The following is a 115,343-nucleotide window of genomic DNA, read 5'->3' on the forward strand; positions in this document are numbered from 1 at the left end:
ATGTGGTGGGGGGTGTGGTGGTGGGGGCCGGGGGTGTTGTGGTGGGCGCTGTGGTCGTCGTCGAGTGTGTGGGGGTCGGGGTCGGCGACGTGGAGTGGGTGGTCGAGGGGTGCGGCGACGGGGTGGACGAGTGCGTGGTGGGGGCGCTGGTCGGGGGCTTCGTCAGGGTGTCCGTGGCGCCCGTCTCGCCCCTCGGGCGGTTGAACCACTCTTCTTTCTGCGCGTCGTAGAGGACGAAGACGTCGACGTCCTCCGACGCGTCCTCCACGGTCACGACCTTGGACGAGTCGTACGAAGGCCATGCCTGGCCCGTCGTCTGCGCGGACTGCGCGGGTGCCGTCGGCGGCTGGAGCGGGTTGCCGCAGGCGCAGCGCACGCGCGGCTCGCCGTGGTCGCCGACCAGGACGGCGGTGCCGGCCTGCAGCACCGACTGGAAGGCGGTGGCCTTGCCGTTCTTGAAGCCGTGGTTGGTGACGCTGATGTCCGTGCGCAGCTGTACCGGCGTCAGGGAGCGTAGGTAGGCGGGGATCTCGGACGGCTCGATGCCTTGGACGCCGGCGAAGGCCTGGGCCTTCGCCGAGTCTCCCGTCAGGAAGTCGATCTGCTGTTCGACATCGCAGCTCGCTGATTTGAACGTGCCGCCGTACAGGCCGGGCGACGAGCCCGGCGCGGTGCTGCCGTCCGCGTCGCTGGAGAGCCCGCTGGGCAGCGGGCTCGGGGAGGCGGGCTCGGAGGAGTCCTTCGCCGTGGACTGGGTGAACGGGTCGGGGCCCGTGGCGCCCGCCGGCTGGAGGAGCACCTCGGTGCCCGGACTGGCGGAACCGCCGCTCGTGACGTCGGACTTCTTGTCGTCCGGCCGGGTGAGGAAGACGACCAGGGCCACGGCCGCGACCAGGACGAGCGCGATGAGGGCGACCCGGGGCGCGGACCGCCACCAGGGCCGGTGGTCGTCCGGGCCGCCGGGGTGCGCCCCGCTCCCGTCGTCGCCCCCGCCGCCGCCTCCTCCGCCTCCGCCGCCCCGGTCCTCGCCGCTGCCGTCCCCGGGGCCGCCCGGCGTGCCGCCCTGGCCCGACGGGGTGGGGGACTGCTGGGGCATGGCCTGCGTCGGGTCCGACGGGCGCGGGGTGGCGAGGGGGCCCGACGGCGGTCCGGTCGGGTGGCTGTCGGGGGGCGGGGCAGATGTCACGAGTCCCTCTTCCAGCGCGCGGATCGTCCGCCGCAATGAGAAATTTGCCCGGTAATCATCGCTTTCGGGTCCATTGTGTGTTCGGGTGCACTGTCGCCCGCAAGTTCTGCAGAGCCTCCGTTCTCCGGCAGGAGCCAGCGTGAGTCAGCCGCGAAGCCCCGTTCCCCCCGCCCTGCGGGCCTGGGGGGAGGCCCTTGCCACCGTTGTGGCGGGGACCGCCGTCATGCTCGTCGTGGCCGCACTCGGCCTCTGGGCCGCGGGCGCGGGCGGCCTGCCCGGGGGTGCGTTCCCCCGGGTGGTCGTGGCCGTGGTCGTCATGGCGGTCGGCGGCTCGGTCGCCCTCTCCGGCGACGCCGGGTTCATCGCCCAGACGGGCGCCGCCATCGACGTCATCCCGCTGTCGGTGACGCTGGCCGGCTCCCTCGTGACCGCGGCCGTCTTCCTGCGGCCGCTGCGCGAAAGAGCGGTGACCGACGTGCGGGAACTGCTCGGCCGCGTCGCCCGGACGGCCGTGCTCTGGCTGCTGCTGCTCGTGCTGCTCGCCGTCGCCGCCCGTCACACCTTCACCATCCCGGTCGGCAGCGGCATCGAGCAGGACCTCGGCGAGGCGCTCGGCGCGACGCCCCGGATCGGGTTCCGCACGGACGTTCCGCCCACCCTCGGATTCGGCCTCCTGTGGGTGCTGGCCGTGCTCGCGCTCGCCTTCCTCGTCTCCCGGAAGGCGCCACTGCCCTCCCGGCTGCTGCACTTCCAGAACTCCGTCCGGCCGCCCGCCTTCGCGATGCTGCTGGTACTGCTCGGCTATGTCGTGATCGGCCTGATCGCCGGGCTGGTCGTCCTGGTCACGCAGGGCCATCCGGCTGAGACCCTCGCCGTCCTGCTCCTCGGACTGCCGAACCTGGTCTGGATCGCGCTGGGCGTCGGCATGGGCGGAACGTGGGAGGGCCACGTGGACCAGGCCATCGGGCTGCCCATGCCGCACGTGCTCGACGAGGTGCTGCGCAACCGGGGCGCGGACCGGACCCTCGACGTGAGCTCGATCGCGCAGTACGACGGCCGGGCCTGGCTCCTGGTGGCCGTGGCCGCCGTGGCGCTGCTCACCGCCGCCTTCGTCGCGGCGGTGCGTTCCCCGGTCCGGACGCCGGCGTGGCGGCACGCCCTGGAGATGGCCGCGGCCGCGGCCGTCTCGCTGCTCATCGTCGGACTGACCACGCGGATCTCCGCGCGCTACGGCCTGTCGCTGATCGGCATCGGAGACCTCGGCGGCGGTCTGGGCGGCGAGGTCTCCCTGGAACCGCGCCTCTTCCTGCTGGTCGCGGTGGCGGCGCTGTGGGGGCTGGTCACCGGGTACCTCGGCAGCCTGCTCGCCCGGCGCGTACGCCACCGGCCGGGCGACGTACGGGACGCGGACTCGCGGCCCCAGGACGGCGGAAGGTGAGCGTCAGCCCGTACGGCCGGCCGTGAGCGTCAGCTCGGGCGGGCCGGGAACACCGGCGCGGCCCAGTTCGGCGGGGGCGGGGGAGCCGCGGTCCGCTGCCGCGACCCGTCCGTACCCGCGCCCGTGCCCGTACCCGCACCGCTGCCCGGGCCGGGGCTCACCCGGGTGGCGGCATGCTCGGCCGGCGGACTCCCCGCCATACCCGGCCGGCCGCTCCGGCCGGCGGTCCGCAGCGCCGTGACGAACCCCCGGCACGTCTCGTAACGGTTGTCGGGAGCCTTCGCCAGGGCCTTGCCCAACACCGCGTCGACGGCCTGCGGCAGGCCGCGGCGCACCGCGGACAGGGCCGGCGGCGAATCGTACTGGTGAGCCCAGAGCAGGGCCATGTCGTCGTCGCGCCGGAACGGCGGCGCCCCGGTCAGCATCTCGAAGACGACACAGGCCAGGCTGTAGACATCGCACCGGCCGTCCACCGGCCGCCCCGAGATCTGCTCGGGCGCCACGTAGTCCAGCGTTCCCACGAACTGCCCGACGCTGGTGAAGCCCGTCAGCGACAGTGACTTCTTCGTCAGGCCGAAGTCGGTCAGGTAGGCGTGCTCCGGACGATCGCTGTCGGTCCCCTCGGCCAACAGGATGTTGCCGGGCTTGACGTCCCGGTGCACGAGGTCGTGCGCGTGCGCGGCGTCCAGCGCCGAGGCGACCTGGAGGGCCACCCGGCAGGTCGCCTCGAGGGTCAGCGTCCCCTCACGGTCGAGCAGGGCCCGCAGGTCACTGCCCTCGACGTAGCGCATGGCGATGTAGAGAACGCCGTCCTTCTCACCGGCCTCGAAGATCGGCACGATGTGCGGGTGGTCGATGGCCGCCGCCACCCGCGACTCATGGGCGAACCGCTTGCGGAAGTTGTCGTTGCGGGCGAGTTCGGGGGCCAGCACCTTCACGGCCACGGTCCGGCCGAGCCGCAGGTCCCGCGCCCGGTAGACGACGGCCATGCCGCCGCGGCCGATCTCGTCCTCCAGTTGGTACTCCGCGATCCGGTGGCCGCGCAGTCCGGAGTCGGGCGACGGCTCCCGGCTGCTCACCGGGGCTCACCGAACCGCGTCGGCGGGTGCTCCGCCGGAGGGACGACGCGGGTCTTCCCGGCGACGGGCGTCTCGTCGACGGACCGGGGCGCGTCGCCGGCCTCGGGCCCATCGACGACGCGGGTCTCACCGGCGCCGGCGACCGCCCCACCGACCGCCTCACCGGGCGGAACGGGCGGATCCTCGGGCGGAACCTCCGGGGCCGCCCCGTCGCCACCTCCCGCCGACGGCCGCTGCGCGGCGGCGAACGTCCGCAGCGACACCCCGTCGCAGTAGCACCACCGCTCGTGCCGCGCGTCGTAGAGCCAGACCGCCTCGCCGTCCACGACGACGCCGACCCGCATGCCCCGCGTGCGCTCCCGGAACTCCTCGCCGTCCAGTTGCCCGGCGGCCAGTTCCTCCACCAGCCGCCGGTAGCGGCCCACCTCGGCCTCGACGGTGGCCAGCAGCGGCCGGGGATCGGCGGTCCGGGCGGACGGCTGCCCGGCGGCGGGCGGTCCGTGCGGGACGGACAGCAGCAGCCGGCCGTCCACCCACGCCGACCACCCGTTGGAGCACAGCGCCAGCGCCCAGTCCCCGCGGCGGTCGACGACCTGGACCGGCAGCAGCGGGTCGAGCGGGCCGCTCGGCTGCGTCGCGTCCGGTGCCGACCACGTCATCAGGCCTTCCGGCGGGACGACATGGGTGGGGAGGAAGTCGGGAGCGACGGTCACGGGCAGCTCCTCCGAGCCGAAGTGCGGATGAGTCGGGCGAGGTGGGCACGGGTGAGGTGGGCGCGGGCCAGGTGGGCGCGGGCGCTACTTCCGCATGATCGCGGGTTCGTGGCGCCGCAGCAGCCTGGCGACCAGGAACCCCAGTACGGCCGAGAGCACGACCAGCATGCCCATGTTCAGCAGCCAGACCCCGGCCGAGTGCTGGAACAGCGGATCCGAGGTGAGTTCCTGCGGCACGATCCGGTGCAGGCCGACGGTTCCCGCCATGGCGCCCAGTGCCCATCGGGAGGGCACCAGCCACGACAGCTGCTCCAGTCCGGGTACGCCGTTCAGCTTGAGCAGCGCACCGCAGAACACGACCTGCACGATCGCGAGGAGGACCAGCAGCGGCATGGTGACCTCCTCCTTCCGCACGAGCGCGGACACGAACAGGCCCAGCATCATGGCGGTGAAGGCCAGCAGTGCCACGGCGAGGGTGATCTCGATGAGCGGTGGCAGGAACACCCCTTTGCCGTCGGGGGCGTTCAGGTCCACGCCGAACAGCCCGACCATGGTGAGCACCACGGCCTGCACCACGGTGATCACCCCGAGCACCACCACCTTGGACATCAGATACGCGGACCGGGAGAGCCCGACCGCCCGTTCCCGCTGGTAGATCACCCGTTCCTTGACGAGCTCGCGCACGGCGTTGGCGGCGCCGGTCAGCACGGCGCCGACGCAGAGGATCAGCAGCCCGTTCAGCGCCGTCTCCTGGGTGAGCTTGCTGCCGGCCAGGGCGTGCGCCATCGCCCCCATCACGAACGGGAGGGCCACCATGATGATCAGGAACGTCCGGTCGGCCGTCAGCGCCGCCGTGTACCGCCGGACGAGGGTGCGCAGTTGCGCGCCCCAGCTCTGCGGCTTCGGCGGGGCGACGGGGACCCGCGCGGGGCCGGGGATGTGCTGGGGCTGCCGGGACTCCGTCGAGATGTACCGCCGGTGCAGCGGCGACGCGCGGTACTGGCCCGACCAGTCGCGATCCCCGTCGTTCTCGAACGCCTCGAAGGCCTCCGGCCACTGTGCGAACCCGAAGTACTCCAGCGCGTCGTCCGGCGGACCGTAGTAGGCGATCTTCCCGCCCGGCGCGAGCACCAGCAGCCGGTCGCAGACGTCCAGGCTCAGCACGCTGTGGGTGACCACGATGACGGTGCGGCCGTCGTCCGCCAGGCCGCGCAGCATGTGCATCACCGAACGGTCCATGCCCGGGTCGAGACCGGAGGTCGGCTCGTCGAGGAAGAGCAGGGACGGTTTGGTCAGCAGTTCCAGGGCCACGCTCACCCGCTTGCGCTGCCCGCCGGAGAGGCTGTGGATGGGCTGGCCGGCCCGCTCGACGAGTCCCAGCTCGCGGATGACCTCGTCGACGCGGGCCCGGCGCTCCGCCTTGGCGGTGTCCTCGGGGAAGCGCAGTTCCGCCGCGTAGCCGAGGGCCCGCCGCACGGTCAGCTGCGAGTGCAGGATGTCGTCCTGCGGTACGAGGCCGATCCGCTGGCGCAGTTCGGCGTAGTCCCGGTACAGGTCACGGCCGTCGTAGAGGACGGTGCCCTCGTCCGCGGGGCGCTGCCCGGTCAGCGCGTTGAGCAGCGTCGACTTGCCCGCGCCGCTCGGGCCGACCACGGCGAGCAGGCATTTCTCGCCGACCGGGAAGGAGACGCCGTCCAGCAGCGTCCGGCGGCCCTTGTCGATCCGTACCGCCAGGTCCTGCACGTCCAGCGAGACCTCGCCGGTGTCGACGAACTCCTGCAGTTCGTCACCGACGAGGCAGAAGGCGGAGTGGCCGATGCCGACGATGTCTCCGGGGATCATCGGGGCGCGGCTCACCGGCTGGCCGTTGAGGTAGGTGCCGTTGTGGCTGCCCAGGTCGACGATCTCGTAGCCGTCGGGCCCCGCCCGCAGCTCGGCGTGCCGGCGCGACACCACCAGCTCGTCGACGATCAGGTCGTTGTCGGGTTCGCGGCCGATCCGCACCGTACGGGCCGCGGAGGGCAGCGGCCGCACGGAACTCGGCCGGCGGAAGGTGCTGGTGGCGGCGGGATGCGAGACGGCCGACGGCCGCCGGACCTCCGTCGGGGGCGCCGCCCTCGACCTGCTGAGGACCGCGCGCGGCCCGTCGTCCGCGTCGCCGAACCGGATCACGCTGCCGGGGCCGACGGAGGAGTGCCGCACCCGCCGGCCGTCGGCGTACGTGCCGTTGGTGCTTCTGTCGTCGTCGAGCGTCCAGTGGTCGGCGTCGGGCCGCAGGACCGCGTGGTGCCAGGAGACGCGGTCGTCGCTGAGCACGACATCGCTCAGTGGATCGCGTCCGATGCGGTAGGACCTGCTCGGTTCCATCACCAGGATGTCGCCGTCCGCTTCGACGACGAGCTCCGGCGGGATGGGAGTGACCGGTCGGTCTTCCATGGCCCAATTTTATGGCGGTGGGCCGGGCCCCGCGCGTCGGGCGCCCGTCCCGGCCCCGGCCAAGGATTTCCGGCCGGTGACCGCGCTGATCACCGACGGGTCAGTGGTCTGCCGCCGGCTGAGGCGTGGTGCCGGGAAGCGAATACCGCTGCGTATCCTCGGATGCCGGAGCGATGCGGATCATGGAGGTGTTCAGGTGGAGTTCCGGCTGCTCGGATCCGTTGCTGTGGTGACGGAGAACGGGGACGTGGCGCTGGGGCCCGCCAAGCGCTCCAGCCTGCTGGCGATGATGCTGCTGCGGCCCAACACCCCGGTCAACGTCGGTCGGCTCATCGACGCCCTCTGGGAGGACGAGCCGCCCGCCCACGCCAAGACCGTCCTGCAAGGGCATGTCTCCCGGCTGCGCGCGGTGCTGGCCGAGCACGGCGCGGCCGCCTACGGGATCGAGCTCACCACCCACGGGACGGCGTACACGCTGCAGCTGCCGGAGTCCCTGGTGGACGCGCATCGCTTCGAAGAACTCGTCGCGCTCGCGGGGGTGCAGCGCCGGCCCGCCGACACCGTGCGCATGCTGCGCGAGGCGCTCTCCTTCTGGCAGGGGCCCGCACTCACCGGAACTGTGCAGAGCAGGCCGCTGGAGGCGGCTGCCGGCGGCCTGGAGGAGCGGCGGCTGGCCTCGGTGGAGGCGCTCGCCCACGCGTACGGGCAGCTCGGCGAGCACGGCCGGGCCGCCGCCGTGCTCCGCACCGAAGCCGTCGCGCACCCGCTGCGGGAGACCCTGGCGGCCGCGCTGATGCTGGCGCTGGGCCGCTCGGGGCGCCAGTCGGACGCGATCGGCTGGTACCACCGCACCCGGCGGCTGCTCGCCGAAGAGCTCGGGGTCGACCCCGGCGAGGCGCTCGGCGAGGCGTACGCGACGCTCCTGCGCTCCGCGGAACCCACCCCGGCACAGCGGCCCGCCCCGCAGGCCCCGGTCGCGATCCCCGAGCAACTGCCCCGGCAGCCACGCGGATTCACCGGGCGGGACGATGAACTGGCCGCGCTCGCCCGGGCCGCCGTCGCCGGCGACGCGCCCGTCTGCCTCGTCACCGGGCCCGCGGGCGTCGGGACGACCGCCTTCGCCGTGCACTGGGCGTACGACCGTCGCGCCGACTTCCCGGACGGCCGGCTCTTCGCCGACCTGCGCGGCTTCAGTGACACCCCGGCGCCGGAAGCCGGCTCCGTCCTGCGGGAGTTCCTGCTGGCGCTCGGCACCCCGGCGCAGCGCATGCCGGAGACCGCCGACGCGATGGGAGCCCTCTTCCGCTCCCTCACCGCGGACAGCCGGCTCCTCGTGGTCCTCGACAACGCACGCTCGTCCGAGCAGGTCAGGCCGCTGCTTCCCGGTGGGGACCGCTGCACGACGCTGGTCACCAGCCGTGACCGGCTCGGCGGCCTCATCGCCTCCGACGCGGCCCGTCCCGTCCCCCTCGGGCTCCTTCCGCCCGCCGACTCGGTGGCGCTGCTCCGCAGCGTGCTGGGCGCGGAGCGGGTCGCCGCGGAACCCGAGGCCGCCGCGCGGCTGGCCGGACTCTGCGACGGGCTGCCGCTCGCCCTGCGGGTGACGGGCGCCCGCCTGGCCGAGCGGCCGCAGTGGACGCTCGACGCGATGGTCGGCGAACTCGCCGACGAGCAGGGCTGTCTGGCCCTCCTGAACATCGAGGACACCGGCGTCTCGGCCGCCCTGCGCCTGACGATGCAGCAGCTGCCCGAGCCCGCCGCCCGGCTGTTCCGCGCGATCGGCCTGCACACGGGTTCCGACCTGGACCGTTTCGCGGCGGCCGCACTCGCCGGGACGTCCCCCGCGCAGGCCTCCGCCGACCTGGACCGCCTCGCCGCGGCCCATCTCCTCACCGAGTCCGTCCCCGGGCGCTGGGCGCCGCACGATCTGGTGCGCCTCTACGCCCGCCATCTCGCCCCGCAGGCGGACCCGCAGGGGCTGCGCCGCCTCCTCGACCACTACCTCTACACGGGGCTCGCGGCGGACGCCGCCGCCGAACCCGGCTCCCAGCCCTGCTACGCGCTGCCCCGCGACTTCCTGCGGCCCCCGGCCACCAGGGAGTTCGAGGACCGCGCGGCGGCGCTGGCCTGGTACGAGGCGGAGCGGCCGGCCCTGGAGGGCGCGGTCGCGGCGGCCGCCGCCCTGGGCCTGCACGACCGGGCCTGGCGGCTCGCGCTCGCGCAGTGGCCGCTGATGCTGTGGCGGATCAGGGACGGCTGGGTGCCGCTCCTCCAGGCCGGGCTCGCCTCCGCGGAACACGAGGGCGACCTCGACGCGCAGGCGCGGGTGCGGGCGCTGCTCGGGTGGGTGCTGCACGAGGAGGGGCGTGACGCCGAGGCCCTCGTCCATCTGGCGCAGGCGCCCGACCTGGCCGCACGGGCGGGCGACGGGATCAGCGAGGCGATCGCCTACGCGAACCTCGGGGTGGTCGTGGACTCCACCGGCGACCACGCGCGGGCGGAGGCGCTGATGACCCACGCGGTCTCGCTCGCCGCGCGCACCGGCCATCCCCCCACCCAGGTGCTGACCCTCCAGCACCTCGCCCGGCACTGCCTCGCGACGGAGGCGTACGGGGCGGCGCTCGCGCACGCGCTGTCGGCGGCGGAACTGGTCTCCCCCGACGCGGTGGTCGTGCGGGCCCAGCTGCAGATCGTCCGCGCCGAGGCGCTGACCGCGCTCGGGCGGCCCGAGGAGGCCGCTGACCAGCTGAAAGGCGCGGCGGCGACCGCCGAAGCGGTCGGCTTCACGGAGGGCTCGGAACGGGCCGAGGAGCTGCTCGCGCGGCTGTCAGCGGATCGTTAGCGGTACGTAAGCGCGACGGCAGCGCTCCCCCGGAAGGTTGTATCCAGCACCGAATGTGTGCGCCGAACATTCACTACGGGGAGATCCACCGTGCGTATCCACCGCAAGAACACCATCGCCGCCGCTGTCGTCGTCGCCACCCTCTCGCTCGGACTGACCGCCTGCGGCGGCGGCGACACCGACGCGGCGAAGTCCACCGGCGGCCCGAGCGCGTCGCAGACCCCCTCGGGCGCGGCGTCGACGCCGGCGGCGGGCACCAAGGTGGCGGAGCCGGCGGCATCCAAGGGCAAGACGTCCACCTCGGGCGGCGGCAGCGGCTCGACGGACACCACGAAGGTCCCCGCCTGCGGCTACAAGGATGTGAAGATCACGATGACGAAGGCGGACGAGACGCCCACCGAGCACATCGTCCTGACCGCCAAGAACACGTCCGGCCGCAGCTGCCGCCTCATCCAGTACCCGTTGATCGCCTTCGGCGACATCCAGACCGCCAAGGACATCCCGGCCGTCGCCAAGAGCAAGCCGGCGGCCCCCATCGTCCTGAAGTCCGGCGAACCGGCGTACGCGAACGTCCGCGTCGGCCTGGGCGGCGCGCACGAGAACAACAAGGTCGTCACCAGCTTCAACGTCAACCTCTTCGCCACCGACGGCGCCGCCGAGGGCAGCGTCGTCGTCACCGCCCCCTCGGGCGGCCTCTCGGTCGACGAGTCCGCCGCGAAGACCGGCTACTGGACCTACGAACTCCGCAACGGCGCCGACGAGTTCTGAGTCCGCCGACGCTCAGACGTGGCGGGACGGAACGAGCTTCTGCAGGTCGAGGCTGATCTCGAAGGGCACCGGCCGCCGCAGCGACGCGCGGAAGATGCCGGCCGGCGCGTAGGACCGGGTCGGCTCGTCGAGCTCGTAGACATGCACGACGGGCGCCCCGTCCTCGTCCTCGATGCACCAGTAGTGCGGGATGCCGGCCTCGGCGTACTTGCGGAGTTTGACCGTACGGTCCCGGTGGGCGGACTCGGGGGAGACGACCTCGATGACGAGCTGGACGTCATCGGGCGCGTACCAGGTGCGGTCGGGGTTATACGGCACATTGGTCACGACAAGGTCCGGTTCGGGCCGGTTCCGTGCGTCGAGCCTTATGGTCATCTCCCGGTCGACCTCGCTGCCGTCGGGCGCCTGTGCTGTGAGCGCTACGGTCAGGGCAGTAACGAGGCGGCCGTGCCAGGACCGCTGCGGGGACATCATGAAAACGAGGGCTCCATCGATCAGCTCGGTGTGGCGCGGCGCGTCCGGGAGGTGGTCGAGGTCCTCTGCGAACCATCCCTCGGGGCGGGGCGGGAGCATCCAGTCGGGCAGAGCGGTCATGGGTCAACCGTAGCTACCCGCGCGGAACCGGGCCACGAGGTCGCCGAGTGCGCAGCCTGGAAGGGTGTGCGTTCGCAAATGCGTGCGATCTGTTCGAGCGCACAGCGCGGGTGCTCTCGCGGGCGCCCCGGCGGCCGTATGTGACCGGATTCGACGTCTGATTTCCGCCGGATGTGGCGGTGGTGGTGGCGGAGGATCAAGCCATGTCATCTCGCTTTGAATCCAAGGTAATTGTCGTCACCGGGGGAAATTCCGGAATGGGGAAGGCGGTCGCGGAACGCGTCGCGTTGGAGGGGGCCGCTGTGGTGATCGCCGCGCGGCGGAAGGACGTGGGGGAGGAAGTCGCCGCCGGGATACGGGCCGCGGGTGGGCGGGCGGTGTTCGTGGGGGCTGATGTCACCGTGGAGGACGACGCCGCCCGGGTGGTGGAGGTCGCGGTCGCGGAATTCGGGCGGCTGGACGGCGCTTTCAACAATGTGGGCGGCGTGAACGCGTTCGGTTCCGTGCAGACCGTGGCGGCGGACAGTTGGCGGGCCGATATCGAGCACAATTTGTCGAGCGTGTTCTACGGGCTGAAATACCAGATTCCGGCAATTGTCGCGGCGGGCGGCGGCGCGATCGTCAACAACGCGTCCAACCTCGGCGTCGTGGGAATGGCCGGCGTCTCGCCGTACGTGGCGGCGAAGCACGGGGTCGTCGGGCTGACGCGGGCGGTGGCGCTGGAGACCGCCGAGCAGGGGGTGCGGGTCAACGCGCTGGTCACCGGGGGAGTGGACACTCCGCTGTTCCGGGCCACGATGGGCGCCACACCGGAGGGGGCGGCGGCGATCGCCGCGATGCACCCGGTGGGGCGGATCGCGCTGCCCGAGGAGATCGCCGCGTTCACCGCGTTCCTGCTGAGTGACGAGGCGGCGTTCATCACCGGTGCCGCACTGGCGGTGGACGGCGGGTTCACGGCCCGCTGAGCCCCGGGGGCGTCACGGCCGCAGGGTCAGTTCGAACCAGAGGGTGCGACCCGCCGGGCCGCCCGTGATGCCCCAGGCCGCGGCGAGGACCTGGACGAGGCCGAGGCCGCGTCCACCCTCGCCGCTGCCGTTCAGCACCCGCGGGACCTCGCGGCTGCCCTGGTCGTGGACGGCGACGCGCAGGGTGTCGGCGGCGAAGCCCAGCTCCACGGTGAAGCCGCCGAGCAGATCCCCCGACCGGGTGTGCATGATCGCGTTGCTCGCCAGCTCACTCACCAGGAGCACGGCGTCGTCGACGACGTGGCGGTAGGCCGGGTCCGCGAGGAGCCGGGTGACGTAGCGGCGGGCCGTGGAGACCTGGGCCGGAGTCCCGGGGAAGGTCCGGAAGGCCGTACCCGGCAGGACGGGAGCCGGGCCGGGGGCAGTGGGGACGACGGCGGGAGCCGGGACCGGGACTGCCGGGGCCGTCAAGGAGGGGCCGGCGCCCGGCAGCGCGTCCTGCCCGAATGCGCCTGGTTGCCGCTTCATGAGAGGTCCGCCGGTCGGCCGTCGCGCCAGCCGACCGGATCCGGGATCCGCTCGCCGAGCGCGCTCGGTTCCTGAGGGAATTCGGCAGGGAATTCGGCCAGATCCCAGGATCCGGGACGATGGGCGGCCTGCACCGCTCCGTTGTTCCCGGGCTGGACAGGCGCGCCCCCCGACCCGGAGAGCGCTGGGAGAGCTGTCATTAACTCAACGTAACGCAGCGTGTACCGGACGCGAGCGAAATCGCCGACAGGCTTGACGCAGATCATTGGTTGTTATAAAAGGCAACCCGTCTGCGGGCGGGGGCGCGACGGGCGGCGGAAACGCCGTCGGATCAGCGGTGGCCGAGGCCGCGGTCGATGGCCGTGATCAGTTCACCGTCGGCCGTGTCGCCGTCCAGGGACCAGATCATGGCGCCGCCCAGTCCATGGGCGCGGATCCAGGACGTCTTCGCCTTGAGGACCTGGGGATCGTCGTAGGTCCAGAAGTTGGTGCCGTCGTAGAGCCACGCGAAGCCATTGCGGTTGTCGCGGTACACCTGGTAGGTGCCGGACGCGGCAAGGGCCTTGAGGGCGTGGTAGTCCTCGTTGCCCGGCTGCCAGGTGGCGGGAGCGGGACCGGTGGACGGTTGGTAGAGGCCGTGCGTGCCGCCGTCGGGCACGCCCGTCCAGCCCTGGCCGTAGAAGGGCACACCGAGGACGAGCTGCCGGGCGGGCGCGCCGCGCTTCAGCCAGTCCCCGACGGCCTGCGCGTCGCTGAACTCGTGGGGAACGGGGGAGTTCCGCGGAGTGGTGAGCGCCGACTGCTGGTTGGTGGTGGCCTCGTAGGGGCCGTGGAAGTCGTACCCCTGGACGGTGCCGAAGTCCAGGTAGTTGAAGATCCTGCGGGCCTCGAAGCCGGCGTCGATCTTCGCCGGGGCGGCCGGGAGGAACGCCGACAGGTCGTAGTGCCGGTGCGTCCGGTGGCCGTACGCGTCGAGCTGGCGGCGGAACTCGGCGGCGAGCGCCGTGAAGTTCTTCTTGTCCTCGGGGCGGTAGACGGTGCCGGCGTCGCCCGCGGAGCCCGGCCACTCCCAGTCGATGTCGATGCCGTCGAACACGCCCGCGGCGGACCCGGGGCCGCCCTTGCCGTCGAGCAGCGGCAGGTTGCCCTTGATGAAGAGGTCGATGCAGGACGTGACGAGGGCGCTTCGCGAGGCGGGCGTGAGCGCCGCGTCGGAGAAGTGGTCGGACCAGCCCCAGCCGCCGATCGAGATCATCGTCTTGAGCCGCGGGTTGGCCTTCTTGAGCTCGCGCAGCTGGTTGAAGTTGCCCGCCAGCGGCTGCTCCGCGGTGTCGGCGGTGCCGTCCACGGAGCTCGCGGCGTCGAGCGGCCGCTGGTAGTCGGCCCAGGCGTCGCCCTCTCCGGGAACGTTCGCCTCGAAGCACTTGCCGTCGGTTCCGATGTTGGCGAAGGCGTAGTTGAGATGCGTCAGTTTGGCGGCGGTGCCGCTGGTCTGCAGGTTCTTGACCTGGTAGTTGCGCCCGTAGACGCCCCACTGGGTGAAGTAGCCGACCCGCTTGTACTCGGGTCCTTGGTGGTGCTCGGGCTGGTGCGCGCTGGCCGAGGTGGTGAGCGCGGGCAGCCCCACCACGAGGGAGAGGGAGCAGGCGGCGACGGCCAGCCTGCCGATGATTCTTCGACGCATGGGGCTCTTTCCTGTGCGTGAGCCGGGAATGTAAGCCGTGCTGTGCGGGAGCGCGTGCCGGGAAAAAAAGAGATGTGCAGAACAGGAAAGTATTGGCCTAGACCAATGCGGTCAAGGGGGTGCGGCGAGGTTCTGGGGAGTCCGTAGGATCCCCGGGTGGACATACCCCCGCCCCAACCCCCGCCCCCGCCTACGCCCCAGCCCCCGTCGGACGACCAGCCGTCGGCCGCCTCGGGCCTCCCGTCGGACCCGCGGCCCCACGCCGGGCCGCAGCCCCAGGCCGGACAGCAAGGCCCGTTCGGGCAGGCTCCGTTCGGCCAGGCCCCGTACGGTCAGCCGCCGTTCCCGCCGCAGGACGCGTACGGGCAGGGGCCGCAGGGTCCGTATCCGCCGCCGTACCAGCAGTACTGGTACCCGCCGCCGCCCGCGCCGTCGATGAACGGCATGGCCATCGCCTCCTTCGTGCTGGCGGTGAGCTGTGTCCCCGTGCTCGGCGTGGTGTTCGGAATCGTCGCGCTCGCCCAGATCCGCAAGCGCGGGCAGCAGGGCAAGGCGCTGGCCATCGCCGGGGTCTCGGTCTCCGGCGTCGCGACGCTCTTCCTCGCGGTGATGATCACCCTGGGGGTGACCGGCGCGCTGGACAACGGCACGCGCACCGACGACCTGCGCACGGGCCAGTGCTTCAACCTGCACGGCGATCCGCTCAGCGAATCCAGCGGGGAGTCCAAGGGCGTCGACGTGGTGCCGTGCGCCGAGGAGCACGACGCGGAGACGTTCGGCGTCACCTCCCTCTCGCACGCGTCCTCGGAGTACCCCGGCGACAGTGCGGCCGAGACGATGGCCGACAGCCAGTGCCGCGTGCTCGCGGAGGACTACCTCAAGGACTCCGACCGGTCGATCGATCTGCTCGACATCTACTACTCGCTGCCGCGCGAGAGCGGCTGGTCCAGGGGCGACCGCAGGGTGACCTGCTTCTTCGGTGACGGCGGCCGGAAGATGACCGGCTCGGTCAAGTCGTCCCCGGGCGACCCCGGAGCCAGCGCGTAAGGCTCTGGGTATGGCTTGCGGTCGCCACCCAGGGTTGTCAAGCTGTCGCAGATAGTCAACCTGAGGGAGGGGCACCGTGCCTTTCGGTGAGCAGCCCGCATATCTTCGTGTGGCCGACGACCTGCGCCAGAAGATCCTCGACGGGACGCTCGCGCCGCACACCCGGCTGCCCTCCCAGGCGCGTATCCGTACCGAGTACGGGGTGTCCGACACGGTGGCGCTGGAGGCACGCAAGGTGCTGATGGCCGAGGGGTTCGTCGAGGGGCGTTCCGGCTCGGGGACGTACGTGCGCGAGCGCGCCGAACCGCGCCGCATCATCCGCTCCGGCTACCGGCCCGCCGGCCCGCCCAGCCCCTTCCGCCAGGAGCAGGGCGACGAGGGCGTGAAGGGCACCTGGGAGTCGACCAGCAGCCAGGACCTGGCGACACAGCCGGTGGCCGAGCGGCTGCGGATCGAGCCGGGCGACCGCGTCATGTGCACGCGCTACCTCTACCGGACCGACGGCGAGCCGATGATGCTCGCGACCTCGTGGGAGCCGCTGGCGGTCACCGGGCGTACGCCGGTGATGCTGCCGGAGGAGGGGCCGCTCGGCGGCCAGGGCGTCGTCGAGCGGATGGCCGGCATCGAGTTCGTGGTCGACAACCTGGTCGAGGAGGTCGGCGCGCGGCCGGGTCTCGCGGACGAGACGGCGGCGCTCGGCGGGGTTCCGGGCCACATCGTGATGGAGGTCAGGCGGACCTACTACGCGTCGGGGCGCCCGGTGGAGACCGCGGACATCATCGTGCCGGCCGAGCGGTACCGCGTTGCATACCACCTGCCGGTGAAGTGACCGGTGAAGTGATCGATAGCCGGACATCGGGGTCCGGGCCTGTCATGCGGACGTAACGCGAGGCCGACGGCCTTAACGGGCGGGCAATCGAGCCCCCTCACCGCTTGTCATGTCCGGAACCTACTTTGCGGCGATGACGGACACCGCGACACCCACGGACACCGCGACACCCGAGGCGCCGGCAGTGCCCGGCACCCCCGAGCCGCCGGGGGCACCCGGCGCGCCCCAGAGGAACTACGCCAAGCTCGCGGCCGACGAGAGCCGTGAGGACTACTCGCTGCGTTACGCGCCGCACTCCTTCCGCCGATGGTCGCCGACGATGGTGGCGTCCACGGCCCTCGGCGGGATCGCCTATCTCGCGGACTTCGCGATCGGCGCGTCGATCGTCTTCACCTACGGCTTCACCAGCGGGCTCGCCTCGATCCTGTGCGCCGCGGTGATCATCTTCCTCACCGGCATCCCCATCGCCCGCGCCTGCGCCACCTACGGCCTGGACATGGACCTCGTCACGCGCGGTGCGGGCTTCGGCTACTTCGGCTCCACCCTCACCTCGCTGATCTACGCGAGCTTCACGTTCATCTTCTTCGCGCTCGAAGGCTCGATCATGGCGCAGGCGCTGCACTCGGCCCTGCACATCCCGGTGGCGGTCGGCTATCTGATCACCACGCTCATCGTCATCCCGTTCGTCTTCCGGGGGATGGGCGCGCTCGCCAGGCTCCAGGCGTGGACGCAGCCGGTCTGGCTGATCGGCCTGGTGCTGCCGTTCCTCGTGCTGGCCTTCACATCACCCGACTCCTGGGGCGCGTTCGGATCCTTCGGCGGCACCGAGGGGGCGGGCTCCGGCTTCCACTGGCTCGGTTTCGGACTCGGTACGGGCGTGGCGCTCTCGCTCATCGCGCAGATCGGCGAACAGGCCGACTACCTGCGGTTCATGCCCGCCAAGACCGAGCAGAACAAGCGCCGTTGGAACCTCGCGGTGCTCGCCGCCGGACCCGGCTGGGTGATCATCGGCGCGGCCAAGCAGCTCGGCGGCGCGTTCCTCGCCTTCTGCGCGCTCGCGGCCGTCGGCACGACGCACGCGCTGGAGCCGATCGCGCCGCAGATCGAGGCGCTCAAGCCCTGGCTGGGGTCGGTGGCGCTGCCCGCGGCCGCGGTCTTCGTCGTGGTCTCGCAGATCAAGATCAACACGACCAACGCCTACAGCGGGTCGCTGTCCTGGTCGAACTTCTTCTCCCGGATCACCCACAAGCACCCGGGCCGCGTCTGGTACATCTTCCTGAACCTCGGCATCGCGCTGACGCTGATGGAGATGAACATGTTCTCCATGCTCGGCAAGTTGCTGGGCTTCTACTCCAACGTCGGCATCGCGTGGATCGCGGCGGTCACCGCCGACCTCGTCATCAACAAGCCGCTCGGGCTGAGCCCGAAGTACATCGAGTTCAAGCGCGCCTATCTGCACGCGGTGAACCCGGCCGGCTTCGGCGCGATGGCCATCGCCTCCACGGTCTCGATCCTCGCCTTCTTCGGCCTCTTCGGCGAGTACGCGGAGGCGTTCAGCACCTTCATCGCCCTCGGGCTCGCCATGACCCTCAGCCCCCTGCTGGCCTGGGCGACCAAGGGCCGCTACTACCTGGCCCGGCCGAATCCGGTCAATGGTCCGGGGGTTGAAGTAGCGGATGTGACGGCCACCCACACCTGCACGGTGTGCGGGACCGCGTACGAACTGCCGGACGTGGCCGACTGTCCCGTCCAGTCGGGGCCGATCTGCTCGCTGTGCTGCAGTCTCGACGCCGGGTGCGGAGATGTCTGCAAGGATGCCGACGGCGGTGGCGGACCGGTCCTGATGCCGCTGCCCACCGTTCGAACCAGCTGATCGAGTCGCACAGTTGGCCGAATCGGTACCTCTTCGTGTCAACCCGCACCCGAGCGGTGAAGCTCGGGCGTAGTGTCGGGCATATGCGGATTGCCGTTTCCTCGGACATGGATGAACCGGTGGCGCGGCTGGTCGTCGACGAGCTGCGCCACCGTGGCCACACCGTGCTTGCCTTCGGCGCGCTGCGGGCCGGAGATCGCAAGGACTGGGCCTGGAGCGCCGAAGCGGCGGCGCGCGAAGTCGCGGCCGGCCGTACCGAGCAGGCCGTGGTCTGCTGCTGGACGGGCACGGGTGCGGCCATCGCCGCCAACAAGGTGCCGGGCGTGCGCGCGGCCCTGTGCGGTGACGCCTACACGGCGCGTGGTGCGCGCAGGTGGAACGACGCGAACGTGCTGGCGCTCAGCCTGCGGCTGACCAGCGCGGCGCTGCTCTCGGAGATGCTGGACGCGTGGTTCGACGCGGCCGCGAGCGGTGACGCGGAGGTCCTGGCCAACATCGAGCACGTCGATTCCATCGGGGTCCACGCCGGGGCTCCGGTCGAGGAGAGAGTCCGATGACGGATCTTCCCTGGGTCGTCGTACGCCAGGACGACAACGGCAACCGGTACCGCGTCGGCCGCTACGAGACGCGTGAAGAGGCCGAACGCGTCTCCGAGACGCTGGACGCGCGCGGCCACAAGCAGCTCTACCTCGTCGAGCGGATCGACCGCCAGGCGTCGTAGGGTTCCGCGCATGACATTGCGCGTGGTCGTGGGCGGAGCCGTACTGGACCAGGGGCGGCTGCTCGCCGCCCGCCGCAGCGCGCCGCCCGCGCTGGCCGGGCGCTGGGAGCTGCCGGGCGGCAAGGTCGAACCGGGCGAGACCCATGAGCAGGCGCTGGTGCGCGAGCTGCGCGAGGAACTGGGTGTCGAGGTCGAGCCGATCGCCCGGATCCCGGGGGAGTGGCCGCTGAGCCCGGGGCTGGTCCTGCACGCATGGACGGCGCGGCTGGTGTCCGGAACGCCCGTGCCGCTGGAGGATCACGACGAGCTGCGGTGGCTGTCGCCGGACCGCGTCCATGACGTCGACTGGCTCGACCAGGACCGCCCCGCCGTGGCCTGGACCGCCGCCCACCTCCTCGCCTCCGGCTGAGGCCCGGCGCGGCGGCCTCGAACGCCTGCCGTCCCCCGTTTGCGCGGGCCTTCGTCCCGTCACCCCCAGCGGCGCGGTACAGAGGGCGAGATATCGGGTATGTGGGGGTTGATCCCTCTTCATAGCCGGACAATCCGGCCCCAGACGGTCAGGGACGATGTGGACGGCTTGAGCAGCAGCGACGAGGCGGCGGGGGCGCGGAGGCGCAGCGGGCTGCAGCCGGGGGCGGTGTCCGGGGTCGCGGTGCCGGGCACGTTGCTGGACACGCTGCGGGTGGCCGTCGTCATGCTGGACACGTCCGGCCGGGTGCTGCTGTGGAGCCCGCTGGCAGAGGAAATGCTCGGGTGGGCCGGCGAGCACATCGTCGGCCGCCGCGTCGGCGGCTTCTTCGACACCGGCGGACCCGGCGGACCCGGCGAGAGCACAGCCGGTACCGCCCGCCGCCGGATGGGTGTGGTGCCCGAGCCGGGCGCGGCCGAGCGGATCCTGGCGGACCTGCTGCGCAACGGCCGCTGGGACGGCATCCTGTCGCTGCGGCACCGGGACGGCCACAGCGTGCAGGTCGAGGCGCGGGCCTCGATGCTGGTGGACGGGGACGGCCGGCCGTTCGTCCTCGCCTCGATCGCCGAGACGAGCCGGCTGCGCACGCTGGAACACGACCTCGCCGCGCTGGACGCGCTTTACGACTCGTCACCGCTGGGCGTCGCGGTCTTCGACACGGAGCTGCGCTACGTCCGGGTCAACGAGGCGCTGGCCCGGATGAACGGGCTGTCCGCCGCCGATCACATCGGCCGGACGGTCGCCGAGATCGTCGACGATCCGGAGACGGCCACCGAGCTCACGACGTTGCAGCGGGCGGTGCTGGCCACCGGCCGTCCCGTCATCGACGTGATCATGATGGCGCCGCGCGGCCTCGGCCACCGCTCCATCTCGTATCACCGCCTGGTGGACCGGGCGGGCAGCGTGCTGGGCATCAGCGCGACGGTGATGGACGTGACCGAGCGCAAGGAGGCCGCCGACAAGGTCGAGCGGGCACGCAGCCGGCTGGCGCTGCTGAACGACGTCGGTGCGCGGATCGGCGGGCTGCTGGACGTGCGCCGGGGCGCGGAGGAGCTGGCGCGGGCGCTGGTGCCGAGGTTCAGCGACTACTCGGGGGTGATCCTGCACGCGGCGGTCGCCGATGGCGGGGAGCTGCCGACGGTGCAGTACAGCGAGAACACTCCGATGCGGCAGTTGGGCGTGGGCGCGATCCGGCAGGGTCCCGAGGTGGACCGGATGATCAAGCTGGGGTCGGTCATCTCGTTCAACCGCAAGTCCATCTTCGGCGTGGTGCTGGCCACCGGGCGGCCGCAGTTGGTGGAGAACGACCAGCAGTTGCTCGCGACGACGTTCCCCGGCGACCCCAAGGTGCGGGCCACGATGGAGCTGGGCATCCACTCGCTGCTGGTGCTGCCGCTGCGGGCGCGCGGTGTCGTGCTGGGGCTGCTGGTGGTCAGCCGGGCGGACGGCCGGGAGCCGTTCGACCGCGACGACCTGGCGCTGGCGATGGAACTCGCCGACCGCGCGGGCTCCGGGCTCGACAACGCGCGGTTGTACGTCCGGGAGCGCGAGGGCGCCCTGATGCTGCAGCGCAGCCTGCTGCCGCAGACCGTTCCGCAGCCGCAGGGCGTCGAGGTCGCCTTCCGTTACGTGCCGGGCAGCAGCGGCACCGAGGTGGGCGGTGACTGGTTCGACGTGATCCCGCTCGCCGGCGGCCGCGTCGCGTTCGTCATCGGCGACGTGATGGGCCACGGACTCGGCGCCGCGGCGACCATGGGCCGGCTGCGTACCGCCGTCCGGACCCTCGCCGGACTCGACATGCCGCCGCACGAACTGCTGCGCCGCGTCAACGACCTCGGCGACGACCTGGCGCAGGACCAGGACGAGGGGTGGATGGCCACCGTCGTCTACGCCGTCTACGATCCCGCGACCCGGCGCTGCACCCTGGCGAAGGCCGGGCACCTGCCGCCGGTGCTGGTCTATCCGGGAGAGGAGTGCGGCTTCGCGGGGTGCGGGGCGACCCTGCTGGAGATGCCGTCGGGGGCGCCACTCGGTGTCGACGGCGTGGAGTTCGAGTCCGTGGAGCTGGACGTACCGGACGGATCGGTGCTCCTGCTCTACACCGACGGGCTGGTCGAGGCCCGCGGCGAGGACATCACCGACGGCCTGGACCGGCTCTCCGCGGTGCTGTCCCGGCCCCTTTCCTCGTTGGAGGACGCCTGTGACGACCTGCTCGCGACGATGGTGCCGGGCCGGGAGCCGGACGACGTGGCCCTGCTGATGGCACGGCTCGGCGGCCTCCCCGAGGGCAGCACCGCCTCGTGGACCTTCCCGGCCGAGCCCAGTGCCGTGCGGCGGGCCCGCCACAACGTCCGGGAGACCCTCGCCGACTGGCACCTCGAATCGCTGACCGATGTGACGGTGCTGCTCGTCAGCGAACTGGTCACCAACTCCCTGCGCTACGCGCACGGTCCGATCGGCGTCCGGATGGTGCGCGGCGGCTCGCTCCTCGTCGAGGTCTCCGACCCGCTGCCCGATCCGCCGCTGGAACGCGTCGCCACCACCGAGGACGAGGGCGGCCGCGGTCTGCAACTGGTGGCGCGTGCCTCACGGCGCTGGGGAACCCGCCACGGGCGGCTCGGGAAGACGGTGTGGTTCGAGCTCGCGATGCCTCCCGGCGGGTCCGGCACCTGAGGGAGTGGTTCAGCCACTCTCCACCGGGTAGCGAGTAGAGGCGAACGGGAACGAGTGGGAGCCGAGATGATGCTGTGATCGTCAAGACCGTGTGCGGGACGGTCGTGATGCTGAATACTCGGCTCCAAACCGGTCCAGGTGTGCTGAGCTGGAGGGGTCGGGCGAGTGAACGACGTGCCAGCGGGGGCCGATGTGTCTGATGAGCGGGGCGGGACCACTTCTCCCCGGGCCACGGTCTGGCAGTCCAGCCCACCCGGTTCGATCTACGACTACATCCGCGTCGCCTCCTTCTCGATCGGCCCCGACGGGCGGATCGACCAGTGGAGCGAACGGGCCGCCGAGTTCTTCGGGGTGCCGGCCGCGCAGGCGCTCGGCAAGGACCCCATCACCGCGTTCGCGCCGCCCGACACCTGGGACCGCGGCCACGAGCGGGTGGCCGAGATACTGGACGGCCGCGAGTGGATAGGCCTCGCGCCCTACCGTGACGCCGACGGCGCCGAGGGCATCGCCGAGATATACGTGATGCCCGCCGACCGCGGGGCGCTCTGCATCGCCGTCGACGTCTCGTCGCTGCGGCAGATAGAGACCGACCTGGCGGCCTCGCAGGCCGTCTTCGGGCAGTCCCCGATGGGCTTCGTCCTCTTCGACACGCATCTGCGGCTGCTGCGCGTCAACGAACGGTTCGCGACCGTCTTCGGCCGCACCGCGGAGGAGCACCGCGGCCGCGGCCCGCACGACTTCCTGGCCCGGGTCGAGGCCGACCGGCTCACCGCCGCGCTGCGCCAGGTGCTGGAGAGCGGCGATCCGGTCCTGGACATGCCGCTGGTCGGCACCGTGCCGGGGGAGAGCGGGCGGCGCCGCTGGTCGATCTCGCTGTACCGGCTGCACAGCGGCAGCGGGCGGCCGATAGGGGTTGCCGGGCTCGCCATGGACGTCACCGGGCGGCAGCGGGCGGAGCGCGAGGCCGCGCACGCCCGCCGCAATCTCGCCCTGCTCAACGAGGCCGGGGTGCGGATCGGCAACTCGCTGGACCTGGAGACCACCGCCCGCGAGCTGCTCGACGTCGCCGTGCCGCACTTCTGCGACCTGGCCTCCGTCGACCTGTACCAGGCGCTGCTCGTCGGCGAGGAGGACCTCGGGGGCACGTCGGACGGCAGCGGCGAGGTGCGCCGGGTGGCGTTCGCCAGCGCCGTCTCGAACGCGCCGTCCGCGATCCTGGGCGGGGACGGCGGGGACGGCGCGGTGCCCGTCGGAGCCGTCCACCGGCACCCGTTCAGCTCGCCGTGCGCGAGCGCGCTGCGCACCGCCCAGACGCAGATGGTGGGGGTGGACCCCGAGCCGGACCTGGGCGGGGCGCTCGTCCAGTCCACGCTGATCGTCCCGATGGTCGCCCGCGACATCGTCCTGGGCCTGGTGCAGTTCTCCCGGGCCAAGGGCAGCGAGCCGTTCTCCGAGCGGGACCGGATGCTCGCCGAGGAGCTGGCCGCGCGCGCCGCGGTCTGTATCGACAACGCGCGGCTGTACCGGCGCGAGCACGAGCGGGCGCTGATACTGCAGCGCAGCCTGCTGCCCCCGGGCAATCCGGAGGCAGCCGGGCTGGACATCGCCTGCCGCTACCTGCCGGGCAACATGGAGACCGAGGTCGGCGGCGACTGGTTCGACGTCATCGAGCTGCCGGGGCACCGCACCGCGCTCGTCGTCGGCGATGTCATGGGCCGGGGCCTGCGCGCTGCCGTGGCGATGGGTGAACTCCGCACCGCGGTAAGGACGCTGGCCCTGCTCGACCTGGAGCCGGCCGAGGTGCTCACCGCGCTCGACGAGGTGGCCCGCGGGCTCGGCGCCCCGCCCGAGACCCGCAGCCGGCGGGGCAAGGACCGCGGCGGCACGGACCTCACCGAGGTCTACCTCGCCACCTGCGTCTACGCCGTGTACGACGCGGTCACCCGGCGGTGCACCATCGCCAACGCCGGGCACCTGCCGCCGGTCGTCGTCGAGCCGGGCGGGCCCGCGCTCATGCTGGAGGTCCCCACCGGGTTGCCGCTCGGCGTGGGCGGCGAGCCCTTCGAGGAGGTCGACGTCGAGCTTCCGGACGGCGCGCTCCTCTGCCTCTACACCGACGGCCTCGTCGAGTCCCGCAACCATCCGCTGGACGAGGGCCTCGAAGCCCTCCGTGCCGCGTTCGACGACCCGCAGCGTCCCCTGGAGGACGTCTGCGACCACATCCTCGCGACGCTGGACACCGCCCACGGCGAGGACGACATCGCCCTGCTGATGGCCCGCGTGCACGGCCTGCCGGCCGACTCCGTCGGGGACTGGACGCTGGAGCCGCACCCCGCCTCGGTCGCCCGCGCCCGCGAGCACGCCCGCGAACGGCTGGTGTCCTGGGGCCTCGACGAGCTCGTCGACACCACGGAACTGCTCGTCAGCGAGCTGGTCACCAATGCCCTGCGGCACGGTGACGGCGACATCAGGCTCCGGTTGCTGCGCGACCGCACGCTCGTCTGCGAGGTCTGGGACGGCGCGCTCGTCCAGCCCAGGCGGCGGCGCGCCCGCGACACCGACGAGGGCGGCCGCGGCCTCCAACTCGTCAGCCTGCTCAGCGAGAGCTGGGGCAGTCGCCGTACCCACCGGGGGAAGACCGTCTGGTTCGAACTCGCCCTCCCGGGCGCGGGCCCCGGCAGGGAACCGACCGTGGACGAGTTGCTGAGCATATACTGACGGGCGGCTCACCGGGCCTTGAGCGCGGCGAGCCGGGCGTCGACCTCCGCGGAGTCCGAGAGGGTGTCCAGGCTCTCGAACTGGGCGTCCAGCGAGGACGCGGCCAGCTCCTCCTTGCCCTTGGCCCTGGCCTCCTCGCGCCGGACCTTGTCCTCGAAGCGGCCCAGCTCGCTGGTCGGGTCCAGGACGTTGATGTTCCTGGCCGCGTCCATCATCTGGTTCTGCGCCTGCGCGGACTTGGCGCGGGCCACCAGTGAGTCCCGCCGGCCCTGCAGCTCGCCCAGTTTGGCGCGCATCTGGTCGAGCCCGGACTTCAGCTTGTCGACGATCTCGGTCTGGCTCGCGATGACCGGCTCCGCGGTCTTCGCCTCGTTCTCCGACGTGACCTGGCGGCCGAGCGCGACCTTCGCGAGGCTGTCGAAACGGTCGGCGTCCGCGGTGCTCCCGGCGGCCCGCAGCTCGTCGGCCTTCCTGCTGGCGGCGAGGGCCTTGCCGCCCCACTCCGCGGCGGCCGCCACGTCCTCGTCGTGGTCCTGCTCCATCAGCCGGAGGTTGCCGATGGTGGCGGCGACCGCCTCCTCGGCCTCGGAGATGTTGTTGCTGTAGTCGCGGATGAGCTGGTCGAGCATCTTCTGCGGGTCCTCGGCCTGGTCGAGGAGCGCGTTGATGTTGGCCTTCGCGAGCTGGGTCACACGGCCGAGGATCGTCTGCTTCGTCATGGCTGGAGTTCCTTCGCAGGTAGGTAGGAAGCATGGAGCTGGTCAGAAGCGGCCGCCGCCGCCCATCCGCCCCCGGGTGCCGCCCCCGCCGAAGCTCCCGGGGCCGCCCCCGCCGCCGAACCCGCCTCCGCCGCCGAAGCCACCCCCGCCGCCGCCGTTCAGGATCCCGCCGAGGAGGATCCCGCCCAGCACGGCGCCGCTCATCCCCCCGCCGCCGCGCCCGCCTCCGCCGAATCCACCGCCGAAGCCGCCCCCGCTCACGTCCTGCTGGGCGAACTGCTGCGCCTGCCGTGCCAGTTGGTCGGCCTGCTGCGCCTCCGCGAGCGCGCCCCCCGCGTCGGTGGCGGCCAGCGACTCCGCCTGCTCCAGCCGCCGTTCGGCCTCCGCGAGCCGGGTACGGGCCTGGCTGCCGATCGCGCCGCGGTGCGTGGTGATGACGTCCCGGGCCGCGGCCACCTCGCTGCGGGCCGCCAGCAGGGCCTGGCCGAGCAGGCCGCGGGCCCGCTGCTCGTTCACCGCGCCCTCGCGGGCGCCGGCCAGCGCCGCGTCGAGAGCGGCGTCCGCCTCCTCGATCCGGCGCAGCCCCGAGATCGGTTCGTGGTGGCCGGCCGCCAGTTCCTGCCGCACATCGGCGAGCACGGACTCGGCGCGGGCCGCGCGGCCGCGCAGATCCGCCGACGCGGCACCGTCGGCGGGATCGCCGAGCAGCCCCTTGGCATCGGCCAGGTCGGTGTCGGTCTCGGTGAGCGCGTCCTTGAGCTCGGCGTCGGCGTGTTCCAGCTCCTCCGCACGGCGTACGACGGACTCGGCGAGCGTCCCTGCCTGGTCGAGGGCGCCCTCCGCGGCCCGCACGAACACCGCCGCCCGGGACGGGTCGCCCGCGTCGATCGCCTGCCGGGCCCCGTCGATCGCGGTCCCGGCGAACACCAGCCGGTCGCGTGCCTCGGCCGGATGGCCGGTGACCGGTTCGACGGCCGAGGGCGCGTACGTCCCGTTGAGCGCGCCGATCGCGTTCTCGGCGGCCGTCACATGCGTGTCGAGCGCCGCGGCGGTCGCCTCGGCCCGCGCGAGCGCCTGCGGGGCGTTGGACTCCAGCGCGCGCAGCCGGTCGAACGCCTCCGACTCGGCGTCCAGCCGGCGGTTCGCCTGGGTGCAGCGGCTCAGGATCTCGTCGAGCATCTGCCGCCGGGTCGCCTCGTCCTCCGGGAAGGCGTCATCGAGCTTCTGCCGCAGCCGGAACGCGGCGGTCAGTTCACCGCGCGCGTACGAGACCGCCTCGGTGAACGGCTCCGCGGCCTCGTCACCGAACTGCGCGGCCGCGAAACCGAGCTCCTCCTGGCTGGTGCGCACGGCGTCGTCCGTCTCCACCAGCAGCTGCTTGGCCTGGGCGTCGAGCTCGGGGAGCGGTGTGAGGCGCGGCTTCTCGGCCTCCCGGCCCCAGCCGCCGGCACCCTGCGGCGGCGCGCCCCGGCTGCCCCGTTTGCGCCGCGAGTACACGAACGCGGCGAGCACGCCGGCGCCGCCGACCGCCACGACCGGGACCCACAGGCTGCTCGACCCGTTCACGCCCGAGCCGCCGCCCGGGTCCTCGGGCCCCGGCGTGATCGCGGGCGCCACGACCGGCTGCCCGTCCCGCACGGCCCCGAACCCGTTCGCGGCGCCGATGGCGGCGCCCGCCCAGTCGTTCTGCTTCAGCGCGGGCTCGATCGCCGAGCGGTTCACCTCGTCCAGCTGGCTCTGGGTGAACCCGGAACTCTGGTCGGCGGAGACGGCGTACTGCCGGTCGTGCGTCGCGACGGCCAGCAGCACGTCGTTCTGCCCGAGGCCGTTGCGCTGGGCGGTCGCGTTGGCCCACTCCTGGGCGTCCCGCCCGGAGAAGCCGTTCACATAGGCGACGAAGAGCTGGATCCGATGGCCGGCGTAGAGCTTCTCCAGCGCGGTGGCCACCTGTGCCTTGCGGTCGCCGAGCGCGCCGACCTTGTCGGTGATCTGGCCGGTGCGCGACAGCGTGACGGGGTCGTCGGCGTGCGCGGTGCCGGTGGTGCCGGCGAGCGGCAGCAGCAGGGCGCCGAGGAGCGCCACGATTCCGCCGAGTCGCCGCATCAGCCGCATCCGATCCGCCACGCGCCTGCGGCATGGCTCTGTTCGGGAGCGTATGCGCGGTTTGTACGGCTCGCGACCGCACCGGGCGAGCTGCGCCGTCGGGTGGGTCGGGGGCCGGGCCCTCCGGGGCGGGGCTTCGGAATCGACTATTTACGGTCCCCCAGCCTCCGGCCGGGGGTGCCCCCAGCGGCCCACAAATAGCTCGGCAGCATTTCGAAACCCCACCCCTGCGGCCCCGTCCCCCTCACGTCACGGCACCTGGTGCCGGCCGGTGGGCGGGGCTACGGCCTCCGCAGGATCTTGTTGCCCAACCAGACCAACGGGTCGTACTTCCGGTCGACAGCCCGCTCCTTGAGCGGGATGAGCGCGTTGTCGGTGATCTTGATGTGCTCCGGGCAGACCTCGGTGCAGCACTTGGTGATGTTGCAGTAGCCGAGCCCGTGGTCGTCCTGGGCCGACACCTTGCGGTCCAGCCCCTCCTCGGCGGCCGCGTCGAGCGGATGCATGTCCAGTTCGGCGATCCGCATCAGGAAGCGCGGCCCGGAGAAGGCGATCTTGTTCTCCTCGTGGTCGCGGACCACGTGGCAGGTGTCCTGGCACAGGAAGCACTCGATGCACTTGCGGAACTCCTGCGAGCGTTCCACGTCCTGCTGCTGCATCCGGTACTCGCCCGGCTTGAGACCGGCCGGCGGCACGAACGCCGGCACCTCCCGGGCCTTGGCGTAGTTGAAGGACACGTCCGTCACCAGGTCCCGGATGACGGGGAACGCGCGCATCGGGGTGACGGTGACCGTCTCCTCGGGCGTGAAGACCGACATCCGCGTCATGCACAGCAGGCCCGGCCGGCCGTTGATCTCCGCGCTGCACGAGCCGCACTTGCCGGCCTTGCAGTTCCAGCGGACCGCGAGGTCGGACGCCTGGGTGGCCTGCAGCCGGTGGATGATGTCGAGGACGACCTCGCCCTCGTTCACTTCCACCTGGTAGTCGTTCAGGTCCCCGCCGTCGGGGTCGCCCCGCCACACCTTGAAGTGTGCTGTGTACGTCACGGGGCCAACTCCTCGTCCGTCAGATACTTCAGCAGTTCTTCCTTCTCGAACAGGGCGAGAAGGTCCTCCCGCATCGGGTCCATGTCGCGGCGGCTCAGTTCGACCTGGCCGCGCTCCGGGTCGGCGGCGGCGAGCCCGCCGCTGGGGTCGGACAGCTCGCAGACCAGGTTGACCTTCCGCCAGGCCCGGTCCATGCCGGGATGGTCCTCGCGGGTGTGCCCGCCGCGGCTCTCGGTGCGCTCCAGCGCGGCGCGGGCCACACACTCGCTGACCAGCAGCATGTTGCGCAGGTCGATCGCCAGGTGCCAGCCGGGGTTGAACTGCCGGTGGCCCTCGACGCCGGCCCGCCGCGAGCGCATCCGCAGATCGGTGAGGCGGCTGAGCGCCTCCTCCATCTCCGGGGCCCGCCGGATGATGCCGACCAGGTCGTTCATGGCCTGCTGCAGTTCCTGGTGCAGGGTGTACGGGTTCTCCGCCGGGTGCCCCTGCGGCAGGCCGGGGTCGGAGGCCTCCGCGCTGAACGGGCGCAGCGCCTCGGCGGCCGCGCTGTCGATCTGGTCCTCGGGGACCGCGGGCCGCCCGGTGCCGAGTGCGGCCACGTACTCCGAGGCGTACAGACCGGCCCGGCGGCCGAAGACCAGCAGGTCGGACAGGGAGTTGCCGCCCAGCCGGTTCGAGCCGTGCATGCCGCCGGCCACCTCGCCCGCCGCGTACAGTCCGGGCACGCCGCGGGCCGCCGCGGTGTCGGGCTCCACGTCGACGCCGCCCATCATGTAATGGCAGGTCGGGCCGACCTCCATGGGCTCGGCGGTGATGTCGACGTCGGCGAGCTCCTTGAACTGGTGGTGCATCGACGGCAGCCGCCGTCTGATCTCCTCGGCGGGCAGCCGCGTCGACACGTCGAGGAAGACGCCGCCGTGCGGGGTGCCGCGGCCCGCCTTGACCTCGGAGTTGATGGCGCGGGCCACCTCGTCGCGGGGGAGCAGCTCGGGCGGCCGGCGGAACTTCGCCGGGTCGGCGTACCAGCCGTCGGCCTCCTCCTCGGACTGCGCGTACTTCTCCTTGAACACGTCGGGGATGTAGTCGAACATGAACCGTTTGCCGTCGCTGTTGCGCAGCACCCCGCCGTCGCCGCGCACCGACTCGGTGACGAGGATGCCCTTGACGGACGGCGGCCAGACCATCCCGGTGGGGTGGAACTGGATGAACTCCATGTTGATGAGCGGCGCGCCCGCGAGCAGCGCCAGCGCGTGCCCGTCGCCGGTGTACTCCCACGAGTTGGAGGTCACCTTGAAAGACTTGCCGATGCCGCCGGTCGCCAGGACCACGGCCGGGCTCTCGATGACGAAGAGCCGGCCGGACTCGCGGATGTAGCCGAAGACCCCGCTGACCGCCGGACCGTCCTTGAGCACCCGGGTGACCGTGCACTCCTGGAAGACCTTCAGCCGCGCCTCGTAGTCGCCGAACTCGGCGAAGTCCTCCTGCTGCAGCGAGACGATCTTCTGCTGGAGGGTGCGGATCAGCTCCAGGCCGGTCCGGTCGCCGACGTGCGCGAGCCGGGGGTACTCGTGGCCGCCGAAGTTGCGCTGCGAGATCCGGCCGTCCTTGGTGCGGTCGAAGAGCGCGCCCCAGGTCTCCAGCTCCCACACCCGGTCGGGCGCCTCGCGGGCGTGCAGCTCGGCCATCCGCCACTGGTTGAGGAACTTGCCGCCGCGCATGGTGTCGCGGAAGTGCACCTCCCAGTTGTCGTTGGAGTTGGCGTTGCCCATGCTGGCGGCGATGCCGCCCTCGGCCATCACCGTGTGCGCCTTGCCGAACAGCGATTTGCAGATGACCGCCGTGCGCATGCCCTGCTCGCGGGCCTCGATGGCGGCGCGCAGACCTGCCCCGCCCGCGCCGACGACGACCACGTCGTAAGTGTGCCTTTCGACTTGCGTCATGCTGGTTGGCATCCCTTTCGATCAGAAGAACCGCGGGTCGTCGAAGGCGCCGCTGGCGACGAGATACACGTAGAAGTCCGCGAGTGCCACGCTGATCAGTGAGACCCAGGCGAGCAGCATGTGGTGCGCGTTGAGCTTGCCGACCCAGCCCCAGAGGCGGAACCGCACCGGATGCTGGGAGAAGTGCTTGAGCCGGCCGCCGATGATGTGCCGGCAGGAGTGGCAGGAGAAGGTGTACGCCCAGATCAGGACAATGTTCACCAGCATCACGAGGGTGCCGAGGCCCGCGTGGCCCCAGGCGCCGTCCGCGTCGCGGAAGCTGAGCACCACGTCGTACGTCAGAATCCCGGCGACCGGGATCGCGAAGTAGAAGAAGTACCGGTGGATGTTCTGCAGGATCAGCGGGAACCGCGTCTCACCGGTGTACGTGGCGTGCGGCTCGGCGACGGCGCAGGCGGGGGGCGAGGCCCAGAACCCGCGGTAGTACGCCTTGCGGTAGTAGTAACAGGTGAGCCGGAAGCCGAGCGGGAAGATCAGCACGATCAGGGCCGGGGACAGTCCCCACCAGCTCCCGAGCAGGTGCCAGTCGGCGCCGCCGTTCATGTCGGCGCAGTTGGACGCCAGGCACGGGGAGTAGAACGGCGAGACGTAGGGCGCCGCGTAGTAGTCCGCGTTGGCGAACGCGCGCCACGTCGAGTAGACGACGAACGCCCCCAGCCCGAGCGCGGTCACCAGGGGCGGAACCCACCACCGGTCGGTCCGCAGATGTCGGGTCGGAATGGCCGCGCGTCCGGGCGTGTGGACGCCGCGGCGGGCGGGAGTGCTGTCGGCGGACTCGGTGCTTGAGGTGGTTCCGGTGGCCAATGCGTACTCCGGAGGGGAGCGGAAGGGGGAGCCGGTGACGGCTGCGGTACAGGGGTGGCTGTGACGGCTGCGTTCCGGGGGCGCCAGCGGTCACGGCGCGTGGCCGTGAGCCGATCCCAGGCCTTCGTCCTCGCAGTCGGACCACAGCGCGGGGTCGTACGGGGTGTCGGGCACGATCACCATCTCCACCGCGCCCGGTGGGGTGGCGGACGGCGCCGCCTCGCGCAGCAGGGTCAGGCTCTCGCGGAGGTGGTCCGCGTCGGCACGTACACGACGCATGTCGAGGCTGTTCCCGACGTGCTGCTCCAGCCGGCCCACACAGCGGACCAGGTCGTCCAGCCGGCGCTGAACCGATGTCAGATCGTCTTGCAGGGACATGGATTTGCCCTCAGCTCTGCCGCAGGTGCGGTTCGTGACGCTCATGCGGAAGCGAGTGTTGCGCGTCACATGCGCCATTGGGAAGAGCGCGTGCAGGGGAATCGGCGCCCGGTCGGGGATCGCGCCCCGGCCGCGCGCCCGCGCGGGCCCCGGACGGGCGCCCCGCCGCCGTTCGGGTGGCCTGCGGCCCGCTTCGTGCCGTGTCGCGCGGCGCTGCGGGTACCTGTCGCTTTCAGTAGGTGCGATAAGCGACAAATACCGCCAACTGAGTATCACTGGTGCACGTCCCGAAGGCGTATGCCGGACCGAAGGCGGCCGGAGAGCCCGCGGAGGTACCTGACCCATGTCCCGCAGCGTCATTCCCGCACCCGTACGCGGGGCCCAGCCCCGGCACCGTCCCCGGCCCGCCGCGCCGGGGCTGCGCGGTGCGGCCCTGGCGGGCGTCGCCGCGCTCGCCCTCGCCGGCTGCTCCGCCGCCACCACGGCGGGCCCGATCGTCTCCGGCACCGACATCGCCGCCGCCCCCCGCGCCGGCGTCAAGGACGGCGGGACGATGCGCTGGGCCGTCGACAGCGTTCCGGCCACCCTCAACGCCTTCCAGGCGGACGCCGACGAGGGCTCGGCCCGGATCGCCGCCGCCGTACTGCCCGCGATGTTCCGCCTGGACGACCGCGGCACCCCGCAGCGGGACGCGGACTTCCTGGACGCCGCCTCCGTCGTCGAGAACGAGCCGCGGCAGGTCGTGTCGTACAAGCTCAACCCGAAGGCGAAGTGGAGCGACGGCCGGGCCGTCGGCGCCGAGGACTTCAGCGCGCAGTGGACGGCGCTGAGCGGCCGGAACTCCGCGTTCTGGACGGCTCGCAACGCCGGCTACGACCGGATCGCGGACGTCAGCCAGGGCGCCGACGCCCACGAGGTCAAGGTCACCTTCACGACGCCGTACGCCGACTGGCAGTCACTGTTCACGCCCCTCTACCCCAAGGCCGTGACCGGCAGCCCGGACGCCTTCAACGAGGGCGCCCGCTCGGCGCTCACCGCCGTCGCCGGACCGTTCAAGGTCAAGGGCGTCGACCGCACGGCGGGCGCCGTCACCCTGGCCAGGAACCCCCTCTGGTGGGGCGAGCGCGCCAAGCTCGACCAGCTGGTGCTGACCGCCGTGCCGGCCGCCGGCCGTGCCGCCGCGCTGACCGGCGGGAAGCTGGACGTCGCGGAGCTGGACCCGGGCGCCCTCGCCTCGGTCCGCAAGGCCGAGGACGCCCGGACGATCGCCGTCCGCCGGGCCCCGGGGGCCGCGTACTCGCAGCTCGCCCTCAACGGCAGCACGGGCCCGCTGGCCGACGAACGGGTCCGCCGCGCGGTGGCCCGCGCCATCGACCGGCAGGCCATCGCCGACGCCGTGCTGAAGCCGCTCGGCCTGCCCGCCCGGGCGCTCGGCAACCACCTGGTCCTCGCCTCGCAGAACGGCTACGCGGACCACAGCTCGGCCCTCGGCTCCGCGGACGAGAACCAGGTCCAGGCGCTGCTCGCCGCCGCGGGCTGGCAGCACACCGCACCGCGGGCGGGGGCGGGCGGCAAGGCCGGCAACCCGGCCGAGGCCGACGCCCCGGCACCCGCCCCGGGCCCGGCCAAGCCCGCGGCTCCGGCGCCGGCCAAGCCCGAGGCGGCGGCGCCGGCCATCGGCGGGACGGTCGTCGAGCCCAGCGGGACGCTCCGCAAGGACGGCCGGCAGCTGAGCCTGCGCATGGTCGTCCCCACCACCTCGTCGGTCCTGGCCGACGTGGGGAACCGGATCGCCACGATGCTGTCGAAGATCGGTGTCCGCACCGAGATCACCAAGGTCGCGGACGCCGGCTTCTTCCACGACCACGTCGCGTCCGGCGACTTCGACCTGGCCCTCTACTCCTGGCCCGGCACGGCCTACCCGGCCACCGACGACCGGCCGATCTTCGCCAAGCCGCTGCCCGCCCCCGACGGCTCCCTGACCGTCGAGCAGAACTACTCGCGGGTCGGGACCGACCAGATCGACCAGCTGCTCGACCGGGCCGGCGCGGAACTGGACCCGAAGGCGGCCCGCGACCTCACCGCACGGGCCGACTCCCGGATCTGGGCCGCCGCCGGCTCCGTCCCGCTCTTCCAGCGCCCGGAGATCGTCGCGCTGCGGCCCACGGTCGCCAACGTCGGCGCCTTCGGCTTCGAGTCCCCCCGATATCAGGACATCGGGTTCCGAAAGTAGCGTCCGGCGCGCACTGTCTTTGCCGGTTCGGGCGGCCGCCGGGCCCAACGGCCCCGAGGCCGCCCGATACCGCCGCTGCCACGGGTCCTTCCGGTTGTCCCGCCGGTCCCACCGGCTCCGGAAGAAGCCCGTGGGACCGGTAATACCAGCGTTCAAACCTCTCCCGGGCGGCCGAGTCGCCCCGAGCCCCGTACCATGGGGTAAGGCCGCGGCTTGTCCTGCCCGGCGGGCGAGTGCGTCAACACGGAACGCGCAGCCATCCACGATCCCGGGAGAAGCGCCGCAGCATGTCCACGCGCCACGATATTCGTAACGTCGCCATTGTCGCCCACGTCGACCACGGCAAGACGACCCTTGTCGACGCCATGCTCAAGCAGGCCGGCGCATTCGCTGCCCACCAGCACCTCGACGACCGCATGATGGACTCGAACGACCTGGAACGTGAGAAGGGCATCACGATCCTGGCCAAGAACACCGCCGTGAAGTACCACCCCAAGGGTGGCGGCGACATCATCACGATCAACATCATCGACACCCCCGGCCACGCCGACTTCGGTGGTGAGGTCGAGCGAGGCCTGTCGATGGTGGACGCGGTCGTGCTCCTCGTGGACGCCTCCGAGGGCCCGCTGCCGCAGACCCGCTTCGTGCTGCGCAAGGCGCTGACGGCGAACCTGCCCGTCATCCTCTGCATCAACAAGACGGACCGCCCGGACTCCCGGATCGACGAGGTCATCAACGAGACCTACGACCTCTTCCTGGACCTGGACGCGACCGAGGAGCAGATCGAGTTCCCGATCGTCTACGCCTGTGCCCGTGACGGCGTCGCCTCGCTGACCAAGCCGGAGAACGGCACGGTCCCCGCGGACAGCGACTCGCTGGAGCCGTTCTTCTCCACCATCCTGTCGACGGTCCCCGCCCCCGAGTACACCGAGGGCGCGCCGCTCCAGGCGCACGTCACCAACCTGGACGCCGACAACTTCCTCGGCCGTATCGCGCTCCTCCGTGTCGAGGAGGGCGAGCTCCGCAAGGGCCAGCAGGTCGCGTGGATGAAGCGTGACGGTTCGGTCACCCAGGTCAAGATCACCGAGCTGCTGATGACCGAGGCGCTCACCCGCAAGCCGGTCGACATGGCGGGCCCCGGCGACATCTGCGCCGTGGCCGGTATCCCGGACATCACCATCGGCGAGACGCTGGCCGACCTGGAGAACCCGGTCGCGCTGCCGCTCATCACGGTCGACGAGCCGGCCATCTCCATGACCATCGGTACCAACACCTCGCCGCTGGTCGGCAAGGGCGGCAAGGGCCACAAGGTCACCGCCCGCCAGGTGAAGGACCGGCTGGACAAGGAGCTGATCGGTAACGTCTCGCTCCGCGTGCTGCCGACCGAGCGTCCCGACGCGTGGGAGGTCCAGGGCCGTGGCGAGCTGGCGCTGGCGATCCTCGTCGAGCAGATGCGCCGCGAGGGCTTCGAGCTGACCGTCGGCAAGCCGCAGGTCGTCACCAAGACGATCAACGGCAAGCTCCACGAGCCGGTCGAGCGCATGACGATCGACTGCCCCGAGGAATACCTCGGCGCGATCACGCAGCTGATGGCGACCCGCAAGGGCCGTATGGAGACCATGACGAACCACGGCTCCGGCTGGGTCCGCATGGAGTTCGTCGTTCCCGCGCGTGGCCTGATCGGCTTCCGTACGGAGTTCCTCACGGACACCCGCGGCACCGGCATCGCGCACAGCATCTTCGAGGGTCACGAGCCGTGGTTCGGCGACCTGCGCACCCGCAACAACGGTTCCCTGGTGGCGGACCGCGCCGGCGTCGTGACGCCGTTCGCGATGATCAACCTCCAGGAGCGCGGCGTGATCTTCGTCGAGGCGACCACCGAGGTGTACGAGGGCATGATCATCGGTGAGAACTCGCGCTCCGACGACATGGACGTGAACATCACCAAGGAGAAGAAGCTCACCAACATGCGCGCCGCCTCGGCGGACAACACGGAGAACGTGGTGCCGCCGCGCCGCCTCTCCCTGGAGCAGTCCCTCGAGTTCTGCCGCGAGGACGAGTGCATCGAGGTCACCCCTGAGACCGTGCGTATCCGCAAGGTCGTCCTGGACCAGAAGGAGCGCGGTCGCGCGTACTCCCGCGCCAAGCGCTGACGCCTTCCGCTCGGATCACCGGGTGAAGGGTGCGGAGGGGGTCCGGGGACGTTGTCCCCGGGCCCCCTCGGCGTTTCGGGGCGCGGCCCCTGGCCCCCTCGGGCCTTCCCGGGCGCTGAGCGGGTCCGCCTGGCCTGTCCGGGGCCCTGGGGCGTCCGGGGGCCCGGCTGCCGTCCGTGGTGCGGGTGGGACACGTCCAGGCCGCTGAGCGGACACCGGGCGGTCGCCGGGACGTCACGGGGACGCCGCTGAGGCATCCCCTGAGGACGGGGCCCGGAGAGCAAGCCCCCGAAGCCCCTTCTCAGCTCCCCTCGGCGGGAGCGGCCGCATTTCCTGGGACGATCCAGGCCGGCGGCTGCAGCACCGGCGTCTTCCAGTAGATGTCGAGGCGGGCGATGAGCCCGTCCTCGCCGAGTTCCATGACGTTGGCGAACGACATCACGTTCCGCTCGTCCGCCGCCGTCGGCTGGATCGTCTCGACGGCCTCGTTCAGCGCCCGCCGTCCGTCGGCGCTGAGGAACGTCCGGCGCGACTCCAGCCGGTGGAAGGCCATCCGCTCCGTGACCCGCGAGACGAACGCCACATACGCCTCCCGGCCGCGGACGGTGTCGTCCTCGTCGCCCCGCATCCCGACACGTACGAAGTCCTCCGCCAGGGTGGAGGCGACCAGCCCCCAGTCGTGCGTATCGACTCCCCGCCAGAACGACTCCACCGTCTCCTCGCGCCGAGCGTGTTTCGCCTCATAGTGGGGCACTGGGGATCCCTTCCCGCGGTCGGCCACAACCTGACGGTCAGTCAGATTAGCCGCCCGTCCTTCAAGAGGCGATGGGTGCGACCAGTTCGACCTCGGGTCCCCGGCCGACGGGTCGATGAGGCATGTTCCCGCAGGGGAACGGGCCCGGCCGTATCGGGGACGTGCGGAGGTGACCCGCGTAGACTCGCAGTGGCTTTTTCGAGCCGGTCGCAACCGATTTCATCGGGCCCGCGTCCGCATAGCGGACGCGATTCGCCGGATGTTGCGTTAACAGTCCGTTTCGCGGGTGTCTGTCTACGTTCCAAATGTCCGAATTGTGGGCCATGTTCGTGCCTGATGTGATCAAAGCGAGACCATTTGGGTGTGGTTACGCGCCTAAACGTGCCCGATAGTGGGACGCAGTTCAGCTCGGGTCAATGGGTCCAAGCGCTTATGGGGAGCGCCGACTCACGAGCAACAGGGGGCCGGTTTCGCTGTCAGGGGTGTCAGCGGATGGTCGGCCTTCTTTTCACGTAATGACAGTGAACTCATGAGGAGGAAACCCATGCGTGGTGCTACGCGCGCCAAGTGGGTCGCGGGAGCGGCAATCATCGCCCTGGCTGCGACTGCCTGTGGCGGGAACGACGACAAGGGCAGCAGCAGTGACGCCAAGGGTGCTGTCGACGCCAACGGGATCTTCTCCGTTGAGCTCGGTGAGCCGGAGAACACCCTGGTTCCGTCGAACACCCAGGAGTCGAACGGCTCGCTCGTCCTGGACACCGTCTTCTCCCAGCTCGTCTCCTACGACGCGCAGGGCAAGCTGACGATGGTCAACGCCGAGTCGCTGACCAGCCCGGACAGCAAGCTCTGGACTGTCAAGCTCAAGAAGGACTGGAAGTTCCACGACGGGACCCCGGTCACGGCCAACTCCTACGTCAAGGCGTGGAACTGGGCCGCGAACATCAACAACGCGCAGCAGAACGCGTCGTGGTTCGAGAACATCAAGGGCTACGCGGACGTGCACCCGGAGAAGGAGGGCGCCAAGCCCACCGCCGAGGCCATGTCCGGCCTGAAGGTCATCGACGACTACAGCTTCACCATCGAGCTGGGCGCGCAGCTGCCGTACTTCGGGTACAAGCTCGGCTACACGGCCTACTCGCCGCAGCCTGAGTCGTTCTTCAAGGACCCGAAGGCCGCGGGCGAGCGCCCGATCGGCAACGGTCCCTACAAGTTCGCCAGCTGGGACCACAAGAAGCAGATCAAGGTCGTGCGCTACGACGGCTACACCGGCCCGAACAAGGCGAAGAACGGCGGTGTGGTCTTCAAGAACTACACCACCCTCGACGTCGCCTACTCGGACCTGAAGGCCGGCAACGTCGACGTGCTGCGTCAGATCGGTGCGAAGGACCTGCCGGTCTACCGTCAGGACCTCGGCAAGCGCGCCGTGGACCAGGCGTACTCCGCCATCCAGTCGATCGCCTTCGCGTTCTACACGGACCAGTGGAAGACCCCCAACGCCAAGGTCCAGCAGGGCCTTTCGATGGCGATCGACCGCGACACCATCACCAAGACGGTCCTCAACGGCACCCGTGAGCCCGCCACCGGCTGGGTCGCCAAGGGCGTCCTCGGCTACCAGCCGAACGCCGCCGGCGATGTCACCAAGTTCGACGCCGCGCAGGCCAAGAAGCTCATCACCGAGGGTGGTGGCGTCCCCGGTAACAAGATCTCGATCCAGTACAACGCGGACGGCGGCCACAAGGAGTGGGTCGACGCTGTCTGCAACAGCATCACCCAGGCCACCGGTGTGGCGTGTGTCGGCGACGGCAAGGCCGACTTCCAGGCCGACCTCCAGGCCCGCAAGGGCAAGCAGGTCAAGTCGCTGTACCGCTCCGGCTGGGTGCTCGACTACCCGGTGAACGCCAACTTCGTCAGCGACCTGTTCCGTACGGGCGCGGGCGGCAACCAGGGCGGCTTCTCCAACAAGGAGCTGGACGCGAAGATCGCCACGGCGGACTCCGCGGCCTCCCTGGACCAGTCGGTCACGCAGTACCAGGCCATCGAGAAGGACCTGGTCAACTACATGCCGTCCATCCCGCTCTGGTACTACAAGGTCAACGCTGGCTACTCGGAGAAGGTTTCCGACGTCAAGTACAACCAGAAGGGCGACCCCATTCTGGCGGACGTCCAGGTCAAGAAGTAATCACCGAAGCGTAGTCCGCGCGGTGGTGCGGAGCCGGGGCTGAGACCCGGCTCCGCCCCCGCCGTACGCCGGGGCCGGGGGACCCTTCACCGCATGCGAGTCCGCGAGGACGCGTGTGCGGTGAAGGGCCCTGTGGCTGCCTGCCACTTCTATGGAGGCATGATGGGGCGCTATGTCGCACGACGACTGCTCCAGATGATCCCGGTCTTCCTCGGGACAACCCTGCTGATCTTCCTCATGGTCTACTCGCTGCCCGGCGACCCCGTGGCGGCGCTGTTCGGCGACAAGGCCGCCGATCCCGCGACCGTAGCGAAGATCAAACACGATCTCGGTCTGGATCAGCCGATCTGGAGGCAGTACTGGGATTACATGTCCGGCATCGTGATGCACTTCGACTTCGGTAGCCAGATACGCAACGGCCGCCCGGTCACGGACATCCTGGGGGACGCGTTCCCCGTCACGCTGCGACTGTCCGCGATGGCTTTCGTCTTCGAGATCGTCGCCGGCATCGGCCTCGGCATCGTCGCCGGCCTGCGCGCCGGCCGCCTCGCGGACAACGTCATCCTGATCTTCACCCTGCTCATCATCTCGATGCCGGTCTTCGTCCTCGGATACCTGTTCATGCAGGGATTCGGCGTCGGCGCGGTCAGCCTCGACGAGACGTGGGGCGAACTGGTCGGTCCGGCGGTCGTCCTCGGGTCGCTCTCCTTGGCATACGTCACCCGGCTCACCAGAACCTCCATGGTGGAGAACCTGCATGCCGACTACATGCGTACGGCCATCGCCAAGGGTCTGCCCAAGCGGCGGATCGTCGGCGTTCACCTCATGCGCAACTCGATGATCCCCGTCGTCACCTTCCTCGGCACCGACCTCGGTGCGCTGATCGGCGGCGCGGTCGTCACCGAGAGCATCTTCAACATCCACGGCGTCGGCGGGACCATCTACGACTCGATCGTTCGGCGCGAGGGCACCACCCTCGTCGGCCTGGTCACGATCCTCGTGATCGTCTACCTCGTCATGGCCCTGCTCGTCGACCTGCTGTACGCGGTCCTGGACCCGAGGATCCGTTATGCCTGAAATAACCAAGACCGCGCCGGAGACCGAGATGGCCGCCGCCGCTTCCGCCGCCGAGGTCCTCGCCAAGCCCGCGAAGTCCCGCAGTCTCTGGGGCGACGCCTGGGCCGACCTGCGCCGCAACCCGTACTTCATCGTGTCGTCACTGATGATCCTGGTGCTGCTGATCATCAGTGCCTTCCCGACCTGGTTCACCGGTGCTTCGCCCACCACCGGCGATCTGGTCCACCACTACCTGGGCAAGCCGGAGCTGAGCAAGGTCGGGTCGCCCGACTGGCTCGGCTACGACGTCCAGGGCCGCAGTGTGTACTCCCGGCTGATCCACGGAACCCGAGCCTCGATCGTCGTCGGCATCTCGGTGACGCTGCTGTCGACCCTGGTCGGCGGATTGATCGGGATGTTTGCCGGCTACTTCGGCGGCTGGATCGACGCGCTGCTCTCCGGCTTCGTGACCAACGTGTTCCTGGGCATACCGTTCCTGCTCGGCGCGATGGTGGTGCTCCAGTCCTTCCCCACCCGCTCGGTGTGGGTGGTGTCGCTGGCGCTGGCCTTCCTCGGCTGGACCCAGACCGCCCGTGTCATGCGCGGAGCGGTGATCACGGTGAAGCAGGCGGACTACGTGCACGCCGCCAAGGCTCTTGGCGCGTCCACCACGCGGATCCTGTTCCGGCACATCCTGCCGAACGCGATGGCCCCGGTGATCGTGGTTTCCACCATCTCGCTGGGTGTCTTCATCTCGGCCGAGGCGACCCTGTCCTACCTGGGCCTCGGGCTCTCATCGCCGGCCGTCTCGTGGGGTGTCGACATTTCCGGCGGCGTCGCCCAGATCCGTACGGCGCAGCACATCATGCTGTACCCGTCGATCATGCTGAGCCTCACCGTTCTGGCGTTCATCATGCTCGGCGAAGCCGTCCGCAACGCCCTCGACCCGAAGATGCGCTGAGGAGGGCATTCGACGTGAGCATCATTGACAACACCGCGACCATCCCGGCGCCGCGCGGCGACGAGGTCCACCGGGGCCCCCTGCTCGAAGTGCGCGACCTGCACGTGGAGTTCCACACCCGCGACGGTGTGGCCAAGGCGGTCAACGGGGTCAACTACTCGGTCACGGCCGGCGAGACCCTCGCCGTACTGGGCGAGTCCGGCTCGGGCAAGTCCGTGACCGCGCAGGCGATCATGGGCATTCTCGACATGCCGCCGGGGAGGATCCCGCAGGGCGAGATCCTTTTCCGCGGCCAGGACATGCTGAAGATGTCCTCCGAGGAGCGCCGCAAGATCCGTGGCCAGAAGATCGCGATGATCTTCCAGGACGCACTCTCCTCGCTCAACCCCGTGCTCAGCGTCGGCTACCAGCTCGGCGAGATGTTCCGGGTGCACCAGGGCCTCTCCAAGAAGGCGGCCAAGGTCAAGTCCATCGAGCTGATGGACAAGGTCAAGATCCCGGCCGCCTCGGCCCGGGTCGACGACTACCCGCACCAGTTCTCCGGCGGTATGCGCCAGCGCATCATGATCGCCATGGCGCTGGCCCTGGAGCCCGACCTGATCATCGCGGACGAGCCCACCACGGCGCTCGACGTGACGGTTCAGGCCCAGGTCATGGACCTGCTCGCGGAGCTGCAGCGCGAGTACAACATGGGCCTGATCCTGATCACCCACGACCTCGGCGTGGTCGCCGACGTCGCGGACAAGATCGCGGTCATGTACGCCGGCCGGATCGTCGAGGAGGCGCCGGTCCACGAGATCTACAAGCGGCCCGCGCACCCGTACACCAAGGGTCTCCTGGAGTCGATCCCGCGCCTCGATCAGAAGGGCAAGGAGCTCTTCGCGATCAAGGGGCTGCCGCCGAACATCCTCAAGGTGCCGTCGGGCTGTGCGTTCAATCCGCGATGCACCATGGCACAGGACATCTGCCGCACCGACATCCCGGTGCTGCACCAGGTGACCGAGCGGGACGGCGCCGACCTGGTCGGCCGCGGCAGCGCCTGCCACTTCTGGGAGGAGACGATCCATGGCTGAGTTCAACAAGAAGGCGGACGACGCCGTGGACGCGACCCCGAATGTCACCGAAGTGGTGCACCAGGACTCCTCGACGACCGGCGAGCTCGAGGCGATCATCGACGCTCCGGTCGACCGCGGCGAGCCGATCCTGCAGGTGCGCAACCTGGTCAAGCACTACCCGCTGACCACCGGCGTCGTCATCAAGAGGCACGTGGGCGCGGTCAAGGCGGTCGACGGGATCTCCTTCGACCTGTACCAGGGCGAGACGCTCGGCATCGTCGGCGAGTCCGGCTGCGGCAAGTCGACCGTCGCCAAGCTCCTGATGACGCTGGAACAGGCGACCTCCGGCGAGGTCTTCTTCAAGGGCCAGGACATCACCAAGCTGTCGGGGCGCGCGCTGAAGGCGGTGCGCCGCAACATCCAGATGGTGTTCCAGGACCCGTACACGTCGCTGAACCCGCGCATGACGGTCGGCGACATCATCGGTGAGCCGTACGAGATCCACCCCGAGGTGGCTCCCAAGGGTGATCGACGCAAGAAGGTCCAGGACCTCCTGGATGTCGTGGGCCTCAACCCCGAGTACATCCACCGGTACCCGCACCAGTTCTCCGGCGGTCAGCGCCAGCGCATCGGCATCGCTCGCGGCCTGGCGCTCAATCCTGAGATCATCATCTGCGACGAGCCGGTCTCCGCCCTGGACGTGTCCGTCCAGGCGCAGGTCATCAACCTGATGGAGAAGCTGCAGGACGAGTTCAACCTGTCCTACATCTTCATCGCCCACGACCTCTCGATCGTGCGGCACATCTCCGACCGCGTCGGTGTCATGTACCTCGGCAAGATGGCCGAGATCGGCAGCGACGAGGAGATCTACGAGTACCCGACCCACCCGTACACCCAGGCGCTGCTCTCGGCCGTCCCGGTCCCGGACCCCGAGGCCCGCGCCCACCGCGAGCGCATCATTCTGACCGGCGACGTCCCGTCGCCGGCCAACCCGCCCTCCGGCTGCCGTTTCCGTACCCGCTGCTGGAAGGCCGAGGAGAAGTGCTCCACGGACGTCCCGCTGCTGGCGATCCCGGAGCGCTTCCGCGGTCATGAGACTCCGGCAGCCCATGAGTCGGCGTGCCACTTCGCCGAGGTCAAGGACGTGGTGGGCGCCGCGTCGTAGCGGGCGTCCCCAGCGCAGCAGCCATCACCCGCCCGGCGGGCAGCGGAAGGCGGTACCTCCCATCCACACGGAGGTGCCGCCTTCCGGTCCGTCCCGCTACCCGCTCGGGGCCGACCGCATCCACATCGCCGGCCGCCTCCGGGAAGGGCCACGATCCGCGCGAGCCCTGCCGAGCCAGGCCGCGGCCCGTGCACGGTCAGCCGCCCGATACAGCGCAACCGACGCCCTCTCAGCGGCCAGTACGGCCCGCACGCCGCTCAGGCCCGGGCGGACGCCCGCAGGCCCCGCCCCGAGCCCGGCACGTACTCCCCAAGGGCACCGACCTGTCCGTCCGCAGCCCCGAGCATCTCGACGCTGTCGCGGCCGAACGCGACAGCCGCCCGCGCAAGGCGCCCGACCGGGAGACCCCAGCCGAGCGCCTGCACAGGACCACTCGCCGGCCCGGTCAACCGACCAAGTGCGGTAACGGCCCCTCGAATTCACCGATGCGAGGGGCGCGCTCACCCGTTCACGATCCGAACCGAGACCCCGCGGCGTCCCCGTGCCCCTCGCCCTACCCGGAATGCGGGCGTCTGCGCGCGACATAGGACTGCGCGGCGGCCCGCAGTACGGCATAGGACCGGTCCTCCAGCGCACGGTCGGTGCCTATGAGCCGATTCGCGTGCATATGGAGGACGCTCAACACCTCCGCGGGTGCAGCATCCACGCCGTGGTCGCGGTCTCGGTCGAACAGGAACCGACCGTAGGCATTCCCGGCGCGGGTGCGCTGCTCCCAGAAGCTGGAGAGGTGCTTCCCTTCCAGCCTGTCGCTCCGCATGTGGAGGCCGGGATCGCCGATGAGTGGCATGAGGTCCCGTGTCTCCGAAGGGTGGCCCTCGGTCCCCCGGGCGAAATTGCGGATGACCCAGGACCTCCAGTCCCAGTCTCCGAACGACTGCAGGACAGCGGCATGGTTGCTCGCCGCCAGCGCCTCGATCGGCATGGTCAACCGACCCTTGCCACGCAACTGATGCTGGACAGCGCAGGCTTCGCTGTCGGCGTGGAAGAAGTCCTCGGCGAGCGCGATGCCCTTGACACCGCCATACCGGCCCACTTCGGGTACATAGGTGTCCAGCGACCAGTTTCGGATCAGACGTGAGTCCTGCGCCTTGGATGCCCATGCGCTGAGAGCGGGGATGAGTTCACCACAGAGGCGTGCCGGATCCCCCTGAAACCTCAGGCGGATATGCGGATCCGGGTCGAGGTAGCGCATGTAGAACCACCGGTCGACGCAATCCGGAAGGGAATCGAGGAGATCCGGGACGCTCCTGCCGATGAAATTGTCCTGGAGCTCTGCCATCACGTAGAACTTCACGTACAGCCATTCACTCCCCGGGGCGTAATGCACGGGCGTGATCGTGGCGGAACGCAGGTCCATACTCCGCGACGGAGGTACAGGATTTTCGGCGCCAATGCCCGTCAGTGAGACCACTACCTCTGGCGCGAATCCATTCGACCAGCCCAGGGATTCTCTGTCGGAAATGGGTGATTCGAATATCAGCGCAGTCGGGTTCTTCTGCAGCTCGGCGTACAGGAGGCGGAGATGCCACATCGAAGAAAGAGACAGCTCTATTCGACGGTCCGTGACGGCCAACTGGACGAAGGTGGGAACATGCCATTGCTCCCGCCACGCGGCAAAGGCCTCACACCACTGTGCCCAGGGCATCCCTTGCCGCGAGAGGCTGAGGTCGGGTCGCCACCGGGCCTGGGAAACGAGAGTCCTGCCGTATCGGACGCGCGGGAGGTACGGCAGTGCCTTCAGTTTCTTTCCCCACCCCCATCGCTGGAAATTACCTTCGCTATAAGAGGCGATATCGACCAGAAAGCGCGCAATGTTCGGTGCTGCGTTCACCATGTTCAAGGCGTGTGGAACGACGGGCAGCACCTCGCGGCCGTCGGAGCTGCGCACCAGGTACAGACGATCGTGGGTAGCTCCCACCAGAAGATCTGCCGGTTCGATCGAACCAGGCCCGCTCCCCGGGAATTCTCCTACCGAGATGGTATGCGCCAGCAGCGGCGGCACCGTACAGACATTGAGAGCCCCCGCACCGGCCGGTTTGAAGTAGACCTGCGCGCGGATGGCTCCTGCCTCGGGAGAACACCCGGCGACAATCGACCGCATGGGTTCGAGGGCGTCCAGGGTATCGACGAACCTGCCGGTCATGGATCCTGCCCTGGATCCCCCGGAAAAGGGGGACAGGGAAATAGTGAAGTCTCCGCTGGACAGGTCGTCCACCGAACGGGAAAGCAGTTGGAAGCAGAGGTCGGTGGAGACGGTCGGCTCGACCGCTTCCTTGTGGGAGAGTCGCTCCAGCGCCGCGTCGTCGAGCACTATCTCCTTCCTGCCGTTGAGCATTGCAGACTGGACGAGGGAGCTCAGGTATGCCTCGCGCTCGGGGTCCAGCGCCCGCGCGCCGTCGGGAGCCCGTTCCGCGTTGACGTCGGCGAGGTGACGTGACGTCGGCGGGTTGAGATAGCCGGCAGGGGCATCGAGGCCGCGGTGCGGGTCGAGCACGTCCAGCAGAGGCACCAACTGGTGCGTACCGTAGCGCTCCACGAAGGCCTCGTGGTATTCGACGAGGTGCTCAGATCGTCCGGCTGGATCCGTAAGACTCCACAGCATCGAGGCCGTTCTCTCGAGCTCTTCCTTGACCACGTTCGGAAGAACGATGTCGGCATCGGACCGCAGGTCCACCTGGACTGGTGGGCCGGTTTCGGGAACCATCCCGCCCAACGTTCCCATGAGGGTCGTCCAGGCTTGCCGACCGTCCCCGATCGGCTTCGCCGAATAATCCGAGAGGGCCCTATCGATGGTGCCCAGGTGATCTTGTGAAACCGCGTCGGCAGAGACGACAGAACGGGCAGGACCCAGAGGATCTGCCGTATCCTGCCGGGGTGCGACGTCGGAGACCAGGAACTCCCGCTCCAGAAGAGCGGAGAGAGCCGATCCGACCTGATGGGTGTTCAGTGTTGTGAATTCTTGGCAGGTGGCTTCCAGTAGTTCGCCGTACGACAGGGGGTGCTGTGCGGTCGACATCACGAACCGCACAAGCTCCGTAGAGCGAACGGTTATCTCCGTCTGGCGCCCGTGGGGTTGATGTGAGTGGCCTCCGCCGGCCACCCGGACATACGGCAGTACGAGTCGTTCACCACGTGCGTAACAGAGGTTGTTGGCACAGACGGACATCTTCTTCTGAATGTCAGGGTTTTTTGTCCATTGCGCAATCAGTTTTTCGGCCCAGGCGGAGTCGACGATGACACGTTTCTCATGGGAGCCTCCCGTCCGTGCCCTCGGCTCAGCCGCGAAGGCGCCCAGGGAGACACCGGCCATGAGGCCGAAGGGGGTGGGTCGCGTCGCCGCTCGCAACAAGTAGCGAGTAGCCGAGACGGCTGCCCGTTCGAGACGCTTCCTCGGCACGGTCGCCCCGCACTCGATCTTCGCCAACGTCTGCGCGAGTGCGGCACTGGAGAACTCGAGCGCCTCTCGGAATGGGGGATGCCGTGTGATGTCCACCAGATACTGCGTCAATTCCTTCTCGTACGCCGCCGACTCCGGATCGGCCTCCAGGAGAGTTGCTTCCGTCTGGTCAACAGGGAGTAGCGGCATGCGAATGAGGAGGGAATCGGCCGCTTTGAAATAGGATGCGTTACTCACTACGGCTCCTGGCGGTCTTCGCGCATGGTCACGCGGAAGTGATACTTGTCATGTGAGCAGAATCTGCAGCCATGCAAGGGCTTCTATTCGCTGAAACTGCTTGCCTGCAGGGTGTACAGTTCGAAATATTTGCCCTGTGCGGCCATCAGATCAGAATGGCGCCCTTGCTCCACAATTCTTCCGTGCTCCAGAAAGAAGATGCAATCGGCAAGGCGCACACCGGACAGCCGGTGTGTGATGAGGATGGTCGTCCGCTCCTCGGCCAGTTCATGAATACGTTTGAAGACTTGCCCCTCCGCACGGGGGTCCATGGCCGCGCTGGGCTCGTCGCATATCAATAGTCTGGCGTCGCGGTAGAATCCGCGAGCGACTGAAAATCTCTGCCACTCTCCGCCCGACAGATCCGCTCCGCCTCGAAACTCCTTGCTGAGCAGCGTTTCGTAACCTTCGCGGAGACGGGAGACGACTTCCTCGGCGGTGGATCTCCGTGCAGCGGCGACGAGTTCCCTGTCATCGGGATCTTCGCGATCCGGCCTTCCGATGGTTATATTGGATCGTGCGGAGAACGGCCACTGGGTCGGGGTCTGCGATATATAGCCAACGTACTGGTAGATGCTGGATTCATCCACGGTCGAGAGATCGACGTCTCCCCAGCGAATCACGCCGTGCTGTGGCAGGTACAGGCCGGCTATCAGCTTGGCCAGTGTCGATTTGCCGGACCCGTTCTCACCTACGAAAGCAACGACCTGTCCGGACTTTATGCTCAGGGAAACGTCACTGACGGCAGCACCAGATTTCCCTGGATATGTGAACGTGACGGCTGATACCGAGATGCGGTCAAAATCATGCGGTACGACTTCCTGAGATGCAGGGCGAACGGAGGACTGGGCTTTTCTGATGAATTCTGAATAGTCTTCAACGTAGAGACCCTGCTCGAACAACTTGCCCAACGACAATGCGAGGCTGCCGAGTGCACTTTGGCCGCTCCGCATGGCGATGACGGCGCCCCCCGCAGCCGCCAAAGGCATGACCCCCAGATACAGGAGCCAGCACAGAATTCCGTAACTCAGGGCCATGGAAAGTCCTGAGACGGCCTGTCCCAGGAGTCTTCCCTTGCCTTCCGTCCTCCCGACGCGGGAATCTTCGAAGCAAACGGCTTCCGCCAGTTGTCGCCGTTCCTCCAGGAGAGTCTCCTGTGCGGTGAACGCGCGTATCTCCGCGGCCGACTGACGGTCGGCCAACAAGCGGGCGAGTGTCGACATACGGCGGTGTACGGCGCTGAACCGTTCGACGCTTTCATGCATCGTTCTCGCTGAGTGAAGTGTCGCCCAGGCGGGAGGGATCGCCGAGGCCAGCAGCATCGGCAGGAGGACAGGGTGCAGGATGCTCACTACACCAGCGGCGCCGATGAGAGCCATGACAGCGCTGGTGAGTTCTACCAAGCGGTCCGTGGCCATGCCTACGTAAACGAAACCGCGATCCCGTGCGCGCCCCATGGAATCGTGGAAGTCCGGATCGTCGAAAGCGGTGAGATCCGCGTAGACGGCTGCACGGTAGAGGCGTTCTTCAGCCACTCTCTTCACCGCCGGCCGGAGGGATGCCTGCACCCACGTCGCCCCGAAGACGACGACTTGCCGGAGTACGAGCAGCCCCACGGTCAGCCCGATTGCCGGTACGGCCTGGGAGAGGCGGTCGGTATCGGATCCGGATGCCAGCAGCGCACTGAACACTGCCGTGGTCGCGAGCAGACCACAGGCCGCCAGGAGAGCGGACAGCGTCTCCAGTACGAGCACCGCCAGGGTTTGGAGCCTGCTCGCGTCCCATGCGAGCGCCACGATGAGGCGGACGACGGACGGCAGATTCCGCAGCATCCTCGCCAGCCCGGCCGACTGCCGATCGGGGAGCGAGATCTGCCAGGGAGACTCGGCCAGTTCTGAGACCGGATCGGGGGACTTTGGCATGGTGTCGTCGCCGTCAGCGAACTCCTGATGAGACGCGTTCTTTCGTGCAGCCATCTGGCGGTTGTCATTCCTATGATCGCTTGCCTGCCTGAATCAGGCCGGACGAGGCGAGGTCGGTGATCCCTTGAGAAACCGCTTCGCGGACCTCGGCCGGTGGCATCGTGGTCCCCACATGCTCGCTGTAAGCACTCTCCACAGACTCGAGTGACCGGCCATCGCACAGTGCGTAGAGGACCCAGGAGTGAGCGTTGAGCCAGTGGAGGCGACCGGTTCGAGGATCGCCTACGACGAGCTGTCCGAGGTCGGCGAGTGCGTACGCTTCCACTGGCTCATTCCTCGTGTACAGCGTCTCGTGCTCTGTTGCGGCGGGGACTCTCTGAGCCGCCGGGCCAGAAGAATCACCGGGGTACTCGGCCGCAGGCATCCGAGGCGGATCGGTCATGGCCATCTGAAGGACCGACAGCAGCCACTCCACCAACCTGCGCCCGTGGGGCGTCAGTTCGGCAGACAGGGATATCGCGGTTTCCGCCAGGTAGCGGACCCTCTCCGCAGTGGTGCGATAGGTGCCGTCCCATGCTGCGGGCGTATCCGGACTCGGTTCGTCCACGCTGTCCGCGGCGGACGGCTCGCCGAAGACCTCCTTGAGGTGATCGCCGGCATGGTCCACGGCCGCTTGGAAGAGGAGAAAATGCGTATAGAAGTGCAAGGCGACGATAACGCGGATGAGCTTCCACTTGCTTCTGCGCCAAGGTATCTCGACAAGAAGGTTGGGCGTGATCGTCACTGCTGCCGAACGCAAGGCATCAAAGAGCTTGAGGTGCGCACTTTCGTGCAGGAGCGTTTCTGCCGCAACCCACGAGTCCCTGAGCCGTTCCGGTGCCATGAGGATCGCGGAGGGAAGGGGGTCTCCGCCGGAGAGCGACTGGAGCGGGCCTTCCGGACTGTCGCCCCTCGTGAACCCGACCACCGAGACATGGCTCAGTACGCTCGCCCCCGTCTTCGGAAGAAGCGCATTGAGCAATTCGGCTCCCAGGCCCAATGAACGCGACATCTCATCGGTGGGCACGATGGGTTCCGAGGACGCCGCATCCTCGAAGGACCCGCGGTAGAGCTCCATCAGTCGCGCGGCGAGCCGCACGTCGCTGGGCTCCTGCGGCTGCAGCTCACCCCAGATCCACGCGCTTCCGTGCGCCGGCCAGGCCTTCCGACGGGGGTTGGAGATCTGCGCACACGGTCCCAGGCCGGCCGGCCCGTCCTTGAGGCAGTGTTCAAGGTGATCCGCCAGTGCTCCGCTGGGGGACTGCCCGTGCTCCATCCGTGCGATGTCGTCTTCGAAGCAATTGCGAAGGACAGGATCGTACAAGAGGGGACGTATGGCCTCGTCGTCCAGGGCGGACGCCGCCTGGAGTGCCGCACCGAGATGTGGTTCCTTCGACGCCAGTAGTTTCAAACCGACTCGGAAGCGTGCCAGATTCCTCATTTCGATGGCACGCGAGTCGCCGAAGTACCTGTCGGAAACGAGCATGTTGTCCAGGTGAGCTATGTCAGAGGTCTGCAGATTCTTGGCACCTGGCGAGCGAATAACTCTGCACTCCTTTTTCGGTTTCGGAGAGGACCGGGCCGCCACCACGCCGGTAGGCGTGGAGACGGCCCGGAACCTTCATGGCCGGCTAGTCGCGGTAACGAGTCCGCGAACTATCCGAGAGGTGCGACCTTCGTCGCGTAGGCCGGTACCCAGGCTCGCTCTTCCGCTGCGTCGCTGACCAGGGCGGGAAGTTGGTCTTCGCGATACAGAGAACGCGCAAGATCCGGGAGATCTATCTTCGAGAGCAACAAATTCTTGCCTTTCTTGGTTGGCCAGCGTGAAAACCTTGGTCCTGATGTGCCTCTACGTCAGGAGCAAGGCTTGATCCCAAGAGGTCATGGGCGCATGGTTTGCGCTCCCGGCCAGCAGTGACAGGGCCACTCCGGCCGCCCCCTCGGAAAATCCGGGAGCGTCGAGGTTACTGCCTGCATTCGAGTTGTTTCTGAAGGAGAATGGTGCGTCGCTGATTCTCGTCTCAAGAACCCTGACCAGCATCTCGTCGCGCTTCGTCGCGAGGGTGTCGAGATTGAGTGTCCGGTTCATCGTGCCGACGGTGTGCATGATGCCCGCCCAGCCATGACACAGACCTGGCTCCTCGATGTCCCGGTGGCTTTCCAGTCTCGAAAGCGCTGCCACGACGGCTACCGTAGCTCGGTCCTGCCATGAAGTTTCTGCCACTGCCTGCCCGGCAAGCTGCAGGGCACGGGCGATGCTCGGTGACCCATAGCACCAGGACGGCCTGTTGCGTGCTGGAACGACATGGCCGCTCAGGTACTCGGACCGTGACAGGGTGGCCGGCCAACGCATGCCGAACTCGTCGTGCACGCTCTGTTCGAGCAGCCAGTCGACTATCCGGCCGATTGCCTCTTCTTGGCCGGCTACCCGTTCCTCGGCTTCCCACGACAGGGAGAGCAGGGCGAGAACGCCCGATATTCCGTGCGACATACCAAAATTCACATGGCTTTCGCCTGTCTTCTCTCCCAGTTCGGAAGAGTGGGCCACCCACCATCCGGGCAGCAGATTTCCCTCGTATTCGACGGGCTCGGTGAGTTCCACCAGGTAGGCGAGCACTTCTCTCAGAAGTTCGGGCCGTCGAACCCCGGGCGACAGCAGATAACGCCCTATCCCAGCGACGCCAGTGATCACATCATATGCAGAGAAGGAGGTAGGACCGGCCTGCGCCAGGCGGCGTGATTTTTCGAATGCAAGTACCTGGTGTACATAAGTCTCAATAAAATCATCAAGGCGAAGCAGGGCTGTGCTGTATTCCTGTCCATTCTTGGACGCAGCGCGGGTCGCGAACGCGACGGCAGTCAGGCCACTGTAGAGACCTTGAGTCGTATCTGGCTGCAGTGCGGCGAAGGCGAGCTTCAGATACTGGTCCGAAATGGCCCGGTAGTAATCGTCGTGGTGGCTCAGTTCAGAATAGAAGAGCGATATTCCCGGATAGCCGGACCCGAGGGATGTTGGACTCCAGATCAGCCTGCTGTCCCGGACGCGCAGCCCGGCCTCGCTGTTTATGCGAGTCGTATGCGCGAGCACTACGTCAGGATCGGCGAGCTGGACAGCAAGTTCGGCGACGCAGGATTGAATGTCGGAGTCCAACGTCTTCATGTTCTTCTTCTTTTCGTCTGGGCAGCGGCGAGTCATCACACGATTGACTCCGGGGAGTGCCGAGTCTCTTGGGACGTGCAAGCCATCGACACCCCCCGGGCGTCATGTCACTTCAGGCGTGGTCTTGGATCAGCAGCCGCTGTGGTGACGGGCACTGATACAGCAAAGGCTGCTGGTGTTCGTCGAACAGCCAATGGGGTTCTCGCTCATCGAAGCAGGTTCCCAGAGGTTCGTCATGGTGGTCTCGAAATCGAGGTTGAGCAGCTCGGCCGGCTCATTGAGATCAAGCGTCATATTTGACATTTGTTTCCCTCTTTCGATTAATTTTCATGCGGAACCACTTGCTGGGCAGCGAATAGGATTCAGCCATTCCGCTTTCGCTCGCCGCTGGACTTAATGATCTTTGCTGAGTTTTACCGGATGTGCAAGAGGGTCTCTGGCTCAGATTTTCTCGAAGGTGAAGTTCATTCGCGAAACGGATGTTCCCGCCCATATCACCGCCCTATGGGAACGCGCGCGTCAAAGTAGTCGTTGGGAGATGGCGGAATACGGGCGCGGGTCTCTCGGCTGGTGGCGGCGTTCAAAGGTGGCGGTCAGCGGGGCCAGGCGTCGTGCACCTGTCAGATTTGGCGAGCGGCCCTGACCTTCCCCCGGGGTGTGGAAGTGCGGATTGCCGCCCCCCGGGCGGGGCGCGGGGAGGTTGGGGCACGTGGAGGGGCGCGGACGAGTGGGTTCGGCGCCACGGGCGGGACGGAACGATTCTTCCCGGGGGGGTCTCCTCGCCCTTCTGGCCCTCGTGGGACCAACCCCGTTGAGTGAGGCGTTGGCCCACGCGGGGTGTCGGCCGACGGTTCGTGGGGCGACACGGGTGCGCTAGAGGTGCGCCAGTGACGGGTTTGCGGTGTCATGAGGGACTAAGTGTCATTTGCGACCCATGAGGAGGCACGCGATGCGCGGAGCCACGCGCTTGAAGTGGGCCGTCTGTGCGACGGTCGTCGCCCTGGCGGCCACCGCCTGTGGCGGAGGGGGCAGCGACAGCGGTGGTGGAGGCGGCGCCTCCGGGATCGTCAGCGCCTCGTGGGGAGACCCGCAGAGCCCGCTGGAGCCGGCCAACACCAATGAGGTGCAGGGCGGCAAGGTGCTGGACATGCTCTTCCGCGGTCTGAAGAAGTACAACCCGAAGTCCGGCAAGGCCGAGAACATGGTCGCCGCGTCGGTCACCACCTCCGACTCGCAGAACTTCGCGATCAAGCTGAACCCCGGCTGGACCTTCAGCGACGGCGACCCGGTCACGTCCGACTCCTTCATCAACGCCTGGAACTACGGCGCGCTGCTGAAGAACGCCCAGAAGAACGCGAGCTTCTTCCGCTTCATCGACGGCTACGACGCGGTGCACCCGGAGAAGGAGGGGGCGGCCTCCACCGCCCAGACGCTCGGCGGGCTGAAGAAGGTCGACGACCTGAACTTCACCGTGAAGCTCGGCGCCAAGTTCTCCACCTGGCCCGACACGCTCGGCTACTCGGCGTACTACCCGCTGCCGAAGTCGTTCTTCGCCAACCACGCCGCCTGGCTGAACAAGCCGGTCGGCAACGGCCCCTACACGGTGGACTCCTACACCAAGGGCCAGACCATGAAGATGCGCAAGTGGGCCGGGTACAAGGGTCCGGACGCGGCCCAGAACGGCGGCATCGACCTCCGGGTCTACACCGACAACAACACCGCGTACACCGACCTCCAGGCCGGCAACATCGACCTGGTCGACGACATCCCCGCGTCGCAGCTGAAGAACGCGAAGTCGGACCTCGGCGACCGGTTCATCAACCAGCCGGCCGGCATCATCCAGACCGTCTCGTTCCCGCTGTACGACCCGAAGTGGTCGGGCGCGAACGCGGCGAAGATCCGCCAAGGTCTGTCGATGGCGATCAACCGCGCGCAGATCACCGAGCAGATCTTCCAGAAGACCCGCGAGCCCGCCAGCGACTGGACCTCGCCGGTGCTCGGCGACGCGGGCGGCTTCAAGGCGGGGCTGTGCGGCGACGCCTGCACGTACAACCCGGCCGAGGCCAAGAAGCTCATCACGGAGGCCGGCGGCCTGCCCGGCGGGCAGGTCACCCTGACGTCCAACGTGGACACCGGTTCCCACAAGGACTGGGCCGACGCGGTCTGCAACAGCATCAACAACGCGCTCGGCAACGACAAGGCCTGCGTCTTCAACCCGATCGGCACCTTCGCGGACTTCCGCTCGAAGGTGACGAACAAGCAGATGACCGGGATGTTCAGGACCGGCTGGCAGATGGACTACCCGCTGATCCAGAACTTCCTGCAGCCGATCTACTACACCAACGCGTCGTCGAACGACTCGCACTACACGAACGCGAACTTCGACAAGCTCATCAACGAGGCGAACGCCGAGCCGGACACCGCGAAGGCCATCTCGCTCTTCCAGGACTCCGAGAAGCAGCTCGCCACCGACATGCCGGCCATCCCGCTCTGGTACCAGAACGGCACCGGGGGCTACTCGACCAAGATCTCGAACGTCGCGCTGAACCAGTTCAGCGTCCCGGTCTACAACGAGATCAAGGTCAGCTGACCCGCGCGGTGGCCCGGCGCGGTGAAACCGCGCCGGGCCCCCGCCCGCCTCCCCCCCCCCCGCCCCCCCCCGCCCGACTTCGGGGGAGGCCCCATGGGACGCTATGTGATCCGGCGCCTGCTGCAGATGATCCCGGTGTTCATCGGCGCCACGTTCCTGATCTTCGTGATGGTCTACGCGCTCGGAGACCCGGTGGCCGCGTTCTTCGGCGACCGCGCCCCCGACCCCGCCACGGCCGCGCAGATCAGGCACCAGTACGGCCTCGACAAGCCGCTGTGGCATCAGTACCTCGAATACATGAAGAACATCTTCACCGGTGACTTCGGGACCGCGTTCAACGGGCAGCCCGTCACCGAGCTGATGAAGAGCGCCTTCCCGGTGACCCTGCGGCTGACGCTCGTCGCGATCTTCTTCGAGATCGTCATCGGCATCACCTTCGGCGTGATCACCGGCATGCGCCGCGGCCGGCCCATCGACACCTCGGTGCTGCTGATGACGCTGGTCGTCATCTCCATCCCGGTCTTCGTGCTCGGCTACGTGCTGCAGTACGTGGTCGCGGTGCAGTGGGGCATCGGCGAGCCGTCGGTGTCGCCGGAGGCGCCGCTCAACGAACTGATCCTGCCCGGCATCGTGCTGGCCCTGGTCTCGCTGGCGTACGTCACCCGGCTGACCCGGACGTCCATCGCCGAGAACACCCGCGCCGACTACGTCCGCACCGCCGTCGCCAAGGGGCTGCCCCGGCGCCGCGTCATCCTGCGGCACCTGCTGCGCAACTCGCTCATCCCGGTGATCACCTTCATCGGGACGGACATCGGCGGCCTCATGGGCGGCGCGATCGTCACCGAGCGGATCTTCAACATCCAAGGTGTCGGCTACCAGCTCTACCAGGGCATCCTCCGGCACAACTCAGCGACGGTGGTCGGCTTCGTCACCATCCTGGTGATCGTCTTCCTGCTGGCGAACCTGCTCGTCGACCTGCTCTACGCGGTCCTGGACCCGAGGATTCGGTATGCCTGACGAGTACGACCGATCGAACGAGTCCGTCGCCCCCACCGGCATGGGCGGATCGATGGACCTGGCGTCCTCCGAGGCCCAGACGCTGGACCATGGGCCCGGTCACGGACAGCAGGCGGGCGGCCCGACGGGCAAGCCCCGCAGCCTGTGGTCCGACGCCTGGCACGACCTGCGGCGCAACCCGATCTTCATCATCTCCGCGCTGCTGATCCTCTTCCTGATCGTCATCTCGCTGTGGCCGTCGCTGATCGCGAGCGGCAACCCGCTCTCGTGCGACCTGTCCAAGTCGCAGCAGGGCTCGTCGTCCGGCCACCCCTTCGGGTACGACAACCAGGGCTGCGACGTCTACACCCGCACCGTGTACGGGGCCCGCGCGTCGGTGACCGTCGGCGTCTGCGCCACTGCCGGCGTCGCACTGCTGGGCGGCATCCTGGGCGGTCTCGCCGGCTACTTCGGCGGCACGTCGGACGCGGTGCTCTCCCGGATCAGTGACATCTTCTTCGCCATCCCGATCATCCTCGGCGGTCTGGTCTTCCTGTCGGTCGTCACCAACTCCACGGTGTGGCCGGTCATCGGCTTCATGGTGCTGCTCGGCTGGCCGCAGATCGCCCGCATCGCGCGCGGTTCCGTGATCACCGCCAAACAGAACGACTACGTGCAGGCGGCCAAGGCGCTGGGGGCCAACCACTCCCGCATCCTGCTGCGGCACATCGCGCCGAACGCGGTCGCCCCGGTGATCGTGGTCGCGACCATCGCCCTCGGCACGTACATCGCGCTGGAGGCGACGCTGTCCTGGCTCGGGGTGGGCCTCAAACCGCCGACGGTCTCCTGGGGCATCGACATCTCGGCGGCGTCCACCCAGATCCGCAACGCACCGCACATGCTGCTGTGGCCCGCGGGCGCGCTGAGCATCACCGTGCTCGCGTTCATCATGCTCGGCGACGCGGTGCGCGACGCCCTCGACCCCAAGCTGCGCTGACGGAGGCGTTCCATGACCAGCCTGATCACGCAGGCGGAGCAGGATCCACGGGTCCCGCAGGGCGTCCTGCTGGAAGTGCGGGACCTGCACGTCGAATTCCGTACCCGCGACGGGGTCGCCAAGGCCGTCAACGGGGTCGACTACACCGTGAGCGCGGGCGAGACGCTCGCGGTGCTCGGCGAGTCCGGCTCGGGGAAGTCGGTGACCGCGCAGGCGGTCATGGGCATCCTGGACTCGCCGCCCGGCTTCATCACCCAGGGCGAGATCGTCTTCCAGGGCCAGGACCTGCTGACGATGGGCAAGGAGGACCGCCGCAAGGTGCGCGGCGAGCGGATGGCGATGATCTTCCAGGACGCGCTGTCCTCGCTGAACCCGGTGCTGAGCGTTGGCGAGCAGCTCGGCGAGATGTTCATCGTCCACCGGGGGATGTCGCGCAAGGACGCCAAGATCAAGGCGATCGAGCTGATGGAGCGGGTGCGCATCCCCGCGGCCAAGCAGCGGGTGGGCGACTTCCCGCACCAGTTCTCCGGCGGTATGCGCCAGCGCATCATGATCGCGATGGCGATGGCCCTGGAGCCCGACCTGATCATCGCCGACGAGCCCACCACCGCACTGGACGTCACGGTCCAGGCCCAGGTGATGGAGCTCCTCGCGGACCTCCAGCGCGAGCTCCAGATGGGTCTGATCCTGATCACCCACGACCTCGGGGTGGTCGCGGACGTCGCCGACAAGATCGCGGTGATGTACGCGGGCCGGATCGTCGAGACCGCGCCCGTGCACGACATCTACCGCAAGCCGGCCCACCCGTACACCAAGGGCCTGCTGAACTCGATCCCCCGGCTGGACCAGAAGGGCCAGGAGCTCTACGCGATCAAGGGTCTGCCGCCGAACCTGCTGCACATCCCGCCCGGCTGCGCCTTCAACCCGCGCTGCCCGATGGCGCAGTCCGTCTGCCGGACCGATGTGCCGCCGCTGTACGACGTCAGCGAGACGCGGGCCAGCGCCTGCCACTTCTGGAAGGAGACCATCGGTGAGTGAGCCCACGACCCACTTGGCGAAGGTGCCCGCCACCGCGCCCGCCAAGGAGCCGATCCTGCAGGTCCGCGACCTGGTCAAGCACTTCCCGCTGACCCAGGGCATCCTCTTCCGCAAGCAGGTCGGCGCCGTGAAGGCGGTCGACGGGGTCTCCTTCGACCTCTACCGCGGCGAGACGCTCGGCATCGTCGGCGAGTCCGGCTGCGGCAAGTCCACCGTCGCCCGGCTCCTGATGAACCTGGAGACGGTGACGGCCGGCCAGGTGCTGTACAAGGGCGAGGACATCAGCAAGCTGTCGGGGAAGGCCCTCAAAAGCGTCCGCCGCAACATCCAGATGGTGTTCCAGGACCCGTACACGTCGCTCAACCCGCGCATGACGGTGGGCGACATCATCGGGGAGCCCTACGAGATCCACCCGGAGGTCGCCCCGAAGGGCGATCGCCGCAAGGCGGTCGAGGACCTGCTCGACGTCGTCGGCCTCAACCCGGAGTACATCAACCGCTATCCGCACCAGTTCTCCGGCGGTCAGCGCCAGCGCATCGGCATCGCCCGCGGTCTGGCGCTGCGCCCGGAGATCATCGTGGCGGACGAGCCGGTCTCCGCGCTGGACGTGTCGGTGCAGGCGCAGGTGGTGAACCTGATGGGGCGGCTGCAGGACGAGTTCAACCTCTCGTACATGTTCATCGCCCACGACCTGTCGATCGTCCGGCACATCTCGGACCGGGTCGGCGTGATGTACCTCGGCAAGATCGTCGAGATCGGGGGCGACGAGGAGATCTACGAGCACCCGACCCACCCGTACACCCAGGCGCTGCTCTCCGCCGTCCCCGTTCCCGACCCGGACGCCCGCGACCGCCGTGAGCGGATCATCCTCGTCGGAGACGTGCCGTCCCCGGCCAACCCGCCGTCCGGCTGCCGGTTCCGCACCCGCTGCTGGAAGGCGCAGGAGCGCTGCACGCTGGAGGAGCCGCTGCTGGCCGTCCCCGCGGTCTTCCGCGGGCTCGACACACCCGCCGCGCACGACAGCGCCTGCCACTTCGCGGAGGAGAAGCGGGTGGTCCCGACCGAGGACTGAGCCGGTCCGCGGGGCGCCCGCCCGGGCAGGCGTACGCCGCGGCCCGTACCCGGGTGGTGCTGGGGTGGCCGGGTACGGACCACGGGCCGAACGGAAGACGGGAGCCCGGGTCAAAGGGTCTTTTCGGCCGCCTCCTCGATCGCGACCAGCGCCGGGTCGAGGACGATGTCCTCTTCCCTCGCCGCGATCGTCGGTTCTTCGGGGAAGTGACACGCCGTGAGGTGGCCGTCCAGGTTGCCGCTGATGCGGACCAGCGGCGGCTCCTCCGCCGCGCACTGGTCCTGCGCCTTCCAGCAACGCGTGCGGAAGCGGCAACCGGACGGGGGATTGATGGGTGAGGGGACGTCACCGGCGAGGCGGATGCGCTCGCGCTGGTCGTCGTCCGGGTCCGCCTCGGGAGAGGCGGACAGCAGCGCGTGCGTGTAGGGGTGGCGCGGCCGCTCGTAGATGTCCTTCCGGGAGCCGACCTCGACGATCTTGCCGAGGTACATGACGGCGACCCGCTGCGAGAAGTGCCGCACGATGGCCAGGTCGTGGGCGATGAAGAGGAACGCGATGCCCAGCTCCTGCTGCACCTTCTGCAGCAGATTGACGACCTGCGCCTGGATGGAGACGTCGAGCGCGGAGACCGGCTCGTCCGCGACGATCAGCTTGGGCTCCAGGGCGAGGGCGCGGGCCACGCCGATGCGCTGCCGCTGGCCTCCGGAGAACTCGTGCGGGAAGCGGTTGTAGTGCTCGGGGTTGAGGCCGACGATCTCCAGCAGCTCCCGCACCCGGGCGGCCCGGCCGCCGGGCGGATTGATGTTGTTGATCTCCATGGGCCCGGAGACGATGTTGCCGACCGTCTGCCGCGGGTTCAGCGAGGCGTACGGGTCCTGGAAGATCATCTGGATCTCGGAGCGGATCGGCGCCAGTTCCTTGCGCGACGCGTGCGTGATGTCCTGGCCCCGGTAGCTGATGTTCCCGGCGGTCGGTTCCAGCAGCCGGGTCACCAGCCGCCCGGTGGTGGACTTGCCGCAGCCGGACTCCCCGACGAGGCCGAGGGCCTCACCCTCGCCGATGTGGAAGTCGACACCGTCAACGGCCCGTACGTCCCCGACATGGCGTCTGACGAGGAAGCCGCCGCGGATCGGGAAGTACTTGCCCAGGCCCGACACCTCGAGCAGCGGTGCGCCGGAATCGGACCGGGGGGCGGGCACCTCGGCCAGGGTCTGCTGTTCACTCATAGTGGTTTCCTCGACTCGTGATCAGCGCAGCCGCGGCTGGATCTGCTCGATGAAGATGCTCTGCTTCTGATCCGCCGGGAGATGGCAGGCCGCGCCGCGGCGCTCGCCCTCCGGGATCTCCGGCCGCTCCTGCGAGCACCGGTCTCCGCCGACCTGCTCCGTGAAGGCGCAGCGTGGGTGGAAGGGGCAGCCGGACGGCGGGTCGAGCAGGCTGGGCGGGCTGCCCGGGATGGGCGACAGCGGTACGTCCACCGAGGCGGACAGCCGGGGAATGGAGCCCAGCAGGCCCCAGGCGTAGGGGTGCTGGGGTTCTTTGAGGATCTCGCGGACGGTGCCGCGCTCCACCGCGCGTCCCGCGTACATGACGACCACGTCGTCGGCGGTGCTGGCGATCACACCCAGGTCGTGGGTGATCAGGATGATCGCGGTGCCGGTCTCGCGCTGGAGTTCCTTGAGCAGGTCGAGGATCTGCGCCTGCACGGTGACATCCAGCGCGGTCGTCGGCTCGTCGGCGATGATCAGGGCGGGATCGCAGACCAGCGACATGGCGATCATCGCGCGCTGCCGCATGCCGCCCGAGAACTGGTGCGGGTAGTCGTCCACCCGGGTTCTGGCCTGCGGGATGCCGACCTTGTCCAGCATCTCGACGGCCCGCGCGCGGGCCGCCTTCCGGGAGGCGCCCATGTGCTTCATGTAGGGCTCGGCGATCTGCCGGCCGATGGTGTAGTACGGCGAGAGCGCGGTCAGCGAGTCCTGGAAGATCATGGCCATCTTCTTGCCGCGGAGCTTCTCCAGCGTGTGCTCGGAGGCTCCGGTCAGCTCCTGGCCGTCGAGGGTGATCGAGCCTCTGACGGTGGTGTTGCGCGGGTTGTGCAGACCCAGGACCGCCATGTTGGTGACGGACTTGCCGGAGCCCGACTCACCCACGATGCCCAGGGTTTTGCCGCGTTCCAGATCGAAGGACAGCCCGTCGACGGCCTTGACGACGCCGTCCTCGGTGGCGAACTGGACGTACAGGTCGCGGACCGAGAGGAAAGGCGGGGGGACCTCGCGTGCGGGCTCCGCCTCGGCCTTGGTGAGGATGGTCACGGACGGTTCTCCTGCCGGGTCGTGCGGCGTTCGGGGCGGCGACGGCTCACGGCGGTCATGCGAGCCGGATCCGCGGGTCGATGAGGGCGTAACAGGCGTCGACGACGATGTTCGACAGCACGATGGCGGTGGCACCGACCAGCATCACGGCCATCTCCAGCGGGAGGTTGGCCTGCAGCACGGCAGCCACGGAGAGCGTTCCGAAACCGTGCAGCCCGAAGGTGGCCTCGGTGATGATCGCGCCGCCGAGCACCGATCCGAGGTCGATACCGAAGATGGTGATGATGGAGGCCGCGGTGCCGCGCATCGCGTATCTGAAGAAGACGTAGCGCGAGGACATGCCCTTGGCGCGGGCGGTCCTGACATGGTCCTCCGACATCTGCTCCACCATCAGCGACCGGGTCTGGCGGCTGTAGTTGGACCAGAAGATCACCGACATGATCAGGCAGGGCAGGATCAGACCGGTGACCGAACCCACGGGGTCCGATGTCCAGTCGGGGTCATGGCCGCGGTTCAGCCATCCGAGGTTGGTGGAGAACAGCAGGATGGCCAGCGGGCCGATGAAGTAGATCTGGACCGAGTTGCCCACCAGCGAGATGGAGCTGGCGATGCGGTCGAAGGTCTTGCCCTGCTGCCAGGCGGAGAGCAGGCCCAGGCCGACACCGACGGTGAGGAAGGTGGCCGCTCCGCCGATGGCCAGCGACAGGGTCGTCGGGAAGCGGTCGGTGAGCGTGGGCCAGATCGGCTGGCGGTCGGCGAAGGAGTAGCCGAAGCAGGGGGCCGGGCAGGGGCCGATCTCGAAGGACCGTCCTACGACGATGCCCTTCATGTAGTGCCAGTACTGCAGGTAGACCGGTTGGTCCAGGCCCAGGTTCTTGCGGATCTGGGCGACGTTCTGCGGGTCGCACTGCTTTCCGCAGGAGAGCATGGCCGGATCCGTGGGAAGAACGAAGAAGAGAAAGTACGTGACAGCGCTGATGGCCAGGAGGATGACGGCGGCACCGAGTACACGTCGAACGAGGAAACGGAGCATCGGACAAGCTCTTCCGTAGGGGCGCGACCGGCGGCGCCGCGCGGTTCAGTCGGGGCGGCCGGCCCCGGTGGTGAGACCGGGGCCGGCGCCATGCGCTGGGACTACTTGACGAAGACGGTGCTGGGGTTGATGACGCCGACCACCTGGTTGTAGGTGATGCCGCCAAGGCCCTCGCCGTAGACGCCGAAGAACTTGTCGAAGAGGAACGGCACCTGGGAGGTGTCGGTCTTCAGGACGTACTCCGACAGAGTGCGCCACTCGTCGGCCTGCTTGGTGAGATCGGTGATCTGCTGGATCCGGTCGATCTCGGAGTTGACCTTCGGGTCGTTGAGGAACGAGTAGTTGTTGGTGCCGTCCGCCAGGTTGCGGCCGTCCAGGGTCGGCGGGACCACGGTGGAGGCGTTCGGCCAGTCGGCGCCCCAACCGGTGCGGTACAGGTCGTACGGGGTGTCGACCTTGCCGACGACCGTGTAGTAGCTGGTCGGGTCGATCGCCTTACGGGTGACCTGGAAGCCCGCCTTCTGCAGCGAGTTGGCGACGATCAGCGAGATGTTCTGCCAGCGCGTGGTGTTGGAGTAGGCGTAGGACAGCTTCGGGTGCTCCTGTCCGGCCTCCTTCAGCAGCTGCTTGGCCTTCTCGATGTCACCGGTCGGCGCGGAGAGCTTGCCGAACGGGTCGAACGCCTTCCAGCCGGCGACCGTCGGGCTGATGAGCGTGGTGCCGAGCTCGCCCTGGGCGGCGCCGCCGAACGCGGTCTGCACCTGGGTCATCGGGAACGCGTACGCGATGGCCTGACGAACCTTGGCGTCGGTGATCCGCTTGGTGTTGATGTTCAGGACCTCGACGTATGGCTGGTACTCGTTGACCGTCCGCGCCTTGTACTGCGGGTTCGTCGACAGGGTCTGCATCTTCTCCGGTGCCGCGGCGCCGGACAGGTCGATACCGGTCCGGTCGTCGCCGGAGCCGGCCATCAGGCGGTCGGTGAGACCAGGCTGCGCGATACCCAGCGAGAAGTTCCAGCTGTCCGGGTAGGCGTTGCGGATCGGGTCGGTCTTCGGGTCCCAGTTGGTGTTCCGGACGAAGACCAGCGACTTGCCCGCCTTGTAGCTGGCGATCTTGTACGGGCCCGAGGAGACCGGGTGGTTGTTGTACTTGTCCTTGTCGTCCTTGGCTTTCGGTACCGGCGAGATGTTCGGCATCGCCATGGCGTACGGGGCGTCCGGGTGCGCTTCCTTGAAGTGGAAGACCAGCGTCGAGTCGTCCGGGGCGTCCAGGACGCTCGCGGGGAGCTCCTTGCCCTCGTACGGGCCGGTGTAGGCCTTGCGGTAGTCGGGGCCGAGAAGCCACTTCTGTACGTACTGCGGCCCCTGCGTCTGGTATCCGGCGAAGAGCCGCTCGATGCCGTACTTCACGTCCTTGGACGTGATCGGGGTCCCGTCCTCGAACTTCAGGCCGCTCTTGAGCTTGTACGTCCAGGTCTTGGCGCCGTCCGACAGGACACCGGTGTCGGTGGCCAGGTCACCCACCAGGACGGTCTTCTTCGTCTTGGCGTCGATCTTGTAACCGGTCAGCGTGCGGTTGTAGAGCAGCGAGACCGACATCTGGTCGCTGACGTACTGCTGGCCCGGGTCGAGGTAGTCGAAGCCGTCCTGCTCCAGGTCATGGACCGTGCCGCCCTTCTTGGCGCCGTCGATCTCGGGCGCGGGGCCGGTGGAGTCGGCGGCGGTACCGAGCCCGAAGTTCGACGCGGTGGCCTTCGTGCCGCTGGTGCCGTCCTTGCTTCCGGTGTCATTGCTACTGCCGCTGCTGCACGCCGCAGCGAGCGTCAGAGCCCCCACCGCCATGCACGCGGAGGCGAAGCGAGCCTTGCGAGATCTCATGGATTCCTGCCTGTCACAGAACGGAACTGCCACCGATGCCGACGTGCCGGTTTCCGCGGGTGCGGTCCGGTCCGACGACCTGGACGATCAACGAATGGTCTTGGGATCGAGCGCGTCCCGGACCGAATCCCCGAGCAGGTTGAAGGCGACCACGAAGAGAACCATCGCGATGCCGGGGAAGAACATGAACGTGACGTCGTTCTCGTAGTAGTTCGCGGCGGTCTGGAACATGAGGCCCCAGTCCGGCGTGGGCGGGAGAATGCCGACACCGAGGAAGGAAAGGCCTGCCTCCGTGGTGACGTAAACCGGGAGCAGCAGCGTCGATTGGACGAGAATCGTGCTCCAGATGTTCGGCAGCAGTTCCTTGCGGATGATCCGCCAGGAGGAGGCACCGCTGATCCGCGCCGCTTCTACGAACTCGCGTTCACGCAGTGAGAGGACCTGCGCTCGTACCAGCCGCCCGATGCTCATCCAGCCGAGGACCGACTGGACGATGATCAATGCGAAGAACCTGACGTAGGTGGGTTCTTCCTCATTGGTCGTGACGAACAGGGAGACCACGACCGGGGTGAAGACGATGAAGAACAGCTGGCTGGGGAAGGCCAGGAAGAAGTCCGAGACCCGGCCGATGGTGTAGTCCGACCGGCCGCCGAGGTAGCCCTGCAGGAGGCCGATGAGGACGCCGACCACGACCGACGCGACCGTCACACAGGCTGCGATGATCAATGACGTACGGATGCCGTAGATCAGCAGGGTGAAGACGTCGCGGCCCAGCTGCGGTTCGATGCCGAACCAGAAGCTGCCGTCCACGCCGCCGTTCGGCTTGAGCGGCAGGCCGTAGCTGTTCAGCAGGCCCTGGTCCTGCCCGTACAGGTCGTACGGGTTCTTGCCGTACAGCTTGGCGATCAGGGGAGCAGCCGCCGCCACGAGGATGAAGCCGAGGACCACCACGGCGCACGCGATGCCGCTGCGGTCACGTTTGAAGCGGATCCAGGCAAGCTGACCTGGGGAGCGTCCGACGAACTCGCGCGCCACCGTGGTTCTGTCAGCCGTCGTTTCAACCCCATCGGCCGGAGCCGGATCGGGCTGCACGCCGGCAGCTTGGGTTGGACTCGTCATTACGAATGCCCCCGCACCAAGAGTCTGTTTGCGCGACGGTGAAGTGCGTCACGGGTTGAGCGGACTTTGGCAATGGATTCATCGTCCAGTCAAGAGGGCGACGGGGGGAGAAATTCTTGAGGCGTGCTTCTTGAGTGAAGATTTTGCAGATTGCCGCGCCCGCGTGCTTGACAAGCTCCGTTTGCCTGAGGCAATTATGGGCGAACCGGGACCAATCTCTTTTACACGTCGGCAACTTGACTGTCGCCACACCGATATACGGACGTAGCACTCTGGACAGCGTACGGCCGAAAGGGCGTCCCGGCCCGAGGTGATCACCGGAACCGTTCGACGGCATTCGGGGAAAGGCTGTTCCCCTCCTTGATGTGCGGGTATATCTATGGGAACGGTGTGCCTGGGGGGAGATGGCCTTGTATCAGGGCAATGTGCTTGCGCGGGGAGCGCGAGTCGCGGGCGGGATCATTCTTGTTGTCCTTATTGCTACAGAGATCATTTGGATCGCCCGTGACATCGGCAATGCGGGCGTCAAAGACACATTTCTGACCTGGATCGGTCGGATATTCGCCGGTCAGGGGCACGCGCCCCTCGGTACCTCCATCACGGACCTGATTCTGCTGGTCGTCTATCTGGGCGCGCTGGTGGCCGTCACGAAGCCGGCGGCCGCCGGCGCCTTCGTGACGGTCGGTCTGCTCACGTTCTTCTACCGGCTCCCACTGCTGTGGATCATGAACGAGGACATCACCGAGGGGCTGCCGCTGCGGGACCGGGCGCTGTACACCGCGCTCGGCGCCGTCATCGCGTCCGTGGCGCTCATCGTCATCGCGGCCGCCGGCCGCCGCCCGGCGGTCTCGCCGGCCGACGGCGAACCGCCCGCCCCGCCGCGTTCCGGTCCCGCGGTGTTCGCAGGGCTGCTGCTGACGCTCTTCGCGCTGGCGGCCGTCGCCTGGGAGGCGTACTACATCGACCGGTTCACCTCGGAGCGGATGGGGCCCTTCTCGTACTGGCGCCAGTTCAGCGGGCAGCGGCCGTCCGGGGTCCTGCTCGCCCCGCCGGGTTTCTGGATCGACTGGTCAACGGCCGTGCTGTGCATGGTCGCCGCGGTGCAGGCGTTCGCCAGGAAGCCGATGGCGCGCCCGCTGGGCATCGTGCTCGGCTGGGTGCTGGCCGCGTACGCGGTCTACACGCTGAACGTCTACGCCAAGCAGGAGCTGCTCTTCGAGTTCGACGACATCGGGACGCCCGACATACTGCAGCAGCTCACCTCCCTCGCGGAGGCCGCCGGGGGGCTCGTGGTCATCGTGCTCCTCGCCCTGCGCGGCAGACAGCGCCCGCCGGTGCCGGGTGCCTGGGGGGCGCCGGGCGGCCAGTACGGCGCCTGGGGGACACCGCCCGCCCCCGCCCCGTACAACGACGCCCCGTACGGCCGGTCGCCGTTCGGCAGCCCGCCGCCGCTGCCGCCGGAGTACCCGCCGAACGCGCCACCGCGCCCGCAGTCACCGCCCGGTTGGTAGGGGCGGCGCCGCGGGCGCGGGCCGGGCACGGTGCCAGGGGCGGGGTTACGCGACGCCCAGCGTCCGCTTGAGGAACGCCACCTGGAGCAGCAGCAGGTTCTCCGCGACCTCCTCCTGCGGGGTCATGTGCGTGACCCCGGAGAGCGGCAGCACCTCGTGCGGCCGGCCGGCCGCCAGCAGCGCGGAGGACAGCCGCAGCGAGTGCGCCACCAGGACGTTGTCGTCCGCGAGGCCGTGGATGATCATCATCGGCCGGGCCTGGTCCGCCGCGCCCGACAACCCCTCGTCGGTGACGACGGAGTTGCGGGCGTACACCTCGGGCTGCTCGTCCGGGTGGCCGAGGTAGCGCTCCTGGTAGTGCGTGTCGTACAGCCGCAGATCGGTGACGGGCGCGCCGACGACCCCCGCGTGGAAGACGTCGGGGCGGCGCAGCACGGCGAGCGCGGCGAGGTAACCGCCGTACGACCAGCCGCGGATGCCGACCCGGTCCAGGTCCAGCGGGTACGAACCGGCCAGCGCGTGCAACGCCTCGACCTGGTCGTTCAGCGTCACCGCGGCGAGATCGCGGACGACGGACTTCTCCCAGGCGGGGGAGCGGCCGGGGGTGCCGCGGCCGTCCGCGACGATCACCGCGAAGCCCTGGTCGGCGAACCACTGGGAGACCAGGTGGGCGTTGTGCGCGGAGACCACGCGCTGGCCGTGCGGGCCGCCGTAGGGGTCCATCAGGACGGGCAGCGGACCGTCGCCCTCCCGGTAGCCGGTCGGCAGCAGGACCGCCGCCGGGATCCGGCGCTCTCCCGCCTCGGTCAGCCGGACGGCCGCCCGCAGCGCCGGCTGCTGGGCGTGCGAGGTGATGACGCCGGCGGGCTTGTCGTCCCGCAGGACCCGTACCCGGGCGCCGGCGGTCTCCAGCGTCGCGGAGGAGAGCACCGTCAGCGCCCCGGAGCGGACCGCGGAGTGCACGCCCGGCTCGTCCGACACCCGGGCGACGCCGTGTTCGCCCACCCGGTACACGTGGATCTCCCCGATCTCGGGGTGCTCCGCCGTGGCGCCGGCCGACGCGGAGACGAGTACGTCGTCCGCGGCGATGTCGAGCACCGCCCGGATGTGCAGCTGTGCGCCGGTCAGCGGCCGGTCGCCGACGACCAGGACGCGCGCCCCCGCCTCCTCCGCGATCCGGACCAGCTTCCCGCTCGGCGTCCAGGCCGGCACCCCAGCGAAAAGATCAAGCCAATCCTGATCTTCCTCCGCGTGCACCGGGTGGGTGTGGCCGGAGCCGAGGTCGACGCTGAGGAAGAGCTGACTGCGCTGGTCACGGGCCTGGACGAGCAGGACGGGCGGGCCGACCGCCGACCAGTGCACCTGCGCGAGGTACGGGTAGCCCTCCCGGTCCCACTCCACGTCCACCCGGGAGCCGTCGAGGCCGACCAGCGCCAGGGTCACCACGGCGTTGGCCGTCCCGGCCGCCGGGTAGGCGATCTCGGCCGGCCGGCGGTCCGGGTGCGCCGGGTCGGCGATCCACCAGCGCTGCACGGGGGACTCGTCGACCCGGGCGGCCAGCAGCCGCTCACCGTCCGGCGACCACCAGAAGCCGCGGCTGCGGGACATCTCCTCCTGCGCGATGAACTCCGCCAGCCCCCACGTCACCTCGTCGCCGTCCGGCTCCGCGAGCGGCCGGTCGTTGCCGCCGTCGGCGTCGACGACCCGGAGCGCCCCCTCCGCCACGTACGCGACCCGGCGGCCGTCGGGCGACGGCCGGGGGTCGACGACGGGCCCCGCGGTGGACAGCTCGCGCGCCGTCCCGGCCCGCAGCTCCGCCACGAACAGCCGCCCGGAGAGCGCGAACGCCGCCAGATCCACGGCCTGGTCCACCGCGTAGCCGACCACCCCCGACGACCCCTCACGGCTGCGCTCGCGGCGCGCCCGCTCCTGCGCGGAGAGCTCCTCGCCGGCCCCCGCCAGCAGCGCCGCCGGATCGGCGGCGATCCGCTCCTGACCCGATGCGGGGTCCAGGACCCACAGCAGGTTCGACGCGTCGGTCCCGGACCGGGACCGCAGGAACACCACGCGCTCCCCGTCCGGCGAGACGGTGAACGCCCGGGGCGAGCCCAGGGTGAAGCGCTGGGTGCGGGCGTGCTGACGGGGAAACGAGAGCTCTTCAGTCATGGCATCAACCTAGGGGCCCGTACGAGGGGCTCACCGGGTCTGGCGAAAAACCGGCTATGCGCCCCCGCGTGCTTCTGTGCACCGAGATATGCGGTGGCACGGAAAGTTATGATCAGTCGCCCTGTGTGGGTAAGGGTTAGTAGCAACTGGCAAGTGTCGTCGTGCCCCTGCGTACCTGGGAGGTGAGCCGTTGTGGCGCTTTCGATTTCGGCGGTGCTGCTGCTGCTGATCGTCGTGGCCCTGCTGGTCAAGAAGTCTGGGCTCAAAGGCGGTCACGCGGTGGTCTGTGTCCTGCTCGGCTTCTACCTGGCGAGCTCTTCCGCGGCCCCGACGATCCAGCAGTTCACGACGAGTGTCGCGGGCATGATCGGGGGCTTCAAGTTCTGAGGCTTACGCTCTCTCCATGAGCGATCTCCCTCCCCGGCGACTGCTGCTCGTCCACGCCCACCCGGACGACGAGTCGATCAACAATGGCGCGACGATGGCCAAGTACGCGGCAGAGGGTGCCCAGGTCACGCTCGTGACCTGCACTCTCGGCGAGGAGGGCGAGGTCATCCCGACCGATCTCGCGCACCTGGCCGCGGACCGGGACGACACCCTCGGCCGGCATCGCATCGGAGAACTCGCCGACGCGATGAGGGAACTGGGTGTCACCGATCACCGCTTCCTGGGCGGGCCCGGCCGTTACCGCGACTCGGGGATGATGGGCGTCGTCCAGAACGAGAACCCGGACTGCTTCTGGCGGGCCGACCTGGACGAGGCCGCCGGCCATCTCGTGGACGTCATCCGCGAGATCCGGCCGCAGGTCCTGGTCGCCTACGACCCGGACGGCGGCTACGGGCACCCCGACCACATCCAGGCGCACCGCGTCGCGATGCGGGCGGCGGAGCTGGCCGAGGCCGAGGGGTTCGGCATCGAGAAGATCTACTGGAACTGCGTGCCGCGTTCCGTGATCGAGGAGGGCTTCGCCGCTCTCCAGGCGGCCGGGAAGGCCCTTCTCAGCAGCGAGGGCGGCCCCTTCGAGGGGATCGCCTCGCCCGACGACGTACCGGGTGTGGTGGACGACGCACAGGTGACGGCCGCGATCGACGGGACCGGCTACGGGGAGCGCAAGGCCGCCGCGATGCGCGCGCACGTCACCCAGATCGCCGTGGACGGCCCGTTCTTCGCCCTCTCCAACGACCTCGGGCAGCCGCTCTTCGCCGCCGAGTACTACACGCTGGTGCGCGGGACCGCGGGCGCGGAACGCGAGGACGACCTGTTCGCCGGGGTGCGGGGATGAGCGCGGGCAAGGGTGCCGCCGCGGAGGCGGGGATGGGCCGCACGTCGCGGATCGTGTCGTACCTCGGGCTCGGGGTGCTCGGCGCGCTGGTCGGCGGAGCGGGCGCACTCGTCCAGGACGGCTGGTTCCCCGGCGGGCTGCTGCTCGCGCTGGCGGGCGTCGCGGGGCTGTTCTACGGCGGGGTGAAGCTCACCGGCACCCGGTTGGGGGTGGCGGTTCCCGGCGCCGTGTGGATCGTCACCGTGATGCTGCTGAGCTCCGCCAGGCCCGAGGGCGACTTCCTCTTCGCGGCCGGTATCGGCCCGTACATCTACCTGTTGGGGGGAGTGCTGACAGGAGTGGTCTGCTCCATTTTGCCGCAATTGCCCTCATCCGTGGCTAATAGCGCCCGACTTGGCGGCTGACCCGCTCTCCATGGTCTGCTGAGGGGCGAGCGTTCCCCGGTCACGGGGATCGCTCCGGCGTCGCCCAGTATGGTGGTGCGCGCTGGCGAGCCGCCTGAGGATGGCCGTGAGGTGGCGAAGCTAACCGGGAGAGCCTGCTTTGAGTCGTGAAACTGACAGTTCGTCCTCCGGGAACCAGGGGGGGCGCGGCGGAGCCGCGTACCCGTCGGGAACTCCGCCGTACGGAACCCGCCCGTTTCCGTCGCTGCACCCGCAGGAGGGGTCGCAGGACGGCGACGCCGCGCCCGAGGCACCGGCACCGCCGGCTGCCGAGGAGCCCAGGACCGAGACCACGATGACCACCCGGATCCGGATCAACATCCCCGGGTCCCGGCCGATCCCGCCGCTGGTCATGCGCACCCCCGTCGAGGACCGCACGCCGGCCCCGGCACCGTCCGGCGAGGCCGACCCGGGCCGTCCGGCGTCCAGTTGGAACGCCGTGCCGGCGCCCGGGCCGGCCGCCGAGCCGGCCGGGGAACCCGAGCCGGACGCGGCCCCCGGGGCGGAGCGGACCAGCGACTGGTTCGCCCCCCGCAAGGCCTCCGCGGCGGCGCCGCCCCCGGCGCCGGACGGCACCCAGCCGATGAACCTCTCGGAGCTGCAGTTCCCCGACGACGGCCGGGAGCCCCGCCCGGGGCCCCGCCCCGACGCCGGCGGGCAGCCGACGGCGGGCCCGTACCTGGCGCCGCCGATGGGCACCCCGCTGGGCGGCGCGGGAGCGGCGTCCGCGAACCGCGACGACACCCCGTGGCCCGGCACCAACCCGCTGACGCCGCAGGACCCCGTGTTCAGCGACCCGTCCTACTCCAATCCCGGCTACGCCGACCCGGAGTTCAACGGCCCGCCGTTCGGACCGGGCGGAGCGCCCGGCGAGGGCGGCCGCACCGCGCCCTTCCCCGCCTACCAGCCGCCCGCGGGCCAGTCCCCGCAGGGCCCGGCGGGACCCACCACCGGCCCGGTGACCGGCGCGGCACGGCTGCCGCTCGCGGGCCAGGCCGCTCCCGGCGCGGCCCCCGGTGCTCCCGCGGCCCCCGGTTCCCCCGGTGGCCGGGTGTCGGGTGACACGCTGGTCAGCGGTATCCCGACGGTGCCCGCCGGCCCCAGGACACCGAAGCCGCCGGCCGCGGGCGAGGACTCGTACCGCTTCGAGGCGGACAGCACCCCGGCGCCCAAGGGCCGCTCCAAGGTGCTCCTGACAGGCGGCCTCCTGGTCTTCCTCGCGGGCGTCGCCTACGGCGCGGGCCTGCTGATGAACCACGCGGAAGTGCCCAAGGGCACCACCGTCCTCGGCGTCGACATCGGCGGGAAGTCCCGTGACGAGGCCGTCAAGGCGCTCGACGCGAAGCTCGGCTCCCGCGTCACCGCCCCGATCAAGGTGAAGGTCGGCGGCCGGACGCTGGAGCTCAAGCCCTCCGTGGCGGGCCTGTCGATCGACAACCTGGCCACCGTCCGCTCCGTCGCGCACACCGACTACAACCCGGTCTCGGTGATCGGCTCGCTGCTCGGCGGGGCGCGGCCGGCGGAACCGGTGATGATCGAGGACGACGAGAAGCTGAAGTCCGCGCTGCAGAACCTGTCCAAGCAGGCGGGCGGCGGATCCGGCTCCGAGGGCATGGTGAAGTTCGTCAACGGCAAGGCCGTCGGCGTACCGGGCACCCCCCGGCAGGCGGTCGACGTCGACAGCTCGATGAAGAAGATCATCGAGGCGTACCGGACGCGCGCCGAGACGGGCCGCGACCAGCCGGTGGAGCTGACCTCCACGACGGTGCAGCCCAAGGTCACCAAGGCGCAGCTCGACGAGGCGATCGCCGGCTTCGGCAAGACCGCGATGGCCGGGACCGTCACCGTGAAGACCGACGGCTCGCACAAGGTCCCGTTCGGCCCGAACAAGTCGCTGCCCAAGTTCCTGACGATGGTCGCGGACGCGGACGGCAAGCTCCAGCCCTCCTTCGACCTGGCCGTGCTCAAGGACCTGTACGGCAAGGCGTTCAACGGCGAGCTGATCTTGCGGGACACCGGCATGAAGACCGCCGTCACCCCGAAGGACGTCGCCGACGCGATGCTGCCGGCGCTGAACTCGCCGGACCAGTCGAAGAAGACCGTGGTGATCCCGCACGTGGTGAAGTAGCACCTCGAGCACCTCGAGCGGGTCGTCCGCATGACATCTGTCATGCGGAAGACACGAGGTCCGGCACTGCCGGGAGGCCCCGCCGCTCCGCGAGGCTGATGCCATGACCGCACCAGCCGTACAGACCGCGCCCGGCGGGCCCGCCACCGGCGGACCCGTGGTCGGGTTCAGCGGCGTGAACAAGAGCTTCGGCCCTGTGCACGCCGTCGCCGACCTCACCCTGACCCTGCACCCCGGCGAGACCGTGGCCCTGCTCGGTCCCAACGGGGCCGGCAAGTCCTCGGCCCTGGACCTGCTCCTCGGGCTGCGCAACCCCGACTCCGGCACCGTCGAGGTCTTCGGCACCACCCCGGCGCAGGCCATCGCACGGGGCCGGGTCGGCGCGATGCTGCAGAGCGGCGGCCTCATGGAGGACGTGACGGTCCGGGAGATCATCTCCCTCGCCTGCGCGCTGCACCCCCGCGCCTACCCGGTGGACGAGGTGCTGGCCACCGCCGACATCTCCGACATCTCCGGGCGCAAGGTCAACAAGCTCTCCGGCGGCCAGGAGCAGCGGGTCCGCTTCGCCCTCGCCACCGCGGGCGACAACGACCTGATCGTGCTCGACGAGCCGACCGTCGGGATGGACGTCACCGCCCGACAGGCGTTCTGGGCGACGATGCGCCGCCGGGTCGACGAGGGGCGCACGGTGCTCTTCGCCACCCACTACCTGGAGGAGGCGGACGCGATCGCGGACCGCGTCCTGGTGCTGCACCGCGGGCGGCTCATCGCCGACGGCACCGCGGCCGAGATCAAGGCACGGGCCGGCGCCCGCCGGATCACCTTCGACCTCCAGGGGACGATCGACGAGCCGGCCCTCGGGGCGCTGCCGCACCTGGTGGGCGTCGAGGTGTCGGGGGCCACCGTCCGTATCCGTTCCGACGACGCCGACGCGACGATGCACGCGGTCTACGGCCTGGGGCTCTATCCCCGCAACCTCGAAGTCGCGGGGCTCGGCCTGGAGCAGGCGTTCCTGGCCATCACCGACGCGGCGTCCGCCGAGGGGGCGGAAGAGCGATGAAGACCCTGATCAAGCTGGAGATCCTGCGCGTCCTCCGCAACAAGAAGTTCATGTTCTTCTCGGTGATCTATCCGCCGCTGCTCTTCCTGATCATCACGGCGGGTACCGATCCGGAGTCGAAGGTGCCCGGCACCGACCTGTCGATGGTCGCGTACTTCATGGTCGCGATGTCCGCGTTCGGCGCCATGACGGCCGTCCTGATGGGCAACGCCGAGCGGATCGCCCGGGAGCGCGAGAAGGGCTGGGTGCGCCAGTTGCGGCTGACCGCGCTGCCCGGCCGGGGGTACGTCACCGCCAAGATCGCCTCGGCGGCCACCATCAGCCTGCCGTCGATCCTGCTCGTCATGATCGTCGGCGCTGCCGTGAAGCAGGTGCGGCTCGACGCCTGGCAGTGGATCGCGATCCTGCTGTGCAGCTGGGCCGGCAGCTTCGTCTTCGCGGCGCTCGGGGTGGCCATCGGCTATGTCGCGTCCGCGGACGTCGCCCGGCCGATCTCGATGATCGCCTACTTCGCGCTGGCGCTGCTCGGCGGCCTGTGGGTGCCCTTCTCGTCCTTCCCGCAGTGGATGCAGGACATCGCGCAGTACCTGCCGGCCCGCCCCTACGCGGCGCTCGGCCAGGCCGTCGAGCTCGGCGACGCCCCGCACCTGAAGGACATCGCGATCCTGCTGGTCTACCTGCTGGTCTTCGCGGGCGGCGCGGCCTACCTGTACCGCAAGGACACCCAGAAGGCGTGACATCGTGAAGCCCGTGAACGGTCCGGACGGCGCCCGCGCCGCGTGGCGCGAGGAACTGGAGGCCGCGGACTCCACCTCCATGGGCCGCGTGCCCGACAACCGCCGGCAGGCGGTGGTCAAGCTGCTGTGGATCTCCATCTGGATGCTCTACCTGGGCGCCCCGCTGGACGATCTGGTGCACGGCGGCCACGGGGCCGTCGTGGTCGTGCCGGCCTCGCTGGGCCTCGCGGGCTTCGTCATCGCCTATCTGGCGCTGGTCTTCCTGCGCACCAACACCGAGGAGCAGGAGCGCTGGGTCCACTGGGTGCTGGGCGTCCTCGCCGTTCTGGCGCTGGTGACCTCGGCCACCCTGGGCAAGCCCTGGCTGGTGCTCTTCGTCTACGTCTCGGTGGTGTGCGGGGCGGTGCTGCCGTCGACGTGGTCCCGCTGGCTGATCCCGGCCACCACGGGCGCCCTCGCCCTCGTCGGCTCCTTCGTCGACACCGCGGGGGACCTCTTTCCCGCACTGCTGATCCCCTGCCTCCTCGGCGGGTTCGCGATGGTGGGCATCCGGCACCTCGTCCAGACGATGCGCGCGCTGCGCGAGGCGCGGGAGACCGTGGCGCAGCTCGCCGCGACCGAGGAGCGGCTGCGGCTCGCCCGCGATCTGCACGATCTGCTCGGCCACTCGCTGTCCTTGATCACGCTCAAGAGCGAGCTGGCCGGCCGGATGCTGCCGGACCGGCCGGAGGACGCCGCGCAGCAGGTCGCCGACATCGAGAAGGTCAGCCGCCAGGCGCTCGTCGACGTCCGGGAGGCGGTGAGCGGCTACCGCCGCCCGACGCTGGCGACCGAACTGGCCGGCGCCCGCATCGCGCTGGCCGCCGCCGGGATCGTCGCGGAGTTCCCCGTCGAGCTGCCGCCCACCGCGGCCGCGCCGGCCGACGGCCCGACCCCGCCGTCACTCGCCCCGGACACCGAGTCCGCGCTGGCCTGGGCACTTCGCGAAGCGATCACCAACGTCATCCGGCACAGCGGCGCCACCCGCTGCGTGATCGCCCTCGCCGAGCGGTCCGACGGCGGCGCCGGCACGTTCGTCCTCACCGTCACGGACAACGGCCACGGGCCCGCCGACGGTCCCGGCGGCCCCGGCAACGGCCTCTCCGGGCTGGAGGAGCGCCTGCTGCTCGCGGGCGGCGGCCTCTCCACCGGCCCGGCGGCCCCCGGCGGCTTCACGCTCAGCGCGAGCGTGCCGCGCCGCTCGCCCGTGGTGACGCTCCCACCTCTCGCCTGACCTGGCGCGCGGCTGCGGGGTACCCCCCGTTCGGCCGTGCGCCGGTTTCCCCCGGGGCTCCGTCGGCTACCTATCTCCCGCCGAGGACCGCGTCGGCCGGGCGCGAGGTCGCCGATCGCCGATCGCCGTTCGCATCCCAGGTTCCAGGGAGAACGCATGGCTTCACCACGTGCCACGAACGCCGGCCCGGGGCCCGGCGCCGCGCGAGCGGGAGCGTTGCGCAGGCTCGGTGAGTGGTGCGCCCGGCATTTCGTCGTGGTCATCATCGTCTGGCTGGTCGCCCTGGCCGGACTGCACGTCCTGCAGAACACGGTCGGCGGCACCTACTCGGACGACTTCTCGCTGCCGGGCACCCAGTCGAACACCGGCCAGCAGGTGCTGCAGAAGAACGCCCCGGCCTCCAGCGGCACCGCCGGCCAGGTGGTCCTGCACGACTCCAAGGGCCCGCTGACCGGTGTCTCGGACCAGATCGACCAGACCGTCACCGCTCTGCAGAAGGTCCCGCACGTGACCTCCGTGGTGAGTCCGCTGTCGGCCTCGCCGTCCGCACCGCCGACCGGCGCGATCTCCCAGAGCGGGACGATCGGCTACATCACGGTCCGCTTCGACAGCAATCCCACGTCGCTGGGCGAGTCCCTCATCGACAACGTCGACGGCGCGGTCGCCCCGCTGCGGGCCGCGGGCGTGGACGTCGAGTACGGCGGCCCCCTCGGTGAGGCCGCCCGGCCCGACACCAAGGACTTCACCAGCGAGGCCATCGGGTTCGCCGTCGCGGTGGTCGTCCTGCTGGTGGGCTTCGGCAGCGCCATCGCCGCCGGCCTGCCGCTCCTCAGCGCGCTGATCGCGGTGATCGTCGGGCTGAGCTGCCTGAGCCTGCTGGCGGCCGCCTTCACCTTCGCGAGCGTCTCGCCGACCCTGGCCACGATGATCGGGCTCGGCGTGGGCATCGACTACGCGCTGTTCCTGATCACCCGCTACCGCCAGCTGGTGATGGACGGCGACGATCCCCCCACCGCGGCGGGCCGGGCCGTGGCCACCAGCGGCCGGGCGGTCCTGGTCTCCGGCTGCACGGTGATCGTCGCGCTGGCCGGCCTGTACGTGTCGCGGGTCGGCTTCATCGGCAAGCTGGGCGTGGCGGCAGCCGTGACGGTGGTCACGGCGGTGATCGGCGCGCTCACCCTGGTCCCGGCGCTGCTCGGACTGATCGGCCGCCGGATCGACCGCTTCACCGTCCGCAAAGCCGTCGCGGAGGGCACCGAGGGTCTCGACGGCGAGGCGCAGGGCGGCTGGCACCGGTACGCCCAGCGGGTGGAACGCCGCCCCTGGTGGTTCCTGCTCGGCGGGGTGGTGGTGATCGCGATCCTGGCGATCCCGCTGCTGTCGATCCGGCTCGGCCATATCGACGACGGCGCCGATCCGACCTCCTTCACCGACCGGCGGGCGTTCGACCTGATCAGCGAGGGCTTCGGGCCCGGTGCCAACGGCCCGCTGACCGTCGTGGTCGACCAGACCGACGTTCCGGCCGCCGACCGGGCGGCGCTGGCCACCTCGGTGCAGAAGGCGCTCACCGGCGTGCCCGGCGCGGCCAGCATCAGCCCCCCGCAGCCCACCAGCAACGGGCAGGTGCTGATCTCCACCGCGATCTCCCAGACCGCCCCGCAGGACGCGGGCACCACCGATCTCGCCAACCGGCTCACGGACGACGTGCTGCCGAAGGCGGTCTCGGGCACCGCCGCCGCCGCGTACCTGACCGGGACGACCGCCGCCCAGGTGGACTTCCTGGACCTCATCTCCGCACGGCTGCCGCTGATCATCGCGGTGGTGGTGGGGCTGGCCTTCCTCATCATCCTGACCGTGTTCCGCGGTCTGCTGGTCGCGCTCAAGGCCGCCGCGCTCAACCTGCTGTCGATCGCCGCCTCGTACGGGGTGGTGGTCGCCGTGTTCCAGTGGGGCTGGGGCGGTCCGGCGCTCGGGGTCAACGGCACGGTCCCGATCGAGAGCTACGTCCCGATGATGATGTTCGCCATCGTCTTCGGGCTCAGCATGGACTACGAGGTGTTCCTGCTCTCGCGGGTGCACGAGGCGTGGGAGCGCACCGGCGACAGCAAGGGCAGCGTCGCGCACGGTCTGGAGATCACCGCCCGGGTGATCACCTGCGCCGCGCTGATCATGGTGAGCGTCTTCGCCGCGTTCATCCTCAGCGACAACATCGTGATCAAGATGCTGGGGCTGGGCCTGGCGGTGAGCGTGCTGATCGACGCCACCATCGTCCGGCTCCTGCTGGTGCCGGCGGTCATGACGCTGCTCGGCCGGCACGCGTGGTGGATGCCGCGCTGGCTCGACCGGGTCCTGCCGCACGTGAACGCCGAGGGCACGGCGGCGGCCTGACGGCGGAGCGGCCCTACTCTGACGGTATGACCCAGGCCAGTGGCGAGCCCCCCGCGCGGAACGTACGAGTCCTCCTCGCCGACGACCAGTCGATGGTGCGGGAAGCGCTGGCCACGCTGCTGGGCCTGGAGGACGACATCGAGGTGGTCGCCCAGGTCGCCCGCGGCGACGAGGTGCTGGCGGCGGCCCGCGCGCACCGGCCCGACGTGGCGCTGCTCGACATCGAGATGCCCGGCCTGACCGGGATCGAGGCGGCGGCGCGCCTGCGCCAGGCGCTGCCGGACATCAGGATCGTGATCGTGACGACGTTCGGCCGCCCCGGGTACCTGCGCCGCGCGATGGAGTCCGGCGCCGAGGCGTTCCTCGTCAAGGACGCCCCGGCGTCCCAGCTGGCCGACGCGGTGCGGCGGGTGCTGCGCGGGGAGCGCGTCATCGACCCGACGCTCGCGGCGGCGGCCCTGGCCGACGGGGCGGACCCGCTGACCGCCCGGGAGCGGGACGTGCTGCGGGCGGCGGCGGACGGTTCGGTGAACGCGGAGGTCGCGCGGAGCCTGCGACTGTCCGAGGGCACGGTCCGCAACTACCTCTCGACGGCGATCCAGAAGACGGGCGCCCGCAACCGGGCGGAAGCGGTGCGCATCGCCCGCGAGAAGGGCTGGCTGTAGCCACTCCCTCCTCGAAGTGGCGTCTCAGTTCAGCTGGGCGCGCGCCGATCTGGCCTGGCGCTGGATGCTCTCCGAGGTCTGCGGGTCGATGATGTGCAGCATGTCCGCGTAGGCCTCCATCTCGGACGCTCCCCGCAGGAAGTCGCCCCGCCGCACGAGGAGCTGGGCGCGCTCGTAGCGCAGCCGGGCCGGGTGCCGGGGGAGCAGCAGGGCGAGTTCCACGGCCCACAGCTGCACGCCGGTCTCCTCCGGCCGGGCGGCCGCCCAGGCGCGGATGTTGTTGAGCACCCGCAGCACGATGTCGAGCGGGTCGGCGGGCACCAGCATCCCCGGCGTCAGCGGGGCGCCGGTCGCACCCGCGACGAGCAGCTCGGTGTCGTCGGAGGTGAGCACCCGGCCGCCGCGGAACGGGTCGGCGAGCACGAAGTGCCCGGCGGGATCACCCAGCCCCACGACGAAGTGGCCGGGCAGCGCCACCCCGTACACCGGCGCGCCGGCCCGCCGGCCGACCTCGATCCAGACCACCGACAGCAGGATCGGCAGACCGCGCCGCCGCCGCAGCACCTCGTGCAGCAGCGAGGACTCCAGCCGCCCGTAGTCGGCGGGCAGGCCGGCGAAGCCGCAGGTGCCGCCGAGGAGCGCGGACAGCGCGCGGGCCCAGTCATCGGGCGTCCCGAGGCCGTAGGGCAGCATCCCGGCCAGCCGGTCGAGTTCGATCTGCGCCGCGTCCAGTCCGTTCTGGCCGAACTCCGGGTCGGCCTCCGCGCCGATCAGCAGGCACAGCTCCGCGAGGTCGGGCCGCTCCTCGCGGGCCGCCTCCGCGAAGCGCTCACGCCACTGGCCCGTCACGGCGACGGCCGGCGGTAGTGGTAGCCGTGGTGGGTGGTGAACCCCATCCGGTCGTACAGCACCCGCGCGGCGTCGTTGTCCGCCTCGACCTGGAGGTACCCGAACGACGCGCCCTCCTCGACCGCCCGGCGGGCCAGTGCGGCCATGACCGCGGTGGCGAGCCCCTGCCGCCGGAACGCCGGTTCGACCTCGACGGCCCCGAACAGCGCCCACCGGCCGTCCACCACGCCGCGCCCGATCGCGCCGGGAGCGGTGGCGAACCAGACGGAGGGCCCGCCGAGCACGACGGCGAGCGCCTGCTCCGCCAGGTCACCCGTGCGGTGGTACGACGCGAGCCAGGTATCCCCGGGCTCCCGGGTCAGCGTGACGGCGTCCGCGCCGGGCAGTTCCGCGAGCGGGGCGAGGGGCGCGGTGCGGACCAGGGTGTCGGCCTCCCGGAGCCAGCCGCGGCGGTCCAGCTCCGCGGCGAGCGGCGCGTCGTCGGGGATCTGGAGGTACGGCGTCGTGCCGCGTTCGCCGTACCAGCGCACGACGAACTCCAGCGCCTCGCCCAGCGGCACCTGGGGGTCACCGTGCGCGAGCACGGAGTTGGCGCGCCGGGTGAAGCCCTCCCGTCGCCCGCCACCACCCTTCCGGGGAAGCGCTCCGCGCACCTGCTCCTCCGTCGACCGGAGCGTCCACTCGCCGAGCCGTTCCTGCTCCGTCGCCGGCCAGGCGCGCGACGCCACCTCCTGGAGTTCCGCCGGGCCGGCCCGGGCGCTGCGGCGAACCGGAGCGGGGGGCACCACTTTGCCTGCGACCAGCGCGGACTCCTCGATCCGGACGGTTTCGCCGTCCCGCCGAGTGACGCACACCACGCCGCGATCCCACGATGCGAGAACACCGAGAGTGTCGCTGAACGTAGGCTGCCCGTCAGCGATCTCCAGTACCCGCCGTACCGACACGCGTTTTCCCACGTCAGCAGGGCTGATGCGGACCACGAGCCGTCCTGTGGCGGCAAAATCCATAGTCATCAGTGCCCCTCTTGTTCGTCTCATGCCCAGGAACGGAGATACTAGGGGCGGGCATCGACGACGCCGCGCTCCCGCGCGAGATGAGCCCTACCGAGGAGGAACGACAGCGTGACCTACGTCATCGCGCAGCCTTGTGTCGACGTCAAGGACAAGGCGTGTATCGAAGAGTGCCCGGTCGACTGCATCTACGAGGGCTCCAGGTCCTTGTACATCCACCCGGACGAATGCGTCGACTGCGGCGCCTGTGAGCCGGTCTGCCCGGTTGAGGCCATCTTCTACGAGGACGACACCCCGGAGGAGTGGAAGGACTACTACAAGGCGAATGTGGAGTTCTTCGACGAGCTCGGATCGCCCGGTGGCGCCTCGAAGCTCGGCCTGATCGAGCGTGACCACCCCTTCATCGCCGCGCTGGAACCGCAGAACCAGCCCGGCTGATCACGACCGCACGACGCTTCGGTCCCGTACGGGGAGGCTTCCGTACGGGACCGGTGTCGTTCTCCAGTCCAGGAAAGTGAGCACCAGCGTGGCGCCAGTCTCCGACCGTCTCCCCGTTTTCCCCTGGGACCGGCTAGAGCCGTACAAGGCCGCGGCCGCCGCACACGCCGACGGCATCGTCGACCTGTCGGTGGGCACCCCCGTGGACCCGGTCCCGGCCGTGATCCGCAGGGCGCTGTCCGCGGCGGCGGACAGCCCCGGCTACCCGCTGACGTACGGCACCGGACCGCTGCGGGACGCCATCGCGGAGTACCTGCGGGACCGGCTCGGCATCGCGGGCGCACAGCCGGCGAACGTGCTGCCGCTGATCGGCTCCAAGGAGCTGGTGGGCTGGCTGCCGACGCTGCTGGGGCTGCGCGAGGGCGACCAGGTCGCCTACCCGGAGCTGGCCTACCCGACGTACGAGATCGGGGCGCTCGTCGCCCGCGCCGAGCCCGTGACGTACGCCGACCCGGTCGCCGATCTCGACCCGGCGCGCGTCCGGCTGCTCTGGCTCAACACGCCGTCGAACCCGACCGGCCGGGTGCTGGACGCCGCTGAGCTGCGCCGCATCGTGGAGTGGGCGCGCGAGCACGGCATCCTCGTCGTCTCCGACGAGTGCTACATCGAGCTGGGCTGGGACGCCGCCCCGGTCTCGGTCCTGCACCCCGACGTGTGCGGTGGCAGCCACGACGGGCTGGTCGCCGTCCACTCGCTCTCCAAGCGCTCGAACTTCGCCGGGTACCGGGGTGCGTTCCTGGCCGGGGACGCGGGCGTCGTCAAGGAGCTGCTGGGGGTGCGCAAGCACACCGGCATGATCGTCCCGGCGCCGGTGCAGGCCGCGATGATCGCCGCGCTCGGCGACACCGAGCACGCCGAGGTGCAGAAGGAGCGCTACGCCCGGCGGCGGGCCGTGCTGCGGACCGCCTTCGAGGCCGCCGGATTCCGCATCGAGCACAGCGAGGCCAGCCTCTACCTGTGGGCCACCCGGGGGGAGTCCTGCTGGGACACCGTCGGCGACCTGGCCAAGCAGGGCATCCTGGTCGCGCCGGGCGAGTTCTACGGGCCGAAGGGCGCGTCCTTCGTACGGGTCGCGTTCACCGCGCTCGACGAGCGGGTGGACGCCGCGGTACGCCGGCTGGCCTGAGCCGGCCCGGCATTCCCGGACAGCGGGAAGGGCCCCGGGGAGCGCGCGCTCCCCGGGGCCCTTCCCATGCCGGCGCCGTGATCAGCCGATGGGCAGGCCGTTGAGCGGCAGTCCGCTGGTCGGCAGCGCGTTCGTCGGGAGGGAGCTGACCGGGAGGGCGCTCGTCGACGGGAGCGAGGGGCCGCCGGGCAGGCTGGAGACCGGGAGGGTCTCGGCGCCGGGCAGGCCGGCGTCGCCCACGGACTTGGCGGTCGAGCCGAGGAGGTCGCCGGTGGAGCCCGCGGCGTCGCCCGTGACCTTCTGGGCGGCCGGGGCAGCGGTCCTGCCGGTGCCGCCGACGGTCCTGCCCGCGGCCGGGACGGCCGTCCGCACGGTCTTGCTGCCGGCCTCGGTGGCCGCGCCGCTGGCCTGCTGGGAGGCGCCGTCGAGGGCGTTGCCGAGGCTCGCGCCGTCAAGGTTGGTCAGTCCACCCAGGTCAGCCGTCTGCGGCAGCCCGGCGGCCGAAGCGGCGCCGGCGCCCAGCAGGGGAGCCGCGGCCGCGCCGATCAGGAGGGCGGCACGGGCGATCCGACGCGAAAGGGGGAGGGACATAGTGCTCCTTTTACGGAGGGGGGAGGGGGCCTGTCCGCTGGCGGACGTGCTGACTACCGCTCCAGGAGCCCGAAAGTTGCGGTCGTTCGAGGTAAAGAGTTGGTAATGCGTCGCATAATAGTGCTCCGGCAAAAGCGGCCATTCCGGTCACGTCGAGAACGGGTGAAGAAACGTCACATCGCGGGCGCGGCAAGGGAATTGGCGACCGGTCGAGGGAATTGCCCGCCCTCGGGGTTCGGCGCGGTGGCCATGCCCCTGCGGGTGACGCGCCGCACTATTGCGCGACCGTGATCCGCACGTCTCCGTCGGCCCGCTCGGCCGCACTGGTGTCGGACTTCTGCCAGCCCTTGCCGGAATCGGCCGCGCGCCACTGCTTGTCCTGGAACGAGACCTTCTCGACCTTCAGGTCGGTGGAGTGCGCCACCGCCCACTGCGCCAACTCCCAGCCGCGGCGCTTCCCGTCCCCCTCCGCCGTGCCCCCGGCAGGGGCCGACGGCACCTGGACGGTCCGCTCGCGCGCCGTGCCGCCGCCGGCCCTGCCCTCGGCCGGGCGCGGGGCGACCTGCGGTCCGAACTCGCGGGCCAGCTGCTTGCGGACCTGCGCGGTGTCGCCCGTCGCGACGGCCTCGCCCGAGGCCCGGGTGCAGTTGAGCGCGCCGGGCTGCCGGCCGGTCAGCGCCGAGGTCAGCAGGGCCGCGTCCGTCTCGTGCTTCGCGTACGCCTGGGGGAAGCCGCTCTTCTGCACCCGCTGGGCGGCCACGGTCAGCGGCAGCCGCGAGTAGCCCTCGATCTTCACCAGCCCGTCGAAGAACTCGTTCGTGGCGTGCACCGGGTCCATGATCTGCTGCGGGGTGCCCCAGCCCTGCGAGGGCCGCTGCTGGAACAGGCCGAGCGAATCCCGGTCGCCGTGATCGAGATTGCGGAGCATCGACTCCTGCATCGACGTGGCCAGCGCTATCGTCAGCGCCCGCTCCGGCAGGCTCCTGGACGTCGCGACCGCGGCGATCGTCGAGGCGTTCGCCGCTTGCTGCGGTTCGAGGTCCAGGGTGTTGCCGTCCGCCTCGACCGTGCACCCGGCGTGCTGCGCGCGGTTCTCGACGACGTAGTAGGCGCCGTACCCGGCGATCCCGAGCAGGACGAGGCCCGCGACGGCCAGCCGGAGTCGGCGGCCGTGCCGGCGAGGGTGCCGCTCCGGGGTCGGCGAGGGCTCGGACATGACGCCCACCGTACCCAAACACCGCTCCGGAGCCTCGAACGTCTGCACCGGACGCGCACACGTCGCGGGCCGGCGGCGGTACCGCCGGTAGGGTCGGGGCCATGACCGCAAGCCCGCTCGACCTCAGCCAGGATGCCGCCGCCGTCACGGCGCAGCTCGTGGACATCCCCTCCGTCAGCCTCGCCGAGAAGGCGCTGGCCGACATCGTGGACGAGGCGCTGCGCGCCCTTCCGCACCTGACCGTGGACCGGGACGGGGACGCGGTGGTGGCGCGGACCCACCTGGGCCGCGCCGAGCGGGTGGTGCTCGCCGGGCACCTGGACACGGTGCCGATCGCGGACAACCTGCCCTCCCGGCTCGACGCCGACGGACTGCTGTGGGGCTGCGGCACCACCGACATGAAGTCCGGCCTCGCCGTCCAGTTGCGCCTCGCCGCGACCCTGCCGGAGCCCAACCGCGACCTCACCTTCGTCTTCTACGACGCCGAGGAGATCGCCGCCCAGTTCAACGGCCTCAAGCGGCTCGTGGAGAAGCACCCCGAGTGGCTGGCCGGCGACTTCGCGGTGCTCCTGGAGCCCACCGACGCCCAGGTGCACGGCGGCTGCCAGGGCACCCTGCGGGTCAGGGTGCAGACCACCGGCCGCCGGGCGCACTCCGCGCGCAGCTGGCTCGGTGAGAACGCCATCCACAAGGCCGCGCCGATCCTCGCCCGGCTGGCGGCGTACGAGCCCCGCCGGGTCGTCATCGACGGGCTGGTCTACCCCGAGGGCCTGAACGCGGTGATGATCGAGGGCGGGCACGCCGGGAATGTGATTCCCGACACGTGCGCGGTGATCGTCAACTACCGGTTCTCGCCCGATCAGACCGAGGCCGAGGCGCTCGCGCACGTCAACGAGGTCTTCGAGGGATTCGAGGTCGTGCCCACCGACAGCGCGCCCGGCGCGCTGCCCGGTCTCTCCCAGCCGGCCGCCGCCGCGTTCGTCGCGGCCATCGGAACCGAGCCCTTCGGCAAGGAATCCTGGACCGACGTGGCCCGCTTCTCCGCGCTGGGCATCCCGGCGGTGAACTACGGCCCCGGCAATCCCAAGCTGGCCCACACCCGCGAGGAGAACGTGTCGGTGGCCGCCGTCCTGGAGGCCGAGGAGCGGCTGCGGGCCTGGCTCACCGCCTGACGGCCCGGCCGGGGGCGGGGGCCCACGGGAACCGCGCGGGCCGTAATCGGCGTGATGTTCCCGCCATGGTGTGATCGGATGACCGATCGTGCGGGGGGAAAGAAGGCCGTTCCATGGGACTGACCAGTCCGCTGTTCTTCGTGGTGCTCATCGTCGCGGCCGTGGCGGCCGTGGCGGGGGCCGTGCTGCTCTGGGGACGCGTGCCCGGCCCCCGGCTGATCCGGCTGCCCGCCCGCGTCGGGATGATCGTGGTGTGCCAGCTGACGGCCGTCTTCGTGGTGATGGCCGGGGTGAACAACCAGTACGGCTTCTACGCCTCCTGGGACGACCTGCTGGGCGGCGGCAGCGGCAGCATGAACACCAACGCGAAGCACAAGGCGCCGCCGCCGGGACCGGCGCAGCTGACGGTGAAGTTCGACGCGTACGCGCAGGGGTTCCGCAAGGCGGACGTGCACGGCTCGAAGTCCGGCGCGTCGGGGGACGTCATGGTCTGGACGCCGCCGCAGTACGACAAGAAGGAGTACGCGAACACCCGCTTCCCGGTGATCGTGGTGCTGCACGGCCTGCCCGGCAGCCCGCGCAGCTTCCTGCGCGCGATGCGGCTCGGCCAGATCATGGAGCGCCAGATCGCCGAGGGCAAGGCCGAGCCCGCCATCCTCGTGCTGCCGACGATCACGCCGAAGGGCGCCAAGGCCGGCTGCACCGACGCGCCGAACCGGGGCAAGGGCGGCACCTGGCTCGCCCAGGACGTCCCCGACGTGGTCGCGCACAACTTCCGTACGCTGCCCGCCCCGAGCGGCTGGGCGGTGATGGGCATATCGACCGGCGGCTACTGCGCCGCGCGGCTCACCCTGGACTACCCCAAGCGGTACGTGGCGGGCGCCGCGCTGGCCCCCGACAACCCCGCCGAGGGCCCCCGCTCGCCGCTGTGGCTGGCGCACAACACCCAGCCGAACGTGGACCTCCTGGTGGGATCGAGCACGCAGGACCCCGAGAGCCCGCCGCGGTTCGCCGACTGGCTCGGGCACGCGGTCCACACGCCGACGACGGTCACCCCCATGCTGCTGGACACCGGTGGCCACAACTGGAAGACGTGGGGGCGGATGGTCCCTGAAGCGCTCACGTGGGTGAGCAGCCATCTGGAGGCGCCGCGCGTTGTGCCGCTGGCCAGCCCTGACGCACCGTGATGCGTCGTACGCTGCTCGCATGAGTACCGCACGCAGGGACACGGGCAACGCGCAGGAGGCGGCAGCGGCGGCCAACGAGGCGGCCGAGCGCTCTTCTCCGCAGGGACAGGGCTGGCCGGAGCGGCACACCGGACCGGTGGTCAGGCGGCGCGGCCAGGTACAGGCCGGCACCACCGACCAGCGGCTGCTGGACAGCCGCGACCCCGCGGAATGGGTGCACGGCGATCCCTGGCGGGTCATGCGCATCCAGTCCGAGTTCGTCGAGGGGTTCGGCACCCTGGCGGAACTCGGCCCCGCCGTCAGTGTGTTCGGCTCCGCCCGCACCCCCGTGGACTCCGTGGAGTACGCGGCGGGCCTCGAGATCGGCCGGGCGCTTGCCGAGGCCGGCTTCGCGGTGATCACCGGTGGCGGCCCCGGCGCGATGGAAGCCGCCAACAAGGGCGCGGGCGAGGCGGGCGGGGTGTCCGTCGGGCTCGGCATCGAGCTCCCCTTCGAGCAGGGCCTCAACCCCTATGTCGACATCGGCGTGAACTTCCGCTACTTCTTCGTGCGCAAGACGATGTTCGTGAAGTACGCGCGCGGGTTCGTCGTGCTCCCCGGCGGATTCGGCACCCTGGACGAGCTGTTCGAGGCGATCACCCTCGTCCAGACGAAGAAGGTCACCCGGTTCCCGATCGTCCTGTTCGGCACCGCGTACTGGAGCGGCCTCGTCGACTGGGTCCGCGGCACGCTCATCGAGGGCGGCAAGGCCTCGGCGGCCGACCTCGACCTGTTCCACCTGACCGACGACATCGGCGAGGCCGTGGCCCTGGTGACGAAGGAGAGCCAGGGCTGAGCCCGGTCTCGGACCGGCCCTACGCCAGCCCGCGGCGGGCGACCGCGGGCGGGCGGTGGCCCGCGATGGAGGCCACCATGTCGAGGACCTGGCGGGTCTCGGCGACCTCGTGGACGCGGTACACGCGGGCGCCGAGCCAGGCCGACACCGCGGTGGTCGCCAGTGTCCCGATCAGCCGCTCCCTGACCGGGCGGTCGAGCGTCTCGCCCACGAAGTCCTTGTTGGAGAGCGACACCAGCACCGGCCACCCGGTCTCCGTCATCTCCGGGAGCCGACGGGTCGCCTCCAGCGAGTGCCGGGTGTTCTTGCCGAAGTCGTGACCGGGGTCGATGAGGACGGCGTCGCGCCGCACCCCGAGCGCGACGGCCCGCTCCGCGAGGCCCACGGTGACCCGCAGGATGTCCGCCATGACGTCCTCGTACCCCGCCCGGTGCGGGCGGGTGCGCGGCTCGGCGCCGCCCGCGTGGGTGCAGACCAGCCCGACGTCGTGGCGGGCGGCCACCTCGGCCAGCTTCGGGTCGACGCCGCCCCAGGCGTCGTTCAGCAGATCCGCGCCGACCGCGCAGACCGCCTCGCCCACCTCGTGCCGCCAGGTGTCGACGCTGATCACGACGTCCGGGTGCCGCCGCCGCACCTCGGCGACGAAGGCGACCGTACGGCGGATCTCCTCCTCGGCGGAGACGTCCTCGCCGGGCCCGGCCTTGACGCCGCCGATGTCGATGATCGCGGCGCCCTCGGACACCGCCCGCTCCACGCGCAGCAGGGCCGGTTCATCGGTGAACGTGGCGCCCTGGTCGTAGAACGAATCGGGTGTCCGGTTCACGATCGCCATGATGAGGAGCTCGTCGTCGCCGAACTCCCGCCCGCCCAGCCGCAGCATCTGCGTGTGCCTCCCTGTAGGTCGCCTGCCGGCGACGATAGCCGCAAGGAGCCCGCGGGCCGCCGGCGGGAGGGCCCGGCGCGGGCCGGACATGGCACCATCGTGCAAACACATCGCGCGCCCCCGGGAGACGGTCTTGTTCTGGTTCATGCTCATCGCGCTGGTCGCGGTCGTCGCCGCAGTGGCACTGGCCGTACTCGGCGACGGCGGGACGCTCCGCGACGCGGATCCGGACCGGATCGACGACCGGCTGCCCGCCGACCGCCCGCTGGTCCGCTCCGACATCGACGCGCTGCGGCTGCCGGTGGCCATGCGCGGCTACCGCATGCTCGACGCGGACGAGGTACTCGACCGCCTCGCGGCGGAGCTCGCCGAGCGGGACGCGCGCATCGCGGACCTGGAGGCCACCCTGGCCGGCGCCCAGGCGACCGCCCTGGCCACGCCGTCGCTGCTGGACCCGCCGCTCTCGCTGTCGGTCCTGGACCAGCCGCCCCTGCGCCCGGACGCGCCGCCCTCGCTGCACAAGGAGCAGCCGGAGGACCACCCCCATGAGTGAGCGCTCGGCGATCACCGGCGACGACGGCCTGGCGCGCTGCCCGTGGGGGCTGTCGGCGCCGGAGTACGTGGAGTACCACGACGGCGAGTGGGGCCGCCCGGTGCACGGCGACGACGCGCTCTACGAGCGGCTGTGCCTGGAGGCGTTCCAGTCCGGGCTCTCCTGGATCACGATCCTGCGCCGCCGCGAGAACTTCCGCGCCGCCTTCGCGGACTTCTCCGTCAAGGCGGTCGCGGAGTTCACCGGGGAGGACCGGGCCCGGCTGCTCGCCGATCCCGGCATCATCCGCAACCGCGCCAAGATCGACGCGTGCCTCGCCAACGCCCACGTGGCCGCCGGCCTGGGCGCCGGCGGCCTCGACGAGCTGATCTGGTCCCACGCGCCGGACCCGGCGGGCCGGCCGGTGCCGCGCACGCTCGACGACGTGCCGGCGACCACGCCCGAGTCGGTGGCGCTCGCCAAGGACCTCAAGAAGGCCGGTTTCCGTTTCGTCGGGCCGACCACGGCCTACGCGATGATGCAGGCCTGCGGCCTGGTCGACGACCACCTGGCCGACTGCCACGTCAGGACGGGCGCCGGCGGACCTGGGGCGGTCAGCGGCCCAGGTAGCGCGGGGACTCCTTCTTGAGGAACGCCTCCACGGCGATCCGGTGGTCCTCGGACGCGCCCGCGACCGTCTGGAGCTCGTCCTCCTTTTCCAGCGTCTCCAGGAGCGAGTGGTCCGTCCCGTAGGCCAGCGACGCCTTGATCGCCGCGTACGCCACCGTCGGCCCCGCCGCGAGGCTCCGTGCCACCGCCAGGGCCTCCGCGGCCAGCTCGGCGGCCGGGACGACCTTGTTGGCGATTCCGAGCTCCAGGGCCTCCTGGGCGGTCACCTTGCGGGGGAAGAGCAGCAGCTCGGCGGCGCGGCCGTGGCCGATCAGCCGGGGGAGGGTCCACGACGCGCCCGAGTCCGCGGTCAGTGCCACTCCGGCGAAGGACGTGTTGAAACTCGCGGTGTCGGCGACCACCCGGTAGTCCGAGGCGAACGCCAGCCCCGCCCCGGCACCCGCGGCGACGCCGTTGATCCCCGCCACCACCGGTTTCGGCATCGTCGCGAGGGCGGTGACGATGGGGTTGTAGTGCTCGCGGACCGTCGACATCGTGGCGCCGGTGCCGGACTTGCGGTCCTCCATCAGCAGGCCGACATGCTCCTTGAGGTCCTGGCCGACGCAGAAGGCGCGCCCGGTCCCGGTCAGCAGAACCGCCCTGACCTGGGAGTCCGCCGCCGCGCCGCGGACGGCCTCGCGGAGTGCCACCTTGGTCTCGACGTTCAGGGCGTTCATGGCGTCGGGACGGTTCAAGGTGATGGTCGCGAGCCCGTCGCTCACCTCGTACAGCACGCTGTCGGACATGGATGATCCCCTTCGTCGCGGCTCCGGTCCTGGCCAGCATGCCGGACATCGCCACAGGCGAACATGTGACGTACGTCAAACATTCAACGGGGCGAATGCGGCACGGAACGGGAGCGCGGGGGTCGGGTATCGCGGGCTCGTCACCGAATTGGCCGGATTTGTGGGAGGGGTTTCTCGAACGGATGGGAACCGATGTTGGTCATCGGGTCGGGACATGCGGGATAATGGTCGAGAACCAATGTGTTCGAGTCCGAGCTGGTTTCAGGAAGGGGAACGAGCATGGCGGCCATGAAGCCGCGGACGGGTGATGGCCCGCTCGAGGTCACCAAGGAGGGGCGGAGCATCATCATGCGCGTTCCGCTCGAGGGCGGCGGACGGCTTGTTGTCGAGCTGACTCCTGACGAGGCGGATGCCCTCGGCGACGCGCTGAAGAAGGCCATCGCCTGACACGAGCGCGTTCCCGATAAACGTCACGGCCCCGGTTCCTGACCGTTCCAGGTCAGGAACCGGGGCCGCTGCCGTGTTCACAGGACGCTCGCCACGACGGCGGTGCGGGCCCCGGGCGGCTACTCGCCGCGGCGGACCGCGCACAGCAGGCCGTCGTCGGTGGGCAGCAGGACCGGTGCGAACGCCCGGCTGTCCCGGACCGCGCGCATCAGCTCGCGCAGCCTCACGGCCTCGGCGTCCTGGTGTGCCGCGTCCAGGGTGCGGCCCTGGGCGAAGGTCCCCTCGAAACAGACCAGTCCGCCCGGACGCAGTAGGCGCAACGATTCGTCGAGGTAGTCCAGGTACTCCAGACGGTCCCCGTCGCAGAAGACGAGGTCGTAGCCGCCGTCCGCCAGGCGCGGCAGGACCTCCAGTGCGCGGCCGGGGATGAACCGGGCGCGGTTGGCGGCGAAGCCGGCGTCGCGGTAGGCCTCGCGGGCCAGTTGCTGGCGGTCGGGTTCCGAATCGACGGTGGTCAGCACTCCGTCCGGCCGCATCCCGAGCAGCAGGTGGATACCGGACACGCCGGTGCCCGTGCCGATCTCGACGACGGCCTTGGCGTCCGAGGCCGCGGCCAGCAGCCGCAGTGTCGCGCCGGTTCCGGGGGACACAGGGCGCAGACCGGACTCGTGGGCGCGGCGCCGGGCTCGTATCAGGGCGTCGTCTTCGGCGACGAAGGCGTCGGCGAACGCCCAGCTCGCCTGCCGGTTGCCGGTAATGGCCCTCTCCCTGTCCCCGTCGGTGATGCGGCCCGCCCGGCGACTGTATCCGCCCCCAGCTACCGCTGGGTGGTGCCCCCAGGCCCGGGAACCCGTTGAGGAGATTACGCGTTAGTAGGGCGGGACCGAGAACGTGCGGTACGCGGGAAGTGCCTCCGTGCAGCCGTCCGGACCAGGTCCCCGGCGAGACAGCGCACTTATCCGGAGCTAACGGGCGAGGTGGATATGGTAGTGGCTCTACTGGAGACCACCAGAGCCGACAGGGGAGGTGCGGCTGCGGCCGGTGATCGGGGCGTGCTTTGGCATATTCCCAGGTCTTCCGGACAGCCGAAATCCGTGACCAACACTGCTGACCGTTCACGCAATGACGTACCCGCCAACGCGACGTTCGCCAACGACGGGGAGAACCAGGCGTGGACGCCTCCTTCCTGGGAGGAGATCGTCAGCACGCACAGTGCCCGCGTCTACCGCCTGGCGTACCGCCTGACGGGCAACCAGCACGATGCCGAGGATCTTACCCAAGAGGTCTTCGTCCGTGTCTTCCGTTCCCTGTCCACGTACACGCCCGGCACCTTCGAGGGCTGGCTGCACCGCATCACCACCAATCTCTTCCTGGACATGGTGCGGCGACGTCAGCGAATCAGGTTCGACGCGCTCGGCGACGACGCGGCGGAGCGGCTCCCGAGCCGCGAGCCGTCCCCCGCACAGCACTTCAACGACACGCACTTCGACGCGGACGTCCAGCAAGCCCTGGACACCCTCGCGCCGGAGTTCCGTGCCGCGGTCGTGCTCTGTGACATCGAGGGGTTGTCGTACGAGGAGATCGCCGCCACCCTCGGCGTGAAGCTCGGCACGGTCCGGAGTCGGATCCACCGCGGTCGTTCCCACCTGCGCAAGGCCCTTGAGCACCGTTCCCCCGCGGCCCGTCCGGGTCGCGCGCTGGCCGCCGCCATTCCGAAACCGGGCCTGGAGGGCGGGAGAACGTGAGCAGTAGCGGTACCGGCCAGCAACACGTCGCATGTGCCGAGCAGCATCTCGGCGACCGGCTCGCCGCGTTCGTCGACGGCGAGTTGCCCGACGACACCCGGGACCGGGTGCTCGCGCATCTGGTGACGTGTCCCCAGTGCAAGACAGCCGCCGATGAACAGCGCCGGCTGAAGAAGGTCGTGGCGACCACGGCCCCGCCGGCCCTGTCCGCAGGCCTGCTGGCCCGGCTCCAGGGTCTGCCGGGTGGTGGTGACGACGACGGAAGAGGCCCGTTCGACGGCGGCCTCTTCGGCGGTGGTGACGTCTTCGGGCAGAGCACGGCGGAGGACTTCTCCTTCCTGTCCCCGGGACCCGACCTCACCGCACCGACCGATGTGCGCTCCCGCGGCTTCCGGATCCATGAGGTCGAGCGGTCCGCGTCCGGGCCCGGTCCGGCCTCGCGCGGCCGGCGGTTCGCCTTCGCGGCGGCCGGCGCGTTCTCCATGGCGGCCATCGCGCTCGGCGGAGCGCTCCCGATGGACGCGGCGATGGACAGCGGCGCCCGACCCGAGGAGCAGGGCCCCGCGGTCGCCCCGCTCGGCGTCGCCGACCCGGTCGTCGACCTCAAGCCGCTGCGGAACGACCTGGTGAGCTCGGCGCAGGACCGCTATCTCCGGCACCCCCCGCTGACGAGCGTGACCCCGGCCTCGGTGACCCGTCAGCTGACGGCGCCCCTGGCGGTCACCGCTTTCGCATCGGCCGCGCCGTCGACCCCGGCGGCCACTCCCGGACCTGCCGCCCACCGCTGACCCGCACGGGCACTCCTGACGGGTACGGCTGACGCCATCCGGCCGCGTGGCACTTGCGGACATCCGCACACCGCCCGCAGGCTCGAAGGATGAGCGATGAGGCCGACCGGCCGCAGTGGTGGAGTCACCCGGGCGGCCCGGTGCCCGGCGCGAGTGGTGCGGCGGCGCCAGGACCCGCCGCGGGCGAGGCGTTCCCCGACCCGTACCTGCAGAACCGCATGCCCGGCGGCCACCCCGGACCCGCTCCCCGCGAGCCGGTTCGTCCCCGTGGCGGCCGGGCGGCCCCGCTGATCGCGGGTGCGGCGCTGATCGCGCTGCTCGCCGGCGGGATCGGCGGAGCGGCCGGCGTCTACGCCGAGCGGCACAGCGCCCAGCCGAGCGAACCGGTGACGCTGCCCCAGGCCTCCGAGGTCATTGCCGACCGCGCGAGCGACAGCGTCGCGGGGATCGCGGCCCGGACGCTGCCGGGCGTCGTCTACATCCATGTGAAGGGCTCCGCGGGCGAGGACACCGGCACCGGGTTCGTGCTGGACACCAAGGGCCACATCATCACCAACAACCATGTCGTCGCCTCCGCCGGCAAGGGCGCTGACATAGAGGTCACCTTCACCGGCGGTCAGCGGAGCAAGGCGAAGGTGGTCGGCGTGGACAGCGGCTACGACCTCGCGGTCGTCGAGGTCAGCGGGGTGTCGGGACTGCGGCCGCTCGTCTTCGGCAACTCCGACTCGGTGCGCGTCGGTGATCCGGTCGTCGCCATCGGCGCCCCGTACGGCCTCGAGGGCACCGTCACCGCCGGCATCATCAGCGCCACCCGCCGGCCCGTCACCGCCGCCGGCAGCACCGACGCCACCGACGTCAGCTACGTGGACGCGCTGCAGACCGACGCACCGATCAACCCCGGCAACTCCGGGGGCCCGCTCGTCGACGGGCAGGGGAAGGTGATCGGCATCAACAGCGCGATCCGGGCGGCCGACGACGGCGGCCCGGCGGGCGGCCAGGGCGGCAGCATCGGGCTCGGCTTCGCGATCCCGGCCAACCAGGCCAAGCGGGTCGCCGAGGAACTGATCAACACGGGGAAGGCCACCCATCCGGTGATCGGGGTGAGCGTCGACATGGCCTACGAGGGGGACGGCGCCCAGGTCGGCGGCAAGGCGGACACCGCCGCCGTGGCCCCCGGTGGTCCGGGCGACCGGGCCGGCATCAAGGCCGGCGACGTCATCACGGCGGTCGACGGGGAGCGGGTGCACCGCGGCGAGGAGCTGATCGTCAAGATCCGCAGCCACCGGCCGGGTGACCGCCTCACCCTCACCCTGCTGCGTGCCGGATCGGAACGTACGGTCGAGCTGACCTTGGGTTCGGCCACCGGGGACTGACCCTTTACCTGGTGGCGACGTACTGTTGGCCCAAGCCACTCCCGCGCTGACCGCGCGGCCGGGTACGGTAAGCGGACCCGGACCCTGCCCACCCGGCTGTGGACGTCCCAAGGAGCTGCAAGGTGTTCTTCGACATAGGCCCGATGGAGATGATCGCGCTCGTCATCCTTGCGGTGCTCGTCTTCGGCCCGGACAAGCTGCCGAAGGTCATCCAGGACACGATGTCGTTCATCCGAAAGGTGCGGGCCTTCTCGGACAGCGCCAAGGAGGACATCCGCAAGGAGCTGGGCCCCGAGTTCAAGGACTTCGAGTTCGAGGACCTGAACCCGAAGACGTACATCCGCAAGAACATCCTGGAGAACGAGGAGCTCGGTCTCCAGGACCTGCGCAACGGATTCGACTTCCGCAAGGAGATGGCCGAGGTCACCGATGCCGTGAACGGCACCGACACCACGGCCGCGGCCGCCTCCGCGGGTGCCGCGGGTGCCGCGAGCGCCCCCACAAGCACTCCGGACCGGCTCCGCAAGCGCGAGGCGCTGGACAAGGACGAGCCCCCGCCGTTCGATTCCGACGCGACCTGAGTCAACCCGTTTGTCCCGATCCACCCCTTGGGGTGGCTATTCTCCATGTGTTCGCCATCACCGTGCGCCGTTTTGGCCCCCGGGCCCGGCTCCGGTCCGGCAAGATGGCGAGTCGCCCAAAAGGGCATGGAGGAGGCGCCACCCCGATGGAGACGAAGACCGGCACAGCGGATCGAGCGGTCGACGGCTACTTGATGGCCGACTTCCCGTGGTACGGGCTGGACGAGGCGTTCACCGGACGCCGCTGGCTCACCGCGGTGGGCACCAGCGCGGACGGAACCGTGGAGCACGGCTCGATAGGGCATGGCGATGAACCGTCCATCAAGGCGGAGACCACCGACCCCGACGCCCAGCGCTTCGCCGTGGTCGTCACGGTCGCCCGGCGTCCCGGCCGCCGCAGCGCGGACGGCACCGGCGTACTGGAGGCCACCTCGGTGTCCTCCGCGGCCTGGCTGGCGGGCTCAGGCCTGCTGTCCTGCACCTGGCCGACCCACATGGAGCGCGCCCTGCGCCAGGACTGGCTCGACCAGCAGATCGCGACCGCCTGGGATCTGGCCGACGACCTGGGCGGCCCCCACTGGTCGACCCTGACGCTCCCGGTGGACGGCGAGCCCACCGCGTTCCACTACCGGGAGTCGGAGTACGGCTGGGTCCTGGCGGGCTCCGCGCGCGGCGCCCACCTGGGCGCGTACGGGCGCGGCATGAGCGCCTACGGCCTGGGGCTGGCCGTGGTGAAGGACGTCACGACGTACGACGGCTGAGCGTGCACATGACGGTGCCCCCGACCGCCCTGCGGCCGGGGGCACCGTCATGTGCTCAGAACTTGTTGCGCGGGGTGATCCCCAGTGACATGCCCGCCAGGCCGCGGGCCCGGCCGCCGAGCTTGCCCGCGATCGACTTCAGGGCGAGCGCCGCGGCGGAGTCCGGGTGGCTCAGGACGACCGGACGGCCGTCGTCGCCGCCCTCGCGCAGCCGCACGTCGATCGGGATCTGGCCCAGCACCGGCACCGTCGCGCCCGTGGTCCTGGTCAGGCCCTCGGCGACCCGCTCGCCGCCACCGCTGCCGAAGACGTCGACGATCTCGTCGCAGTGCGGGCACGGCATCCCGGACATGTTCTCCACGACGCCGACGATCTTCTGGTGGGTCTGCACCGCGATGGAACCGGCGCGCTCCGCGACCTCGGCCGCCGCCTGCTGAGGCGTCGTCACCACGAGGATCTCGGCGTTCGGCACGAGCTGCGCGACGGAGATCGCGATGTCGCCGGTGCCCGGCGGCAGGTCCAGCAGCAGGACGTCCAGGTCGCCCCAGTACACGTCGGCGAGGAACTGCTGCAGCGCACGGTGCAGCATCGGTCCGCGCCACACCACGGGCGCGTTGCCCGGGGTGAACATGCCGATGGAGATGACCTTCACGCCGTGCGACGACGGCGGCATGATCATGTTCTCGACCTGCGTCGGCCGGCCCTCGACCCCGAGCATGCGCGGTACCGAGTGGCCGTAGATGTCCGCGTCCACGACGCCGACCTTGAGGCCGTCGGCGGCCATCGCCGCCGCCAGGTTCACCGTCACCGAGGACTTGCCGACGCCGCCCTTGCCGGAGGCGACCGCGTAGACCCGGGTCAGCGAGCCGGGCTGGGCGAAGGGCACCTCGCGCTCGGCGGTGCCGCCGCGCAGGGCGCCGGCGAGCTCCTTGCGCTGCTCGTCGCTCATGACGTCGAGTTCGACGGTGACACCGGTGACGCCCGGGACGCCCTCGACGGCCGTGGTGACGTTCGTGGTGATGGTCTCGCGCATCGGACAGCCCGACACCGTCAGGTAGACGGCGACCTTCACGGTCCCGTCGTCCGCGATGTCCACGGATTTGACCATGCCCAGATCAGTGATCGGCTTGTGGATCTCCGGGTCGTTCACCGTCGCGAGCGCCGCGCGCACGGCGTCGGCGGTCGGAGCGGATCCGTGTGTGTCGGTAGCCATACGGTCGATGGTACGGCGCTTACCGGTCTGTTCCGCCGTCGCCTTCGTCACGCCGCTCCTCGAGCTCCTTCAGCAGATCCTGGAGCTCGGAACGGATCCAGTCGCGGGTGGCGACCTCCCCGAGATTCATCCGCAGCGACGCCACCTCCCGCGTCAGGTACTCGGTGTCGGCGATGCTGCGCTCGTTCTGCTTGCGGTCCTGCTCGTGGGTGACGCGGTCGCGGTCGTCCTGCCGGTTCTGCGCGAGCAGGATCAGCGGGGCCGCGTACGACGCCTGGAGCGAGAGCATCAGCGTCAGGAAGATGAACGGGTACCGGTCCCAGCGCATCGAGTCCGGGGCGAAGATGTTCCACAGCACCCACAGGATGATGAGGACGGTCATCCAGACGATGAAGCGCCCGGTGCCCAGGAAGCGCGCGATGCGCTCCGAGAACCGGCCGAACTCCTCCGGGTCGTAGGCCGGCAGCAGCCGCCGCCGGGTGGGACGGGGCTGGTCCAGGCGCACCCGCGGCCGCGGCGGGCTGCCGGAGCCGGCCGAGGACTTCGCGCGCTCGCGCTCCACGTCAGCGGGCATCGTCGGGCCCGCTCTCGTCCGCGCGCGTGTCGCCCACGTGGTAGGCGGCCGTGGCACCGTGCAGGTCGGTCTCGCGCCAGTCGTCGGGCAGCAGATGGTCCAGCACGTCGTCGACCGTCACCGCGCCGAGCAGCGATCCGCTCTCGTCCACGACGGGCGCCGAGATCAGGTTGTACGTGGCGAGGTAGCTGGTCACCGCGGACAGCGGGGTGCCGGGCGGCAGCGGCAGCAGGTCGGTGTCGACGATGGAGCCGACGAGGGTGAACGGCGGGTCGCGCAGCAGCCGCTGGAAGTGCACCAGGCCCAGGTACTTGCCGGTCGGGGTCTCGTCGGGCGGGCGGCACACATAGACCTGGGCGGCGAGCGCGGGGGAGAGGTCCGGGTTGCGGACCCGGGCGAGCGCGTCGGCGATCGTCGCGTCCGGCCGCAGCACGATGGGCTCGGTCGTCATCAGACCGCCGGCCGTACGCTCCTCGTAGGAGAGCAGCCGCCGCACATCGGCCGCGTCCTGCGGCTGCATCAGCGTCAGCAGGCGCTCCTGGTCGACCTCCGGGAGCTCGGAGAGCAGGTCGGCCGCGTCGTCCGGGTCCATCGCCTCCAGGACGTCGGCGGCGCGCTCCTCCTTGAGCTTGCCGAGGATCTCGACCTGGTCGTCGTCCGGCAGCTCCTCCAGGACGTCGGCGAGCCGGTCGTCGTCCAGGGCGGCGGCGACCTCGCCGCGGCGCTTGGGCGACAGGTGGTGCAGGACGTTCGCGAGGTCGGCGGGGCGCAGCCGCTCGAAGGTGGCGAGCAGGTTCTCGGCGCCCTGCCCGTGCTCCTCCAGCGAGAAGCCGGTCACGGCCGACCAGTCCAGGGTCAGGGTTTCCCCGCGCCGGCGAAGGGCGCCGCCCTTGCCGCGGCGGACGAAGACCTTGTCGATCTCCCATTCACGGCGGGCCGGCAGCTGCACCATCGAGATGTCCAGCACGGTCACCTCCTCGCCGGTCGCGACGATCTTGACCCGTCGGTCGAGCAGTTCGCCGAGGACGAGGGTCTCGGTCGGCCGCTGCTCGAAGCGCCGCATGTTCACGACGCCGGTGGTGATCACCTGCCCGGACTCGACGCCCGTCACCCGGGTCATCGGCAGGAAGATCCGCCGCCGGCTGACCACCTCGACGACCAGCCCCAGCACCCGCGGCGGCTTCCCGCCGACCCGCAGCATCACCACGAGGTCCCGGACCCGGCCGACCTGGTCGCCGCCCGGGTCGAAGACCGCGACGCCCGAGATGTGCGAGATGAACACGCGCGGGGCACCTGCGGCCATGCGGTGCCTCCTGGCGTCGTGCCGGTCACGGTTCGTCGCTGTCAGGCTAACCCGCCGGGATCTTGGCTGCCGCACGGTGCTGCTCCGCGCTGCCGCGCACCGGTGCGCGTCGCTCCGCGCGAGGGCGACGCGAAGGTGACGGGGAGGCCGGAGGGTGCCGTCCGGCGCGGAACGGTTCGGTCCGGGTCTCGGCAGGGAGCTGTACGCTGCGGTAGCTTCGGGTCCCCCACCCCCGTTCCCCTGCCGCTGGAGGAAGAGAAGACGTGTTTCCCGGCCGCCGATCCGCTGTCCTCGTCGGGGCGCTGTGCGCCGGACTGGCGCTCGCCGGCTGCGGCGGCGGCGGCGATCCGGACGCGGGAACGAACGGGGTCGCCAAGCTGCCCCCCAAGACGATCGAGCAGCGGGCCCGCGACGCCGCCGCGGCGGCGCCGACCGTACGGCTCTCCGGCACCGTGGTCAGCAAGGGGAAGACGTACAAGCTCGACATGCGGCTGCGCGCCAACGGCGGCGTCGGGGACGTCACGACGCAGAGCAGCACGTTCCAGCTGCTGCGGGTCGGCGCCGACCTGTACCTGAAGGCGGGCGCCGACTTCTACGGCGACGCCGGGGCCGGCAAGGACAGCCAGGCCGCCGCGGCGAAGCTGAAGGACAAGTACGTCAAGGTGCCGGCCGGTGACTCCGCCTACCAGCAGTTCAGCGGCTTCACGGACAAGAAGGTGCTGCTCGACGCGCTCTTCGCGCTCAACGGCGAGCTGTCCACCGGCGACCACCGCAAGGTCAACGGCGTCCGCACCATCGCCCTCGCCGCGGACGGCGGGGGAGGCGGCACCCTCGACGTGTCGCTCGAAGGCAGCCCCTACCCGCTGCGGTACGAGCGGGCGGGCGGCTCCGGCACCCTGACCATGGCCGACTGGGGCAAGGACTTCGCCCTCGCGGCGCCGGACCCCGCGCATGTCGTCGACTACGGCAAGTCCGTGACGGGCACCTCGGGCGGCTGACACCGCCCGGTCCGTACGGGTCGTGCCGTCAGGCGCGCTTCTTGCGGCGCGCCAGCAGCCGCGGCAGCGCCTCCGGCATCGGCTGCCGGGTCGTGGCGGGGGAGGGGACGGGACCGGCGGCGCCCGAGCCGTCCGGCATGGCGCCGGGCTGCTCGCCCGGCGGTCCCGACGGTACGAGCCGCAGCACCTGGCACTCCCGCGCCCAGCGGGCGGTCATCGTCTCCGCGTCCGGCGCGTTCAGCCGCTTGCCCTTGAGCTCCTCGACGGCGGCGGTCCACTCGTCGCTGTCGGGGGCGAGCACGGAGACGGCGGCGGGCCACGCGACCAGCCGGCCGCCCTTGTCCTTGCTGCGCACCGTCACGACCGCGGTGCCGCCGTCGGCCAGCCCGCCCAGCGGCTGCTCTCCGGGGCCGCCGCCGACGACGCACATCGCGCCGTCCACCCACGCGTGCCACACCGCCTGCGGCGGGCGGCCGGTCGGGGCCTGGACCCAGACCAGGCCGGACTTCTTGGTGGCCTCCTCGACGAGGGCCGTCTGTTCGGCGGTTTCCGTCATGGGGCTCACCTTATGGGGTGAGCCCTTCCGGGCGGGGCCCCTCCCGGCGTCCCGTGCGGGCCCTCCAGCGCGGTCCGAGCGTCGGACGACAGGAGCATGCTCTTGTCACGGGCCTTACGCTGGTCGATGACCCTTCCGACCGAGGAGAACCCGTGTCCGCCGAGCCGCGCACCGTCGCCCCGCCTGCCGCCGTGTCACCCGCGGCAGCCGTCGCGCACCGGCCGCTGGACCTCACGCTGCTGGCCGTCGCCATCGCCGGCGTCTCGTTCTCCGCCCCGCTGATCGCGGCGACCGCCGCCCCGGCGCTGGCCATCGCGTTCTGGCGGAACGCGATGGCGATAGGGGTGCTCACCCCGTTCGTGCTCCGCCACAACCTCGGCGAACTGCGCCGGATGGGCCGCCGCTCGCTGCTGTTGTCGGTGGCGGCGGGCGCGACCCTCGCGCTGCACTTCGGCCTGTGGCTGCCGAGCCTGTCGATGACGTCGGTCGCCACCTCGACCGCGCTGTGCACCACGACCCCGATCTGGACCACGATCATCCTGCGGATGCGCGGCCACCGGCCGCCCCGCCTGGTCTGGGCGGGCACGCTGCTGGCTGTGGTCGGCGTCGTCATCCTGACCGGCATCGACATGTCGACCGACACCCGCGCGCTGGGCGGCGACGCGCTCGCGCTGGGCGCGGGCATGGCGGCGGCCGCGTACGTGCTGCTGGGCGCCGAGGTCCGCAGGAGCGCCAGCACCACCGCGTACACCTACATCTGCTACTCGACGACCGCGGCGGCGCTGCTCGTGGCGTGCCTGGTCTCCGGCGCCTCGCTGGGCGGGTACAGCGGGGAGACGTGGCTCCAGCTCGTCGCGCTCACGGTCGCCGCGCAACTGCTGGGCCACTCGCTGCTGAACCGGGTGGTGCACGGCCTCGGCCCGTCCACCACCTCGACGGCGATCCTCCTGGAGACACCGGGCGCGGCCCTCATCGCGGCGCTCTGGCTGGGCCAGACGCCCCCGGCCATGGCCTACCCGGCCCTGGGCGTCATCCTCGCCGGCCTGGCCCTGGTCATCCTCGCGGACCGCCGTCCCCCACCCGGCCCGGCCGGCGTCTGAGGCCACGTCGGGCCGGCTACAGCCAGCCGTTGCGCCGGAATCCGCGGTGGATGCTGAAACAGATGGCGACGGTCGCGCACAGCACCATGGGGTACCCGTACCTCCAGTGCAGCTCCGGCATGTGATCGAAGTTCATCCCGTACACGCCGGTGATCATCGTCGGGACGGCGAGGATCGCCGCCCATGCGGTGATCTTGCGCATGTCCTCGTTCTGCGCGACGGTCGCCTGCGCCAGGTTCGCCTGGAGGATCGAGTTGAGCAGGTCGTCGAAGCCGACCACCTGCTCGTGGACGCGCGCCACGTGGTCGGCGACGTCACGGAAGTACTTCTGGATCTCCGGGTCGATCAGCCGCATCGGCCGCTCGCTGAGCAGCTGCATCGGCCGCAGCAGCGGCGAGACCGCCCGCTTGAACTCCAGCACCTCGCGCTTGAGCTGGTAGATCCGGCCGGCGTCGCCACCGCGCGCGGACTTGCCCTGCGCGGCGGAGAACACGTCGATCTCCACGTCGTCGATGTCGTCCTGCACCGCCTCGGTGACGGCGAGGTAGTCGTCGACCACCTGGTCGGCGATGGCGTGCAGCACCGCCGAGGGGCCCTTGGCGAGCAGCTCGGGGTCCTCCTCCAGCCGGTGCCGCAGCGCGCGCAGCGAGCCGTGGCCGCCGTGCCGGACGGTGATGACGAAGTGCCGGCCGGTGAAGACCATGACCTCGCCGCTCTCCACCACCTCGCTGGTCGCGGTGAGTTCGGTGTGCTCGACGTACCTGATGGTCTTGAAGACGGTGAACAGGATGTCGTCGTAGCGCTCCAGCTTGGGGCGCTGGTGGGCGTGGACCGCGTCCTCGACGGCCAGCGGGTGCAGCCCGAACACCTCGGCGATGCCGGCGAACTCCTGCTCCGTGGGCTCGTGCAGCCCGATCCAGACGAACCCCTCGCTGCGGCTGCCGCTGCGCACCTTCTCCAGGGCGGCGGCGGGGTCGATGTGGTCGCTGCAGCGGGCGCCGTCACGGTAGACGGCGCAGTCCACGACCGCGCTCGTCGCGCTGGGCGTACGGGTCGCGCCGTAGTCGTATGAAACGGCGCTCTTGCGCAGGGAGGGACGGACCACTGCACGCAGGTCACGGATCATCGACATGGCAAGCTCCTTCACGGACTGGCCGACGGCACGGAGGCCGCACTGAAATGCTGATCAAGGCAGGGTGATCACAAGGCAGTTCAGGGCGCTCTTCCGGCGCGGTGCCCGCGGCAGGCGTTGATCCAGGGAGGAAGTCGGAACTCTGGGACTTCCGTGTTTCCCGGCGACAGTGCCGGGTATGGAACGCGAGGGTTCAGCCGGCGAGGCGGCGGAAGGAAGAGCGGGCAGGACTGCACGGTCGACTATGATCCATGTCAACCCCACCTCCTCCGGCCGATCCCCGCTGAGGGATGACGTGTACCCATGGCAACGCCGGACTTCACGGCGGCCAACGCCCCACCTTAGCAAGCGCCTGGAGCGCTCCTGCCCGGCTTTGCCTCTTCCATACGCTTCCCTACGTTTCCCCTACCTGCCGCGGGCGCGGCGGACCTATGCTCCGCGGTATGGGCGATCTTCTTCAGCTGGTCGAGGCGCGACTGCACTCGACGTTCGGTGAGCGGCACAGCAGGGCGGCGGTGACCTTCCTCGGCACCGACCGCATCGAGGTGCTGCGCTTCGTCGACGGTGACGTGCTGCGCTACGCGACGCTCGGGATGTCGCGTCAGCCGATGAGTGATCCCCTGGCCACCGTCGCCGACCCGCTGCGCGGCCCGCGCGCCGAACTGGTGCTGTCGGTACGGTCCGGGCTCGCCCCCGTCGACCAGGTGCTGCGACCGCTCGCGGTACTCGCCGCCTCGCCCCAGGTCGAGGGTGTCGTGGTGGCGCCCGGCGCCTCGCTGGACGTCGGCGGGCCGTTGTGGACCGGCGCGCCGTTCTCCGCCGTGCTGGTCGCGGAGTCGGGCGGCCTGATCGAGGACCTCGCCCTGGAGGACCCGTTGGACCCGGTCCGGTTCTTCCCCGTGCTCCCCATGACCCAGAACGAAGCGGCCTGGAAGCGCGTCCACGGCGGCGCCGCGCTGCAGGAGCGCTGGCTGAAGTACGGCACGGACCTGCGCGACCCGCTGCGGGCGTCGGTACCGCTCACCGACTGATCCCCGGGCGCCCGTCGCGGGGTGCCCGCCGTTCGTCCGGCTGATCTCTCGACGCCGGACGGGTGATCGTCCTTGACGCGGGCACGTCGCGGGAGGACCGTTGGGCCCTATGAGGGGCGAACCCAGTTGCCCGAAGTGCGGTGGCCGGGTGCGAGCGCCCGGCCTCTTCTCCGATGCCTGGCAGTGCGGAGTGCACGGAACCGTGTATCCGCTGCAGCCGGTGGTTCCGCCGAGCGTCGAGGCGCTCGGGGTGGTGGTGCACCGCGCGCAGGTGCCGGTGTGGATGCCCTGGCCGCTGCCGGTCGGCTGGCTCTTCTCCGGCGTGGCCTCCGCTGGCGACGACCGCAGCGGCGGGCGGGCGACCGCCGTGGCCTGCTCCGGTCCCGGCCCGCTCGGCGGTCCCGGCGAGCTGCTGCTGATCGCCGAGGAGCTGGGCGTGGGGCTGGGGGCGCGCTACGCGGGCATCCCCGGACCCGATCCCGGCCCTTCGATGTGCGTGGACCAGTCACCGCACACCAAGGTGCTGGCCGCGGGCCGGCCCAGCCCGCTGTGGCACGTGAAGGACGCGCCCGGCGACCGGGCGGTCTTCGCGGGGGAGGCGCTCGGGCTGTGGCTCTGGGCGATCGTGTGGCCCGAGCAGACCGGGTTGATGATGTACGACGAGCTGGTGCTCACCGATCTGCGGGACGCGGGGGCGGAGATCGACCTGCTGTCGTGCGGCGCCCTGTCACCCCGGCTGCTCTCCTGAGATTCGCAGGTTCCCCGGCCCGCTATCCTTATTTTCCGAAAGCCTGTGCCGTCCACCACCTGTCGCCGTTGGGAGCTGAGCCGCCGTGCGTATCGACCTGCACACCCACTCGACGGCCTCCGACGGTACGGACACCCCCGCCGAGCTGGTGCGCAACGCCGCGGCCGCGGGTCTCGACGTCGTGGCGCTCACCGACCACGACACGGTCGGCGGCCATGACGAGGCCGCGAAGGCGCTGTACAACCTCGGGTCGTCACTGACGCTGGTGACCGGCGCGGAGCTCTCCTGCAAGGTCGACGGCATCAGCATGCACATGCTGGCGTACCTCTTCGACCCCGCGGAGCCCGAGCTGTTCCGGGAGCGCGAACTCGTCCGTGACGACCGGGTGCCGCGTGCGCGGGCCATGGTCGGCAAGCTCCAGGAGCTCGGCGTCCCGGTCACCTGGGAGCAGGTCGCCGCGATCGCCGGTGACGGCTCCGTGGGCCGGCCGCACATCGCGACCGCGCTCGTCGACCTCGGTGTCGTGGACAGCGTCTCGGACGCGTTCACCGAGCGGTGGCTGGCCAACGACGGCCGCGCGCACGTCGAGAAGCACGAGTTCGACCCCTTCGACGCCGTACGCCTGGTCAAGGCGGCCGGCGGCGTCACCGTCTTCGCGCACCCGGGCGCCCACAAGCGCGGCGAGACCGTTCCGGAGAGCGTCATAGCCGCGCTGGCGGATGCGGGACTCGACGGCATCGAGGTGGACCACATGGACCACGACGAGGCCACCCGGGCCCGGCTGCGCGGCTTCGCCGCCGAGACCGGGCTGCTCGCCACCGGCTCCAGCGACTACCACGGCAGCCGCAAGACCTGCCGGCTCGGGGAGTGGGTCACCGACCCCGAGGTGTACCGGGAGATCGCGCGCCGGGCGACCGGCGCCGTTCCGATCAGCGCCGTCTGACGCCCTTCCCGCCTTCTGGCGGGCCTCGACGCCCGGCGTCCTGTTCGTTCTGCCGGACCGACCATCTCTGAAAGCCCCCACTGAACATGCTCGACGTCACCCTCTTCGGGTCGGTCTTCGTCACGCTCTTCGTGATCATGGACCCGCCCGGGATCACCCCGATCTTCCTCGCACTGACCTCCGGGCGCGCCACCAAGGTGCAGCGGCGGATGGCCTGGCAGGCGGCTTCCGTCGCCTTCGGCGTCATCACCGTCTTCGGCCTGTTCGGCCATCAGATCCTGGACTACCTGCACGTCTCCGTCCCCGCGCTGCGGATCGCCGGCGGTCTGCTGCTGCTGCTCATCGCGCTCGACCTGCTCACCGGCAAGATGGACGAGCCGACCCAGACCAAGGACGTCAACGTCGCGCTGGTACCGCTGGGGATGCCGCTGCTCGCCGGGCCCGGTGCGATCGTCACGGTGATCCTGGCGGTGCAGAACGCCCACGGCTTCGGCCAGCAGGCGTCGGTGTGGCTGGCGATCGCCGCCATGCACGTCGTGCTGTGGCTGGTCATGCGCTACTCGCTGGCGATCATCCGGCTCATCAAGGAGGGCGGTGTGGTGCTGGTGACCCGGCTCTCCGGGATGCTGCTCTCGGCCATCGCCGTTCAGCAGGTGGCCAACGGGGTGCTGGGGTTCGTGCACGGCGAGGGCTGACCCGGTCCGGTGCGCGCAGACGCAAAAGCGCCCCTGTACGTCCTTCGTACAGGGGCGCCGTCGTCGAATGCTGTCCTAGATCGCCGGGCGGATGTAGATCCGCTGGCCGATGGCCGCGGCCTGCTGGACGATCTTGTTGACGGCGGCGGCGTCCACGACTGTGCTGTCCACAGCGGTGCCGTTCCGGTCGTCGAGTCGCATGATCTCGAAGCGCATGGTGCTTCTCCCTTCGTCGCACTGTCCATGAGTAGTCAACGAACCCCCTCGGTAAAACATTCCCTACGCTAATGAAAACTTTTCCGAGCCTAAGTACTCGTGAGTACGGGACAATGGCGGACCTATGGACAACGACAACGCGCTGGCCGCCATGGCCGCCGGTATCGAGCGCACCAACGAGCTCCTCCAGCGGGTGCTGGCCGAAGTCGCCACCACTCCCGCCACCCACGCCGTGTTCGTGGACGCCGGCTACGTCTACGCCGCCGCGGGCCGCCTCGTCGCGGGCACCGAGGACCGGCAGACCTTCGACCTGGACGCCGAGGGCATCATCGAGGCGTTCATCGACAAGGCGCGCTCTCTCTTCCCGGACAGCCGACTGCTCCGCGTGTACTGGTACGACGGCGCCCGCCGCCGCATCCACACCCGCGAGCAGGAGCGCATCGCCGAGCTCCCCGACGTCAAGGTCCGGCTCGGCAACCTCAACGCCAGCCGCCAGCAGAAGGGCGTCGACTCCCTCATCCGCACCGACCTCGAATCGCTCGCCCGGCACCGCGCCATCAGCGACGCGGTCCTCATCGGCGGTGACGAGGACCTGGTCTCCGCCGTCGAGGCGGCCCAGGGGTACGGCGCGCGCGTCCACCTGTGGGGCATCGAGGCCACCGAAGGACGCAACCAGGCGGACCCGCTGCTCTGGGAGGTCGACAGCCAGCGCGCCTTCGACCTGGAGTTCTGCAAGCCGTACGTGACCCGGCGCCCCGCACAGGAGTACGGCGACGGGCCGGTGCCCTCGCGGGTGGACGTGCACTTCGTGGGCGCCCGCATCGCCGGCCAGTGGCTCACCACCCGGGGCCGCGACACCCTCGCGGAACTGCTGCCCAGCCGGCCGTACCTGCCGCCGAACTACGACCAGGAACTGCTCGTCGAAGCCGAGGGCCTGCTCGGCATCTCGCTGCGCGGCCACGCCGACCTGCGACGTGCGCTGCGCGACGGCTTCTGGGACCACCTCACCGCCCAGCTCTGACTCCTCACTCGCGACACGGCTCGGGCCGGCCGGCCCGCCGCGTCGGCGCTCACTCGTCCTGCGGGCTCCAGAAATCGATCAGTGCCTCGGCCGTCGCCTCCGGCTGCTCCACGTTCGGTGAGTGCTCGGCGCCCTTGACGACCACCCGCCGCGCGCCCAGCCGCAGCGCCATGTCGTCCAGCCACTCCGGCGGCCACGCGTAGTCGACCGCGCCGGAGAGCACCAGGATGCGGATCGGTACGGCGGCCAGCTCGGCGACCCGGTCCGGCTCCCCGATCAGCTGCTTGCCGGTCGCGATCAGCTGCTCCGGGACATTGCCCATCCAGCGCCGGTACAGGAACTCCCCGACGGCGGGCGGCACGTCCGGCGCGTCGGCGTTCTCCGCGTCCATCGCGCGCATCGCCTGCCAGACCGCCTCCATCCCCAGGGAGGGCAGCGCCTCGACGAGCATCCTCGTCCGCGCCTGCTGCTCGGCGTCGATGGCGGCAGGGCCGGAACTCATGATCGTCAGCGACGCCCACGACAGCTCCGGTGCGCCGATCGCGGCGGCCCGCACGATCAGCCCGCCCAGCGAATGGCCCAGCACGTGCACGGGTCCCGTACCGCCCAGCGCCTCGGTCTGTGCGAGGACGTCGGCGGCCAGTTCCTCCTGCGCGTACGCGCTCTCCTCGGCGGGTCCGCCCGACTCGTGCTGCCCTCTGCCGTCGACCGCGACCACCCGGTAGCCGGCCCGGGCCAGCGGGTCGAGCAGCGCGATGAAGTCCTCTTTGCTCCCGGTGAACCCGGGCACCAGCAGAGCGGTCCCCAGGACCGCCGTGCCCGCGTCCAGCACCGCGAACGTGCCCCTCGCGGTGTCGAGGCGGTACGCGCGGGCCCCTTCGGGCAGCTCGAGTGTCGGAGGTCGGCTCATGCCGAGAGATTACGTGACCCGTGTGTACGACAGGTTGCGGACAGCGACGGAATGCCGACGGAATGCCAACGGATTGCCGACAAATACCGACGCCCCCGGTAGAGACCGGGGGCGTCGGTGTTGCTGCGGGTGTCCTGCGGACCGGTCAGCCGTCGGCCGGCTCGGCCTTCGCGGGACGGGTACGGCGACGGCGGCGGGCCGGCTTGGCCTCGTCGCCCTCGGCGGCGGGAGCTTCGGCCGGAGCGGCCTCGGCCACGGCCACCTGAGCGCCCTCGGCGGCCGGAGCCGCGGTGCGGGTACGGCGACGGCGGCGCGGGGCCGCCTTCGTCTCGCCCTCGGTTCCCGCGGGGGCCACGGCTTCGGTCACGGCCGCGTCGACCGCGACGGCGGTCTCGGCGGCAGCGGTCTCGGCCACGGCGGTCTCACCGGGGACGGCCTCGCCGGAACGGGTGCGGGTGCGCTGGCGCGGGGTGCGCGTCCGCGGCGGCCGCTCCTCGGTGACGGTCGCCGCGGCGGCGACGACGGGCTTGCGCCCTCCGCCCTTGCCGCGGCCACCGGTCTCGCCCAGGTCCTCGACGGTCTCCGCGCCGAGGCCGGCACGGGTCCGGTCGGCCCGGGGCAGTATGCCCTTCGTGCCGGCGGGGATGTTGAGGAGCTCGTAGAGGTGCGCGGAGGTGGAGTACGTCTCCTCCGGCTCGTCGAACGGCAGGTCCAGCGCCTTGTTGATGAGCTTCCAGCGCGGGATGTCGTCCCAGTCCACCAGCGTGATCGCGATACCGGTCCGGCCGGCGCGGCCGGTGCGGCCGACGCGGTGGAGGTACGTCTTCTCGTCCTCCGGCGACTGGTAGTTGATGACGTGCGTCACACCGTCGACGTCGATGCCGCGGGCGGCGACGTCGGTGCAGACCAGCACGTCCACCTTGCCGTTGCGGAAGGCGCGCAGGGCCTGCTCGCGGGCGCCCTGGCCCAGGTCGCCGTGGACCGCGCCGGAGGCGAAGCCGCGCTGGGCGAGCTGGTCGGCGATGTCGGCCGCGGTGCGCTTGGTGCGGCAGAAGATCATGGCGAGGCCACGGCCGTCGGCCTGCAGGATGCGGGAGACGAGCTCGGGCTTGTCCATGGAGTGCGCGCGGAAGATGTGCTGCGTGATGTTCGCGACAGTCGCGCCCTCGTCGTCCGGCGAGGTGGCGCGGATGTGCGTGGGCTGCGACATGTAGCGACGGGCCAGATTGATGACCGCGCCCGGCATGGTGGCCGAGAACAGCATCGTCTGGCGCTTCGGCGGCAGCATCGCCATGATCCGCTCGACGTCGGGCAGGAAGCCCAGGTCGAGCATCTCGTCGGCCTCGTCCAGGACGAGGGCGCGGACCGACTTCAGGTTCAGCTTGCGCTGCCCCGCCAGGTCCAGCAGCCGGCCGGGGGTGCCGACGACGATGTCGACGCCCTTCTTCAGGGCCTCGACCTGCGGCTCGTAGGCGCGGCCGCCGTAGATGGCCAGGACGCGCACATTGCGCACCTTGCCGGCGGTCAGCAGGTCGTTGGTGACCTGCTGGCACAGCTCACGGGTGGGGACGACGATCAGGGCCTGCGGCCCGTCGGGGAGGTCCTCGGCCTTGGCGCGGCCCGCCTCGACGTCGGCGGCGACGGTGACGCGCTCCAGCAGCGGCAGGCCGAAGCCCAGCGTCTTGCCGGTGCCGGTCTTGGCCTGGCCGATGATGTCATTGCCCGCCAGGGCGACCGGAAGGGTCATCTCCTGGATGGGGAACGGATTGATGATGCCGACAGCCTCAAGGGCTTCGGCGGTCTCGGAAAGGATTCCGAGGCTGCGGAAAGTCGTGGTGGTCAGGATGCTTGCCTCTTCTGTGAGACGCGGCACTGGGCTGTGAGGGGGGTCGAGCGTCCGCGTCCGGAAGAGAACGCCGGGCGCTGACCGCGCAGGTGTCCAGCCGTGAGTGGCTGTGAAGCGCGGGACCACTGCCCTCGCACATGCCGCGAGTGGGCCCCTCCTGCTGTCAGGAGGGCGGTCGGTGTAGGAGCCGATCGGGCCACCGACCGGGCATCCAGTTACTGCGTGCAGTGCACAGGAAATTGCCGAAAATCGGCGGGGTGCATTACCACTCTACCCCGGAATCACGCAGCTGCACCCGATCAATTGTTTCGAGTGGGACTACGGGGGTGGTCCGGCGGGACGCGGACTTGGCTATTGTGCGCAGCATGGAGACGCCTGACGAGACGACCGCACCTTCCACCGGAATCGCTGCCCTGGACTGGGCAGGAGCCTCCGCGGACCCGCACTACCGGGCCGCGGTGGTGGATCTGCTGGGAGCGCTGGCCTACGGCGAACTGGCCGCGTTCGAACGCCTCGCGGACGACGCGAAGCTCGCGCCGGAGCTTGAGGACAAAGCGCAACTGGCCGCCATGGCGGCGGCCGAATTCCACCACTTCGAACGGCTGCGGGACCGGCTCTCCGAGATCGGCGCCTCCCCGAAGGAGGCGATGGAGCCCTTCGGCGCGGCGCTGGACGAGTTCCACCGGCAGACCGCTCCGTCGGACTGGCTGGAGGGCCTGGTCAAGGCCTACGTCGGGGACTCGATCGCCTCGGACTTCTACCGCGAGGTCGCGGCACGGCTCGACACCGACACCCGCACGCTCGTGCTGGCCGTGCTGGACGACACCGGCCACGCCAGCTTCGCCGTCGAGAAGGTCCGCGCCGCCATCGAGGCGGACCCGCGGGTCGGCGGCCGGCTCGCGCTGTGGGCGCGGCGGCTGATGGGCGAGGCGCTGTCGCAGGCGCAGCGCGTCGTCGCCGACCGTGACGCGCTGTCGACGATGCTCGTCGGGGGAGTGGCCGGCGGTTTCGACCTGGCGGAGGCGGGCCGGATGTTCACCCGGATCACCGAGGCGCACACCAAGCGGATGGCGGCACTGGGACTCGCCGCCTGACGATCACTGGAGCTGCTGGAGCTGCCGGCTAGGCCTCAGGCTCGCCCCGCGACCGAGTGGCGGAGAAAGCGCCGGTCGTCCGCGGGGCGGATGAGCAGGCTGAGCAGCGCCGCGGCGACGAGCGCCGACGCGGGGAGCGTGAGGGCCGCGTGACCGCCGCCGAGGACGGCACGGGTGATCAGGCCCCCGACCAGGGCCGCGATCGGACCGGTGGCGAGGACGAGGGTGCGGGACGGGAAGCGTGTGGGCAAGAAGTGCGTGGCGGCGTAGGCGATGCCGAGACCGAGCGCGGCGAATGCGACTGCTTCCCACATGAACTGGGTCCTTCCCGAGGGGCCGACCGTGCATAACGGTCCTACCCATTCGGGGCGCCGGACAAAACGGAGGGCCCGCACCCGGTTTCGGGTGCGGGCCCTCCGTCGTCGTCACATCGACGCGCCGAAGCCGACCTTCCGGCTGGCGGGCTGGCCGATCTCCACGTACGCGAGCCGGTCTGCGGGGATGAGGACCTTGTGGCCGTTCTCGTCGACCAGGCTCAGGAGCGTCGAGGTGCCGGAGACGGCGTCCGCGACGGCCTTCTCGACCTCCTCGGCCGACTGCGCGCTCTCAATGCTGATCTCGCGCGGCGCGTGCTGCACGCCGATCTTGACCTCCACGGCTCTGTACCTCCAGGTCTGGCGGTGTGCGCGTCTTCGCGCCGTACGCAGGAAACACTAGCCGGGCTCGGAGGTGCCGAATCCGAAGATGGGGAACGCCGGTAGCGAACAGCGACGGGGAATAACCGGCGGTGGCCGTCCACGACGGCCGCCAGCGCGGGCCGACGGCCGTCGATCAGGGCCGTCGACGCGCGCCGGCGGCCGTCAGTGGTGGCCGTCCGTGCCGTGCAGCGGGAAGCCGGCGATACCGCGCCAGGCCAGCGAGGTGAGCAGGTTGACGGCGGTGTCCCGCGGGATCTCGCTCTTGCTGGAGAGCCAGTAGCGGGCCACGACCTGGGAGACGCCACCGAGGCCGACGGCCAGCAGCATCGACTGCTCGCGGGGCAGCCCGGTGTCCTCCGCGATGACCTCGCAGATCGCCTCGGCGCACTCCAGCGAGACCTTGTCGACGCGCTCACGTACCGCGGGCTCGTTCGTCAGGTCCGACTCGAAGACCAGCCGGAAGGCGCCGCCCTCGTTCTCCACGTACGCGAAATAGGCGTCCATGGTCGCCTCGACGCGCAGTTTGTTGTCGGAGGTGGAGGCCAGCGCGGTACGCACCGCTTGCAGCAGTGACTCGCAGTGCTGGTCGAGCAGCGCCAGATACAGCTCCAGTTTGCCTGGGAAGTGCTGGTACAGGACCGGCTTGCTGACGCCGGCCCGCTCGGCGATGTCGTCCATCGCGGCGGCGTGGTAACCCTGGGCGACGAACACTTCCTGGGCCGCGCCCAGGAGTTGTTCGCGCCGGGCCCGGCGGGGCAGGCGGGTGCCGCGCGGGCGTGCCTGAGTCTGCTCGATGGCTGTCACGCCGCCTCCCAATCTGTTGAAGGAACACTGCGGGTGCCATCGTACTTTTCGGTAACGGGGCTGTGCGCGGTGCGAGAGCACATTCTCACTACCTGGGACCCCTCAGCGATAGTCCTCCTCGTCCAGTTCGACGACACGGCGCTGTTCCGCCACGTCCACGGGATCGGCGGACGCGACCGGCGCATCGGAATCGTTTCCGGCCGGGGAGTCGTGCCGGGGGACCACTTCGGTGTGCTGTTCCGCGGCGTCGGCCTCAGGGATTTCGATGTCCATCTCGACGGCCGGGTCGTCCGCGGCGGTCTCGAATTCATCCTCGGAAATCTGGATTTCGTCGGACACGGTGACTCCCTTCCTCACTGTCGAGCGTAGGAGAGGGCGATGCCGAGCGCAGCCTGTGAGGGCGAACACGCGAGCGCACGCGTGATCGTCTCGTAACATTGCCCCATGCCCTCGACGGAGTCTCCCCACGCTGCGATCGCTCCCGCAGCCGTCCCCCCACAGGGGCCGCGGCTCGGACCAGGGGAAACGCAGCGAAACGTGAGTCTGCCCGGTCTTTCTCTGGTGGTCCGCGAGCGGACCTCGGAGCGCGCCGGACTCGAACCGGCCGTTCTGGTGCACGGACTGGGCGGTTCGTCGCAGAACTGGACACAACTGATGGACCGGCTGGCCGACCGGCTCGACAGCCAGGCACCGGATCTGCCCGGCTTCGGCTTCTCTCCGCCGCCCGACGACGGCGACTACACGATCGCCGGGCACTCCCGGGCGGTGGTCCGGCTGATCGAGTCGGGCGGCCGGGGTCCGGTCCACCTGTTCGGGAACTCGCTGGGCGGCGCGGTGGCGACGAAGGTCGCGGCGGCCCGTCCCGACCTGGTCAGGACGTTGACGCTGGTCTCGCCGGCGCTGCCGGAGCTTCCGCCGCAGCGCACCGCGTGGCCGACGGCGTTCGTCTCGATGCCGGGAATCCCGGCGCTCTACCTGCGGGCGACCAGGGGCTGGGCGGCCGACCGGCGGACCCAGGAACTGCTCGCGCTCTGTTACGGCGACCCCTCCTCGGTCGGCGACCGTGCGCGGTCGGAGGCGGTCGAGGAGTACGAACGGCGCATCGCGCTGCCGTATTTCTGGGACGCGATGGTGCGCTCGACACGGGGCATCGTCAACGCGTACACCTTGGGCGGACAGCACTCGCTGTGGCGGCAGGCGGAGCGAGTACTGGCCCCGACGCTGCTGGTCTACGGCGGGCGCGACAAACTGGTCTCCTTCCGGATGGCGCGGAAGGCCTCCCAGGCGTTCCGCGACTCGCGGCTGGTGACGCTGCCCGACAGCGGGCACGTCGCGATGATGGAGCACCCTGACGTGGTGGCACGGGCCTTCCGGGACCTGCTGGCACAGACGGACGGCGGGAAATGAACGACAGGGCGGGCGGGCGCGTAATGAAGGACAAGACGAGCGCTGCGACGAGCAGGAGCTGATTCAGGGCGTGGGGAAGCACAGCGCGGGCGGCGGCCGGCAGAGTCGCGACAACGACATAGGGAGCACCCTCGGCGGCGGCCGGTCAGGACAGGGCCGCAGACGCCGGGGTGATGTCGGCGTTCCCGTCTCCACCCCGTCCCAGTCGCCGGCGCCGGGCGCCCGCTACGACGGCGGACACATCGTCGGCGAACACCCGGACTCACGCCCGCACCCCGAGCACCGGGAGCACGCCGCGTGGGGCGCCCAGGACGCGTGGGCGGCGGAGAACGGCCGTGGCCGGCGCGCCGGTTACCGGCCGGACGAGCTCCCGGACCCGTACGACACCGGTCAGTGGCAGACGTTCGACGAACCGGTCCTCCCCGCTCCCGACCCGTACGACACCGGTCGGTGGCAGACGGTCGACCGGTCCGGCCACCGGACGGCCGACCGGCCCGGACCCTCCGTCCCGGACCCGTACGACACCGGTCAGTGGCAGACGTTCGACGAGCCCGTCCTCCCGCCACAGGCCTTCGAGGCCCCGGCCGGCCGCCGGATTCCGGGGCCGCGCGCGGAGCAGGAGACGTTTTCCGGGCAGGAGCCCGGCATGGACTCCGAGATACCGGTGGCCCCGGCCGCCGACACGGGCAGGAAGAACGGCGGCAAGGGCCGCACCTTCACCGGGATCGCCGCCGCCGCGGTGGTCACGGTCCTCGCCGTGGTCGTCGCCGGGCAGGTCGGCGGAAGTGGCTCCGCGCACAGCGAGGCGGGATCCTCAGACAGCGCCAAGCGCGGCGGCAACGACGCGGCCTCGCGGTCCAAGGAGCGTCCGACGCCCGGTGTCGCGCAGGCCGACGCGCCGGCCGTGGCCGTCGCGAGCTATGACCAGCTGATGGCCCAGCAGTACCCGCTCGACGCCAAACTGGCTCTGAGCGGCCAGTTCGAGACCATGCCGGGACACGACCCCGCGCCCGGCAGGGGAAAGGTGGTGCGCTTCCGGGTGGACGTCGAGAAGGGCCTGCCGCTCGACGCCGCGCTCTTCACTCAGACGGTGTTCAAGACCCTGAACGACCCCCGGAGTTGGGGACACGGCGGAATCAAGACGTTCGAGCGGGTCTCATCGGGCCCGGTCGACATCGTCGTTACTCTCGCCAGCCCCGGGACCACCGCGACGTGGTGTGCGAAATCCGGCCTGGACACCACGGTTGACAACGTGTCATGTGACGCGGCGTCGACCGAGCGCACCATGATCAACGCTTTCCGGTGGGCGCAGGGCGCCGAGACGTTCGG

Annotated in this window: 100 protein-coding genes and 3 pseudogenes (1 of these 103 running past the window's edge); 59 read left to right on the forward strand and 44 right to left on the reverse strand. The window is 70.3% G+C overall.

The features are described from left to right. On the reverse strand, positions 1-1,186 hold a 1,186-nt coding region (locus O3X23_RS11475; protein ID WP_269271195.1), incomplete at its 3' end, for a DUF6777 domain-containing protein. A 139-nt stretch (positions 1,187-1,325) separates the two neighbouring features. Between O3X23_RS11475 and O3X23_RS11480 the strand changes: the two genes are divergently transcribed. After that, positions 1,326-2,624, forward strand: coding sequence for a streptophobe family protein (locus tag O3X23_RS11480; protein ID WP_269271196.1), 1,299 nt, complete (start codon positions 1,326-1,328; stop codon positions 2,622-2,624). Between the two features lie 29 nt (positions 2,625-2,653). Here O3X23_RS11480 and O3X23_RS11485 read toward each other — a convergent pair whose 3' ends face one another. From O3X23_RS11485 to O3X23_RS11495, 3 genes are all read right to left on the reverse strand, one after another. Further along, entirely contained in the window at positions 2,654-3,703 is a 1,050-nt protein-coding gene (locus O3X23_RS11485; RefSeq protein ID WP_269271197.1) for a serine/threonine-protein kinase, read from the reverse strand. Then, the gene (locus tag O3X23_RS11490) at positions 3,700-4,416 is read right to left on the reverse strand and encodes a hypothetical protein (RefSeq protein WP_443047825.1); all 717 of its coding nucleotides are present in this window, start codon (positions 4,414-4,416) and stop codon (positions 3,700-3,702) included. Before O3X23_RS11490 ends, O3X23_RS11485 begins: the two co-directional genes overlap by 4 nt. A gap of 84 nt (positions 4,417-4,500) precedes the next feature. After that, the gene (locus O3X23_RS11495; RefSeq protein ID WP_269271198.1) at positions 4,501-6,852 is read right to left on the reverse strand and encodes an ABC transporter ATP-binding protein/permease; all 2,352 of its coding nucleotides are present in this window, start codon (positions 6,850-6,852) and stop codon (positions 4,501-4,503) included. Between the two features lie 196 nt (positions 6,853-7,048). Here O3X23_RS11495 and O3X23_RS11500 point away from each other — a divergent pair, with 196 nt between their 5' ends. After that, the gene (locus O3X23_RS11500; RefSeq protein WP_269271199.1) at positions 7,049-9,694 is read left to right on the forward strand and encodes an AfsR/SARP family transcriptional regulator; all 2,646 of its coding nucleotides are present in this window, start codon (positions 7,049-7,051) and stop codon (positions 9,692-9,694) included. A gap of 90 nt (positions 9,695-9,784) precedes the next feature. Further along, entirely contained in the window at positions 9,785-10,462 is a 678-nt protein-coding gene (locus O3X23_RS11505; RefSeq protein ID WP_269271200.1) for a DUF4232 domain-containing protein, read from the forward strand. A gap of 12 nt (positions 10,463-10,474) precedes the next feature. Here the strand turns inward: O3X23_RS11505 and O3X23_RS11510 are convergent, their stop codons facing one another. Further along, on the reverse strand, positions 10,475-11,056 hold the full coding sequence (locus O3X23_RS11510; protein ID WP_269271201.1) for a Uma2 family endonuclease: 582 nt from the start codon (positions 11,054-11,056) through the stop codon (positions 10,475-10,477). A 179-nt stretch (positions 11,057-11,235) separates the two neighbouring features. Between O3X23_RS11510 and O3X23_RS11515 the strand changes: the two genes are divergently transcribed. Next, entirely contained in the window at positions 11,236-12,021 is a 786-nt protein-coding gene (locus tag O3X23_RS11515; protein WP_269271202.1) for an SDR family oxidoreductase, read from the forward strand. Positions 12,022-12,033: 12 nt separating this feature from the next. Here the strand turns inward: O3X23_RS11515 and O3X23_RS11520 are convergent, their stop codons facing one another. Both O3X23_RS11520 and O3X23_RS11525 read right to left on the reverse strand, forming a co-directional pair. Continuing rightward, entirely contained in the window at positions 12,034-12,549 is a 516-nt protein-coding gene (locus tag O3X23_RS11520; RefSeq protein ID WP_269271203.1) for an ATP-binding protein, read from the reverse strand. Positions 12,550-12,880: 331 nt separating this feature from the next. After that, positions 12,881-14,233, reverse strand: a complete 1,353-nt coding sequence (locus O3X23_RS11525; protein WP_269271204.1) for a glycoside hydrolase family 18 protein — start codon at positions 14,231-14,233, stop codon at positions 12,881-12,883. Positions 14,234-14,389: 156 nt separating this feature from the next. On the opposite strand from O3X23_RS11525, the gene O3X23_RS11530 reads away from it, so the two are divergent. The 8 genes from O3X23_RS11530 (at position 14,390) to O3X23_RS11565 (ending at position 24,563) form a co-directional block, all read left to right on the forward strand. After that, positions 14,390-15,280, forward strand: coding sequence for a DUF4190 domain-containing protein (locus O3X23_RS11530; RefSeq protein WP_269271205.1), 891 nt, complete (start codon positions 14,390-14,392; stop codon positions 15,278-15,280). A 76-nt stretch (positions 15,281-15,356) separates the two neighbouring features. Continuing rightward, complete coding sequence (locus O3X23_RS11535) at positions 15,357-16,109, forward strand: GntR family transcriptional regulator (protein WP_269271206.1); 753 nt, start codon at positions 15,357-15,359, stop codon at positions 16,107-16,109. Positions 16,110-16,242: 133 nt separating this feature from the next. Continuing rightward, positions 16,243-17,982 (forward strand): purine-cytosine permease family protein, encoded by a 1,740-nt coding sequence (locus O3X23_RS11540; protein WP_269271207.1) that lies wholly within the window; start codon positions 16,243-16,245, stop codon positions 17,980-17,982. 83 nt (positions 17,983-18,065) lie between these two features. Next, positions 18,066-18,539, forward strand: a complete 474-nt coding sequence (locus tag O3X23_RS11545; RefSeq protein WP_269271208.1) for an RpiB/LacA/LacB family sugar-phosphate isomerase — start codon at positions 18,066-18,068, stop codon at positions 18,537-18,539. Continuing rightward, the gene (locus O3X23_RS11550) at positions 18,536-18,703 is read left to right on the forward strand and encodes an SPOR domain-containing protein (protein ID WP_269271209.1); all 168 of its coding nucleotides are present in this window, start codon (positions 18,536-18,538) and stop codon (positions 18,701-18,703) included. Before O3X23_RS11545 ends, O3X23_RS11550 begins: the two co-directional genes overlap by 4 nt. A gap of 10 nt (positions 18,704-18,713) precedes the next feature. Next, the gene (locus O3X23_RS11555; protein ID WP_269271210.1) at positions 18,714-19,112 is read left to right on the forward strand and encodes a (deoxy)nucleoside triphosphate pyrophosphohydrolase; all 399 of its coding nucleotides are present in this window, start codon (positions 18,714-18,716) and stop codon (positions 19,110-19,112) included. A 168-nt stretch (positions 19,113-19,280) separates the two neighbouring features. Beyond that, entirely contained in the window at positions 19,281-21,845 is a 2,565-nt protein-coding gene (locus tag O3X23_RS11560; protein ID WP_331283901.1) for a SpoIIE family protein phosphatase, read from the forward strand. A gap of 192 nt (positions 21,846-22,037) precedes the next feature. After that, positions 22,038-24,563 carry a SpoIIE family protein phosphatase gene (locus O3X23_RS11565; protein WP_269271211.1) on the forward strand — a complete coding sequence of 842 codons (2,526 nt, stop codon included), beginning with the start codon at positions 22,038-22,040 and terminating at the stop codon, positions 24,561-24,563. 8 nt (positions 24,564-24,571) lie between these two features. On the opposite strand, the gene O3X23_RS11570 is transcribed toward O3X23_RS11565, so the two are convergent. The 6 genes from O3X23_RS11570 to O3X23_RS11595 all read right to left on the reverse strand — a co-directional run bounded on the left by O3X23_RS11570 (position 24,572) and on the right by O3X23_RS11595 (position 31,613). Next, positions 24,572-25,282, reverse strand: coding sequence for a PspA/IM30 family protein (locus O3X23_RS11570; RefSeq protein WP_269271212.1), 711 nt, complete (start codon positions 25,280-25,282; stop codon positions 24,572-24,574). Positions 25,283-25,324: 42 nt separating this feature from the next. Continuing rightward, the gene (locus tag O3X23_RS11575) at positions 25,325-27,385 is read right to left on the reverse strand and encodes a TPM domain-containing protein (protein WP_443047832.1); all 2,061 of its coding nucleotides are present in this window, start codon (positions 27,383-27,385) and stop codon (positions 25,325-25,327) included. Between the two features lie 281 nt (positions 27,386-27,666). Next, entirely contained in the window at positions 27,667-28,431 is a 765-nt protein-coding gene (locus O3X23_RS11580) for a succinate dehydrogenase/fumarate reductase iron-sulfur subunit (protein WP_269271214.1), read from the reverse strand. After that, positions 28,428-30,371: a fumarate reductase/succinate dehydrogenase flavoprotein subunit gene (locus O3X23_RS11585; RefSeq protein WP_269271215.1), complete on the reverse strand. Its 1,944-nt coding sequence runs from the start codon at positions 30,369-30,371 to the stop codon at positions 28,428-28,430. Before O3X23_RS11585 ends, O3X23_RS11580 begins: the two co-directional genes overlap by 4 nt. 21 nt (positions 30,372-30,392) lie before the next feature. Beyond that, a complete protein-coding gene (locus O3X23_RS11590; protein ID WP_269271216.1) occupies positions 30,393-31,235 on the reverse strand; it encodes a hypothetical protein in 843 nt (280 codons plus the stop codon). 90 nt (positions 31,236-31,325) lie between these two features. Next, positions 31,326-31,613: a hypothetical protein gene (locus O3X23_RS11595; RefSeq protein WP_269271217.1), complete on the reverse strand. Its 288-nt coding sequence runs from the start codon at positions 31,611-31,613 to the stop codon at positions 31,326-31,328. A gap of 343 nt (positions 31,614-31,956) precedes the next feature. Here O3X23_RS11595 and O3X23_RS11600 point away from each other — a divergent pair, with 343 nt between their 5' ends. Then, entirely contained in the window at positions 31,957-33,846 is a 1,890-nt protein-coding gene (locus tag O3X23_RS11600) for an ABC transporter family substrate-binding protein (protein ID WP_269271218.1), read from the forward strand. Positions 33,847-34,133: 287 nt separating this feature from the next. Then, positions 34,134-35,999 (forward strand): translational GTPase TypA, encoded by a 1,866-nt coding sequence (gene typA / locus O3X23_RS11605; protein WP_269271219.1) that lies wholly within the window; start codon positions 34,134-34,136, stop codon positions 35,997-35,999. 301 nt (positions 36,000-36,300) lie between these two features. On the opposite strand, the gene O3X23_RS11610 is transcribed toward typA, so the two are convergent. Then, positions 36,301-36,753: a nuclear transport factor 2 family protein gene (locus O3X23_RS11610; protein ID WP_269271220.1), complete on the reverse strand. Its 453-nt coding sequence runs from the start codon at positions 36,751-36,753 to the stop codon at positions 36,301-36,303. Between the two features lie 544 nt (positions 36,754-37,297). Here O3X23_RS11610 and O3X23_RS11615 point away from each other — a divergent pair. The 7 genes and pseudogenes from O3X23_RS11615 to O3X23_RS44135 form a co-directional block, all read left to right on the forward strand. Beyond that, positions 37,298-38,932: a peptide ABC transporter substrate-binding protein gene (locus O3X23_RS11615; RefSeq protein WP_269271221.1), complete on the forward strand. Its 1,635-nt coding sequence runs from the start codon at positions 37,298-37,300 to the stop codon at positions 38,930-38,932. A 162-nt stretch (positions 38,933-39,094) separates the two neighbouring features. Next, positions 39,095-40,009: an ABC transporter permease gene (locus tag O3X23_RS11620; protein WP_269271369.1), complete on the forward strand. Its 915-nt coding sequence runs from the start codon at positions 39,095-39,097 to the stop codon at positions 40,007-40,009. After that, positions 40,002-40,949, forward strand: coding sequence for an ABC transporter permease (locus tag O3X23_RS11625; RefSeq protein WP_269271222.1), 948 nt, complete (start codon positions 40,002-40,004; stop codon positions 40,947-40,949). Before O3X23_RS11620 ends, O3X23_RS11625 begins: the two co-directional genes overlap by 8 nt. Positions 40,950-40,963: 14 nt before the next feature. Then, positions 40,964-42,022 carry an ABC transporter ATP-binding protein gene (locus O3X23_RS11630; RefSeq protein WP_269271223.1) on the forward strand — a complete coding sequence of 353 codons (1,059 nt, stop codon included), beginning with the start codon at positions 40,964-40,966 and terminating at the stop codon, positions 42,020-42,022. After that, positions 42,015-43,169 carry an ABC transporter ATP-binding protein gene (locus tag O3X23_RS11635; protein WP_269271224.1) on the forward strand — a complete coding sequence of 385 codons (1,155 nt, stop codon included), beginning with the start codon at positions 42,015-42,017 and terminating at the stop codon, positions 43,167-43,169. The genes O3X23_RS11630 and O3X23_RS11635 overlap by 8 nt, the downstream gene beginning before the upstream one ends. Further along, positions 43,165-43,469: pseudogene (locus O3X23_RS11640) on the forward strand (IS30 family transposase); the annotation flags it as partial. The gene O3X23_RS11635 and the pseudogene O3X23_RS11640, both read left to right, overlap by 5 nt. Next, positions 43,466-43,591, forward strand: a pseudogene (locus O3X23_RS44135) (IS30 family transposase); the annotation flags it as partial. The pseudogenes O3X23_RS11640 and O3X23_RS44135, both read left to right, overlap by 4 nt. Positions 43,592-43,722: 131 nt before the next feature. Here the strand turns inward: O3X23_RS44135 and O3X23_RS11645 are convergent. The 5 genes from O3X23_RS11645 to O3X23_RS11665 all read right to left on the reverse strand — a co-directional run bounded on the left by O3X23_RS11645 (position 43,723) and on the right by O3X23_RS11665 (position 52,317). Next, positions 43,723-46,863 carry a lantibiotic dehydratase gene (locus O3X23_RS11645; RefSeq protein ID WP_269271225.1) on the reverse strand — a complete coding sequence of 1,047 codons (3,141 nt, stop codon included), beginning with the start codon at positions 46,861-46,863 and terminating at the stop codon, positions 43,723-43,725. 83 nt (positions 46,864-46,946) lie between these two features. Beyond that, positions 46,947-48,878 (reverse strand): ABC transporter ATP-binding protein, encoded by a 1,932-nt coding sequence (locus O3X23_RS11650; protein ID WP_269271226.1) that lies wholly within the window; start codon positions 48,876-48,878, stop codon positions 46,947-46,949. A gap of 16 nt (positions 48,879-48,894) precedes the next feature. Further along, complete coding sequence (locus O3X23_RS11655) at positions 48,895-50,349, reverse strand: aKG-HExxH-type peptide beta-hydroxylase (RefSeq protein ID WP_269271227.1); 1,455 nt, start codon at positions 50,347-50,349, stop codon at positions 48,895-48,897. A 363-nt stretch (positions 50,350-50,712) separates the two neighbouring features. After that, positions 50,713-52,023 (reverse strand): lanthionine synthetase C family protein, encoded by a 1,311-nt coding sequence (locus O3X23_RS11660; RefSeq protein ID WP_269271228.1) that lies wholly within the window; start codon positions 52,021-52,023, stop codon positions 50,713-50,715. A gap of 129 nt (positions 52,024-52,152) precedes the next feature. After that, positions 52,153-52,317: a hypothetical protein gene (locus O3X23_RS11665; protein WP_269271229.1), complete on the reverse strand. Its 165-nt coding sequence runs from the start codon at positions 52,315-52,317 to the stop codon at positions 52,153-52,155. A gap of 655 nt (positions 52,318-52,972) precedes the next feature. Between O3X23_RS11665 and O3X23_RS11670 the strand changes: the two genes are divergently transcribed. The 5 genes from O3X23_RS11670 to O3X23_RS11690 all read left to right on the forward strand — a co-directional run bounded on the left by O3X23_RS11670 (position 52,973) and on the right by O3X23_RS11690 (position 58,716). After that, complete coding sequence (locus O3X23_RS11670; RefSeq protein WP_269271230.1) at positions 52,973-54,613, forward strand: peptide ABC transporter substrate-binding protein; 1,641 nt, start codon at positions 52,973-52,975, stop codon at positions 54,611-54,613. A 93-nt stretch (positions 54,614-54,706) separates the two neighbouring features. Beyond that, entirely contained in the window at positions 54,707-55,630 is a 924-nt protein-coding gene (locus tag O3X23_RS11675; RefSeq protein WP_269271231.1) for an ABC transporter permease, read from the forward strand. Further along, on the forward strand, positions 55,623-56,606 hold the full coding sequence (locus O3X23_RS11680; RefSeq protein ID WP_269271232.1) for an ABC transporter permease: 984 nt from the start codon (positions 55,623-55,625) through the stop codon (positions 56,604-56,606). The genes O3X23_RS11675 and O3X23_RS11680 overlap by 8 nt, the downstream gene beginning before the upstream one ends. Positions 56,607-56,618: 12 nt before the next feature. Further along, positions 56,619-57,644: an ABC transporter ATP-binding protein gene (locus O3X23_RS11685; RefSeq protein WP_269271233.1), complete on the forward strand. Its 1,026-nt coding sequence runs from the start codon at positions 56,619-56,621 to the stop codon at positions 57,642-57,644. Continuing rightward, a complete protein-coding gene (locus O3X23_RS11690; protein ID WP_443047826.1) occupies positions 57,568-58,716 on the forward strand; it encodes an ABC transporter ATP-binding protein in 1,149 nt (382 codons plus the stop codon). The genes O3X23_RS11685 and O3X23_RS11690 overlap by 77 nt, the downstream gene beginning before the upstream one ends. A gap of 110 nt (positions 58,717-58,826) precedes the next feature. Here O3X23_RS11690 and O3X23_RS11695 read toward each other — a convergent pair whose 3' ends face one another. From O3X23_RS11695 to O3X23_RS11715, 5 genes are all read right to left on the reverse strand, one after another. Next, positions 58,827-59,942 carry an ABC transporter ATP-binding protein gene (locus tag O3X23_RS11695; RefSeq protein ID WP_269271234.1) on the reverse strand — a complete coding sequence of 372 codons (1,116 nt, stop codon included), beginning with the start codon at positions 59,940-59,942 and terminating at the stop codon, positions 58,827-58,829. A gap of 21 nt (positions 59,943-59,963) precedes the next feature. Further along, the gene (locus O3X23_RS11700) at positions 59,964-61,031 is read right to left on the reverse strand and encodes an ABC transporter ATP-binding protein (RefSeq protein WP_269271235.1); all 1,068 of its coding nucleotides are present in this window, start codon (positions 61,029-61,031) and stop codon (positions 59,964-59,966) included. Between the two features lie 55 nt (positions 61,032-61,086). Next, positions 61,087-62,064: an ABC transporter permease gene (locus tag O3X23_RS11705; protein ID WP_269271236.1), complete on the reverse strand. Its 978-nt coding sequence runs from the start codon at positions 62,062-62,064 to the stop codon at positions 61,087-61,089. 101 nt (positions 62,065-62,165) lie between these two features. After that, positions 62,166-63,944, reverse strand: coding sequence for an ABC transporter substrate-binding protein (locus O3X23_RS11710; protein WP_269271237.1), 1,779 nt, complete (start codon positions 63,942-63,944; stop codon positions 62,166-62,168). 87 nt (positions 63,945-64,031) lie between these two features. Next, positions 64,032-65,063 (reverse strand): ABC transporter permease, encoded by a 1,032-nt coding sequence (locus O3X23_RS11715; protein WP_269271238.1) that lies wholly within the window; start codon positions 65,061-65,063, stop codon positions 64,032-64,034. Between the two features lie 410 nt (positions 65,064-65,473). On the opposite strand from O3X23_RS11715, the gene O3X23_RS11720 reads away from it, so the two are divergent. Continuing rightward, positions 65,474-66,574 (forward strand): hypothetical protein, encoded by a 1,101-nt coding sequence (locus tag O3X23_RS11720; protein WP_269271239.1) that lies wholly within the window; start codon positions 65,474-65,476, stop codon positions 66,572-66,574. Positions 66,575-66,619: 45 nt separating this feature from the next. Here O3X23_RS11720 and O3X23_RS11725 read toward each other — a convergent pair whose 3' ends face one another. Further along, complete coding sequence (locus tag O3X23_RS11725) at positions 66,620-68,740, reverse strand: S9 family peptidase (protein ID WP_269271240.1); 2,121 nt, start codon at positions 68,738-68,740, stop codon at positions 66,620-66,622. A 192-nt stretch (positions 68,741-68,932) separates the two neighbouring features. Between O3X23_RS11725 and O3X23_RS11730 the strand changes: the two genes are divergently transcribed. The 9 genes from O3X23_RS11730 to O3X23_RS11770 all read left to right on the forward strand — a co-directional run bounded on the left by O3X23_RS11730 (position 68,933) and on the right by O3X23_RS11770 (position 78,716). Beyond that, on the forward strand, positions 68,933-69,127 hold the full coding sequence (locus O3X23_RS11730) for a hypothetical protein (RefSeq protein WP_269271241.1): 195 nt from the start codon (positions 68,933-68,935) through the stop codon (positions 69,125-69,127). A 16-nt stretch (positions 69,128-69,143) separates the two neighbouring features. Then, positions 69,144-70,022 (forward strand): N-acetyl-1-D-myo-inositol-2-amino-2-deoxy-alpha-D-glucopyranoside deacetylase, encoded by an 879-nt coding sequence (gene mshB / locus O3X23_RS11735; protein WP_269271242.1) that lies wholly within the window; start codon positions 69,144-69,146, stop codon positions 70,020-70,022. After that, complete coding sequence (locus O3X23_RS11740) at positions 70,019-70,426, forward strand: DUF6113 family protein (protein ID WP_269271243.1); 408 nt, start codon at positions 70,019-70,021, stop codon at positions 70,424-70,426. The genes mshB and O3X23_RS11740 overlap by 4 nt, the downstream gene beginning before the upstream one ends. Positions 70,427-70,565: 139 nt before the next feature. Beyond that, complete coding sequence (locus O3X23_RS11745; RefSeq protein ID WP_443047827.1) at positions 70,566-72,593, forward strand: hypothetical protein; 2,028 nt, start codon at positions 70,566-70,568, stop codon at positions 72,591-72,593. Between the two features lie 103 nt (positions 72,594-72,696). After that, complete coding sequence (locus tag O3X23_RS11750) at positions 72,697-73,653, forward strand: ABC transporter ATP-binding protein (RefSeq protein ID WP_269271245.1); 957 nt, start codon at positions 72,697-72,699, stop codon at positions 73,651-73,653. Next, a complete protein-coding gene (locus tag O3X23_RS11755; RefSeq protein ID WP_269271246.1) occupies positions 73,650-74,390 on the forward strand; it encodes an ABC transporter permease in 741 nt (246 codons plus the stop codon). The genes O3X23_RS11750 and O3X23_RS11755 overlap by 4 nt, the downstream gene beginning before the upstream one ends. A gap of 79 nt (positions 74,391-74,469) precedes the next feature. Next, positions 74,470-75,663: a sensor histidine kinase gene (locus tag O3X23_RS11760; RefSeq protein ID WP_269271371.1), complete on the forward strand. Its 1,194-nt coding sequence runs from the start codon at positions 74,470-74,472 to the stop codon at positions 75,661-75,663. A gap of 156 nt (positions 75,664-75,819) precedes the next feature. Continuing rightward, positions 75,820-78,051, forward strand: a complete 2,232-nt coding sequence (locus O3X23_RS11765; protein WP_269271247.1) for an MMPL family transporter — start codon at positions 75,820-75,822, stop codon at positions 78,049-78,051. Positions 78,052-78,077: 26 nt separating this feature from the next. Beyond that, positions 78,078-78,716, forward strand: a complete 639-nt coding sequence (locus tag O3X23_RS11770; RefSeq protein ID WP_269271248.1) for a response regulator transcription factor — start codon at positions 78,078-78,080, stop codon at positions 78,714-78,716. Between the two features lie 24 nt (positions 78,717-78,740). On the opposite strand, the gene O3X23_RS11775 is transcribed toward O3X23_RS11770, so the two are convergent. Together O3X23_RS11775 and O3X23_RS11780 are read right to left on the reverse strand one after the other, a co-directional pair. Continuing rightward, a complete protein-coding gene (locus tag O3X23_RS11775; protein ID WP_269271249.1) occupies positions 78,741-79,565 on the reverse strand; it encodes a transglutaminase-like domain-containing protein in 825 nt (274 codons plus the stop codon). Beyond that, positions 79,562-80,572, reverse strand: coding sequence for a GNAT family N-acetyltransferase (locus O3X23_RS11780; protein ID WP_269271372.1), 1,011 nt, complete (start codon positions 80,570-80,572; stop codon positions 79,562-79,564). The genes O3X23_RS11775 and O3X23_RS11780 overlap by 4 nt, the downstream gene beginning before the upstream one ends. A 114-nt stretch (positions 80,573-80,686) precedes the next feature. Between O3X23_RS11780 and fdxA the strand changes: the two genes are divergently transcribed. Continuing rightward, on the forward strand, positions 80,687-81,013 hold the full coding sequence (gene fdxA, locus O3X23_RS11785; protein ID WP_138351014.1) for a ferredoxin: 327 nt from the start codon (positions 80,687-80,689) through the stop codon (positions 81,011-81,013). An 88-nt stretch (positions 81,014-81,101) separates the two neighbouring features. Next, the gene (gene dapC, locus O3X23_RS11790) at positions 81,102-82,199 is read left to right on the forward strand and encodes a succinyldiaminopimelate transaminase (RefSeq protein ID WP_269271250.1); all 1,098 of its coding nucleotides are present in this window, start codon (positions 81,102-81,104) and stop codon (positions 82,197-82,199) included. An 81-nt stretch (positions 82,200-82,280) separates the two neighbouring features. Here the strand turns inward: dapC and O3X23_RS11795 are convergent, their stop codons facing one another. Then, positions 82,281-82,790: an ATP-binding protein gene (locus O3X23_RS11795; protein ID WP_269271251.1), complete on the reverse strand. Its 510-nt coding sequence runs from the start codon at positions 82,788-82,790 to the stop codon at positions 82,281-82,283. A gap of 274 nt (positions 82,791-83,064) precedes the next feature. Continuing rightward, positions 83,065-84,006 (reverse strand): heavy metal transporter, encoded by a 942-nt coding sequence (locus tag O3X23_RS11800; protein WP_269271252.1) that lies wholly within the window; start codon positions 84,004-84,006, stop codon positions 83,065-83,067. Between the two features lie 101 nt (positions 84,007-84,107). Between O3X23_RS11800 and dapE the strand changes: the two genes are divergently transcribed. The 3 genes from dapE to O3X23_RS11815 all read left to right on the forward strand — a co-directional run bounded on the left by dapE (position 84,108) and on the right by O3X23_RS11815 (position 87,200). Then, complete coding sequence (gene dapE / locus O3X23_RS11805) at positions 84,108-85,178, forward strand: succinyl-diaminopimelate desuccinylase (RefSeq protein ID WP_269271253.1); 1,071 nt, start codon at positions 84,108-84,110, stop codon at positions 85,176-85,178. Between the two features lie 113 nt (positions 85,179-85,291). Further along, positions 85,292-86,365: an alpha/beta hydrolase gene (locus tag O3X23_RS11810; RefSeq protein WP_269271254.1), complete on the forward strand. Its 1,074-nt coding sequence runs from the start codon at positions 85,292-85,294 to the stop codon at positions 86,363-86,365. A 19-nt stretch (positions 86,366-86,384) separates the two neighbouring features. Beyond that, positions 86,385-87,200, forward strand: a complete 816-nt coding sequence (locus O3X23_RS11815) for a TIGR00730 family Rossman fold protein (protein WP_269271255.1) — start codon at positions 86,385-86,387, stop codon at positions 87,198-87,200. A 19-nt stretch (positions 87,201-87,219) separates the two neighbouring features. On the opposite strand, the gene folP is transcribed toward O3X23_RS11815, so the two are convergent. Continuing rightward, the gene (gene folP / locus O3X23_RS11820; RefSeq protein WP_269271257.1) at positions 87,220-88,080 is read right to left on the reverse strand and encodes a dihydropteroate synthase; all 861 of its coding nucleotides are present in this window, start codon (positions 88,078-88,080) and stop codon (positions 87,220-87,222) included. 136 nt (positions 88,081-88,216) lie between these two features. Here folP and O3X23_RS11825 point away from each other — a divergent pair, with 136 nt between their 5' ends. Both O3X23_RS11825 and O3X23_RS11830 read left to right on the forward strand, forming a co-directional pair. After that, the gene (locus tag O3X23_RS11825) at positions 88,217-88,636 is read left to right on the forward strand and encodes a cell division protein DivIVA (protein ID WP_269271258.1); all 420 of its coding nucleotides are present in this window, start codon (positions 88,217-88,219) and stop codon (positions 88,634-88,636) included. After that, positions 88,629-89,264, forward strand: a complete 636-nt coding sequence (locus O3X23_RS11830) for a DNA-3-methyladenine glycosylase I (RefSeq protein ID WP_269271259.1) — start codon at positions 88,629-88,631, stop codon at positions 89,262-89,264. Before O3X23_RS11825 ends, O3X23_RS11830 begins: the two co-directional genes overlap by 8 nt. Here O3X23_RS11830 and O3X23_RS11835 read toward each other — a convergent pair. Further along, a complete protein-coding gene (locus tag O3X23_RS11835; protein ID WP_269271260.1) occupies positions 89,230-90,030 on the reverse strand; it encodes an enoyl-CoA hydratase/isomerase family protein in 801 nt (266 codons plus the stop codon). The two genes, O3X23_RS11830 and O3X23_RS11835, sit on opposite strands and share 35 nt — an antisense overlap. Before the next feature lie 279 nt (positions 90,031-90,309). Here O3X23_RS11835 and O3X23_RS11840 point away from each other — a divergent pair, with 279 nt between their 5' ends. Then, positions 90,310-90,477, forward strand: a complete 168-nt coding sequence (locus O3X23_RS11840) for a DUF3117 domain-containing protein (protein ID WP_069464762.1) — start codon at positions 90,310-90,312, stop codon at positions 90,475-90,477. A 119-nt stretch (positions 90,478-90,596) separates the two neighbouring features. On the opposite strand, the gene O3X23_RS11845 is transcribed toward O3X23_RS11840, so the two are convergent. Next, on the reverse strand, positions 90,597-91,262 hold the full coding sequence (locus tag O3X23_RS11845) for an O-methyltransferase (protein ID WP_269271373.1): 666 nt from the start codon (positions 91,260-91,262) through the stop codon (positions 90,597-90,599). Between the two features lie 198 nt (positions 91,263-91,460). On the opposite strand from O3X23_RS11845, the gene sigE reads away from it, so the two are divergent. The 5 genes from sigE (at position 91,461) to O3X23_RS11870 (ending at position 95,725) form a co-directional block, all read left to right on the forward strand. Beyond that, a complete protein-coding gene (sigE, locus tag O3X23_RS11850) occupies positions 91,461-92,222 on the forward strand; it encodes an RNA polymerase sigma factor SigE (protein ID WP_269271261.1) in 762 nt (253 codons plus the stop codon). Then, positions 92,219-93,010 carry a zf-HC2 domain-containing protein gene (locus O3X23_RS11855; RefSeq protein WP_269271262.1) on the forward strand — a complete coding sequence of 264 codons (792 nt, stop codon included), beginning with the start codon at positions 92,219-92,221 and terminating at the stop codon, positions 93,008-93,010. The genes sigE and O3X23_RS11855 overlap by 4 nt, the downstream gene beginning before the upstream one ends. Before the next feature lie 89 nt (positions 93,011-93,099). Further along, a complete protein-coding gene (locus tag O3X23_RS11860) occupies positions 93,100-94,383 on the forward strand; it encodes a S1C family serine protease (RefSeq protein WP_331283903.1) in 1,284 nt (427 codons plus the stop codon). A gap of 122 nt (positions 94,384-94,505) precedes the next feature. Continuing rightward, positions 94,506-94,964, forward strand: a complete 459-nt coding sequence (locus O3X23_RS11865; RefSeq protein WP_269271264.1) for a sec-independent translocase — start codon at positions 94,506-94,508, stop codon at positions 94,962-94,964. A gap of 146 nt (positions 94,965-95,110) precedes the next feature. Then, on the forward strand, positions 95,111-95,725 hold the full coding sequence (locus O3X23_RS11870) for a hypothetical protein (RefSeq protein ID WP_269271265.1): 615 nt from the start codon (positions 95,111-95,113) through the stop codon (positions 95,723-95,725). A gap of 55 nt (positions 95,726-95,780) precedes the next feature. Here the strand turns inward: O3X23_RS11870 and O3X23_RS11875 are convergent, their stop codons facing one another. The 3 genes from O3X23_RS11875 to O3X23_RS11885 are packed head-to-tail and all read right to left on the reverse strand — an operon-like array spanning position 95,781 to position 98,815. Continuing rightward, the gene (locus O3X23_RS11875; RefSeq protein WP_269271266.1) at positions 95,781-96,938 is read right to left on the reverse strand and encodes an Mrp/NBP35 family ATP-binding protein; all 1,158 of its coding nucleotides are present in this window, start codon (positions 96,936-96,938) and stop codon (positions 95,781-95,783) included. Between the two features lie 19 nt (positions 96,939-96,957). Beyond that, on the reverse strand, positions 96,958-97,512 hold the full coding sequence (locus O3X23_RS11880; protein WP_269271267.1) for a DUF1003 domain-containing protein: 555 nt from the start codon (positions 97,510-97,512) through the stop codon (positions 96,958-96,960). After that, positions 97,502-98,815, reverse strand: coding sequence for a magnesium transporter MgtE N-terminal domain-containing protein (locus tag O3X23_RS11885; RefSeq protein ID WP_269271268.1), 1,314 nt, complete (start codon positions 98,813-98,815; stop codon positions 97,502-97,504). Before O3X23_RS11885 ends, O3X23_RS11880 begins: the two co-directional genes overlap by 11 nt. 263 nt (positions 98,816-99,078) lie before the next feature. On the opposite strand from O3X23_RS11885, the gene O3X23_RS11890 reads away from it, so the two are divergent. Beyond that, entirely contained in the window at positions 99,079-99,813 is a 735-nt protein-coding gene (locus O3X23_RS11890) for a hypothetical protein (protein ID WP_269271269.1), read from the forward strand. A 28-nt stretch (positions 99,814-99,841) separates the two neighbouring features. On the opposite strand, the gene O3X23_RS11895 is transcribed toward O3X23_RS11890, so the two are convergent. After that, positions 99,842-100,369, reverse strand: coding sequence for a hypothetical protein (locus tag O3X23_RS11895; RefSeq protein ID WP_269271270.1), 528 nt, complete (start codon positions 100,367-100,369; stop codon positions 99,842-99,844). A 152-nt stretch (positions 100,370-100,521) separates the two neighbouring features. Between O3X23_RS11895 and O3X23_RS11900 the strand changes: the two genes are divergently transcribed. Continuing rightward, a complete protein-coding gene (locus tag O3X23_RS11900; protein WP_443047828.1) occupies positions 100,522-101,469 on the forward strand; it encodes a DMT family transporter in 948 nt (315 codons plus the stop codon). Positions 101,470-101,485: 16 nt separating this feature from the next. Here O3X23_RS11900 and O3X23_RS11905 read toward each other — a convergent pair whose 3' ends face one another. Continuing rightward, positions 101,486-102,601 carry a magnesium and cobalt transport protein CorA gene (locus O3X23_RS11905; RefSeq protein ID WP_269271271.1) on the reverse strand — a complete coding sequence of 372 codons (1,116 nt, stop codon included), beginning with the start codon at positions 102,599-102,601 and terminating at the stop codon, positions 101,486-101,488. 443 nt (positions 102,602-103,044) lie between these two features. On the opposite strand from O3X23_RS11905, the gene O3X23_RS11910 reads away from it, so the two are divergent. The 4 genes from O3X23_RS11910 (at position 103,045) to O3X23_RS11925 (ending at position 106,018) form a co-directional block, all read left to right on the forward strand. Continuing rightward, the gene (locus tag O3X23_RS11910) at positions 103,045-103,632 is read left to right on the forward strand and encodes a suppressor of fused domain protein (RefSeq protein ID WP_269271272.1); all 588 of its coding nucleotides are present in this window, start codon (positions 103,045-103,047) and stop codon (positions 103,630-103,632) included. A gap of 109 nt (positions 103,633-103,741) precedes the next feature. After that, positions 103,742-104,380: a DUF6758 family protein gene (locus O3X23_RS11915; protein ID WP_269271273.1), complete on the forward strand. Its 639-nt coding sequence runs from the start codon at positions 103,742-103,744 to the stop codon at positions 104,378-104,380. A gap of 85 nt (positions 104,381-104,465) precedes the next feature. After that, complete coding sequence (locus O3X23_RS11920) at positions 104,466-105,323, forward strand: PHP domain-containing protein (protein ID WP_269271274.1); 858 nt, start codon at positions 104,466-104,468, stop codon at positions 105,321-105,323. An 86-nt stretch (positions 105,324-105,409) separates the two neighbouring features. Further along, the gene (locus O3X23_RS11925; RefSeq protein WP_250977586.1) at positions 105,410-106,018 is read left to right on the forward strand and encodes a MarC family protein; all 609 of its coding nucleotides are present in this window, start codon (positions 105,410-105,412) and stop codon (positions 106,016-106,018) included. Between the two features lie 75 nt (positions 106,019-106,093). On the opposite strand, the gene O3X23_RS11930 is transcribed toward O3X23_RS11925, so the two are convergent. Continuing rightward, on the reverse strand, positions 106,094-106,234 hold the full coding sequence (locus tag O3X23_RS11930) for a hypothetical protein (RefSeq protein WP_187145002.1): 141 nt from the start codon (positions 106,232-106,234) through the stop codon (positions 106,094-106,096). Between the two features lie 124 nt (positions 106,235-106,358). Here O3X23_RS11930 and O3X23_RS11935 point away from each other — a divergent pair, with 124 nt between their 5' ends. Further along, positions 106,359-107,255 carry an NYN domain-containing protein gene (locus O3X23_RS11935; RefSeq protein WP_269271275.1) on the forward strand — a complete coding sequence of 299 codons (897 nt, stop codon included), beginning with the start codon at positions 106,359-106,361 and terminating at the stop codon, positions 107,253-107,255. Positions 107,256-107,304: 49 nt separating this feature from the next. Here the strand turns inward: O3X23_RS11935 and O3X23_RS11940 are convergent, their stop codons facing one another. Continuing rightward, the gene (locus O3X23_RS11940) at positions 107,305-108,165 is read right to left on the reverse strand and encodes an alpha/beta fold hydrolase (protein WP_269271276.1); all 861 of its coding nucleotides are present in this window, start codon (positions 108,163-108,165) and stop codon (positions 107,305-107,307) included. A gap of 163 nt (positions 108,166-108,328) precedes the next feature. Further along, positions 108,329-110,150, reverse strand: a pseudogene (locus O3X23_RS11945) (DEAD/DEAH box helicase); the annotation flags it as partial. 226 nt (positions 110,151-110,376) lie between these two features. On the opposite strand from O3X23_RS11945, the gene O3X23_RS11950 reads away from it, so the two are divergent. After that, positions 110,377-111,105 (forward strand): ferritin-like fold-containing protein, encoded by a 729-nt coding sequence (locus O3X23_RS11950; RefSeq protein WP_269271278.1) that lies wholly within the window; start codon positions 110,377-110,379, stop codon positions 111,103-111,105. 35 nt (positions 111,106-111,140) lie between these two features. Here O3X23_RS11950 and O3X23_RS11955 read toward each other — a convergent pair whose 3' ends face one another. From O3X23_RS11955 to O3X23_RS11970, 4 genes are all read right to left on the reverse strand, one after another. Beyond that, positions 111,141-111,419: a hypothetical protein gene (locus O3X23_RS11955; protein WP_269271279.1), complete on the reverse strand. Its 279-nt coding sequence runs from the start codon at positions 111,417-111,419 to the stop codon at positions 111,141-111,143. Positions 111,420-111,530: 111 nt separating this feature from the next. Further along, complete coding sequence (locus O3X23_RS11960) at positions 111,531-111,761, reverse strand: DUF3107 domain-containing protein (protein ID WP_269271280.1); 231 nt, start codon at positions 111,759-111,761, stop codon at positions 111,531-111,533. Between the two features lie 204 nt (positions 111,762-111,965). Beyond that, positions 111,966-112,607 (reverse strand): TetR/AcrR family transcriptional regulator, encoded by a 642-nt coding sequence (locus tag O3X23_RS11965; protein WP_269271281.1) that lies wholly within the window; start codon positions 112,605-112,607, stop codon positions 111,966-111,968. Positions 112,608-112,709: 102 nt separating this feature from the next. After that, complete coding sequence (locus O3X23_RS11970; protein WP_269271383.1) at positions 112,710-112,946, reverse strand: hypothetical protein; 237 nt, start codon at positions 112,944-112,946, stop codon at positions 112,710-112,712. Between the two features lie 105 nt (positions 112,947-113,051). Between O3X23_RS11970 and O3X23_RS11975 the strand changes: the two genes are divergently transcribed. Both O3X23_RS11975 and O3X23_RS11980 read left to right on the forward strand, forming a co-directional pair. Next, a complete protein-coding gene (locus tag O3X23_RS11975) occupies positions 113,052-114,014 on the forward strand; it encodes an alpha/beta fold hydrolase (protein WP_269271282.1) in 963 nt (320 codons plus the stop codon). Between the two features lie 70 nt (positions 114,015-114,084). Then, positions 114,085-115,343 carry the 5' portion of a DUF3152 domain-containing protein gene (locus O3X23_RS11980; RefSeq protein WP_269271283.1) on the forward strand. The gene runs 184 nt beyond the window's last position, so only the first 1,259 of its 1,443 coding nucleotides appear in the window; it begins with the start codon at positions 114,085-114,087; its stop codon lies beyond the right edge, outside the window.

It is taken from the genome of Streptomyces sp. H39-S7 (genome assembly GCF_027158205.1).
Classification (GTDB): Bacteria; Actinomycetota; Actinomycetes; order Streptomycetales; family Streptomycetaceae; genus Actinacidiphila.

Coding starts and splice junctions, on each gene's coding strand:
- O3X23_RS11495 (WP_269271198.1), bottom strand. CDS start 6,852: ATGGAAGACCGACCGGTCACTCCCATCCCGCCGGAGCTCGTCGTCGAA.
- O3X23_RS11510 (WP_269271201.1), bottom strand. CDS start 11,056: ATGACCGCTCTGCCCGACTGGATGCTCCCGCCCCGCCCCGAGGGATGG.
- O3X23_RS11520 (WP_269271203.1), bottom strand. CDS start 12,549: ATGAAGCGGCAACCAGGCGCATTCGGGCAGGACGCGCTGCCGGGCGCC.
- O3X23_RS11525 (WP_269271204.1), bottom strand. CDS start 14,233: ATGCGTCGAAGAATCATCGGCAGGCTGGCCGTCGCCGCCTGCTCCCTC.
- O3X23_RS11540 (WP_269271207.1), top strand. CDS start 16,243: ATGACGGACACCGCGACACCCACGGACACCGCGACACCCGAGGCGCCG.
- O3X23_RS11545 (WP_269271208.1), top strand. CDS start 18,066: ATGCGGATTGCCGTTTCCTCGGACATGGATGAACCGGTGGCGCGGCTG.
- O3X23_RS11550 (WP_269271209.1), top strand. CDS start 18,536: ATGACGGATCTTCCCTGGGTCGTCGTACGCCAGGACGACAACGGCAAC.
- O3X23_RS11555 (WP_269271210.1), top strand. CDS start 18,714: ATGACATTGCGCGTGGTCGTGGGCGGAGCCGTACTGGACCAGGGGCGG.
- O3X23_RS11570 (WP_269271212.1), bottom strand. CDS start 25,282: ATGACGAAGCAGACGATCCTCGGCCGTGTGACCCAGCTCGCGAAGGCC.
- O3X23_RS11575 (WP_443047832.1), bottom strand. CDS start 27,385: ATGCGGCGACTCGGCGGAATCGTGGCGCTCCTCGGCGCCCTGCTGCTG.
- O3X23_RS11585 (WP_269271215.1), bottom strand. CDS start 30,371: ATGACGCAAGTCGAAAGGCACACTTACGACGTGGTCGTCGTCGGCGCG.
- O3X23_RS11595 (WP_269271217.1), bottom strand. CDS start 31,613: ATGTCCCTGCAAGACGATCTGACATCGGTTCAGCGCCGGCTGGACGAC.
- O3X23_RS11600 (WP_269271218.1), top strand. CDS start 31,957: ATGTCCCGCAGCGTCATTCCCGCACCCGTACGCGGGGCCCAGCCCCGG.
- typA (WP_269271219.1), top strand. CDS start 34,134: ATGTCCACGCGCCACGATATTCGTAACGTCGCCATTGTCGCCCACGTC.
- O3X23_RS11615 (WP_269271221.1), top strand. CDS start 37,298: ATGCGTGGTGCTACGCGCGCCAAGTGGGTCGCGGGAGCGGCAATCATC.
- O3X23_RS11620 (WP_269271369.1), top strand. CDS start 39,095: ATGGGGCGCTATGTCGCACGACGACTGCTCCAGATGATCCCGGTCTTC.
- O3X23_RS11625 (WP_269271222.1), top strand. CDS start 40,002: ATGCCTGAAATAACCAAGACCGCGCCGGAGACCGAGATGGCCGCCGCC.
- O3X23_RS11635 (WP_269271224.1), top strand. CDS start 42,015: ATGGCTGAGTTCAACAAGAAGGCGGACGACGCCGTGGACGCGACCCCG.
- O3X23_RS11650 (WP_269271226.1), bottom strand. CDS start 48,878: ATGGCTGCACGAAAGAACGCGTCTCATCAGGAGTTCGCTGACGGCGAC.
- O3X23_RS11655 (WP_269271227.1), bottom strand. CDS start 50,349: ATGCTCGTTTCCGACAGGTACTTCGGCGACTCGCGTGCCATCGAAATG.
- O3X23_RS11660 (WP_269271228.1), bottom strand. CDS start 52,023: ATGAAGACGTTGGACTCCGACATTCAATCCTGCGTCGCCGAACTTGCT.
- O3X23_RS11665 (WP_269271229.1), bottom strand. CDS start 52,317: ATGACGCTTGATCTCAATGAGCCGGCCGAGCTGCTCAACCTCGATTTC.
- O3X23_RS11670 (WP_269271230.1), top strand. CDS start 52,973: ATGCGCGGAGCCACGCGCTTGAAGTGGGCCGTCTGTGCGACGGTCGTC.
- O3X23_RS11675 (WP_269271231.1), top strand. CDS start 54,707: ATGGGACGCTATGTGATCCGGCGCCTGCTGCAGATGATCCCGGTGTTC.
- O3X23_RS11680 (WP_269271232.1), top strand. CDS start 55,623: ATGCCTGACGAGTACGACCGATCGAACGAGTCCGTCGCCCCCACCGGC.
- O3X23_RS11685 (WP_269271233.1), top strand. CDS start 56,619: ATGACCAGCCTGATCACGCAGGCGGAGCAGGATCCACGGGTCCCGCAG.
- O3X23_RS11690 (WP_443047826.1), top strand. CDS start 57,568: ATGTGCCGCCGCTGTACGACGTCAGCGAGACGCGGGCCAGCGCCTGCC.
- O3X23_RS11695 (WP_269271234.1), bottom strand. CDS start 59,942: ATGAGTGAACAGCAGACCCTGGCCGAGGTGCCCGCCCCCCGGTCCGAT.
- O3X23_RS11705 (WP_269271236.1), bottom strand. CDS start 62,064: ATGCTCCGTTTCCTCGTTCGACGTGTACTCGGTGCCGCCGTCATCCTC.
- O3X23_RS11710 (WP_269271237.1), bottom strand. CDS start 63,944: ATGAGATCTCGCAAGGCTCGCTTCGCCTCCGCGTGCATGGCGGTGGGG.
- O3X23_RS11715 (WP_269271238.1), bottom strand. CDS start 65,063: ATGACGAGTCCAACCCAAGCTGCCGGCGTGCAGCCCGATCCGGCTCCG.
- O3X23_RS11725 (WP_269271240.1), bottom strand. CDS start 68,740: ATGACTGAAGAGCTCTCGTTTCCCCGTCAGCACGCCCGCACCCAGCGC.
- mshB (WP_269271242.1), top strand. CDS start 69,144: ATGAGCGATCTCCCTCCCCGGCGACTGCTGCTCGTCCACGCCCACCCG.
- O3X23_RS11740 (WP_269271243.1), top strand. CDS start 70,019: ATGAGCGCGGGCAAGGGTGCCGCCGCGGAGGCGGGGATGGGCCGCACG.
- O3X23_RS11750 (WP_269271245.1), top strand. CDS start 72,697: ATGACCGCACCAGCCGTACAGACCGCGCCCGGCGGGCCCGCCACCGGC.
- O3X23_RS11755 (WP_269271246.1), top strand. CDS start 73,650: ATGAAGACCCTGATCAAGCTGGAGATCCTGCGCGTCCTCCGCAACAAG.
- O3X23_RS11760 (WP_269271371.1), top strand. CDS start 74,470: ATGGGCCGCGTGCCCGACAACCGCCGGCAGGCGGTGGTCAAGCTGCTG.
- O3X23_RS11765 (WP_269271247.1), top strand. CDS start 75,820: ATGGCTTCACCACGTGCCACGAACGCCGGCCCGGGGCCCGGCGCCGCG.
- O3X23_RS11770 (WP_269271248.1), top strand. CDS start 78,078: ATGACCCAGGCCAGTGGCGAGCCCCCCGCGCGGAACGTACGAGTCCTC.
- O3X23_RS11780 (WP_269271372.1), bottom strand. CDS start 80,572: ATGGATTTTGCCGCCACAGGACGGCTCGTGGTCCGCATCAGCCCTGCT.
- O3X23_RS11795 (WP_269271251.1), bottom strand. CDS start 82,790: ATGTCCCTCCCCCTTTCGCGTCGGATCGCCCGTGCCGCCCTCCTGATC.
- O3X23_RS11800 (WP_269271252.1), bottom strand. CDS start 84,006: ATGTCCGAGCCCTCGCCGACCCCGGAGCGGCACCCTCGCCGGCACGGC.
- dapE (WP_269271253.1), top strand. CDS start 84,108: ATGACCGCAAGCCCGCTCGACCTCAGCCAGGATGCCGCCGCCGTCACG.
- O3X23_RS11810 (WP_269271254.1), top strand. CDS start 85,292: ATGGGACTGACCAGTCCGCTGTTCTTCGTGGTGCTCATCGTCGCGGCC.
- O3X23_RS11815 (WP_269271255.1), top strand. CDS start 86,385: ATGAGTACCGCACGCAGGGACACGGGCAACGCGCAGGAGGCGGCAGCG.
- folP (WP_269271257.1), bottom strand. CDS start 88,080: ATGCTGCGGCTGGGCGGGCGGGAGTTCGGCGACGACGAGCTCCTCATC.
- O3X23_RS11830 (WP_269271259.1), top strand. CDS start 88,629: ATGAGTGAGCGCTCGGCGATCACCGGCGACGACGGCCTGGCGCGCTGC.
- O3X23_RS11835 (WP_269271260.1), bottom strand. CDS start 90,030: ATGTCCGACAGCGTGCTGTACGAGGTGAGCGACGGGCTCGCGACCATC.
- O3X23_RS11840 (WP_069464762.1), top strand. CDS start 90,310: ATGGCGGCCATGAAGCCGCGGACGGGTGATGGCCCGCTCGAGGTCACC.
- sigE (WP_269271261.1), top strand. CDS start 91,461: ATGGTAGTGGCTCTACTGGAGACCACCAGAGCCGACAGGGGAGGTGCG.
- O3X23_RS11860 (WP_331283903.1), top strand. CDS start 93,100: ATGAGCGATGAGGCCGACCGGCCGCAGTGGTGGAGTCACCCGGGCGGC.
- O3X23_RS11870 (WP_269271265.1), top strand. CDS start 95,111: ATGGAGACGAAGACCGGCACAGCGGATCGAGCGGTCGACGGCTACTTG.
- O3X23_RS11875 (WP_269271266.1), bottom strand. CDS start 96,938: ATGGCTACCGACACACACGGATCCGCTCCGACCGCCGACGCCGTGCGC.
- O3X23_RS11880 (WP_269271267.1), bottom strand. CDS start 97,512: ATGCCCGCTGACGTGGAGCGCGAGCGCGCGAAGTCCTCGGCCGGCTCC.
- O3X23_RS11885 (WP_269271268.1), bottom strand. CDS start 98,815: ATGGCCGCAGGTGCCCCGCGCGTGTTCATCTCGCACATCTCGGGCGTC.
- O3X23_RS11895 (WP_269271270.1), bottom strand. CDS start 100,369: ATGACGGAAACCGCCGAACAGACGGCCCTCGTCGAGGAGGCCACCAAG.
- O3X23_RS11905 (WP_269271271.1), bottom strand. CDS start 102,601: ATGTCGATGATCCGTGACCTGCGTGCAGTGGTCCGTCCCTCCCTGCGC.
- O3X23_RS11910 (WP_269271272.1), top strand. CDS start 103,045: ATGGGCGATCTTCTTCAGCTGGTCGAGGCGCGACTGCACTCGACGTTC.
- O3X23_RS11915 (WP_269271273.1), top strand. CDS start 103,742: ATGAGGGGCGAACCCAGTTGCCCGAAGTGCGGTGGCCGGGTGCGAGCG.
- O3X23_RS11925 (WP_250977586.1), top strand. CDS start 105,410: ATGCTCGACGTCACCCTCTTCGGGTCGGTCTTCGTCACGCTCTTCGTG.
- O3X23_RS11930 (WP_187145002.1), bottom strand. CDS start 106,234: ATGCGCTTCGAGATCATGCGACTCGACGACCGGAACGGCACCGCTGTG.
- O3X23_RS11935 (WP_269271275.1), top strand. CDS start 106,359: ATGGACAACGACAACGCGCTGGCCGCCATGGCCGCCGGTATCGAGCGC.
- O3X23_RS11940 (WP_269271276.1), bottom strand. CDS start 108,165: ATGAGCCGACCTCCGACACTCGAGCTGCCCGAAGGGGCCCGCGCGTAC.
- O3X23_RS11950 (WP_269271278.1), top strand. CDS start 110,377: ATGGAGACGCCTGACGAGACGACCGCACCTTCCACCGGAATCGCTGCC.
- O3X23_RS11955 (WP_269271279.1), bottom strand. CDS start 111,419: ATGTGGGAAGCAGTCGCATTCGCCGCGCTCGGTCTCGGCATCGCCTAC.
- O3X23_RS11975 (WP_269271282.1), top strand. CDS start 113,052: ATGCCCTCGACGGAGTCTCCCCACGCTGCGATCGCTCCCGCAGCCGTC.